This window comes from Sphingomonas degradans (genome assembly GCF_053502645.1).
This window is the reverse complement of sequence record NZ_CP177172.1, coordinates 1528581-1638819: the sequence shown is the minus strand read 5'-3', so window position 1 is coordinate 1638819 and position 110239 is coordinate 1528581. Positions and strand designations below refer to the sequence as shown.

Genomic DNA, 110239 nt, shown 5'->3' with positions numbered 1-110239 from the left:
GACGCGGATGCGGTCCGACATGCCGGGCACGCCGGGGCGCAGGCAGCATATGCCGCGGATGATGAGATCGACTTCGACGCCCGCGCCGCTCGCCTCGTACAGCTTCTCGATCACGGCGGGGTCGACCAGCGAGTTCATCTTGGCCCAGACGGCGCCGGGACGACCGGCACGGGCATGGGCGATCTCGTCGTCGATCAGCGCCATCAGCCGCCCGCGCAGGTCGCGGGGGGAAATGCCGAGCAGTTCCAGACCCGCCGGCTCGACATAGCCGGTGACGTAGTTGAAAATCTGCGCAGCATCGCGCCCGATCCGGGGATCGGCGGTGAAGAAGCTCAGATCGGTGTAGATGCGCGCCGTGACCGGGTGATAATTGCCGGTGCCGAAATGGCAGTAGGTGCGGTACACCCCGCCCTCGCGCCGGACGACCATCGACACCTTGGCATGGGTCTTCCAGTCGATGAAGCCATAGACCACCTGAACCCCGGCGCGTTCCAGCGCGGTTGCCCAATAGAGGTTCTGCTCCTCGTCGAAACGTGCCTTCAGCTCGACCACGGCGGTGACCGACTTGCCCGCCTCTGCCGCCGCGATCAGCGCGTTGATGACGGCGGGCTGCTTGCCCGCGCGGTACAGCGTCTGCTTGATCGCGACCACGTCCGGGTCGGCGGCTGCCTGCCCCAGAAAGGTCAGGACGACATCGAAGCTCTCATAGGGGTGGTGGACGACGATGTCCTTGGCGCGGATCGCCGCGAAGCAATCGCCGCCATATTCGCGCACGCGCTCCGGGAAGCGCGCCGAATAGGGCGAGAATTTGAGGTCGGGCCGGTCCTCGTCGACCAGGCTGGAAAGATCGCCGACGCCGAGGAAGCCGCCGGTTTCGGTCAGCAGCGCGTCGCTGCCGCCCAACTCCTCCTTGAGCACCGCCTCCAGCGCGGGGGAGATGGATTCCTCCATCTCAAGCCGGATCACGCGGCCCCGGCGGCGGCGCTTGATCGCCGAGCGGAAGGTGAGGACCAGGTCCTCGGCCTCTTCCTCGATCTCGATATCGCTGTCGCGCAGCACCCGGAACGCGGCGGCGCCGAGCACGACATAGCCGGGGAACAGCAGGTGCGAGAACGCCTTCACCACCGTCTCGACCGCGACATAGCGCGCGGGGTCGCCCGGCAGGCGGACGAAGCGCGGCATCGCGGTGGGGAGCAGCACCAGCTCGCGGATCGGCTCATGGTCCGAACGGCGCACGAGATCGAAGATCACGCTCGACCCCTGATTGGGGATGAACGGGAACGGATGCGCGGGATCGAGCGCCTGCGGCGTCAGGATCGGGAAAATCTGTTCGCGGAAATGCTTTTCGAGCCAGACGCGGGTGTCGCCCTCGCCCTTGCCCGCGATCGTATCGGCATCCAGCACATGGATGCCCGATTCGGCCATGTCCGCGCGGATGTCGTTCCAGATCGCCTGTTGCCCGTCGGCGAGCTTTTCCGCCTCGGCCTGGATCGCGGCAAGCTGTTGCGCGACCGTCAGCCCGTCGTCCGAATAGGCTTCAACCTTCTGGAGCTGCTGCCCCATCAGCCCGGCGACGCGGACCATGAAGAATTCGTCGAAGTTCGATCCCGAGATCGACAGGAAGCGCAATCGTTCGAGCAGGGGATGCGCGGGGTTGCACGCTTCCTCCATCACCCGGCGGTTGAACGCGAGCCACGACAGCTCGCGGTTGAAATAGCGTTTGGCCGAATCGGCAATGGCCTCGGTCACGGGAACTCCCTGTGCGGCGCGCGTGGATGCTGCCCTGGCCATGCGTCTAACCATCGTCCGTTTCTGTTAAGAGACTGGAGGCCGCCAGTACGGTCTTTATCGCCGGAATCGAAAGACGGTCGCCGCCCGCTGCCTCCAGCGCATCGGCAACGCGCAGGATCGCGATATGGCTGCGCTCGATCCGCTTGGCCACCCATGCGATCACTTCGGGGCGGACATGGAGGAGGTGGCGGGCAAAGGCGCGTTCGAGCAATAGCGGCATCAGCGCGTCGTCGGGCGGCCCCAGTTCGAGCAGCGGCGACGCGGCGAGGCGCGAGCGCAGGTCGGGCAGCTTGACCGACCAGTCGGGCGGGCCGGATTCGGCGACGATCAGCAAGGGCCGGCGCTCCTGCTGCGCCTGGTTCCATGCGTGGAATACGTCCGCCTCGCGCGCGCGATCGGCATCGTCGAAGATCCGACCGCCGCTTTTGGAGGCAAAGATGCGCGCGAGCAGGCTGCGGCCCGATTTGCGCGGGCCGACCAGCAGCGCGGTCATCACCGGCCACGTCGCCCAATGCTCCAGCTGGTGCACTGCGCGGGCATTGGAGTCGCCCACCAGAAATTCCGTCTCGCTCGTCTCGGGCAGGCCGAGCGGCAGGCGAAGCTGGCTCATTCGCCCTTGGGCGCATCCGCCGGCTGCGAAGCCGGGGGAGACGCGGGACGACGAATACGCAGGACGCCGGGGCCCTCCTGGACCTGCCACCCGCGCCCTTCGAGCGCGGCGCGCAGGCTTGCGATCGGCCCGTCATACGAGACGCGCATCACCGAGACACCGCCGAGCGCGAGCGACGCGGTCATCGCGGAGCGGACGCCGGGGATGCCGCGCAATGCGGCTTCGGATGCGGTCACCGATCCGGCGCTGGGGGTATCGACCTGGACCGAGAGCGTGGTGGTGGTGGCGCCGGGAGACGCGATGATCGTCGGCGTCGGCTCACCCTCGGCAGCGTCTTCCGCAGCCGGGGTTTCGGTCGGGCGTGGGCTGGGCGGACGCGAGGACAAAAGCGGATCGGTACGGAGGAGTCCGGCGGCCATCGCCTGCTGGAATGCCTGGTCGATGCGCTGGATGCCCGAATCGAGCAGCGAATCGAGCGATTCGGCATTGTCGACGCGCAGCGCGAAGCTGGTGATGGGGCGACGATCCGGGCCATGGCTGGCGGCGAACATGCCGACGATCGGCCCGCCGGGGTATTCGCGGCGCAGCTGTACCTCGGCGATCAGCACGTCGCTGGCGCCATATTGATCGAGGATGCCACGCCACCAGTTGCGCCCGCGCCGCAGCGTCTGGCCCGAATTGACGAGCAGCGCGTCGGGGCCGGTGCCGCGCAGGCGGAGATAATCGATCGTGCTGCCACCGCTGCGGAAGCGGTTCCATGCGCGCGCCCAGGCAGTCTCGCGCTCGTACACGCGGCCCACCCCGCCGGAAAACTCCAGCGGCACCAGCAGCATCGGCGGCGATTGTGTCACTTGCGTCGATACGCCCAGGATCGCCCCGGCCTTGTTCCGATCGAACAGCACGCCCAGCCGCGCGACATAGCGCGTCGGCCCGATCTGTTCCTTTTCCACGACGATGCCGGTGACGAGCGAATCGAGTGCCGAATCCGACATCGCCGCCTTGCGACCGGCAAGCCGCTGCGACAGCATGTCCCAGCCCTTGCGCTGGGCGATGCGCCAGCCGCCCAGCCGCGCCGCCTCGGCATCCTTGCCCTTCACATCGACATCGACGCCGGTGACTTCGAAACTGCCCGAGGCATCGACCGGCACTGCGCTGGCGCCGCCCTGCCCCTGCGCAACGACGGCCCCAGCCCCCGCAACAGCGAGTGCGCCGGCAATCGTCAGCGACAGCGAAAGGCGGGAAAACTGCATCTTGGCGCCCTTTTGGCGAAGCGGGCCGCGAAAACCAAGCGCCTTCGTATGTGGAAACTGTGGGCGGACGGGTGACGAACGCCCGGAGGGACGCTAAGCGCGTCTCCATGAGCGACAACCAAGGCTATACCTACGCCCAGGCAGGCGTATCCATTGCAGCAGGCAACGCGCTGGTCCGCGCGATCGGCCCGCTGGCCAAATCCACGCGCCGTCCAGGCGCCGATGCCGCGCTGGGCGGCTTTGGCGGGCTGTTCGACCTGAAGGCGGCGGGGTTCACCGATCCGCTGCTGGTCGCGGCGAACGACGGCGTCGGCACCAAGCTGAAGCTGGCGATCGATTACAACCATCACGACGGCGTCGGCATCGACCTGGTCGCGATGTGCGCCAACGACCTGATCGTGCAGGGTGCCGAGCCGCTGTTCTTCCTGGATTACTATGCCAGCGGCAAGCTGGTCCCCGAAGTGGCCGAGCGCGTCATCGCCTCGATCGCCGAAGGATGCCGGCAGGCGGGCTGCGCGCTGATCGGCGGCGAGACGGCGGAAATGCCGGGCATGTATGCCGAGGGCGATTACGACCTGGCCGGCTTCTGCGTCGGCGCGGTCGAGCGCGAGCGGCTGCTGGACGGGACGCAGATCCAGCCGGGCGACGTGCTGCTGGGGCTTGCGTCCACCGGCGTGCATTCCAACGGCTTCTCGCTCGTCCGGCGGCTGGCTGCGGACAAGGGTTGGAAGATGGATCGCCCGGCGATCTTCGATCCCGAGCGCATCCTGATCGACGCGCTGATGGCGCCGACGCGCATCTATGTCGCCAGCCTGTTGCCGCAGCTGCGCAAGGGCCGCATTCGGGGGCTGGCGCACATCACCGGCGGCGGGCTGCTGGAAAACGTGCCGCGCGTGCTGCCCGAGGGGTGCCATGCGACGATCGACGCCGACAGCTGGCCGCTGCCCCGGCTGATGGCGTTCCTGCAGGCGCAGGGACAGATCGAGCCGGAGGAAATGGCGCGCACCTTCAACTGCGGCATCGGCATGGTCGCCGCCGTCGCGCCGCAGGACGCCGAGGCCGTTGCCGCCGAGCTGATCGCGGCGGGCGAGACGGTGCACATGATCGGCAGCGTCGGCACGGGCGAGCGCGGCTGCACGGTCCATGGATCGGTGGAGACGTGGAGCGCACGGGCGGAATGGCGCGCGACGCATAATGGCTAAGCGCAGGCTGGGCGTCCTGATTTCGGGGCGCGGATCGAACATGGCGTCGCTGGTCGAGGCGGCGCGCGCGGCGGATTGCCCCTACGAAGTCGTGCTGGTCGCGAGCGACAAGCCCGAGGCGCCGGGGCTCGCCTGGGCGGCGGCACAGGGTGTCGCCACCTTCGCGCAATCGCCCAAGGGGATGCTCAAGGCCGAGTATGAGGCGCGGATCGATGCGGCGCTGCGCGATGCGGGCGTCGAGGCGATCGCACTGGCGGGGTATATGCGGCTGCTGTCCGACGGGTTCGTCGCGGCGTGGCGCGACCGGATCGTCAATATCCACCCCTCGCTGCTGCCCAAGTACAAGGGGCTCGACACCCATGCCCGCGCGATTGCGGCGGGCGATGCGGTGGCGGGATGCTCGGTCCATGTGGTGACCGAGGAACTCGATGCCGGTGCGCTGCTGGGGCAGGCCGAGGTGCCGATCCTGCCCGGCGACACCGCCGATACCCTGGCCGAGCGCGTGCTGGCGGAAGAGCACAAGCTCTACCCCCGTGTTGTGGCGGACTGGCTGCGCTAGGCCGACAAATCCGGGAATCGCAGGACTTTGCGCCGAACCGCCGGATATTTCGCCCCGCCCCGGAGTTGATCCCGCCAACTAGAACAAGGCTGGGAGCACGATATGTCCGATCCGACCCGCCGGGAGCCGCTGAAGCAATGCGGGATCGCGACGGCCGAACAGGGTTTCGTGCTGCTCGATGGACCGAATGGCGTGGCGATCGCGATGACGCCCGAGGCGGCGCAGGGCACGGCGCACAGCCTGCTCGCCGCCGTCGACGAGGCCGCGCGCCAGCGTGCGACGCCGGATAGGGACTGACCCTATTGCGCGTTGCCCCCCGGCCCCGCGATAAGGGGCGCCGATGATAAAGGTCGCGAGCTATAACATGCGCAAGTCGATCGGCACCGATCGACGGCGTCGGCCCGAGCGCACGCTCCAGGTTCTGGCCGAAGTGAATGCCGACATCATCGCGTTGCAGGAGGCCGACCGGCGCTTTGGCGTGCGCGAGGCCGTGCTGGCGGGGCATCTGCTCAGCGAACATTCGGACTGGAAGCCCGTCCCGCTGGGGATGCGCGCACGGTCGATGGGGTGGCACGGCAACGCGCTGCTGGTGCGCAAGGACGCCGAGATACTGGATTGCGAGGCGATCCACCTTCCTACGCTGGAGCCGCGCGGCGCCGTGATGGCGGACGTGCGCCTGCACGGACAGGTGGTGCGCGTGGTGGGGATGCACCTGGACCTGTCCGGGCTGTGGCGGCGGCGGCAGGCGCATGCGATCATCGCGCATGTCCAGGCGAGCATGCACCAATACCCCACGGTCCTGATGGGCGACCTGAACGAATGGAGCGCGCAGAGCGGGTGTCTGCGCGACTTTGCCCAGCACTTCACCTTTGCCGAAACGGGCAAGAGCTTTCACGCGCGGCGGCCGATGGCGCGGCTGGACCGGATCATGACCACGCCCGACCTGCGGATCACGGCGGCGGGGGTGCATGACAGCCTGCACGCACGCACTGCGTCCGACCATCTGCCCGTCTGGGCGACGATCGACCCGGCCTGATGCAGGGCACGCGCGACAAGGAACTGCGGCTGGCGCTGGTCTGCTATGGCGGAATCAGCCTGGCCGTGTACATGCACGGCATCACCAAGGAAATCTGGCGGCTGGCCTGCGCCAGCTGCGCCGCACGCGATGGCGATGCGCCGATGGGCGGCAGCCAGGGGGTGTACCGCGCACTGCTCGACGAAATCCGGGAGCGGCACGGCATCAACCTGCGCGTGCTGGTCGACATCGTATCGGGCGCGAGCGCGGGCGGGATCAACGCAGTGTTCCTGGCCCAGGCGATCGCCACCGGCCAGTCGCTCGACCCGCTGACCGACCTGTGGATGGAACATGCCGATGTCGAGGCGCTGACCGACCCCGCGCAGGCGCCGTCGCACCGCTTCGCCAAGATCTGGGCCACGCCCATCGCCTGGATGGTCGCCAATCGCAGCAAGGCGATCGACGAGACGGTCGACGCATCGGCGCGCGAGGAAGTGCGTGCGAAGCTGGAGCGGTTCGTCCGATCGCGCTGGTTCGAGCCGCCGTTCGGGGGCAAGCACCTGCTCGATACGCTGCTCAATGCCTTTGCGACCATGGCGAAGGGGCCGCGTGCCAAGCGGCTGCTGCCCGCCGGCCAGCCGCTGGACCTGTTCGTCACCGTCACCGATTTTCGCGGCCATCCCGAAACGCTGCGGCTCAATTCGCCGCCGCAGGTGATCGAGAACGAGCACCGGCTGGTGTTTGCGTTCAGCGATCATGGCAATGACGGCACGGCCTTTGCCCACCCCGCCGAACTCGCCTTTGCCGCGCGGGCGACGTCGAGCTTTCCGGGCGCGTTCCCGCCGTTCATGGTGGCGGAGATGGACGAACTGCTGGCGCAGCGCGGCGATCCCTGGCCCGAGCGCGATGCGTTCCTGGCGCATGTCCTGCCGCGCCAATGGGCCGACAACCGCGCCGAAAAGGCCGTGCTGATCGACGGATCGGTGCTGGCCAACGCGCCGTTCGGCCCGGCGATGGAGGCATTGCGCGAGCGCCCGGCGCGGCGCCATGTCGATCGCCGCTTCGTGTTCATCGACCCCTTCCCCAGCTTTCGCTTCGATTTCTACGGCAACGCGCATGACAAGCCGGGGTTCTTCGAGACGATCATCGGCTCGCTCTCCGAACTGCCGCGCGAGCAGCCGATCCGCGACAATCTGGAGGCGATCGGCGCGCGGTCGCAGCGGATCGAGCGGATGCTGGCGATCCTCTCCGAAATCCGCGCCGAAGTGGAAACGCAGGTCGAGGCGCTGTTCGGCTATACGCTGTGGCTGGACTACCCCACCCCGCCCCGCATCGCGACGTGGCGGCGGCGAGCACAGGTCGCGGCGGCCGCCAAGGCGGGCTATGGCCACACCGCCTATGGGCTGTTGAAGGTCGAGGGCGCAGTCGATCGGACCGCGCAGCTGCTCCACACGATCGGCGACAGCCACAGCCCCGAGCGGCTGCGCGAAATCCGCGAGGCGATTGCGCATGTCGTCCAGGCGCGCGGTGCCGACCGGTTCGGCGCGACGCTGTCCAACGGGGCGTCGCCCGCCGCGCTGGAATTCCTGCGCGCGCACGACCTGGGCTTTCGCATCCGGCGGCTGCGGCTGCTCGCGCGGCGGCTGGGCGAGATCGACTTGCCGAGCAGCCATGCCGAGCTGATGCCGATGCGCGAGGCGATCTACGAATCGCTTGCCGCCTATCTGGAGCTGAAGCGATCGGACACGTTCGCCGATCTGCGCGACGAAGTGCGCCAGATGACCGACGATGCCGGACCGCTGCTCGACCGAGTGGCGGAGCGGATGCAGCTCAAGGCGCTCGACGTGGCGACCGATGCGCGGCTGTCGGCCGGGTTCAGCCAGCTGTCCAAGGAACTGCGGCGCACGATGCTGCTCGCCTATCTGGGCTTTCCGTTCTTCGACATCGCCACCTTGCCGCTGCTCCAGGGCGAAGGGCTGGACGAGTTCGACCCGATCCGCGTCGATCGGATCGCGCCCGACGACGCCTGCTCGATCCGCACCGGCGGCGCCGAGGCGACGTTGAAGGGTATCCAGTTCAACAGCTTCGGCGCATTCTTCAGCCGCGCCTATCGCGAGAACGACTATCTGTGGGGCCGATTGCACGGCGCCGAGCGGCTGATCGACATCGTGCTGTCGACGCTGGCGGGCGACGACCGCCCCGATGCGGCGCGGACGGCCGCGATCAAGCGGCAGGCGTTCCTCGCGATTTTGGACGAGGAAGAGACTCGGCTGACGAGTATTTCCGGACTGTTCAAGGAATTGCGGGCGGAGATTGGGTAGGGGTTTGGGTGCGATTACGCGCTCCCCTCCCGCTTGCGGGAGGGGCTGGGGGTGGGCCTGGCCACGGGCGACGCAGCTTGCGGCACGGCCCTCCCCTAACCCCTCCCGCATGCGGGAGGGGGATTTGGTTCCCGCAACTCGGCGACCATGCGCTCCCCTCCCGCTTGCGGGACGGGCTGGGGGGGGGGCCTGGCCACGGGCGACGCGGCTTGCGGCACCGCCCTCCCCTAACCCGTCCCGCGCGCGGGAGGGGGATAGTAAGGAAGAGGGGCACGTCGGGCCCTGCACCACCCAAAGTCTGGCCAATTCGCGCGCGGCGCCCTACAGTCGGTGCCGGTCTGGCGATTAGGGGCGCGGAATGCGGTTTCTGAAGGTTCTGTTCTGGCTCCTGCTGGGGGGGCTGGCCGCGAGTTTCGTGATCTATAATGGCGACGAGCGCGTCAGCATCCATTTGTGGAGCGGGCTGGTCGCGGACTTCAGCCTGCCGCTGTTGCTCATCCTCGTGTTCCTGCTCGGTTTCCTGCCGTCGCTCGTCGCCTATCAGGCGCTGCGGTGGCGGATGCGCCAGCGTTTTGCCGGGCTGGAGCGCGCGCTTGCCGATCTGCGCGCCGTGCCGCCGGTGACCACGGGCCAGGGCTTCGACGCGCCGGCCGCGCCGCTAGACCCGCAGCCGACGCTCGCGCTGGGCACGGAGCCCAAGGCATGAGCGCGCGGGTCTATGTCGCACTCGACACCCCCGATCTTGCCAAGGCGAAGGCGCTGGCGACGCGGGTGCGCAACCATGTCGGCGGGATTAAGCTGGGGCTGGAATTCTTCATGGCCAATGGCCGCCACGGCGTCCACGAAATGGCCGAGATCGGGCTGCCGATCTTCCTCGACCTGAAATTCCACGACATCCCCAATACCGTGGCGAAGGCCGTGCAGGCGCTGCGCCCGCTGGAGCCCGCGATCCTGACCGTGCACGCCGCCGGCGGGCGCGCGATGCTGGAGGATGCCAAGGCCGCCGCCCCGCTGGGCACCAAGGTGGTCGCCGTGACGATGCTGACCAGCCTGGACGCGCGCGATCTGGTGTCGATCGGGCTGGCCGGCGACCCGCATGAGCAGGTGCTGCGGCTGACCGAACTGGCGCAGTCCGCCGGCGTGGACGGCATCGTCTGTTCGGGCGAGGAAGTGGGCGCCGCGAAAAAGGCGTGGCCGGGCGGGTTCTTCGTCGTGCCGGGCGTGCGCCCCGCCGATGGCGTGGTGGGCGACCAGAAGCGCGTGGTGACGCCGCGCGCCGCCGTGGACGCGGGCGCATCGATCCTGGTGATCGGACGCCCGATCACCCAGGCAGAAGACCCCGATCAGGCCGCGCGCGCGATCGAGGCGACGCTCTAGGCAACATTGGCCACCCCCCGGAGGTGTTGAAACATCGCGGTTATTCGCCGCGATGCCGCCCCTGCGCGTGCCGGCACTGCTATAAGGAAGCATATCGGTTCGCCACTGCAGGGAGCAGCTTTGTCCACGCCGTCCAGCCATTCCGCGCCCGTGCACGCCGGGTCCAAGATCCTGTTCTATCTGCCGGTCGTCACGCCCTGGTGGTTCGAGCATATCATCGCGCCGCTGATCCGGACGCTGGCCGGCGCGCATGACGTGCATGTGCTGGCGCCGGCGCCGTGGAGCGGCACGGGCATCGGGCCGGGCGAGCTTCAGCGCTGCACCGACCTGACCGGCATCCATTGGTACATCATGGACGGGTCCGACCATCCGACGACGCGGACCGTGCCGACCGCGCGGGCCGACATCGTCGCGTTCGTTCGCGATCTGGCCCCCGATTACGTCCTGTGCCGCAGCGCCGATTACGAGACGGCACAGGCCTTTCCCGGCATCGTGCGGATGGTGATGGAGGGCAAGATCGAGCCGTTCAATCCGCCGGACGACTGGGCGGTGCTCGACCTGCGGCCGCTCGACCAGGGGCTGATGCCGGTGCTGGACGATGCCGAGCGGGCGCGGATCGAGGCGCTGATCGCCCCGGCATGGGACAGGCTGCGCGCGCAGCATGCGGCCCGCTCCGGCGAGCGCGAGCGGACCTTGTCCGAAATCGGCGTCACGGGCGATGGCCCGGTGCTGCTCGTTCCGCTCGAATATGAGCATGAAGAGAATTTCTTCGCGATGTACCGCGTGGGCGGCACCCCCAATGCGCGGCTGGTCGCGGACCTGGCGGCGCAGGTGGGGTCCGGCGTCACGCTGGTGCTGACCAATCATCCGCTCAACCACATCCATGTCGACAACAGCGCGCTGGAAGCGGTTGTCGATGCGCTCGACAATGTCGTGCTGGCGCCGCCGCAGATCGACGGCGTGTCGTCCACCTTCGCGCTGGCGCGCGTGGTGGACGGGATGATACAGGGCGACAGCAAGAGCTTTGCGCTGACCGCGTTCTTCGGGCTGCCGATGCTGCGGCGATCGGTGTTCGAAAGCGGCGCGTGGCTGAACGCCTATTCGCGCGTCGAGGATTTCCTGCCCGCCATTCTCGCCGGCACGGCGCGGCGCCCGGCGGAGTCGGATGCGCGGCTGTGGTTCGGCTATTATATGGCGAACAACGTGTTCGATCCCGACGCCCCCGATTTCGATGCCGACGCGATCCTGGCGCGGATGGACCGCGCGCACGATCCCGCACGGTGGGAGGCGGGCATCGCCCGGCTGCGCGCGGCGCTGCCCCGCCTGTTCGCCTGACCGCTGGCACAGGCCGCGCCGTCGCGCCATAGAGCGGCGATGCCGACCATTCGCCCTGCCCTGCCGACCGACCTGCCCGCGCTGCACCGCGTGATCGAGCGCGCCTATCGCGGCGACAGCGCGCGGCAGGGGTGGACGCACGAGGCCGACCTGCTCGACGATACCCGCACCGACTTGGAGACGCTGGAGGCCATCGTCGCGGACCCGACCACGCGGCTGCTGATTGCGACAGAGGGCGATGCGCCGGTCGGGTGCGTGCAGGTGAGCGACCGGGGTGCGGGGCTCGCCTATCTGGGGTTGCTATGCGTCGATCCCGGGTTGCAGGCTGCGGGGCTTGGCCGGCAGCTGATCGCCGCGGCCGAAGCGTGCGCGCGCGATGCGTTCGGTGCCGACCGGATCGAAATGACGGTGATCGAACAGCGCGCCGAGCTGATCGCCTATTATGGCCGGCGCGGATACCGCGTCACGGGCGAGCGGCGCGATTTTCCGGTGCCGCACGATCCGCCCTATTACATGACGGTGCTGGTCAAGCCGCTCGACTAGCGCCTATGGGCTCCCCATGCCTGTGACTGCCAAGATCTGTGGCCTCTCCACGCCCGAAACGCTGGACGCCGCCGTGGCGAACGGCGCGAGCCATGTCGGGTTCGTGTTCTTCGCGCCCTCGCCGCGCAACCTCGACCTTGGTCAGGCGGCGGGGCTGGCGCAGCGGGTGCCGGCGCATGTCCAGCGAATCGGCGTGTTCGTCGATCCCGACGACGCACTGCTCGACGCGGCGATTGCGGCGGGGCGGCTCGACGCGGTGCAGCTGCACAAGGTGACGCCCGCGCGGGCTGCGGCAATCCGGGCGCGCGTGCCGGTATGGGCGGCGATTGCGGTCAAGACCCGCGCCGATCTGGGCGCGGCAGCGGCGTTCAACGGTGCGGCGGACCGGATATTGTACGACGCCAAGACGCCCGAGGGCGCGGCGTTGCCGGGCGGCATGGGGCTGCGGTTCGACTGGACGCTGCTCCAAGGCCATGCCCATGCCATGCCCTGGGCGCTGTCCGGCGGGCTCGACCCCGCCAATGTGACCGAGGCCGTGCGCGTGACGGGCGCGCCGCTGGTCGATGTTTCCTCCGGCGTCGAGACGGCGCCGGGCACCAAGGCTGTGGACAAGATCGCAGCATTCCTTAAGGCAGTGGCCGCTCTATGAACGCTCCCAATTCCTATCGCGCCCAGCCCGACGATCGCGGGCATTTCGGTCAGTTCGGCGGCCGCTTCGTCGCCGAGACGCTGATGCCGCTGGTCCTCGACCTGGAGCGCCATTACCGCGCGGCGCAGGCCGATCCCGCCTTTCACGCGCAATTCGACGACCTGCTCGAACATTATGTCGGGCGCCCCAGCCCGCTTTATTATGCCGAGCGGCTGACCGATGCGCTGCGCGCGAACGCGCCCGCGGGTATGGGGGCTGAGGTCTGGTTCAAGCGCGACGAGCTGAACCACACCGGCGCGCACAAGATCAACAATTGCATCGGCCAGATCCTGCTGGCGATGCGCATGGGCAAGACGCGGATCATCGCGGAGACCGGCGCGGGGCAGCATGGCGTGGCGACGGCCACGGTCTGTGCGCGCTTCGGCCTGCCCTGCGTCATCTATATGGGCGCGACCGACGTGGCGCGGCAGCAGCCCAATGTGTTCCGCATGAAGCTGCTCGGCGCCGAAGTGGTGCCGGTGACCAGCGGCGCGGCGACGCTGAAGGACGCGATGAACGAGGGGCTGCGCGACTGGGTCGCGAATGTCCACGACACCTTCTACATCATCGGCACGGCGGCGGGCCCGCATCCCTATCCGGAGCTGGTGCGCGATTTCCAGTCGGTGATCGGGAAGGAAGCGCGCGCGCAGATGCTGGCCCGCACCGGCAAGCTGCCCGACCTGCTGGTCGCGGCAATCGGCGGGGGCAGCAACGCGATCGGGCTGTTCCATCCGTTCCTCGACGACGCCGACGTCCAGATGCTGGGCGTCGAGGCGGCGGGCGAAGGGCTGGACAAGCGGCACGCGGCCAGCCTGGCGGGCGGTGAGCCCGGCATCCTGCACGGCAACCGCACCTATCTGCTCCAGGACGAGGACGGCCAGATCACCGAGGCGCACTCGATCTCGGCGGGGCTCGACTATCCGGGCATCGGGCCCGAGCATGCGTGGCTGCGCGACATTGGCCGCGTGCAGTATACCAGTGTGACCGATACCGAGGCGCTGGACGCGTTCCAGTTGCTGTGCCGGACCGAAGGCATCATCCCCGCGCTGGAGCCGAGCCATGCGATCGCGGCGGTGGCCAAAATCGCCCGCGAAATGCCGCGCGACAAGGTGATCCTGGCGAACCTGTGCGGGCGCGGGGACAAGGACATTTTCACGGTCGCCGACGCGCTGGGGGTGGCGATATGAGCATGCACCATCGTCATCCCGGCGAAGGCCGGGATCTTTGGCCGCGAGTCCCGCAATCGCACGAGGCCCCGGCTTTCGCCGGGGTGACGGCAATGGATCCCATGAACCTTCAATATAATCGTCTTCCCGGCGAAGGCCGGGATCTCGGGCCGCTATTCCCGCAATCGCATGAGGCCCCGGCTTTCGCCGGGGTGACGGAGGGGGCTAAGTGACCCGGCTTGCTTCCGCTTTCGCCCGCGCCTCCGATGCCGGGCGCGCCGCGCTGGTCACGTTTGTGACGGCAGGCGATCCCACGGCGCGGGATACCGCCGCGATCCTCGACGCGCTTGTTGCGGGCGGGGCCGATGTGATCGAGCTGGGGATGCCGTTCACCGATCCGATGGCCGATGGCCCGGCGATCCAGGCGGCGAACCTGCGCAGCCTCGCGGCGGGCACGCGCACTGCCGATGTGTTCGCCATCGCCACGGCGTTTCGCGCGCGGCACCCGGACGTGCCGCTGGTGCTGATGGGCTATGCCAACACCATGACGCGCCCCAACCCGGAGGCGTTCGCGGCAAAGGCGGCGGCGGCGGGCGTGGACGGGATCATCTGCGTCGACATTCCGCCCGAGGAAGCAGACGACCTGTTCCCCTTCCGCGCGCATGGGCTCGACGTGATCCGGCTCGCCACGCCGACGACCGATGCGGCGCGGCTGCCGACGGTGCTCGATGGCGCGTCGGGCTTTATCTATTATGTGTCGGTCGCCGGGATCACCGGGCTGCAGCAGGCGGCGCAGGCCTCGATCGAAGACGCGGTCGCGCGGCTCAAGGCGGCGACCGACATCCCCGTCGTGGTCGGCTTCGGCGTGCGCACGCCCGAACAGGCAGCGGCGATCGGGCGCGTTGCGGACGGCGTCGTCGTCGGCTCCGCGATCGTCGAGCTGGTTGCAGCGCATGCCACGCAAGCGGCCGGGCCAGTCCGCACCTATATCCAATCGCTATCGGCGGCGCTGGCCGCCTCTACCCCCAAGGAAGTCGCATGAGCTGGATCAGCCGCGTCCGCAACGTCCTGGCGCTCGCACCGCGCAAGGAGACCCCCGACAATCTCTGGCACAAGTGCAAGGGATGCGGGACGATGGTGTTCACCAAGGAGCTGGAGGATAACCTCCATGTCTGCCCGCATTGCGACCATCACGACCGCATCGGCGCGGCGCTGCGCTTTCAGTATCTGTTCGACGAAGGCAGCTATGCCGTGCTGCCGAGCCCCAAGGTCGCCGAAGACCCGCTGAAGTTCCGCGACCAGAAGCCCTATCCGGTGCGGCTGAAGGCGGCGCGCACCGCGACCGGCGAGACGGATGCGTTCCAGAACGCGCTGGGCACGATCTTCGGCAAGAAGGCCGTAATCGGCGTGCAGGACTTCGCGTTCATGGGCGGGTCGATGGGCCAGGCCGTGGGCGAGGCGTTCATCGCCGGCGTCGAGGCGGCGATCGCCGCGCGCGCGCCGTACATCGTCTTCACCGCATCGGGCGGCGCGCGGATGCAGGAGGGTATCCTCAGCCTGATGCAGATGCCGCGCACTACCGTGGCGATCGAAATGCTGCACGATGCGGGCCTGCCCTATATCGTCGTGCTGACCGACCCGACGTCGGGCGGCGTGATGGCGGCCTATGCGATGCTGGGCGACGTCCAGATCGCCGAGCCGCGCGCGACGCTGGCGTTTACCGGGCGGCGCGTGATCGAGAACACGATCCGCGAAAAGCTGCCCGACGATTTCCAGACCAGCGAATATTATCGCGAGCATGGGCTGGTCGACCGGGTCGAGCATCGCCGCGACTTGCGCGACGTGCTGGGCCGGCTGATCGGGCTACTGTGCGAGGCGAAGCAGGCGGCGTAGTGCGTTTCGCGTTTGCGCTCCGCTCTCTTGGGTCGGGCGAGGGCTTGGGTGCAGCGGGGGCACTTCCTCTCCATGTCGCCCCCTCCCCTGGCCCCTCCCGCAAGCGGGAGGGGAATATTGGCTGATTTCGCGATTTCCTCCGATCCGGCGGTGCAGTGCCAGCTTGAGCGGCTGACGCTGCTCTCGCCGGGCGCCGATATTCTGGGGCTGGACCGGATCACGCGGTTGCTGGCGCGAGTAGGCGATCCGCAACTGCGCCTGCCGCCGGTGCTCCATGTCGCAGGGACCAATGGCAAGGGGTCGACCTGCGCCTATCTGCGCGCCGCGATCGAGGCGGCGGGGATGACGGCGCATGTCTATTCGAGCCCGCATCTGGTGCGCTTCAACGAGCGTATCCGCGTGGCCGGTACGCTGATTTCGGATGCCGTGCTGGCGCCCCTGCTCGCCGAAGTGCTCGACGCGGGTGGCGACATTGGCGCGAGCTTCTTTGAAGTGACGACCGCTGCGGCGTTCCTCGCCTTTGCCCGTACCCCGGCGGATGCGTGCATCGTCGAAGTGGGGCTTGGCGGGCGGCTCGACGCGACCAATGTGATCGCCGCGCCGGCGGTGACGGCCATCGCGCAGCTGGGGATCGACCATCAGGCGTTCCTGGGCGACACCGCCGAGGCGATTGCGGCGGAAAAGGCGGGCATCGCCAAGCCGGGCGTTCCGCTGGTGACGATGGCCTATTCGCCCGAAATCGCCGCCGTGATCGGCGCAAGCGCGGCACAGCGTGGCGCGACGTGGCAGGCAGAGGGGGCCGAGTGGCGCTATGCGGTCGGTGCCGAAGCCATCGCCTATGCAGACGGCCAGGGGAGCCTCACTTTGCCCCTCCCCGCGCTGGCGGGGCCGCATCAGCCGGGCAATCTGGCGCTGGCGACGGCGATCCTGCGCCACCAGACCGCGCTGACGCTGCCCGACAGCGCCTATGCCGAGGCGGCGCGCGCGGCGCGGTGGCCGGCGCGGATGCAACGTCTGGGCGCCGGGCCGCTGACCGCGCGCCTTCCGGCGGGCGCCGAAGTCTGGCTAGACGGCGGGCATAATGCGGCGGCGGGCGATGCGGTCGCCGGGGCGCTGCGCGCGATCGTGGGCGACAGCGGGCGGCCGGTGACGCTGGTGCTGGGGATGCTGGCGAACAAGGACGCCGACGGGCTGCTCGACCCGCTGGCGCCGCTGGCGGATCGCGTGATCGCCGTGCCGGTGCCGGGGCACGCGCACCACGCGCCGGAGGAGATTGCGGCAGCGGCTGCGGCGCGCGGGGTGGCAGTGGTGGACATTGCCGCCGGTCCTGCGGAGGCGCTGGCAAGGATTGCCGCCGATTCCGGGCCTGCGCCGATCGTGCTGATTGCGGGGTCGCTGTACCTTGCCGGGGGCGTGCTGGCGGCGAATGGCGAGCTGCCCGACTGAGCGCGGGCTCGATCAGCCTTATTGCGATTGACTATTAATAGCGAAATCGCAACACTCGCTCCATCGCCAACGCGGGAGTCGAGTATATGTCAGCCGCCACTACCCTGTCCGCCACGCTGCCCGCGCTCCAGCCGGAGGATGCGGGCGCGCGCCTGTTGCTGTTCGGAATTCGCCAGATGGGCGCGCATGGGCTCAACGACGCGTGCGCCGCGCACGCGATCGTCACTGGATTCGGCAAGGGATTTCAACGCCCCTTGCTGCTGCTCCGCGCGCTGATGGCGGATATCTCGGCGCTGTCGAAGGGGCCGATCCAGATCGCGCCCTGGTGCTGCAGCCGGATGACCAAGTCCGAGGCGACGCTGCTCGACGCGATCGCGCGGGTGCGTACCAGCCCGGCGACCGCCAACCTGTTGCTGTCCGACCTGCTGGGCGTGCGCGACGCCAGCGGCGTGGCATCGACCGCGCACGCACTGGCCAATGCCTTTGCCGACCTGGCACTGCCGCTGGACTGAACCGCGCGGATCAGCGCAGGCGTACGCCGATCAGCTTCCACCCCAGCCCGTGCAGCCCGAACACGAGTTCGGTGCCGGTGCCATTGTCGTCGCGCGGCTCGAGCGCGAAGCGGGTCAGCGTCTCGCGGCGGACGGTCATCTTGCCCGCATCCAGCCCCATCGTCCGTTGCGGGCCGCTATTGTCCTCTGCCGTCGGCGAGGTGGCGAAGATGATCCGCATCCCCTCTGGCGTTACGGCGGCATCGACCAGCGGATCGCCGAAGCGATCGGCGACCATCCGGGCGAGCCCGCCCAGCCCGCCCTCGCGCTGATCGGCGACGCGGGCGCGCAACTGCTGCTTCAGGCTGGCGCGCACGGCGGGGTAATCGACATGCGCCGACAAGGTGCCCAGATCGCGGGCGTCGGCGGCCTTTTTGAGCTGCCACAGCGTGACATAGGGCGAGCCCCAGGCCCAGCCGAGCACCAGCACCCCGAGCGCGGCCAGCGCGATCGTCCAGCGCTTCATGCCGAGACCCCGCGCGCGCGCAGTGCCGCCAGCGCCTGGTCGGCCCAGTGATACATGTCGGCATCGGCGGCGCGCTGCTGCCGGTCGAGCCGCTTCTTGCGCGCCTCGACTTCCTCCAGCACGGCCAGCGCCTTGCGGTCCCAGCCTTCCGCCAGCAGCAGCGCGGCGTAGCGGCAGCGCGCCTCTTCGCCGGGCATACGCGTCACGATATCGGCATAAAGCGACAGCGCCTCGTCCTTGCGGCCGACATGGTCGAGCACGCGGGCGCGCAGCAGCGCCTGGCGATCCTTTTCGCTCTGGACGGTGGGTTCGGGCAGCACGTCGAGCAGCGCGAGCGCTTCGGGTGCCTGCCCGACTTCGAACAGCGATGCGGCGAGCTTGCTCTGGGTGCGGACATCGACATCGCCAACGGTCATGCGGATGCTGTCGCGATAATAGGAAATGGCCTGGTCATGGCGACCCAACGCAGCGAGCGCGTCTGCGATCCGCAGCCGGTTCGCGGCGGTGTCGGCCAGATCGAGTGCATCGCGCGCGGCGCGCAGGTCGCGCTCCGGGTCGAGCCGCGCCACGGCCTGCGCCCGCACGGTGCGGACATGGCGATTGCCGCCCAGCCCGGGCAGGATCTCGACCACGAAATAGGCGAGCGCGCTGACCACCGGCAGGAAGATCAGCGCGCTCAGCCACAGCTGGTTGCGGCCATGCCGCATGAGATGGACGATGCAGAGCACCTGCAGCCCGATGACGAGGAGATAGGGCATCAGGCGGCTGCGGGCTTGGGGGCTGCGGTCGTCTCGGTCGCCACCGCGCGCGCCTTGCGGACGCTTTCGACGACGAAGCCCTTGCGCCACAGGATCCAGAGCAGGACCATGCCGGGCAGCGCGATCACGCTGGTCATCACCCAGAAGCCGACCCAGCCCAGATCCTCGGCCAAAATGCCCGCCGGGCTCGACAGCCAGGTGCGCCCCACCCCCGCCAGCGACGAGAGCAGTGCGAACTGGGTGGCGGTGTAGGCAAGGCTCGACAGGCCGGAGAGATAGGTCACGAAGATCGTCAGCCCCAGCCCGCTCGTCACCTGTTCGGTGGCGACTGCGATCGTCAGCCACAGCGTCGAATGCCCCTGCGACGCGAGCACCGCGAAGGTCAGGTTGCTGACCATCATCAGCAGCCCCGACACGAACAGCGCCCGCCCCATGCCGAGCCATGCGAGCAAAGGCGCCGACAGCGCAGTGCCGACGATCAGGCCCCAGAACCCCACGACCTTGTTGATCGCGATGAATTCGGTGTCGGAAAACCCCAGCTCGACGATCATCGGGTTGAGCATCGCCTGCCCCATCGCGTCGCCCAGCTTGTACACCAGCACGAACAACAGGATCAGCAGCGCGCCGCGCCGCTTGAGGAATTCGCGGAACGGGCCGATCACGGTCGTTTCCAGCCATTGTCCGGCGGACTGGCGCGGCTCGTCGCGCAGCACCTGGTCGTGCAGCCCGCGCCCGGCCCACAAGGCTGCCAGCGCGCCGGGAAGAACGCAGAAGCCGGTCAGGCCATAGGCCATCGCCCAGCCCAGCCCCAATCCTTCGGAAGAAGCCAGCGCGATCGTGCCCACCCCCGCGAAGAACGCGCCCAGGCGATAGCCGAACTGGTTGTTCGCCGTGCCGTGCGCCAGCTCGTCCTCGGGGAGGATTTCGATGCGATAGGCGTCGATGACGATGTCCTGCGTCGCGCCGAGGAACGACGTGGCGATTGCCCAGAAGGCGAATACGCCAAGGTGCATCTCGGGCTGGCTCGCGCCGAGCATCCACACGCTGACGAACAGCAGCGTCTGCACGGTGAAAAGCCACGCACGCCGCTGGCCGAACAGGCCGGTCAGCACCGGGATCTTGAGCCGGTCGACCAGCGGCGCCCACAGGAATTTGAGCGTATAGGGCGTGGTGAGCCCGATCGCGAAGCCGATGGTCTTCTTGTCGATCCCTACCTTCGCCAGCCAGAAGGTCATGGTGCCGAGCAGCAGCGCCAGCGGAAAGCCGCTGGAAATCCCCAGCAACAGCGCGGCGATCGGGCGCGGCCGGAAATAGGGGGCCATGGTGGCGCCGAATCCGCCCCTTGTGCCCTCTTCCAAAATACGCTGGCCTTCCATCCCTTGCTCCCCTGGCGTGATCGCGCGACACTAGCTGAAAAGTCGAGGAGAGGAAGGATGAACGCGCCCACCATGGGCCAGCTTGCGCTGGCCCGCGCGCTTGCCGGTGGCGGGGCCCCGGAAGGCGGCGCAATCGCGCATGTTGATGCCGCTGCCTATACCAGCCCGCAGCGCTTTGCCGAGGAGCAGGCGCGCATCTTTGACCGCGTGCCGATCGCCATTGCCCCGTCCGCACTGTTGCCGCGTCCCAATATGGCGGTGCCGCATGACGGCTTTGGCAAGCCGCTGCTGATCGCCCGCGACAAGGCGGGCACGGCGCACGTTTTCCTGAACGTATGCCGCCATCGCGGCACGCGGCTGGTGGAGGGGTGCGAGGCGGTCAGCGCGCCGCGGCTGGTGTGTCCCTATCACGCCTGGAGCTATGCGCTCGACGGGCGGCTGGTCGGCGTGCCGCGCGCGGACACGTTTCCGGGGCTCGACAAGGCGGCGTTCGGGCTCAAGCGGCTGGCGACGCGCGAGGCCGGCGGGCTGATCTGGTTCAGCTTCGATGCCGACGCCGATTTCGCCGAGGCGGAGACGCTGGCGCAGGATTTCGCGGCGTTCGACCTGGGCGGCCAGCATCTGTTCCGGCGGCGCACCCATAGCGTCAACGCCAACTGGAAGCTGGTGATGGACGCATTCCTGGAGGGCTATCACATCCAGCGGCTCCACGCCGACTCGATCGCGCCGTTCTTTCAGGACGGGATTTCCGCCGCCGACACGATCGGCCCGCACCAGCGATCGGCGGTCGGGCGCGAAGCCGCGCTGGCGGCGCTGGGATCGAACGACTGGCCCACGCTCCGCGCCGCGATTACCTATACCTACCAGATGTTTCCGGGGACGGTACTGGTGGTCAGCCCCGACTATATCAACCTGATGGTGCTGATGCCGCAGGGCGTCGACCGCGTGCTGGTGGAGGATTTCATGCTCATCCCCGAGCCCCCCGCCACCGACAAGGCGCGGGCGCATTGGGAGCGGAGCTGGTCGCTGCTCGACGGCGGCGTCTTTGCGGGCGAGGATTTCCGGGCGTGCGAACTGGGGCAGCAGGGGCTGGCTTCGGGCGCGATCGACCGGGTTACGCTGGGGACGCTGGAACTGGGCATAAGGCGGTTTCACGACGCGGTCGAAGCAATGCTCCGGACAAGCACGGAACGGACAAGTCACGAATAAGCGCCGGGTCCCCCGCTGGATATGGTGCCCCCATCACTTTCGGGGATTGCCGCCATGTCTGTTCATCCCGTTTTCCAGAAGCTGCTCGAAGAACCCGATGCACAGGATGTGCGTCGCGATGTGGGCCTGCTGGTCGCGCTGGGCTTTTCCGGTGTGTTCTGGGGGCTGGTCGCCGCCGCCTTCGTGCTGCTTTGACGATCAGGCTGCCGAGCGGAACAGGCTGAAGCTGGTCGGCAGCTTCCTGGGCGATTGCCCGGCGATCACCGCTTCGATCGCGAGGATCGCCGCCAGCAGATCGCGTTGCGGATAGGGTTTCGCCAGACAGCCCGCCGCGAGTTTCCTTGCCTCACCGGGGCAGTTGCCGGTGACGAACAGCACCTGGACGCCGCGTTCGTTGGCCGCGCGCGCGACATCCACGCCGCTGCCATCGGACAGGTTGACGTCGAGCAGCACCAGATCGGGCATGTCGAACCCGGCGATATTCTCCAGTGCATGAGCCACCGAATCAACGGTGCCCGCAATTTCGAATCCCTCGGCTCGCAGAAAATGCTCGGTGTCGAACGCCACCAGCGGCTCGTCCTCGACGATCAATACCCGCTCGATCAAACGCTTCTTCTTACCGAACAACATCGATCCGCCTTCACTCGCACAAGGGGCGCACCGCCCCCATTCACCTCGTAACGCGCGAAATCCCTTTCAGCGCCGCAATATTTTTTGCTCGACCCGCCAATATCGCTATAGCGCCGCAGTGTCCGCGTCCAAACAATCCGAACCGCAGCGTATCGCAAAGCTGCTCGCCCGTGCAGGAATCGCGTCGCGTCGCGAGATCGAGCGCATGATCGCCGATGGCCGCATCGCGCTCAACGGGGTTCCGCTCGATACCCCCGCGACCGTGCTGACTTCGCTCGACGGGGTCACCGTCGACGGTCTACCCGTGGAGGCGCCCACCGCGGCGCGGCTGTTCCGCTATCACAAGCCCGCCGGCGTGCTGACCGCCGAGCGCGATTTCACCGGGCGCCCGACCATCTATGACCGGATGCCCGAGGGGCTGCCCCGCGTCATGCCGGTGGGCCGACTCGACCTGAATACCGAGGGGCTGTTGCTCCTCACCACCGATGGCGAGTTGAAGCGCGCGCTGGAACTGCCCGCGAGCGGCGTCGAGCGCACCTATCGCGCGCGCGCCTATGGCCAGGTGAGCCAGGAGCAGCTCGAGGATCTGATGCTCGGCATCGAGATCGACGGCGTGCGCTATGGCTCGATCAACGCCAATATCGAGCGGCGGACCGGCGCCAATCTGTGGATCGAAATGACCCTGACCGAGGGCAAGAACCGCGAAGTGCGGCGCGTGCTCGAGCATCTGGGGCTCCAGGTCAGCCGGCTGATCCGCACGCGCTATGGCCCCTTCTACCTGAGCGACCTGCCGCCGGGCGATGTCGACGAGATCCGCCAGAGCGACCTGGCGACGTTCCGCACCGTGCTGAGCAAGCCGGGCGGCGGCAAGGCGGCGTCCAACCTGCAATTCGCAGTGCGCGCCCGCGTCGTCGAGCAGCGCCCGCGTCCTGAGCCGGTCGAGGCGCCGCGCGGTGCCCGCCCCGGTGCGGTCGAGCCAGATCGTCCGCGTTCGCGTGCCACTGCCCCCGTCGCAGCGCGCCCGCGCCTGCCCCGCGCCGAGCCGGTCGAGCCGGAGGCGCCCCGTCGTGGCCGCCCCGCCCCCGCCGAGCAGCCGCCGCGCCCCACCGGCTTTGGCGGCCGGGCGCGTGCGCGCCACGCGATGCGCCAGGCGCAGGCAAAGGCCGAGGCGGAGACGCCGCGTAGCGCCCAGGCCGTGCGGCCCGAGCGCGCGCCGCAGGACGCTGGACGCCGCGAACGCGCACCCCAGTTCACTCCGCGCACGACGCCGGGCGCCAAGCGCGGCCCCGATCGCCGCGCCCAGGGCGATGTCGCCAATCCCGCGCGCGCCGCCCGTGCCCGCGCGCACCGCGACTCGCAGGAGCCGCGCGCCGGCGACCTCGTCGATCGGCCGCGCCCGCCGCGCCCGACCGGCGGCAAGCCCCGCAGCGGCGGCCCCTCGGGCGGTCGCGGCAAAGCCAATGGCCCCTCGCGGCCCCCGAAGAGCAGGAAGTAAATGCGCATCATCGCTGGCACCTGGCGCGGCCGCCCGCTTGTCGCCCCCAAGGGCGAAACCACGCGTCCCACGGCGGACCGGATGCGCGAGGCGTTGTTCTCGATGCTCGCCAGCCGGCTGGGCAGTTTCGAGGGGCTGGCGGTTGCCGACCTGTTCGCCGGATCGGGCGCGCTGGGGCTGGAGGCGCTGTCGCGCGGCGCCGCGTCGTGCCTGTTCGTCGAGCAGGACCGCGCCGCGCTTGATGCACTAAAGACCAATATCGCCAAGCTGGGCGCGACCGGCGCCGATGTGCGCCCCACCTCTGTCATGGCGATGGGCGCGGCGGTGAAGCCGCTCGACGTGATCCTGATGGACCCGCCCTATGGCACCGGCGCGGGCGCGGTGGCGCTCGACAAGCTGGGGCGGCTGGGCTGGATCGGCCCCGCCACCTGGATCAGCGTGGAGACGGCAAAGGCCGAGGAACTCGATGTCGCCGGCTATGTCGCCGACGCCACGCGCGTGCACGGCAAGGCGCGGCTGACGCTGCTCCGCGCGGCCTAAAGCGGCAGGTCGACGGCGGCGGCGCGCGCGTTGCGAGCGGTCAGCGCCAGTCCCGCCAGGCTGAGCGCCCCCGCGCCCGCGAGGTACAGCCCCACGAGCAGCAATCCGCCGCGCTGGACCAGCGTCTCGGCGATGAAGGGCGTCAGCCCGCCACCGATGATCCCGCCCAGGTTGAACGCCACCGACACGCCGGTATAGCGCACCCGCGCCGGGAACAGGCTGGGCAGCCATCCGCCGAGCGGGCCATAGACGAAGCCCATGACGAACAGCCCCACTGCCAGCCAGGCGAACAGCAGCCAGGGCGATGCCGGTGCGATCATCCCTGTCATTGCCAGCCCCACCGGCAAGGTCGCGATACAGCCCAGCGCCAGCACGGGCCGCGCGCCGATCCAGTCGGCATACAGCCCGGCAAGGCCGATCCCCGCCGCCATGAACAGGATCGCCCCCAGCTCGATCGCCAGGAACGCCTCGCGGCCATAGCCCAGCGTCTTGGTGCCATAGCCGATGATGAACACCGTCGCGATATAGAACAGCGCGAAGCACGCGACGGTGCCGACCGTCCCCGCCAGCGTGGGCAGCCAATGGGCGCGCAGCAACTCGCCCAGCGGCACGCGCGGCGGCGGCGCGGCGTGCTGTGCCTCGACGAACGCGGGCGTCTCGGTCAGCGTGACGCGCACCCACAGGCCAAGGGCGACCAGCAGCGCGCTGGCCAGGAAAGGCAGCCGCCAGCCCCATTCGCGGAACTGGTCCTCGGACAACAGCGCCCCCAGCACCAGGAAGAACCCGTTGGCGAAGATGAACCCCACCGGCGCACCCAGCGGCGGGAAGCTGCCATAGCGATAGGCCCATCCCGGCGGGGCATTCTCCACCGCCAGCAACGACGCGCCGCCCCACTCCCCGCCCAGCCCCAGCCCCTGGCCGAAGCGGAGCACGCACAGCAGCACCGGCGCGACCCAGCCGAGCATCGCATAGCCCGGCAGGAACGCGATGAGCACGGTCGACAGCCCCATGAGCATCAGCGAAGCGACCAGCGTCGATTTCCGCCCCATGCGATCGCCGAAATGGCCGAACACCAGCCCGCCCAGCGGTCGCGCGAAGAACGCGACGCTGAAGCTGGCATAGGACATAAGCTGCTGGAGCGCGGGATCGTGGGAGGGGAAGAACAGCGCCGGGAACACCAGCGCCGCCGCCGTCGCATAGATATAGAAATCGTAGAACTCCACCGACGTGCCCACCAGGCTGGCGAACAGGATGCGGCGATGCGATGCGGGCGCGGCGGCAGTGGTGGCGGTCATGAAATCCCCTCGGCGGCTCTGGTCGTCGCTGGCATCGCGCGGGTCAACCCCGTTTGCCGCTACGGCAGCGTCCGTTCATCGAACCGACAGTTTCGGCGCGGTATCGAAACCGCACAGAGGATGCGTCGAAAGGGACCAGAGCGATGCAGCAATCCGTAGCGCGCCGCTATCTGAACGCGGCGATCTTTGCGCTCCTGTCGGGGATCGCGGTGGCGATGTGGAACCCGATGGACGACGTAAAGGCCAGCCTGCGCAGCGACGGCCATGGCCTCAAGACCAGCCTGGAACTGGCGATCCACGACATCACCGAGTGCGACGGACAGGTTTAGCGCGTCGCGTTCACAATTACGCCGTCGCCCTGAACTTGTTTCAGGGCCCAACCCTCCACGGGCGAGAACATTGCCGCTTGCCCGTTGGATGCTGAAACAAGTTCAGCATGACGGAGGGGAGGAGGCGCGGTCACTCCCCCGCCCCGCCTCAGCCGAGATGGAACATCTCGACGGCGTGGAGCATCAGCCAGTAGAGCCCGCCCGACAGCGCCATCGCCGCCGGCAGCGTGAGCAGCCATGCCGCCGCGAGCTGCAGGATCGTGCGACGCTGCACCCCCGCCCCGCTGGCGACCGATGCGCCCGCGACGCCCGACGACAGGATGTGCGTGGTCGACACCGGCAGGCCGAAGCGGTCGGCGGCCAGGATCGTGCCGGCCGCGACCAGCTCGGCGGTGGCGCCCATGCCATAGGTCATGTGCGTCTTGCCGATGCGTTCGCCCACGGTGACGACGATGCGCTTCCATCCGATCATCGTGCCGAGCCCGAGCGCGATCGCCACGACGATCTTCACCCAAAGCGGGATGAAGCGCGTGCCGGCCTCCAGCTTGGCCTGATAGTCCTTGATCGCCTTGCCCTCTGCCTCGGTAAAGGCGCCGGGGGACTTGAGCGCGAGCTTGGTGCTGTCGAGCACGAGGTACATGTCGTTGCGGACGTTGGTGGTCGCCTCGGCCGGGACGGCGCTGAGCGAACCATAGCCCTCGACCTGCGCGGTCAGGTCCTTGGACAGGCTTTCGAGCGCGCCATAGACCTGCGGGCCCTCGGCCTTGCGGTTCTGGAGCGCCTGGGTGAGCACCGCGCGGGCGGCGGGGGCGTCCATGTCGGGGCCGCCCTTCGCATCGAACGCGGCAGTCGCGACATTCGCGGTCTGGACGAAGGCGGGCGTCGCGCTGGCCGGCAGGGTGCGGTTGAGCGCATAGGCGGTCGGGGCGCAGCCGATCAGGATCAGCATGATGAGCCCCATGCCCTTCTGCCCGTCGTTCGAGCCATGGCTGAACGAAACGGCAGTGCAGGTGAAGATCAGCAGCGCGCGAATGCCCTTGGGCGGCGCCTTGTTCTCGGCAGGTGGGCTGTAGAGTTCGGGATTGCGGACCAGCATCCGCATGACGAGCAGGAGCAGCAGCGCCGCGCCGAAGCCGATCAGCGGCGCCATCCACAGCCCGGTCAGCACCTTCTGCGCCTGCGCCCAGTCGACGCCGGCGGTGCCGCCGCGCGAGCCCGCCTGGAGCAGCTGGTTGGCGAGGCCGACGCCCAGCACCGAGCCGATCAGCGTGTGCGACGAGCTGTTGGGCAGGCCGACATACCAGGTCGCGAGGTTCCACAGCACGGCGGCGAGCAGCAGCGCGAAGATCATCGCGAAGCCGGCGGCGCTGCCGACGTTGAGGATCAGATCGACCGGCAGCAGCGTGATGATCGAATAGGCGACCGCGCCAGACGATGCCATCACACCAACGAAATTGAAGAAGCCCGACCACACCACGGCAAAATGCGCGGGCATCGAATTGGTGTAGATCACCGTCGCGACCGCATTGGCGGTATCGTGGAAGCCGTTCACGAATTCAAAGCCGAGCGCGATCACGAGCGCCAGCGCGAGGAACGCGAAGGCCCCCACCGCCAGCTGCTCACCAGCCACCTGCGTGTCGGTCAACACGCTCCAGCCGGCAAAGGCCAGCCCGCCCAGCAGGATCACTGCGAACAGAAGCTTGGCGAGGGGGTGGGTCCGATATTCGAATCGGTTGCCCCGTGGCGTTTCAGCCTTCGGGGCCTGGTCCATTGCTAAGGTGGCCATGATGCCGCGCCTGTGGGCGCGGACTGTGACAATGTGATGACAAACAGGTTACAGCCGGGCGGGACGCGCTCAAAAACTGAGCTGCACGAACAGGCGCGGGCCCGATTTCGCGCCCTGTCCCTTGAGCCGCTGGAGCCAGGCGAGGCCGATCTCGACATCGCCGCCCCGCGCCTGCACCGTAAGGCTGGGGCCGGCATAATGCTCGGCCGCAGGCGCGAGTTCCGCGCTGCCCGACAGGCGCGCGAGCCGGCCCGACGCCTCGGCCCCCAGCCAGACCCCGCCCGCCAGCGACCGCTGTGCCGACACGGCATAGGCGATGCCGGTGCCGCGCCCGCCGTCCGAGTCGCGGGCATGGCGCAGGATCGGGTCGAGTTGCACCCACCAGCGCTTGCCCCGCCGCTCGATCAATCCGCGCAGTTCGAGTTCGCGCAAGCGCCCGCCCGCGCCGAGCATCGCCTGCCCGCCGATGCCCAGCCCCAGCGGCGCGCGGTCGGGATCGGTGAAGCGCACCAGCGCCACCGCGCCCGCTTCCTCGACGCGCCCGTCTTCCATTTCGACTTCGCCGCCCAGCGCGAAGTGGCGGGAGACGCCTATCAGCGCTTCGAAAGCGGTGCCGCCCGGGCCGGTGAAGACTTCCGCCTGAATCTCCCCCGCATCGGGCTCGATCTGGTCGAGCTGCTCGACCTGCGCATAGGCAGGCAAGGCGAACATCAATACAACAGGCAGCAGGAGCAGGCGCATTACTGCACTATAGCGAAGTTTATCCGCAGGTCGTACGGGTGATCTTGGTTACTGCGCCGCTTGCATCCTTTTCCTCTACCCGGCCCGGTTCGCATTTGGCGTGCGGCTGCTTCGCCTGATCGGTACGCCACGCGACAAATGCCGCAGTGATGGCGATGGCGAGCACGATGCCCAGCCGCAACTTCCTGTTTCCCCAGCGCATCGGGCTGTTCTCCTTCGGCGCTCCTATTGCCGCGCGGCGATGGCGGAAGCAACTTGCCCCGCGCGCCCGCGTTCCCTACCTGTTCGCCAATGACTCTTCCCGCGCCCTCCCCTGACGAACCGCCCTACCTCCAAGGGTTGAACGCGCCGCAGCGCGACGCCGTGCTGACGACCGAGGGGCCCGTGCTGGTGCTGGCGGGCGCGGGCACCGGCAAGACGGCGGCGCTGACCGCGCGGCTCGCGCACCTGTTGTGGACGCGCAAGGCGTATCCGTCGGAGATCCTGTCGGTCACTTTCACCAACAAGGCGGCGCGCGAAATGCGCGAGCGCGTGGGCCGTCTGGTTGGCGATGCGGTGGAGGGGATGCCGTGGCTCGGCACGTTCCACGCGATCGGGGCCAAGATGCTGCGGCGTCATGCCGAGCTGGTGGGGTTGCAGAGCAATTTCACCATCCTCGACACCGACGACCAGCTGCGGCTGCTCAAGCAGCTTATCGCCGCCGCCGATCTCGACGAGAAGCGATGGCCCGCGCGGTCGCTGGCCGGGCTGATCGACCAGTGGAAGAACAAGGGGCTGACGCCCAAGGACATCGACGCCGGCCAGTCCGAGCTGTACGCCAATGGCAAGGGACAGGCGCTCTACGCGCTGTACCAGGACCGGCTGCGCACGCTGAACGCCTGCGACTTCGGCGACCTGCTGCTCCATATGCTGACGATCCTGCGCACCGACCGCGAGGTGCTGCACCATTATCAGCAGCGCTTCCGCTACATCATGGTCGACGAGTATCAGGATACCAACAGCGTCCAGTATCTTTGGCTCCGGCTGCTGGCGCAGGAGCGCAAGAACCTGTGCTGCGTCGGCGACGACGACCAGTCGATCTATTCGTGGCGCGGCGCGCAGGTGGAAAATATCCTGAAGTTCGAAAAGGACTTCCCCGGCGCCAAGGTCATCCGGCTGGAGCAGAATTACCGATCGACTCCGCACATCCTGGGCGCAGCATCGGGCGTGATCGCCAACAATGGCGGGCGGCTGGGCAAGACGCTGTGGACCGAGAAGGACGTAGGCGAGAAGGTCAAGGTGCTCGGCGTGTGGGACGGGCCCGAAGAGGCGCGGCGCGTGGGCGAGGAGATCGAGGCGCTCCAGCGCGGCGGCATGAGCCTGGACGCCACCGCGATCCTGGTGCGCGCGCAGCACCAGACGCGCGAGTTCGAGGACCGCTTTATCGCGATCGGCCTGCCCTATCGCATCATCGGCGGCTTTCGTTTCTATGAGCGGCAGGAAATCCGTGACGCGCTGGCCTATCTGCGCGTGGTGGCGCAGCCTTCGGACGATCTGGCGTTCGAGCGGATCGTCAACACGCCCAAGCGCGGGCTGGGCGACAAGGCGCTGGCCAAGGTCCACCAGTTCGCCCGCGCCGCCGGGCTGCCGCTGACGAGCGCCGCCGCGCGCATCCTGGATACCGACGAGATGACGCCGCAGGCACGCCGGGCGATGGGCAATCTGATCGGCGACATCGCCCGCTGGCGCAGCATGGGCGACACGCTGCAGCACCCCGACCTCGCGCGGATCATCCTGGATGAGAGCGGCTATACCGCGATGTGGCAGGCCGATCGCACCGCCGAGGCGGCGGGGCGGCTGGAAAACCTCAACGAACTCGTCCGCGCGATGGAGGAATATGACAGCCTGACCGCGTTCCTCGAACATGTGAGCCTGGTCATGGACAATGAGGGCTCCGCCGAGGAGCCAAAGGTGACGATCATGACGATCCACGCCGCCAAGGGACTGGAATTCGACACTGCGTTCCTGGTGGGATGGGAGGAAGGCGTGTTCCCCTCGCAGCGCGCGCTGGACGAGGGCGGGCTCGCCAGCCTGGAGGAGGAACGCCGCCTCGCCTATGTCGCGATCACGCGCGCGCGGCGGCAGGCGACGATCCTCCACGCCGCCAATCGCCGCATCTATGGCCAGTGGACGAGCAGCCTGCCCAGCCGCTTCATCGCCGAACTGCCCGAAGAGCATATCGCGCAGGAAAACTCGATGCAGGGCGGCGCATCGCTGTGGCGCGCGAACTGGAGCGACCGCGCCGATCCGTTCGAGGATGTCGGGCGCGGCACCGGGCGCGGCCCGGGGTGGCAGCGCGCGGCGGGGGTGGATCCCAAGAACCCCGGCGGCGGCTTCACCAACCGGACTTTCACGCGGGAAGCCCCGCGCGTGCTGGAAAGCCGCGCCTCGGCGGTCAGCTTCGGCGCCAAGCCGCGCAGCGACCTGTCGCTGGGGATGCGCGTGTTCCACCAGAAATTCGGCTATGGCCTGATCGCCGAGATCGAGGGCAACAAGCTGGAGATCGATTTCGAGACCGCCGGGCGCAAGCGCGTGATGGACAGTTTCGTGAGCCTCAGTTGAACGCGCCGCTGGTCTTTTACCCGGCGGACATCGCCGTGCGGACGCAGCGGTTGCTGGCGGGCGCCGGTGGTGCGGCGGCGGCGCTGTTCCTGTGGTTGGCGCTGCGTTCGTCGAGCGATCCGCTGGTCTGGAAGCTCGCATGGGCGGCACTCGCGGTCGCCGGGGCGTGCGCGGCGGGCGTGTGCAACCGCGCCGCCCGGCGCGTGGCGGATGCACGCCGCAACCGCGAGCCGCAGCTGGTGATCGACGATTTCGGGATCACGCTGCGCGGCGATTTCCGCTGGCAGCCGACGCGCATCGCCTGGTCGCGGATCGAGGCGATCAGCGCCGTGCCCGACGACAAGGGGCTGTCGATCGTGATCGAGGGAACGCTCAAGCCCTTTGGCTCGCTGGTCGATGTGCGAGTCGCGGGTGATCACGATGCCGACGCGATCGAACAGCAATTGGCGCGCTTCACCCCCCGGTTGGGCAGGACACACGGCGCCTGAACCAGCCCCGCGATGGCACCGGCTGCCGCAAAGGGTGTAACGTTTCGGGGCAGGCAACGGGCCGTTCATTACGGCTTCATCCCTATTGCTGGAACGTTTCCACGTGCCAGTCGTATCGGCTGCACAAAAGGAGATTACGCATGAAGCACCTAATCAGCCTGGCCGCGCTCGCCGCCGCGTCGTTCGCCGTGAGCAGCCCGGCTGCGGCGCAGTCGGGCGTGCGCTATGCCGCCCCGCAGGAAGAAGAGGCGCGGCTGGACGCTGCCCAGCGCCGCTTCGACAACGAATATCAGATCTATCACCAGGCCGTGGAGCGGTATCGCCGCTCGCGCGCAGTGAACACCGGCTGGAACGGCCCACGCCCCGGCCCCGATCCGCGCTATGACGATGGCGACGATTGGGATGCCCCGCGCTATTACCGCCCGGGCAATTATCAGGAGCGCGTGCTGAGCCGCGACGACCGCGTCTATCGTGGTGAGGATGGCCGCTATTACTGCCGCCGCCCGGACGGCACCGCCGGTCTGGTCGTCGGCGCCGCTGCGGGTGGCCTGTTCGGCAACGTCATCGCCGGGCGCGGTTCGCGCACCGTGGGCACCCTGCTCGGTGCGATTGCCGGCGGCGCGCTGGGCAATTCGATCGACCGCAACAACCAGGCGAACAATCAGGAAGTCCGCTGCCGCTAAAGGCCGCGGAAATGGAGATGCCGCCGCACTGCACGGCGGCGGCATCTCCACCTATTTCACGTCACACCGTCACTTCGCGGAACGACGTGGTCTTTGGCTTGGGCAGGCCGTTGGCGGTATATTCGGCCACCAGCTCTTCCTTACGCGCGCGCAGCTGTTCGCCGAGCGCGTCCATGTCGAGCCCGGCATGGCGAGCCTGCGAGAACATGCCCTCCATCCGCTTTTCCTCTTCCTCGACATGGTGCTCGATCTGTTCGGACAGCACGCTGAGCTTGGCGTCATAGAAATCGTCGCTCGGCCCGCCGGCTTCGATTTCGGCAATCAGCACCTTGGCGCCGTCATGCTCGACATAGGCCTCCTGCAACAGATCCTCGTCCACCTTGCCTTCGCAGGCGGGGTAGAAGATTTCTTCCTCGATCTGGGCGTGGACGGTCAGTTCCAGGCATATCTGCCGGGCGATCTTCTGCTTGCGCCCATCACCGCTGGCCTTTTCGAATGCTTCGAAAAGATCCTCGACGGTGCGGTGATCCGCCTTGAGTAGTGCGATTGCGTCCTGCTTGGTATCGGCCATGATTTGCCTCCTGTTTCCAGTAGCATAACCATGACTTGCAACGCTTCGTTCCAGCTTGGAGACTGTTGCGAGTCGTTCGCTGGACCGCTCAGACGGCGGGCGGTTCGATCGCCATCAGCGTGACACCGGCATATTTGGCGGCTTCCGGCTCGAACAGGTCGCTCGGCTCGAACGCGCGCTGGATCAGCGTCAGGTCGTTGAGGCCGTCGAGCTTGAACACCCCCATCTTGGGCTCGCGCGGCAGCATCCCTTCGCGCGAAACCACGAACGCGTCGACATAGAGCGCGCCGTTGCGGGTATACAGGATGTGCGGCGCCAGGATCATGCGCGTGCGATTATAGGTCGCGGACACGCAGAGCAGGCGGACGATCGCCTCCAGCACGGTGGGCGTAGGACCGCTGGGCGCGGCAGGCGTTTCGGGGCGATCGGCTTCGAGGGACAACTTCATACCCCTTCTTATCGTCAATTGCTGCGATGCAACAAGAGGGGGATATGGTTATCGAATGGCGGGCCCCTCACGCGACCCGCCTACTAAAATATGATTGTCAGCGCCAGAAGAGCAGCAGCAGAATGATGATCGGGATAGGAATCCCCAGCAACCACAACAGGATACCCTTGCCCATACCATATTCTCCGGTCCACGATGTCTGTGCATCAACAACCTTTGGGGCGATGTGCGGTTCCCCCGCAGTTGGAACCGAAATCGGCTTCGGGCACTGAGCGGCGATGACCGAGACGCGTTTCGAACCCCGCCGCGTACAGGCGATCGCCGCCCTTTCCTTTGGAACCGCACTGGTCGTGATCGACGGCGCGATCGCCACCGTCGCACTCCCCACCATTGCCCGCGACCTGGGAGTCGACAGTTCGGCGGCGGTCGCGGTCGTTACCGTGTATCAGCTGGTACTGGTGATGCTTCTGCTGCCCTTTTCGGGGCTGGGCGACCGGTTCGGCCTCAAGCGCGTGTACCAGATTGGCCAGATCGTGTTCACGATCGCGACGATCCTGTGTTTCTTCGCGCACAGCCTGCCCTTCCTGCTGATCGTCCGCGCGGTGCAGGCGGCGGGCGCGGCGGCGGCGCTCAGTGTTTCGTCGGCGCTGATCCGGCAAGTCTATCCGCCCGCGCATCTGGGGCGGGGGCTCGGCATCAATTCGGTGGTGGTCTCCAGTTCGGCGGCACTGGCGCCGACGCTGGGCGGGCTGGTGCTGGCAGTCGGTCCCTGGCCGTGGGTGTTCGCGTCCGCCGTGCCCTTTGCTGTCTTCAGCCTGCTGTTGGGCCGGGCACTACCCGATACGCCGCGCAGCACCGAACCGTTCGACGTGCTGGGCGCCGTGCTGTGCGCGGCGATGTTCGGGCTGGTGATCGGCGGGCTGGAAAGCGCAGTGCATGGCGACAGCCCGGTCGTGTCGAGCGCAGTCGTCGCTGCCGGCGTCTTCATCGGGGTTCTGTTCGTCCGGCGCGAGCGCGGCGAGGCCAAGCCGATCCTCCCCGTCGACCTGCTCGGCCGCCCGGTGCTGGCGCTGTCGACGATCGGCGCGTTCACGGCCTTCGTCGCGACGATGACCACGCTGCTCTCGCTGCCGTTCCGGCTCCAGCACGGCTATGGCTTTGCCCCGTCGGAAGTCGGCGCGGTGCTGGCGCCCTGGCCGCTGACGACGATGATCGTCGCGCCGCTCGCGGGATCGCTGTCCGATCGCTATCCGGCGGGCGCGCTGGGCGGCATCGGCATGGGGATTGCCGTCACCGGGCTGATCTCGCTCGCGCTGCTGCCCGCGCATCCGGGCTGGTTCGACATAGCGTGGCGCATGTCGCTGTGCGGCGCGGGGTTCGGCATGTTCCTGTCGCCCAACGCGCGGCTCATCATCGGATCGGCGCCGATCGAGCGCGCAGCGGCGGCCGGCGGGCTCATTTCCACCACGCGCATGGTGGGGCAGACCACCGGCGCCACGCTGGTCGCCGCGCTGCTCGCGATGGGTATCGGTGGCGGCACCACCCCGCCGCTGGTCGCCGCCGGGCTGGCGATGGTGGCGGGCCTGTGCAGCCTGGCGCGCCTGCGCCCGTCGATCCGCAATCCGCGCAGTGCCGAGACCGCCGACGTCCAGCCCGCGCAGGTGCGTTAATATCAAAGTCGCGCCGAACGCGACTCAGACCGCCCGCCCCGCCTCCCCACCCGACCACCAAGGATACCATCAGGCTATGGTGGTCGGGTGGGGAGGCGGGGCGGGCGGTGCATGGGTTCATGTCAATGAACCTTGGTAACTGGCCAAAGCCCGGCTTTGCGCCCTGTTACCCAAACGGGCGTTGCGAGCGACGAACGGAAGCGCCAATAGCCGGCCATGCCGAACCATCCCCTCGCCATCGCCAATTACCGTTTCTACTGGGTAGCGCGCCTGTCCGCGACGCTGGGCCAGATGGCGATGGTCGTCGTCATCGGTTATCAGGTCTATGACCTCGCCCGCCGATCGATGGGGATCAAGGAAGCGGCGTTCCAGCTCGGCCTGATCGGCGTCGCGCAGTTCCTGCCGCTGCTGGTGCTGTCGCTGTTCGCCGGATGGCTGGCGGACCGCGTGGATCGGCGCTGGATCGCGCGCGCCGCCTTGTGCCTGGAGGCAGCATGCGCGCTCAGCCTCGCCTGGCTCACCTACAGCCACCAGATCACCCTGCCCGCGCTGTTCGGCATAGCCGCGCTGCTGGGCGTCGCGCGCGCCTTTGCCGGGCCGGCGCTGGGGGCGCTGGCGCCCAATCTCGTGCCCAAGGCGATCCTGCCCACCGCCATCGCGCTCAGCTCGGTTGCATGGCAATCGGGCACGGTGATCGGCCCGGCGATGGGCGGCTATCTCTACGCCGCCGCACCCTGGCTACCCTATGCGGTGTCGGGCGGGCTGTTTTCGCTGGCGCTGCTGATGATGTGCCTGATCTCGCCGGTGCCCCGCAGCGCGATGAAATTCACCGGCAGCCCCTGGGCGCAGATGATCGACGGGCTGCATTATGTGCGCCGCAATCGGCTGGTGCTCGGCGCGATTTCGCTCGATCTCTTCGCGGTGCTGCTGGGCGGGGCGACGGCGATGCTGCCGGTCTATGCGCGCGACATTCTGATGGTCGGGTCCGAGGGGCTGGGACATTTGCGCGCTGCTCCTGCGTTGGGCGCAGTCGTGACGGGCATGTTCTTCTCCTGGCGCCCCCTGCGCACCGAGGTGGGGCTCAAGATGCTGGGTGCCGTCGCGCTGTTCGGGCTGGCGACGATCGTGTTCGGCCTGTCGGCGCCGCTGCTGGTGCCGGTGCTGGGACCGTCCGCCGTAGGCCATGACCTGGCGCCTGCCGTGATGATCGCGCTGGGCGCGCTGTTCGTGCTCGGCGCGGCGGACATGGTGTCGGTCTATGTGCGCCAGTCGCTGATCCAGCTGTACACCCCGGACGAGATGCGGGGCCGGGTCGGCGCGGTGTCGACGCTGTTCATTTCCGGCTCGAACGAGCTGGGCGAGGCCGAGTCCGGTTTCCTCGCCGCGCTGATCGGGCCGGTCGCCGCAGTGGTGGGCGGCGGCATCGGCGCGATCCTTGTCACGATCGCATGGGCCAAGCTATTCCCGGAGCTGAGGCGGGCGCGTACCTTCGATCCTCCGGCCAATCCTGAAATTCCTCCCAAGGAGACGACGACATGAAGGTCAACACCATCCTCGAGACGATCGGCAACACGCCGCACATCCGCGTGCAGAAGCTGTTTCCCGGCGCCGAAGTGTGGATCAAGTCCGAACGATCGAACCCCGGCGGGTCGATCAAGGACCGCATCGCGCTGGCGATGATCGAGGCCGCGGAAGCATCGGGCGACCTGAAGCCCGGTGGCACGATCATCGAGCCGACCAGTGGCAACACCGGCGTCGGCCTGGCGATGGTCGCGGCGGTCAAGGGCTACAAGCTGGTACTGGTGATGCCCGAGAGCATGTCGCTGGAGCGCCGCCGGCTGATGCTCGCCTATGGCGCGACCTTCGACCTCACGCCCCGCGAAAAGGGCATGAAGGGCGCGATCGAGCGGGCGATGGAGCTGGTCGAGGCGACGCCGGGTGCGTGGATGCCGCAGCAGTTCGAAAACGCTGCGAACATCGACGTGCATGTGCGCACCACGGCACAGGAAATCCTGAACGACTTTGCCGACGCGCCGATCGACGTCATCATCACCGGCGTGGGCACCGGCGGGCATATCACCGGGGTGGCAGAGACGCTGAAAAAGGCGTGGCCGAACCTGAAAGTGTTCGCGGTGGAGCCCGAATTGTCGCCGGTCATTTCGGGCGGCACGCCCGGTCCGCACCCGATCCAGGGCATCGGCGCCGGCTTCGTGCCGCGCAACCTGCACACCGACGCGATCGACGGCGTCATCAAGGTGGACGCCGCCGTTGCCAAGGACATGGCGCGCCGATCGGCCAAGGAGGAAGGGATGCTGGTGGGCATCAGCTCGGGCGCGACGCTGGCCGCGATCCTCCAGAAGCTGCCCGACCTGCCCGAAGGCGTGCGCGTACTCGGGTTCAACTACGACACCGGCGAACGCTATCTGAGCGTGCCGGACTTCCTGCCGGAGAGTTGAGCCGGTGGCGGACGCCTGCCCTCCCCGTCGAGGCGAGGGCAGGCAGCCGACGCAACCTGCTGGTTCCTAATCGGGCGGTTCTGCGTTATGGGCCGCAACCCGATGGAGCAGCCTGTGTCAGACCGTCCTTCCCACCCGCCGCTTCGATCCGGTCGGGCCTAGCACTTTCAATGCTTCAGCAACCATCGATCGCGCCGCGCATCGCGCAGGCGGGCCCCTTTGCGGGCGTCTCGCCAGTGTTGCGGGGCGTGCTGCTCCTCACCGCGCTGCTTGCCATCGCCGTCCCGCTGCTGCTGGTGCGGACGACGCCCCGGATCGTCGTCCACAAGCATCCGCCCGTGGTGTTGTCGAAACGGGTGGTGCCCAAGGCCGAGGTGCCGAAAGTCGATCCCGTGGCGCTGCAGGCAGTGGACCCGGATGACGCGCGGGCGATCAACGCGGCGATCCCCTTCTCCACCCTGCCCAACCCGGCCGCGCGCGCGTTCAAGCTGTTCGGCGCGCTCGACAGCCAGGCGCGCGCCGTCGATTGCCTCGCGGCGGGTGTCTATTACGAAGCGGGCGACGATGCCGTGGGCGAGCGCGCGGTTGCGCAGGTGATCGTCAACCGGCTGCGCCACCCGGCTTTCCCCAAGACGGTGTGCGGCGTCGTGTTCCAGGGGGCCGAGCGGACCACAGGCTGCCAGTTCACCTTCACTTGCGACGGCGCGCTGCAACGCTATTCCCCCACGTCCGCCGCCTGGGCCCGCGCACGCGACATCGCGCAAAAGGCGCTGAACGGCGCGGTGTACAAGCCGGTCGGCCATGCGACGCACTACCATACCGACTGGGTCGTCCCCTATTGGAGTTCGAGCCTGGAGAAGATCAGCGAAGTGCACACGCACCTGTTCTTCCGCTGGGCCGGATGGTGGGGGACGCCGCCCGCGTTCAACCGCAGCTATAGCGGCGTGGAACCCAATGTGCCGCAACTGGCGCGGCTGTCGCCTGCGCATCAGGGCGACGCCGGCGCCGGCACGGCAGAAGCGCTGAACGCCGACGGTACGCCGATCGATGTCGAGACGATGGCGGCAGGCGCGCTTCCCGCTGCAACGGGCGTGGCCGGTGCCGATGCCAACACCTTCCTCGTGACGCTCGATCCCCGGCTGCGCCCCGACGACTTTGCCGCCTTTGCGGTCAAGACCTGTGGCCAGCGCAGTTATTGCAAGTTCATGGCCTGGGCCGACCCCAAGCAGACCCCGGCGCGCCTGCCGCTCGCGGCGGCGCAGGTGTCTTCGATGGCGTTCAGCTATCTGCGCGATTTCGACCAGGGCTTTGCCAAGGCGCTGTGGAATTGCGCGCAATATCGCCGGCCGAGCCCGATCCAGTGCATGCGCGCCCAGCCGCCAGCGCTGGTTCCGCCGCCGCTGGCGGTCGCGACGCCGGCACCGGGCGCTGCGCAGGAGCCGAAAGCAACGCCGCTGCACGGCGGGCTGACCGGCGTCCGCCGCAAGGGCGATCCGGTGGCAGAGACGCCGCGTGCGACCGGGGCCGCGCTGCCGGTGCCCCGGCCCTCGCCGACACCTCGGCCCACGCAGACCCCGACGCCCTGACGGGGCTTACGCCGCGCGGAACATCTCCGGGTCGAGCGCCATCACGGCATCGCTGCCGCTTTCGATCTTGCGGCGCAGGGCGCCCGCGTCGGGCAGGAACCGCTCGGCATAGAAGCGCGCGGTGACCAGCTTGGCCTCCAGGAACTTGGCGTCGCCGCCGCCTGCCGCCAGCCCGTCGACCGCCGCCTTCGCCATGCGCAGCCACATCAGCCCCAGCGCGACCGCGCCGGTCAGCTGCATGTATGGATAGGCCGCCGCCCCGACATGGTTCGGGTTCTTGAAGCCGTTTGCCGCCAGCCACATCGTCGCGCCCTGCAAATGCCCGAGCGCCTTTTCCAGCGCCTCGGCAAAGCCGGCCAGCTTCTCGTCGCCCTTGGCGGCGGCGATTTCCTCGCTCACCAGCTTGAAGAACGCCTGCACCGCGCGGCCGCCATTCTGGGCGAGCTTGCGGCCCACCAGATCCATCGCCTGGACGCCGTTGGTGCCTTCATAGATCATCGCGATCCGGGCATCGCGGACATATTGCTCCATGCCCCATTCGGCGATGTAGCCATGGCCGCCATAGACCTGCTGGCTGTCGGTGGCGATGCGATAGCCGATGTCAGTGCCGACGCCCTTGATGACCGGCGTGAGCAGCCCGATCAGGTCGGCGGCGAGCTGGCGCTCCTCCTCGCTCTGCGCGGCGTGCTCCAGATCGACCTGAAGCGCCCCCCACAGGCACAGCGCGCGCAGCCCCTCGATCTGGGCCTTTGCCTCCATCAGCATCCGGCGGACATCGGGATGCACGAACAGCGTATCGGCCTTTTCCTGCGGCTCCTGCGGCCCGGTCAGCGCGCGGCCCTGGCGGCGGTCGCCGGCATATTGTACGGCGTTCTGATAGGCGGTCTCGGCAATGCCCAGCCCCTGGAGCCCCACGCCGAGGCGCGCGGCGTTCATCATGATGAACATCGCGGCCAGGCCCTTCATCTCCTCGCCGACCAGCCAGCCGGTGGCGCCGTCATAGTTCATGACGCAGGTGGAGTTGGCGTGGATGCCCATCTTGTGCTCGATCGAGCCGCACGACACGCCGTTGCGCGCGCCGAGCGAACCGTCGTCGTTTACCAGGAACTTTGGCACCACGAACAGCGAAATGCCCTTGCTGCTCTCCGGCGCGCCCGGGGTCTTGGCCAGCACCAGATGGATGATGTTGCTGGTCAGGTCGTGCTCGCCCGACGAAATGAAGATCTTGGTGCCGGTGATGCTGTAGCTGCCATCGGCCTGCGGCTCGGCGCGGGTGCGGATCAGGCCCAGATCGGTGCCGCACTGCGGCTCGGTCAGGTTCATGGTGCCGCCCCATTCGCCGGACACCATCTTGGGGACGTACTTGGCCTTCTGTTCCTCCGAACCCTTGACCAGCAGCGCGGCGATCGCGCCATGGGTCAGGCCGGGATACATGGCGAAGGCCATGTTGGCGGAGATCATATATTCCTGAAACGCAGTCGACACGACGTGCGGCATTTCCTGCCCGCCAAACTCCGCCGGCGCGCTCAGCGTGCCCCAGCCGCTCTCCACGAACTGCTGGTACGCCGCCTTATACCCCTCGGGCGTCGTGACGCTGCCATCGTCGTGGCGGGTGCAGCCCTGCTGGTCGCCCGAATGGTTGATCGGGAACAGCACCTCGGCAACGAACTGGCCGCCCTGTTCCAGCACGGCCTCGACCGTATCGGGGGTCGCGTTCTGGAAGCCCGGCAGGTTGGCGTAGCGATCGAGCCCGATCACCGAATCGAGAATGAAGCGCGTATCGCGCACGGGAGGCGTATAGTGCGGCATTTCAGGGTTCCTCAGTCGGTGTCGATGCCCGTTAGCAATTCGACGAATTGTTGAAGCTCGGCGATGTGCGCGTCGATGTCGCGCTTCTGGTTCTCGAGCAGCGCGATCCGGTCGCGGCAGCGCGCCAGCGTCACCTGACGCTGGACCCGGCGGCCGTCGCCAATGTCGTACAGGTCGATCATCTCGCGGATTTCGGCGAGGCTGAACCCGACGCGCTTGCCGCGCAGGATCCACGCCAGCCGCGCGCGATCGCGGTGCGAATAGATGCGCTGGGTACCCCGCCGCTCGGGCCGGATCAGGCCTTCGTCCTCGTAAAAGCGCAGCGCGCGGGGCGTGACCGCGAACTCGGCGCACAGGTCCGAAATCGAATAGGCGTCGCGATCCCCCGGCTCGATCGGCGCGAGGCCCGCACTGGCAAAGGCAGCAGCAGTTGGCATGGGGGAAATCTACCTTCCCCTTACGTGAACGTCAACTAGGTCAATCGCCGCAGGGACGCCGTCCCGCCGCATCGCGCATCGCCGCCGCCTCGGCGCTCGATTCGCTCATCCGCTCCACCGTGAGGCCCGCGAAGGAGGCGCGTCGCGCGCACAGGCGCTCGCACGCCTCGGGCAGCGCACCGGGGAAGCGGATCTTGTCGCCATCGAAGCGCGCCTCGAACGCGCAGGCCCCTTGCGGGCCGAGCGTGACGTGCAACACTTCGCCTGCCCGGCGGATTGCCCCCGCGCCGCTGCAGGTGATCCGCTCGCCATAATCGACATAGGCGCCGATTCGATATGCGGCCCCCGCCTTCACGATGCACACCCGATCGGTGTCGCGCGCGTAGAGGCCGACGATCTCGGTATCGCCGGGATCGCGGACCAGCCCGCGTGCGATGGCCGCGCTTTCAAGGTCCTGCGCATCGGCGGCATTCTGGGTCGGGGCAGTCCCGCCGGTACATGCCGACAGCAGCAGCAGCAGCAACAGCAGCGCCGCTGCGGTTTTCACGCGTCGCGGACCAGCCGGCCATCCTGGATGCGGCGATAGAAACAACTCGTCGCGCCGGTGTGACAGGCGGGGCCGGCGGGCTCGACCTTCAGCCACACGCAATCCTGGTCGCAGTCGATCCGCGCCTCGATCACCTTGAGCACATGGCCCGAGGTCTCGCCCTTCTTCCACAACCGGCCACGGCTGCGCGACCAGAAGGTCGCCTCGCCCGTTTCCAGCGTCGCGGCCAGCGCCTCGGCATTCATATGCGCGACCATCAGCAGCGCACCGGCGCTGTCGGTGGCGACGGCAGTGATGAGCCCGGAGGCATCATATTTGGGGTCGAGCGTATCGCCCGTTTCGCGTTGATTGGTCACCCGCGCGATGTAGCGCGGGCCACGCCAGCCGTCACCCCGCGCGACCGGCGCGGCGCGCGCTTTTTGGCTCCCCGGCGCCGTCGCGGTTCGCAATCAGCCATGCCTCGAACGCCGGCACCTCCATCGGAGCGCCATAGAGGAAGCCCTGCGCCTCCTCGCACCCCGCCTGCGCCAGCACCGCTGCGGCTTCGGGCGTCTCGATCCCCTCCGCCACCACGCGAAAGCCGAGCTTGTGCGCGAGCCCGATCATCGTTTCGACCAGCACATATTCCGGCCCCTCGGCGCGCATCAAATCCTGGACGAACGCCCGGTCGATCTTCACCACCTTGGCGGGCAACCGCTGGAGATAGGCAAGGCTGCTCTGGCCCGTCCCGAAATCATCGATCGCCAGCGCGATGCCCGCATCCGCGATCTCGCGCAGCAGGCCCAGCGCCAATGCCGGCTGGTCCATCACGGCGCTTTCAGTCAGTTCGATTTCGAGCTGCTCGACGCGAAGCCCGCGCTTCAGCAGGCCCAATTGGATGCGCTGGACCAGATCGGTCTCGGTCAGGTTCGCAGCGGAGATGTTCATCGACAGCGTCAGCGGATGGTCGCTCCCCTTCCACGCCGCGAGCTGGGTCAGTGCGGCGTTGAGCACCCACTGCGTCGTCGGGCGCGCCAACCAGGTCTGCTCGATCAGCGGAACGAACTCGGCGGGCGAGACGTCGCCCAGCCGGGGATGCCGCCAGCGCAGCAACACTTCGGCGCCGATGCATGCGCCAGAGGCCAGGTCCACGCGGGGCTGATATACCAGCCGGAGCTGGTCGGGCGATTCGAGCGCAGCGCCGAAATCCTGCAACAGACTATATTGCCGCTGGTGGGCCCGGTCGCTTGTCTCGCAATAGGCGGCGACGCCGGCCTGCGTCGCGCGCGCATCGTGCGCCGCCGCGATGGCCCCGCGCAGCACATCGTCGGCAGAGACCTCGCCGAGCACGAAGGCGCGCACGCCGATCGTGCCGGTGGTCACGAACCGCGACGCCGACGATCCCCGCAGGCGATCGAACTTGGCGTGCAGCGTGTCGAGATACGCAGGCAGCGTCGCCCCCGCCGGCGAGAGGAACGCGAATTGCGTCGCCCCCACCTGATAGGCTGTGCGCTCCGGCCCGATCGCGGCCTGGACCATGCCGGCCATCGCCCGCACCATTTCGTCCACTCGCGAGCCGCCGAGCACGCGCGCCATCTTGCCGAGCTGTTCCTCGCGGGCGATGTCGATGACGACGGCGCAGCGCTGCTGTCCCGGATGATCGCGGGCAAGGTCGATCAGGTCGTCGCGCAGCTGGGTCCGCGTGGGCAGCCCGCTGACCGGATCGACACGGCCAAAGGCGTGCTGCAACTCGATCTGCGCCATCACCATCGCCGCCAGGTCGGACAACGCGCGCAGCTCTTCCGGCGTCGCGACGCGCGGCTCGGTTCCCAGCACGCACAGCGAGCCCAGGCCATAGCCCTCGCTCGTCACCAGCGGCGCGCCCGCGTAAAACCGCGTGCCGTTGTTGGCGAGCAGGCTGTCGGCATAATAGGGGTCGGCCAGGAAATCCTCGATCACCAGCGGCGCGCCGGTTTCGGCGACTTCGGCACAAGGCGCCCTTTCGCGCGGAATGCCGGGATGCGCCACGCCGACGCGCGACTTGAACCATTGGCGGTTGCGGTCGGTCAGCGATATTGCGGCAACGGGCAGGCCAAAGATCTGGCTCGCCATCCGGGTGATGCGGTCGAAATTCTCGTTCGGCGGGGTGTCCAGCAGCTTGAGCTGGTAGAGGGCATCCAGACGAGCCTCTTCCTGAAAGTCGCGCAAGCTGTTGTCCTTCCCTGTCAATTCCGAGGCTCCCGCCTGCACAACGCATCGGATTTGGCGGGTATCCTCCGTCGCTTTGGCTTTATTCTCAATATAGTAGAGTTCACGAGGCGGTGGCGCATCTGTATCCGGCGCTCACGATCACGGAGCGAAATAGCGGTTCATGCGTCCTGCGCCCGAAGGGAGATTGCCTTGATCCTGTTTGCCCTGGCCCCGCTCGCCCTAGCGACGGCTCCGGTCGCATCGCCGACGCAGGAGGGCAGCGGCCCGAGTTTCGCCTGCTCCGCTGCGACAACGCCGATGGAGAAGGCGATCTGCGCCGATCCCACGCTCAGCGCGATGGACCGGGAAATGGCGCAGCTGTTCGGAATCGCCAAGGAAAGCGCGTTCGGCGGCGGCCCGTCGAACCAGTTGCCGGCCCAGCGCGCCGCGCTGCAGGACATGCGCGCCTGCGCCGCCCCTCGCGCCGCCCAGCCGATCGCCGCCTGCCTTACGCAGCGTTATGCCGTCCGCAACCAGGAGCTGGCGATCGCGGCGTTGCTGAAAGCGCCCGCCACTGCGCTCCCGGTGCTGCGCCGGGGCGACCCCGGCTTCGCGCCGATCCTGGAAGCGGTTGCGCTCTGGTCGCAGGCGCCGGTGGATGCGGACTGGTCGGCCCCCGAGCGGGCGCGCAGCCGGACCCGGATCGCGGCGTTGCTGCAACCCTATCTCGCTTCGCTGCAGACCGACGCGCAGCAATCGTTCGGCAATGCGATCCTGCGCGATCCGGGGCAGGACGGCATCGCCGTGCAATCGATCGGCGACCTGTTCCGCTCCGACCGGCACTTTGCCGCTTTCCTCAATGTCCTGGGGCCGTATCTGGAGGAGCCGAAGGTTTCCGGCATGCCCCGCGCGCTGCCCTGTGCGGCGATCGTCCGCCACCCGACGCTTTTGAAAGCGACCGGCCCGGTGTTCGGATCGACGATGGACAATTTCGTCCTCAGGAACGACTGCGAAGCCAGCCTGCCGCCGCTGCCGTCGCTGACGGCGCTGAAGACCAAGCTGTATCGCAGCTGGCCGGAATGCGAAGGCACGATCCGCTATGCCATCTATAGCGGGTTCAACAGCGACATCGATCGGGCACGCCTGGGGCTGGTGCCGGGCGGCAAGACCAAGGCTTTGCCCGCCCGCAAGGGCATCGCCCCCGCCGACACAGCGGCAGTGGCGCGCGACCTGACCGCCTATTACGCCACCTATCTGCGGCGCTCGCCCGCCCTTGCGGCAACCACGGCGCAGGCCGCGCTGGCGCTGGTGATGGAAGACGCGCATCAATGTGACTGACAGGCGTGCCTGGAGCGCGAATCGCGCTGCTCCTTGCGCGCCAGTTGTACGCCAGCGCCCCCGCTGCCTACGCGTCGGCAATGCGCGCAACCGTATCCCGGGGCTCGCGCGTGACGGCGCAAAACCGGGCGCCGCGTGTCATTTTTGATCCGCAGGCCGTGATCCTCGGCCATTTCCGGTCGCCTTCCGCCGGAAAAACCATCGGAAATTGCGGAGGGCCATTTCTTTGTGACGAACCGGCGACAAACCGGACCGAAGCCCCTATATGCCGGGCGCGAGTTAAGAACCCCACGAGGGCCGATGCTTACCACACACCCGTTTGACGATGACAAGCTGCGCGAAGAGTGCGGCATCTTTGGCGTTTCCGGTGCGGAGGGCGCAGCCGCGCTCGTCGCGCTGGGGCTGCATGCACTCCAGCACCGTGGCCAGGAAGCGGCCGGGATAACCAGCTGGGACGGCCATCAGTTCCATACCCATCGCGCGATGGGGCATGTCGCCGGCAATTTCGATCGCGACGACGTGATTCGTTCGCTCCAGGGCGCGACCGCCTGCGGCCATGTCCGCTATTCGACCACGGGCGAGACCGCGATCCGGAACGTCCAGCCGCTCTATGCCGAGCTGGCGAGCGGCGGTTTCGCGGTGGCGCATAACGGCAACATCTCGAACGCGATGCGGCTGCGGCGCGACCTGGTCCGCCGGGGCGCGATCTTCCAGTCGACCTCGGACACCGAAGTCATCATCCATCTGGTGGCGACGTCGCAGTACCGCACGCTGATGGACCGCTTCATCGATGCGCTGAAGCGCGTCGAGGGCGCCTATTCGCTGATCGTGATGACGCCCGAGGGCATGATCGCATGCCGCGACCCGCTGGGCATCCGCCCGCTGGTGATGGGCAAGCTGGACGACACCATCGTCTTCGCGTCGGAGACGGTCGCGCTCGACGTGGTCGGTGCCGACTATGTCCGCGATGTCGAGCCGGGCGAGCTGGTGATCGTCAAGGGCACCGAAGTGTCGTCGCACAAGCCGTTCGCGCCGGTCGCGCCGCGCCCGTGCATCTTCGAATATGTCTATTTCTCTCGCCCCGATTCGATCAGCGAGGATCGCTCGGTCTACTCGGTGCGCAAGGCGATCGGCGCGCAGCTGGCGATCGAATCGCCGGTCGAGGCCGATCTGGTCGTCCCCGTCCCCGATTCGGGCGTGCCGGCGGCGATCGGCTATGCGCAGGAAAGCGGCATTCCGTTCGAGCTGGGGATCATCCGCTCGCACTATGTCGGCCGCACTTTCATCCAGCCGGGCGACAAGGTCCGCCACCTGGGCGTCAAGCTGAAGCACAATGCCAATCGCGAGCTGATCAAGGGCAAGCGCGTCGTCCTGATCGACGATTCGATCGTGCGCGGCACCACCAGCCTCAAGATCGTGCAGATGATGCGCGAGGCGGGCGCCGCCGAGGTCCATATGCGCATCGCATCGCCCCCGACGCGGCACAGCTGCTTCTACGGCGTGGACACGCCCGAGCGCGCCAAGCTGCTCGCCGCGAAGCTGGACGTGGGCGGGATGACCGACTTCATCCATGCCGACAGCCTGTCGTTCATCTCGATCGACGGCCTGTACAAGGCGCTGGGCGAGGCGCGCCGCGCCGACATCCATCCCAAATATTGCGATGCGTGCTTCACCGGCGACTATCCGACGGTGCTGACCGACCAGGACGAGCTTGCCCCGGTTGACCAGTTCGCGCTTCTGGAGGAACGGGTCGGCTGAACCCGTTCCTTTCGGAGTATATCGTGACCGACAAGCCCCTCGCCGACCAGATTGCCCTCGTCACCGGCGCCAGCCGGGGGATCGGCGCCGCCACCGCGCTCGCGCTGGGGGCGCAGGGCGCGCATGTGATCCTCACCGCGCGCACGGCGGGCGGGCTGGAGGAAGTCGAGGAGGCCATCCACGCGGCGGGCGGCAGCGCCACGATCGCGCCGATGGACCTGACCGAGAATGAGAGCATTTCCCGGCTCGCCGCCGCGATCGCCGAGCGCTGGTCCGCGCTCGACATGCTGGTGCTCAACGCCGCGTCGCTGGGCACGCTGAGCGCAGTGCCGGCGTTCGATTTCAAGGAATTCGCCAAGGTGCTGACGCTCAACGTCACCGCGCAGGCGGCGATCCTGGCGTCGTTCGATCCGATGCTGCGCCGGGCAAAACAGGCGCGCGTGATCGGCGTGACCTCCAGCGTGGGGCGGACCCCGCGCGCCTATTGGGGCATGTACGGTTCGTCCAAGGCGGCGTTCGACAATCTCGTCCTCACCTATGGCGAGGAAGTGCGCCACGTCTCCGGCATCCGCACCGCGATCCTCGATCCCGGCGCCACCCGGACCAAGATGCGCGCCCGCGCCTTCCCCGGCGAAGACCCGCAGACGGTCAAGGCGCCCGAAGTGGTCGCCGATCGCATCGCCGCGCTGATGCTGTCCGGGTTCGAGCCCGGCCATTTCGAGCGGGTTGGCTGACGCGCGCGGTCAGCGGGCAGCGGCGGCGTCGAACAGGCGATTGACGAAGGCGGTGCGGGCTTCCGAATAGGCTGCATCGCTCGCTTTCGGCGCCGCTGCGGAAATCGCGATGACGGTGCGGGTCTTCGGATCGACACGGATCGTCTGGCCGAAAATGCCGGTCGCGCCGAACCGTCCGCCCGGATAGACCCACCATTGATAGCCATAGCCATAGCCCGGCCGATCGAACCGCGCCTGGGCCATGGTGGACTGTGCGATCCAGCCGGGGGGCACGACGCCCTTCCCGCCCTGCAACGCGAACAGCCCCATGCGGGCATAATCGCGCAGGCTGACCGACAGGCAGCAGCCGCTGACTTCGGCGCCAGAGGGCCCGACCATCCAGAACGCATCGCGCTCCATGCCGAACGGCTTCCACACCTTGTCGCTGAGATAGGTCGCAAGCGGCTTGCCGGTCGCGCGCGTCACCAGCACCCCGATCAGGTTGGTCTCACCGGTCTTGTACACCCATTTGCTGCCCGGCGCGGTCTCGCGCGGCAGCTTGCGCATGTAATGGACCGTGGGGTCCTCCCCGGCGGGAACGGGCTCCAGGAACATGCGCGCGACGTCGGATTTGGGATCGGTATAGTCCTCGTTCCAGCGCACGCCCGACGTCATGGTAAGCAGCTGCGCGATGGTGACGCCGTCATAGCCGCTGCCCGCGAGTTCGGGGATGTAGCGCGTCACCGGCTCTTCGACCGACTTGATATAGCCGTCGCGGATCGCCGCGCCGACGAGCACCGAGGTGAAGGATTTGGCGACCGAGAAGCTCGTCCAGCGCCCCGTCGCGTCATAGCCCCGCGCATAGCGTTCCAGCCGGACCTTCCCGTCCTGGAGCACGATAAGCCCTGCGACATTCTGGGCGGCGATGAAGGCATCGATCTCGGCATCGGGCATCGCCAGCGGCTTGCCGGCGGGCAGTGCCCGGACCTTGGCCCCCGCGCGGACGATATGGCCGGGGAACAGCCGCTCCATATGCGGGAAATTGGCGTCGCGCTGCGCCTGGCTCCAGAACAGGATCTCGGCGCCGATCTTGCGCAGCCCGCTGGTGTCGTCGGCCTTGAGCGGCACGTCGGGGGAGACCACTGCCTGGGCCTGTGCCGGTCCGGCAGAGAGCGCCGCCATGGCCAAGGCAGTCGCCAGCATCCAGCGCTTCGTCATATCCTCTCCCCGTCCCGCACCGCGTGCGCGGCGTCGTGGCGCGAGTAGATCACTCCTCCGGCGTTTCGCCAAGCCCTTGAACGCGGGCGCTCAGCCGATGCCGCGCACCGCCGCCAGTGCCCGCTCGCGCGCTTCGCGATGGCCGATGATCTTGCGCGGATAGCCGCGCGGACGACACCCCGCCGCATCGGGATCGTGGATCGCGGCGTCGGACAGCCCGGCAAGCTCGGGCACCCAGCGGCGGATATAGCCGGCGGCGTCGAACTTTTCCGACTGGGTCAGCGGCGCCATGATCCGCACGAACATGTTGGAATCGATCCCCGTGCCCGCCGTCCATTGCCAGTTTACGGCGTTCGATGCGTAGTCCGCATCGAGCAGCGTGTCCCAGAACCAGCGCTCGCCCTCGCGCCAGTCGATCAGCAGATGCTTGATGAGGAAGCTCGCCGCGATCATCCGCACGCGATTGTGCATCCATCCGGTTGCCCAGAGCTGGCGCATCCCGGCATCGACAATGGGGTAGCCGGTGCGGCCCTGTTGCCACGCGACCAGATCGTCCGCGCTCGATCGCCAGGGCAGCGCATCGAACTTGTCGCGTGCGTTGCGGGCGCCATAGTCGGGGAATTGCAGGATGACGTTCTGCGCATAGTCGCGCCAGCCGATCTCGCCGAGGAAGGTCTCCACCGATCCGCCGGCGGCCATGGTGGCGTGCCAGACGGTGGCGGGCGATACTTCGCCGAAGTGCAGGTGCGGCGACAGGCGCGAGCTGCCCTCGATCGAGGGCAGGTTGCGCTGCGCGTCATAGCGGTTGGCATGGCGCGCGAAGGCCTTCAGCCGCGCTGCCGCGCCCTCCTCTCCCGGCGTCCATTCTTCCGCGAACTTCGTCGCCCAATTGGGGCGCGTCGGGAGCAGGGCCCAGTCCTCCAGACGGTCGGACGCCGGCCATTTCGCCGGTGCGGCAATCGCCTCCGGGCCATCGGCCGGCGCGGCGGGGGGCATCCGGTCGCGCAGCGCGCGCCAGAACGGCGTATAGATCTTGTACGGCGCGCCGCTGCCCGTGGTGATGCTGCCCGGCGGGGCAAGGTAATTGCCGTCATGGCAGACGAGGTCGAGCTGCTTCGCCACCGCGCGCTCGGCATTGCGCCACCACGGCTCGTAATGGCGCAGCGCATGGACGCGCCCTGCCCCCGTCTCCTCCGCCAGTTCCGCCAGCACCGCATCGGCCCGGCCTCTACGCAGGATCAGCCGCGATCCCCTTGCCCGCAACGCAGCGTCGAGCGCGGCCAGGCTGTGGTGCAGCCACCAGCGCGACGCGCCCCCCATCGCGCGGTGCCTGGGCGTCTCGTCGTCGAGGATATAGACCGGCACCACCGGCCCGCCCTGCGCGGCGGCGGCGAGCGCGGCCTGATCGGCAAGCCTGAGGTCGCGGCGGAACCAGACGATGCTGGTCATGCGCGATACGCCGTGCCGAGCGCGACGATCGAAGCAACGTGTCTGCGGGATACTTCCATCGCGTCGAGCCCATAGCCGCCGCCGAGCGCGCTTGCCAACGGCACGCCCCGGCGGGCGAACAGCGTCGCGATCCACTCGTCCCGCGCGATGAGCCCATCATAGCTGAGCGCCAGCCGGCCCAGCCGGTCGCCCGCCAGCGGATCGACGCCCGCCTGGTACAGCACGAGATCGGGGGCGAAACTTTCCACCAGCGGCACCAGCGTTTCGGCGAGCGTGGCGAGATAGGCGTCGTCGCCGGTCCCGTCGGGAAGACCGACATCGACGGTCGAGCGCGCCTTGCGCACCGGGAAGTTCTTTTCCGCATGGATCGAATAGGTCGCGATGTCCGGGCGTCCGGCGGTGAGCGCCGCGGTGCCGTCGCCCTGGTGCACGTCGCAATCGACCACCAGCACCCGGCGCACGCTGCCTTCCTCGGTCAGCCGCACCGCCGCGATCGCCAGATCGTTGAAGATGCAGAACCCCGCCCCGGTATCGGCCAGCGCATGATGGCTGCCCCCTGCGGTATTCGCCGCGAACCCCTGTTCCAGCGCGATCCGGGCCGCCAGATAGGTGCCGCCCGGCACGATCGCAGCGCGATGCGCGACCTCAGGCGTCACGGGAAAGCCGATGCGGCGCTCCTTGTGCAGCGGCACGCTGGCAGTCGCGACCTGCTCGACATAATCGGGATCGTGCACCGCCTCCAGCCAGGCGCGCGGCATCGCCTCGGGCTCGTGCCAAGCAAGCTGGTCGCCCAGTTCGCGCAGCAGGTCGCGGACCAGCCCGTTCTTGTTCCACTGATACGGGCTGCGCTTGGGCGCCGGCGCCACATAGGCGGGGTGATGGACGACGGGGATCATGGGGATGCCCAACATAGGGATTCCCCTTTGCCCCGGCGAGAGGCTACAGCCCCGTAGATGACCGATATTGCCTCGCTTCCCTATCGCCCCTGTGCCGGCGTGATGCTCCTCAACCGCGACGGACAGGTGTTCGTCGGCCAGCGGCTCGATTCGACGCTGGAGGCGTGGCAGATGCCGCAGGGCGGGATCGATCCGGGCGAGGACGCGCTGGAGGCCGCCTATCGCGAACTGTGGGAGGAAACCGGCGTCGCGCGCGGGCATGTCGAGCTGATCGCCGCCGCGCCGGAAGAGCTGTGGTACGACCTGCCCGACGATCTGGTGGGCAAGGTGTGGAAGGGCAAATGGCGCGGCCAGCGGCAACGGTGGTTCCTGTTCCGCTTCAATGGCAGCGATGCCGATGTGAACATCGAGACGGCCGAGCCGGAGTTCCGCGCGTGGCGCTGGATCGCGCCGAGCGAGCTGCCGGTGCTGATCGTGCCCTTCAAGCGGGCGCTCTATACCCAACTGCTCGACGTTTTTGCGGAGCATCTCGTCTGATCCGCCATTTTAACGCCCCATTGCCAAGGATACCGAGCCGGTCATGCGCGCCCTGCTGATTGCCCTGCCCCTTTTGCTCGCCAACGCCAACGCCGAGGATCCGAAGATCCCGCCGACGCTGAAGGCGATGCTCGACGCGGCGATGGAAGCGGGGAATGAGAACGACGTCGCCGTGCTGGTGAAGTACGCCCGCACCGCCGCGCCCGAAAGCGCGGACCTGGTGACCAAGATCGCGTCGGACTGGCGCGCCGACCGGCAGGCCAAGGCCCAGCGCAAGCTGCGCGAGGCGGATTTCTTCGATCTGGTGAAGGGGCGCGCCGAATTTGCCGCCTATCTGACCGAGGGCAATACCCAAAACTTCGGCGTATCCACCTCGGTCGAGGTGCGGCGCGAGGCGCTGGCGTGGCGGCACAAGATCCGGTTGCAGGGCGATTACCAGAAGAGCCTGGGCACGGTGACGCGCGAACGGTATCTGGCGGCCTATGAGCCGAACTGGAAGTTCGACGACCGGGCGTATCTGTACGGCGCCGCCCAGTATGAAAGCGATCGTTTTTCCGGCTTCACCGATCGTATCTCGATCTCGTCGGGCGCGGGCTATAGCGCGATCAAGAGCAAGGACGTGAAGCTCGACCTGGAACTGGGGCCCGCCTATCGCCGGACCCATTTCATCAATGCGGAAAACGAAAACAACATCGCCGCGCGCGGCTCGATGGATTTCGACTGGAAGCTGACGCGGGGCATCACCGTCCACCAGAATGCGTCGGCCTATGTCCAGGATGCCAACAGCACCGTTTCGTCGAAATCGGCACTGCTGGCGAAGCTGATCGGCCCGCTCTCGGCGCAATTCTCGTACACGCTGCAATATGAAAGCCGCCCGCCAGCAGGACGGCAAACGGCGGACACCACCAGCCGCGCGGCGCTCGTCCTCGATTTCTGATCGCCGGGCGCCACAGCCACAGGGCATGGCGCGCGGAACGGACGCTATGCCACGGGGGTGTTCAACGCGCGCCGGTTCGCGCTACGATCCGGCGATGACCGAGCTTTCCCCGATCGAGCGCGCCGTGATCGACCGTGTCGCGACGGCCCCCACGCTCGCGCGGACCGAGGCGTGGATGGCGATCAACAGCGGCACCCGCAACCTGGCCGGAGTTACCCGGATGGGCGAGACACTGGCCGACGCCTTCGCCGTGCTGCCGGGCCGAGTCGCGCTGGTCGACCCTTCCCCGGTGGAAAATGTCACGCCGGACGGACGGACCGAGGCGGTGGCGCATGGGCGACACCTGCACGTGTCGGTGCGGCCCGAGGCGCCGGTGCAGCTGCTGCTGACCGGCCACATGGATACGGTGTTCGGCGCCGACCATCCGTTTCAGCACGCCCGGTGGCTGCCCGACGGCACGCTCAACGCGCCGGGTGCCGCCGACATGAAGGGCGGGCTGGCGCTGATGCTCGCGGCGCTGGAGGCCGTGGAGACGAGCCCGCTGGCGGCACGGATCGGCTATGACGTGCTCATCAATTCGGACGAGGAAACCGGCTCGTTTTCGTCCCGCGCGCTGATCGAGCAGGTCGCGCGCGGCAAGGTTGCGGCGCTGACCTATGAGCCCGCTTTGCCCGACGGGACACTGGCGGGCGCGCGGGGCGGCACCGGCAATTTCTCGCTGATCGTGCGCGGGCGCAGTGCCCATGCCGGACGCAATCCCGAGGACGGGCGCAACGCGCTGGTCGCGGCGGCCGACCTCGCGCTGCGGCTGGCGGCGGCGCGGGCGCCGGGGCTGGCGGTGAACCCGGCGCGGATCGACGGCGGCGGGCCGAACAATGTGGTCCCGGACCTTGCGATCCTACGCGTCAATTTCCGCCCCCACGATGCAGAGTCGATCGCAGCGGCGCAGGCGGCGCTGGACGCGGCGGCGGCGGCAGTGCGCGCGCTCCATGACGTCACCGTCGAGGTCCATGGCAGCTTCAATCGCCCCCCCAAGCCCATCGACCCCGGCGCCGCGCGGCTGTTCGCGCTGGTGCGCGAAGCGGGCGCCGCCCTGGGCATCCCCATCGCGTGGAAGGACACCGGCGGGGTGTGCGATGGCAACAACATCGCCGCGTGCGGCGTGCCCGTGGTCGACACCATGGGCGCGCGGGGCGGCGCCATTCATTCTGCGGAGGAATTTCTGATACCCGACAGCCTGCCCGAACGTGCCGCGCTTTCCGCGCTGACCCTGCTGCGCCTTGCCGAGCGGGGTCGGCCATGAGCTTCGTGATCCGCGCGGCGCGCGACGAGGACCTCCAGCATCTGTACGAAATGGCCAAGCTGACCGGCGGCGGCTTCACCAACCTGCCCCCCGAGCGCGATGCGCTGCGCGCCAAGCTGGCCCGCAGCCACGCGGCGTTCGAGCGCCCCGACGATGGCGGCGAGCATGACGATTTGTTCGTGATGATCCTGGAAAACACCCGCACCGGCGACGTGCGCGGGACGAGCCAGATCTTCACCCGCGTCGGCCAGACCTGGCCCTTCTACAGCTATCGCATGGGCACGGTGACCAAGCACAGCCGCGAGCTGAACCGCACGTTCCGCGCCGAAATCCTCAGCCTGGTCAACGATCTGGAAGGCTGCAGCGAAGTCGGCGGGCTGTTCCTCCACCCGTCCGAGCGCGCCGGGGGACTGGGGATGCTGCTCGCGCGCAGCCGCTATCTGTTCATCGCCCGCCATCGCAGCCGCTTTGCCGACCGGGTGCTGGCGGAGCTGCGCGGGGTGATCGACGAAGCGGGCGGATCGCCCTTCTGGGACGGTGTCGCGGGGCGTTTCTTCGGGATGAATTTCCAGCAGGCGGACGAATTCAACGCCACCCATGGCAACCAGTTCATCGCCGACCTGATGCCCAAGCATCCGATCTACACCGCGATGCTCCAGGAGAGCGCGCGCTGCGTCATCGGGCTGCCCCATCCATCGGGCCGGGCGGCGATGCGGATGCTGGAGAATGAAGGCTTCGCGTTCGAGAACTATATCGACATCTTCGACGGCGGCCCGACGATGACCGCGCGGACCGATCAGGTGCGTACGATCCGCGACGCCCGCACCGCGACCGTCGAGGCAATCGCACCCGGCGGCACGCCCGCGCTGGTCGCGACCGGCCTGCTCGCCGCGTTCCGGGCCACGCATGGGACGTTGACCGAGACCGGCGAAGGCCTGGTGACGATCGACGCCGACGCGGCGGCCGCGCTGGGCATCGGGCCGGGCGACGAAATCGCCTATGTGGTGCGGTGATGCGGGTCGAGATCAATTTCGACGGGATCATCGGGCCGAGCCATAACCTTGCGGGATTAAGCCCCGGCAATCTGGCGGCGACGCGCAACCGGGGACAGGTGTCGCACCCGCGCGCCGCCGCGCTGCAGGGCATTGCCAAGATGCGCGCCAATCTGGCGCTGGGACTGCATCAGGGCATCCTGCTGCCCCATGCCCGCCCGGACCATCGCTGGCTGGCGCGCCTCGGCACGCGCTATGCCGAGGCGCCCGCGCATCTTCAGGCACAGGCGCTGTCCGCGTCGGCGATGTGGGCGGCGAATGCGGCGACGGTTTCCCCCGCTGCCGATACGGCCGACGGGCGCTGCCACCTGACGGTCGCCAACCTGGTCACGATGCCGCACCGCAGCCATGAATGGCCCGAGACGCTGGCGCAGCTGCGCCTCGCCTTCGCCGATCCCGCCTTTGCCGTGCACGGCCCCGTTCCCGCGCCCTTTGGCGACGAAGGTGCGGCGAACCATATGCGGCTGGAGGCGGCACCGGGCGCGCCCGGCGTGGAGATATTCGTGTACGGCGTGGCGGGCGGCCCCTTCCCCGCGCGCCAGCATATCGAGGCAAGCCGCGCGATTGCGCGCCACCATGGGCTCAGCCCGCAGCGGACCTTGTTCATCCAGCAATCGGAGGCCGCGATCGCGGCAGGCGCTTTCCACAACGATGTCGTCGCGGTCGCCAACGGTCGCGTGCTGTTAGCGCATGAACAGGCTTTCGAGCACCGCGCGCAGTTCCATGCCGACCTGCGCGCCGCGATGCCCGAGGTCGAGATCGTCGAAGTGCCCGCCGCTCGGGTGAGCCTGGCCGACGCGATTGCCTCCTATCTGTTCAACGCGCAGCTGGTGACCCTGCCGGAAGGCGGCATGGCGCTGATCGTGCCCACCGAGGCGCGCGACACGCCAGCGGTGTGGGACTGGCTGACTGCGCATGTCGCCGGTAACGGCCCGATCCGGCGAGTCGAGGTAGTCGATGTCCGCCAGTCGATGGCCAATGGGGGCGGCCCGGCCTGCCTGCGCCTGCGCGTGGTGGCAGACCCGGCAACGGTCGATCCGCGCTTCCTGGTGGACGACGCGCGGCTCGACCGGATCGCAGAGATCGTCACGCGCCACTGGCCCGAGGCCATCGCACCCGACGCGATCGGCGACCCGGCGCTGCTCGCGCAAATCGAGGGCGCGCGCGCGGCGCTGCTCACCGCGCTAGACCTCGAGGCGCTGGTGCAGCCGCCGGGACTGTCGGGTTAACTTACAGTTAAGCATGTTCGCAAAGGGCGGTTTCCCGGAAATCCGCCATTGGTCCGGCCCTTGCAGGGTGCCGGGCATGCTGCACCGCCTGCGCCGCCTCTTCACGATCAAGACCAAGTTTGAGGCCTATCTGATCATCTATGGCCTCGGCACCGGGGCGGTGGAGCGCGGGATGCACTATCTGGAGCAATATCCCGGATGGGGCGGACGCGCGCTGTTCCTGCTGTGCCCGGTGGCCGTGTTCATGGCGGGGGCCAAGATCCTCGACAGCTTCGACGTGCCGCGCTGATGGGAGTGCCCTGAAAAACAAACCCCCGCCGAGCCGGCGGCTCTGGCGGGGGATGTTGGTGCGCCCGGAACGATTCGAACGTCCGACCCTCAGATTCGTAGTCTGATGCTCTATCCAGCTGAGCTACGGGCGCCAGGAGAGGCGCTGTTAGACGGCAATTCGCGGAAGCGCAACCGCGCATTGCATGGCTTTCGCATATCTTTCGGTGCGCGGTGCGAAATCGGGGAAAGTGCGGGAAATCGGCGGCAAACGCCTGAAAAACAAACCCCCGCCGAGCCGGGTGGCTCTGGCGGGGGATGTTGGTGCGCCCGGAACGATTCGAACGTCCGACCCTCAGATTCGTAGTCTGATGCTCTATCCAGCTGAGCTACGGGCGCCGGGAGACGCGCTGTTAGATGGCGAATCGTGGGAGCGCAAGCCCGTTGCGCATAGTTTTCTTGGCGCATAGAGCGATTTCATGCGCAGCCCCCTTCTCCTCGCCGTGATCGCCCTTGCCGGCTGCACGCAGAGCCCCGCCACTTATCCCTCCCTGCTCCCGCGTCCGATCGAGACGCAGAGCCTGGCCGAGCCGGTGCGTCCGGTCGCCGCCGCCACGCCCGACGTGACGCTGGATACCCGGCTCGCCGAAGTCATGGGATCGATCGAGAAAGCGAAGCAGGCCTTCGACGCTTCTGCGCAGAAGGCCGAATCGAAGATTGCGGTGGCGCGGGGCCTGCCCGCCGGGTCCAGCCCGTGGCTGGATGCCCAGGCGGCACTGAGCGAACTCGAATCGCTCCGTGCGCCGGTGCTGACGCGCCTGTCGGACCTCGAGCAGATGGTGATCGAACGCGGCCAGGCCGGCCAGCCGCCCTACCCTGCGCTCGACGCGGCGATCCAGTCGACCAACGCGGTGCTGGCGGCGCAGGACGCCCGCATCCGCGCGCTGGAATCGGGAATCGCAGCCGCTTAAGCTGTTTGGGAGCGCGCCGGCACCGCCATTAAAACAGCCGCTTAATCCTCCGCCATCGCCGGATGCAGCACGCGCATCACGGCCAGCACCGACGCGTAATCGTCGGTCCAGCCGGTGAAGCCCGGTGTCGGCGTCAGCGGAGTCCAGCTGCGATTCGGCACCGTCAGCGCCGCCACCATCGCCGGGTCCTTCGACAGCGCGATCCAGTCGGACACGCTGGCCTCGTCGCGCTTTTCCAGCGCGCTGGGCGAATAGATCATCCGCGCCGCGTGCCAGCCGCCACGCTCAGCCGCCGCCGCCACGACCGGCGCCAGCGCGAGGAAGCGGTTCGAGATGTGCACCAGCAACAACCCGTTGGGTGCCAGCACCCGGCCATAGGTGTCGAACGCCTCCGCCGTCATCAGGTGCATCGGCACCGCGTCCGACGAAAAGGCATCGAGCGCGAGCAGGTCCAGGCTCCCGGTCGGCGCCTCTGCCAGCCGCACGCGGGCGTCGCCCACCGCGACATCGGCATGCGGCAGGCATTGCGGCAGGAAGGTGAAGCGCCCCGAATCGCGCGCCAGCTTCACGATCGCCGGGTCGATCTCGTAGAAGCGCCACTTCTGACCCGGCTGCGCGTAGCAGGCGAGCGTGCCCGAGCCCAGCCCCACCACGCCGACGCGGGCGCCGGGGCCGTACAGCGTCGGCAGCGCCAGCATCGCCTGCCCCACGCCCGACCCTGCGACATAATAGGTGGTCGGCAACCGCGAGCGCGCGCCCAGCAACTGGATGCCGTGCACGGTCGTACCATGCGCCAGCCGGCGCTCCCGCGCATCCTCGGTGACGGTATAGACCCCGAAATAGCTGCGGGTACGCGCGTCGGACAGCGACATCTGGATCGAACGATAGCCGCCGAACAGGAACAACCCGCCCGCCAGCGCGATCAGGAACGGCACGCGCGCACCGATCGCCAGCAGGCCAAGCACCGCGACGGCGACGAATGCGATCTGCTCGTTCATCTCGCCGAGCATCGCGCCGGGGTTGGCGATGCCGATCAGCACCACCACCGAAACCGCCAGCGCGAACGCCAGCACCTTGATCCGATAGGCCTGCCCCCCGCCCTGCCAGAGGCGCCCGATCACGGGCAACAGCGGCCGCTGCACCGCCAGCGCGCCCGCCGCCAGGATCAGCAGCGGATATTCATAGGTCCAGTCGAACACCACCGGCGCCAGTAGCCCGGAGAAGACACCGCCCAGCGCCCCGCCCACCGACATCGCCAGATAAAAGCCCGTCAGCCGGTCCGGCGCGGGGCGCAGCGCGTACATCCGGCTGTGCAGCGCGACCGAAACGAGGAACAGCAGCGCCAATCCGATAAACGCGTTGGCATAGGCAAGCGCCTGATGCCCGGCGATCAACGTCGCTCCGAACAGCAGCAAGATGACCGGCGTGAACTGGCTAAGGACGTCCGGCAGCGTCCGATCGTCGCGGAACGCCACCGAGAAGCTCAGCAGATACAGTCCCAGCGGCAGCACCCACAGCATCGGAACCGCGACGATATCGGTCGTCAGGAACGTCGTCGTCGCCAGCATCAGCCCCGACGGGACAAAGGCGAGCGCGATCCAGTGCGCCACGCGCCGCGCGCCTGCCGGCGCGCTGCTATGCGCGACATGCGGCTCGCCCCCCATCCGGCGGGGCAGCATCGTCGCGCAGGCGGCGACCAGGACGAACACCAGCGCATAGCCGATCGTCCACAACAGGCTCTGCCCCTTGAGCGCGAGCCCAGGCTCGACCAGCAGAGGATAGGCGATCAGCCCGCCAAAGCTGCCGATGTTGGAGGCGGCATACAGCGCATAGGGATCGCGCCCGCCACTCGCCACGCTGTACCAGCGCTGGAGCAGCGGTGCCTGCGCCGAAATCGCGAAGAACAGCGGGCCGATCGAGGCACCGAACAGCCACGGCACCCAGAATGCCGGCTCGGCATCGGCGGGCAATTCCATCGCGGTCAGCCCGATCGGCAGCCACAGCGCCGCGACCGCGAGCACGGCAAGGTGTATGCCCGCCTGCATCCGCGCCGGCACCCGCCCCAGCGCATGGGCATAGGCATAGCCGCCCAGCAGCAGCGCCTGATAGACCAGCATCGCCGAGTTCCACACGGCGGGCGCGCCGCCCAGCCGGGGCAGCGCCATCCGCGCGACCATCGGCTGGACGAGGAAGAGCAGGAACGATCCCGAAAGGATCGCGAGCACAAACAGCCAGTGCGTCGCGCGGCGCGGCGCGGACCCTGCCCCCGTTGGATCGCTCATGCGCGTCGCGTCGTCGCGACGGGCGCGGCGGCGCCTATGGAACCGGAATGGACGAACGCGGGCGGCAGAGGGGCTTGCATGGGCGGCAGGCAAGCAGAATGCCCCGGCCAAGTAAAGCGCAGCCGTTCAGGGGCGCGCGATCCGATAGGTGACGTGGGCACGCAGCGCATCGACCGCGAGCGGGTGATCGAAATCCTCGTCGGGCATGTATTGCATCCCCAGCCGCGTCATCAGGCCCCGGCTGCGCAGATTGCCCGTCGTCGTGATCGCCGCGACCTGATCGATCCCGCCGGCCCAGCCCCATCCCAGGCTGACCTGCGCCGCCTCGCGCGCATAGCCCTGGCCCCAGAAATCGGGCGCGAGCCGCCAGCCGATCTCGACATCGCCCGCGATCGGCGTGTCTGCGGCCCCCGGCTTCAGCCCGCAAAAGCCCAGAAACGCGCCGTCCGCGCGCCGCTCGATCGCCCAGAAGCAATAGCCGTGCAGGTCGTGAAACCCGTTCTGCCGATCGATCGCCGCATCGCTCTGTTCGCGCGACAGATGCGGGCCCAGAAATTCCATCACGCGCGGATCGTTGCACATCGCGTGGAACGGCGAGCGATCGCGGTCTTCCCAGCGGCGCAGGAGCAGGCGGGGCGTCTCGATCATGGCACGGGTCTCTGGATGGCGAAGGTCACCGTCTGCCGAAGCGGGTCTCCGGCGGCGAAACTGGGATGGTCGAAATCGCCATCGGCAAGCCGCGCCATGCCCAGCCGCTGCATCACTGCCTGGCTGCGGGTGTGGCCGGCGCCGGTGATCGCGACGATGCGGTGCGCCGGCGTATGCAGCCAGCCCCAGTCCAGGCTGGCGCGCGCGGCCTCGACCGCAAGGCCCTGCCCCCAATAGGCCCGGGCGAAGATCCAGCCGATCTCCACATCGTCCGCGATCGGCGTATTCGGGGCGCCGGGCTTGAGCCCGCAAAACCCCGCGACCGCGCCCTCGTGTTCGACGACCCAGAAGCCCAGCCCGCGCTCGGCGCGATAGCCCGCATGGCGATCCAGGCTTGCGGCGGCAGTCGCCGGGGTCGCTGCCGGGTTGAGGTCGCGCATCGTCACCGGATCGCTGAGCATCGCGATCAGCGGGGCGCGGTCCTCCGGCCCCGGCGGCCGCAGCCACAGCCGCTCCGTGCGGATCACGCGCCCATCAGCCGCGCGGCAAGCGGCGCGTGATAGGTCAGCACGCCCGAGGTGCCGGCGCGCTTGAACGCCATCAGCGTCTCCAGCACCAGCGTGTCGCGATCCCCCGCGCCCACTGCGGCCGCCGCCTCGATCATCGCATACTCGCCCGACACCTGATAGGCGAACACGGGTACTTCGAAGGCATTCTTCACACGGACTATGATGTCCAGATAGGGCAACCCCGGCTTCACCATGACGCTGTCCGCGCCTTCCGCCAGGTCGAGCGCGACTTCGCGCAGCGCTTCCTCGGCATTGGCGGGGTCCATCTGATAGGTTTTCTTGTCGCCCTTCAGCAGCCCGCGCGAACCCACCGCGTCGCGGAACGGGCCATAGAAGCCGCTCGCATATTTCGCGGCATAGGCCATGATCTGGACGTTGACGCGGCCATCTGCCTCCAGCGCATCGCGGATCAGCCCGACGCGGCCGTCCATCATGTCGCTGGGTGCGACGATGTCCGCCCCCGCCTGCGCCTGCACCAGTGCCTGTTCGGTCAGCACCGCCGCCGTGACGTCATTGAGCACATAGCCGCGATTATCGACGATCCCGTCATGGCCGTGGCTGGTATAGGGATCGAGCGCCACATCGGTCAGCACGCCGATATCGGGCACCGCGTCCTTGATCGCGCGGATCGCGCGGCACATGAGATTGTCGGGATTGGTCGCCTCGCGCCCGTCGTCGCTGCGCAGCCCGGCGGGGGTGTTGGGGAACAGCGCCAGGCAGGGAATGCCCAGCGCCGCCGCCTCGCGCGCACGATCGACCACGCCCGCCAGCGACCAGCGCGACACGCCGGGCAGCGAGGCGATCGGCTCCTCCTCGGTCCCCTCGGTGACGAACAGCGGCCAGATCAGGTCGGCAGGCGTCAGCACGTTTTCGGCGAACATCCGCCGGCTCCAGGCGGCGGCACGGGTGCGGCGGAGGCGAAGCGCAGGATAGTGAGTCATGCGGGGTTACTGCTCCCCCATCGCCGGCTAGGCAAGCACCAGCGGAGCGTTACACTTGCGAAAGCGTTAGGCGGCTCTGCACTGAACGAAAGCGCGTTTTCCATGACCAGCCCGACCGCCATCATGATCGTCAACACGAAGTCGCGGCACGGACAGGCGTGGTTCGACCGGGCGTGCGCGCGGTTCAAGGCGCTGGACTTCGCGGTCGAAGCTCATGCGGTGGAGGACCCGTCGAAGCTCGACTCGACGGTCGCACAGGCGGTGGTGCGCAACCCCGAGTTGCTGATCCTGGGCGGCGGCGATGGGACGATCAGCGGCAATGTGGACGCGATGGTGGGTCGAAGCATCCGGCTTGGCGTGCTGCCGCTGGGCACGGCGAACAGCTTTGCCCGCTCGCTCGGCATCCCGCTCGACGTCGACGGCGCGGTGGACACGATCGTCAACGGCCGGGCGCGGCGGATCGATCTGGGCCAGATCGATGACGATTATTTCGCCAGCACCGCCGCGATCGGCCTGTCCCCCAAGATCGCCGAGACTGTGCCGCATGGCGTCAAGAAATACTTCGGCCGCGCCGGCTATCTCGCCTGGGCGGCGATCCAGTTCGCCCGCTTCCACCCCTTCACCCTCATCGTCGGCGAGGGCGCCGACCAGCGCCGGCTGCGCGTAGTCGAAGTCCGCATCTCGAACGGCCCGTTCCATGGTGGCACCGAACTGGTCGACGAGGCCCGCGTCGACAGCGGCGAAATCGTGGTGCAGGCCGTGAAGGGCCATGTGAAGCGCCGGCTGGTGCGCAACTGGGCGGCATCGGTGCTGCGGCTGGATGCGCGGCACGACGATACCGAGACGTTTCGCGGCCAATCGATCCGCGTCGCGACCGAGCCGCCGTTGCCGATCTCGATCGACGGCGAAGTGCTGGCCAAGACGCCGGTGACGGCACGGATCGCCGCGGGCGTGATCGAAGTGATGGTGCCCGCCGCCTGACCGATCAGGCGGGCTTTCGCCGACGCATGGCCATATAGCCCACTGCGCCCGCGCCAAGCAGGAACAGCAGCATCGTACCGGGCTCCGGCACCGGCGTAGGTCCACCACCCGGATTGGTCCCGGTCGGCGGGTAATAGCTGCCGGTATAGGTGCCGAGGTGCATTTCGCCGTTCTGCACCAGACTGCCGAAAACCGCAGAGCCCTGAATATAGTTGCCGGTGGTCGCATCGGCTTTCGGCGCCAGCACCGATCCACCCCAGGCCGTGGTGAGGTTGAGCTTGTTGGCATCGGGGAAGTTCCAGATGACATGCTCGCCCAGCCCCTGGGTGCCGCCCAAGAAGTTGTCGTTCAGCAGGATGTCGGTGCCGCTCACGTTGACGATCGCCGTGTCTGCGCCGTTCAGGTTGAACTGGATTTCGCCGATCGCATTGAGCTGCGCCGCGCTGATCGAGAAGACTGCCAGCCCGTCCGCATTGGGTGCCGCATCGAACGTGCCCCGGTTGCCGTTGATCGACAACTGGCTGTTGGCGCCCAACCCGCCCAGCGTTCCCGACAGGTCGGTAAGGCTGCTCGACAACAGGCTCTTTTGCTGTTGCAGGTCGGCCGTGAAGGACGGGCTGGATTGCGACAGGCCCGACTGGACGGTGTTCTGATTGACGTTGGTGTTGCTGATCGTGCCGCCGACCTTCACCGTCTGCGCCGCACCGTTCAGATTGAACCCGCTGTTGACGTTCCCGCCGACGATTGCGCCGGAACCGTTGTTGAGATTCTTGGTGCCGCCATTGACGTTGCCCACCACCGTCAGCCCGGGCTGCCCCGTCGAGGACGGTGCCGGCGTCTTGATCTGATAGTTGGACGAATTGCCGTTCAGATCGCCGCCGACAAAGGTGCGCCCTTCAACCTCCGACGAGGATTGCAGGTCGCCCAGCACGATCAGGTTCCACTCGCGCAGCGCGTCGGTGTTGACCACCGGCGACGCGATTGCGGGAACCACCAGCGCGGTGGCAGCGGCAAGGATCAGCGCATGCCGCTTGGTGAACTGGATCTTCGCTACCATCTCTGTCTGTCTATCCCCGTCGTCGATCCGGGCGGCATAGCGCGCCCGGCACGGAGACGGCACGAAAAGACGTGGTTAACGCCCACGCCTTTTCGTCCCGCTTCGACACTCTAGCCTAGCCGCGCGAGCGCCGCGCTCAGCCGTTCGGCTTCGGCGGCCTTCTCCGCATGGTCGGCGCGCGCCTTCTCCACCGCTTCGGGCTTGGCCCGCTCGACGAAGCTGGGATTGTTGAGGCGCCCGGCGAGCCCGTCGCGCTCCTTCTCCGCCGCCGCGATCGCCTTGGTCAGGCGGGTGCGCTCGGCGTCGAGGTCCACGACGCCGCTGATCGGCAGCATATAGGTCGCCTCGTCCACCACGATCTGGAGCGAGCCGCCTTCGGGCAGTTCGCCCTCGGCCTGATCGACGCGCGCAAGCCGGGCCAATGCGCCCTGCTGGCGCGCAAGCCGCGCCGTCGTCTGGTCTGACGCATCGCGAACATAGAGCGGCAGGCGTGCGCTCGGCGGCACGTTCAGTTCGGTGCGCGCGGCGCGAATTTCGCTCACCAGCCGGATCAGCCAGTCGATCTCCTGCGCCGCTTCGGGATCGAGTGCGCGGGCGTCGGCCATCGGCCAGTGTGCGACGATCAGTTCATGGTCGCGCGGCCCCATCTTCGACCACAGCTCTTCGGTGATGAAGGGCATGAACGGGTGGAGCAGCACGAGGATCTGGTCGAGCACCCAACCGGCCACGGCGCGGGTTTCGCGCGCGGGGCCATCTTCAATCCGTTCGCCCTGAGCCTGTCGAAGGGCCGGGTCCGTATCGGTCGTCGCCTGGCCTTCGACAGGCTCAGGCCGAACGGGGGCTGGGCCCTGGATCACCGGCTTGATGAGTTCCAGATACCAGTCGCAGAACCGGCTCCAGGTGAACTGATAGATCGTGTTCGCCGCCTCGTCGAAGCGCAGATCGGCCAGCGCGAGGTCGAGCGCCTGCACCGTTGCGACGGTTTCCGCGATAATCCAGCGGTTTACCGCAAGCTCTGCCGACGGCGCCTCAAGCGTGGAGGACGCCCCGATGCCGTTCGACTGGCAGAAGCGGGCGGCGTTCCACAGCTTGGTCGCGAAGTTGCGATAGCCCTCGATCCGGCGCTCATCCATCTTGATGTCGCGGCCCTGGCTCTCCATCGCCGCCATGAAGAAGCGCAGCGCATCGGCGCCGTACTTGTCGATCAGCCCCAGCGGATTGACGACGTTGCCCTTGGACTTGGACATTTTCTGGCCGTCGGCTGCACGGACAAGACCGTGGAGATACAGGGTCTTGAACGGCACTTCGCCCAGGAAGTGCAAACCCTGCATCATCATGCGGGCGTCCCAGAAGAACAGGATGTCGAATCCGGAAATGAGCACGTCGTTCGGGTAGCGGCCGCCGAGCGTTCGATCCTCCCCGGCACGGGGAGGGGGACCGCGACGCACAGCGTCGTGGTGGAGGGGGCTGGCGGCTGGGGGAATCGCTTGGGGCGCGCCCCCTCCACCATGCTGCGCATGGTCCCCCTCCCCGTTCCGGGGAGGATTTTCGGGCCAGCCCATCGTCGCGAACGGCCAGAGCGCCGAGGAGAACCAGGTGTCGAGGACGTCGGAATCGCGATGAAGCCAAATCCACCGCTTGTCCCACATATGGTCCACGATTTCTTGCTGGCTATCGACCAATCGAATCGTGTCTGGGGAACAACCGTAATACTCCGCTGCCTGAGCGATTACCCCACTAGCGGTCTCACCTACAAAGGGGGGGGCAACGACGGCTTCATTGCCAGCGTAAGCGAGTTCACCATTCTCGAGCTTTGCCGGCCCAAACCAAGCCGGAATCCGGTGCCCCCACCAGAGCTGGCGGCTGACGCACCAGGGCTGGATGTTTTCCATCCAGTTGAAATAGGTCTTTTCCCAGCTCTTCGGCACGATCTTGGTCGCGCCCGAGCGGACGGCCTCGATCGCCGGCTTGGCCAGCGTCGCGGCGTCGACATACCATTGATCGGTCAGCCACGGCTCGATCACCACGCCCGAGCGGTCGCCATAGGGGGTCTGGATCGTGCGCGGCTCGGCGTCGTGCGCCTCGCCGTCCTTGTCCACCCACGCGACCAGGAAACCCTCGTCCTTGAGCCGCTGGACGATCGCCTTGCGCGCCTCGAACCGGTCGAGCCCGAGCAGTTCGTCGGGGATCAGCCCGTCGCGGGTCTGGGTAATCATCGCCTTGGCATCGAGCATGTTGAGCATGTCGCGTGCCTCGATGCCGGCGCGGCGGCCGACTTCGAAGTCGTTGAAGTCATGCCCCGGCGTGATCTTGACCGCGCCCGAACCCAGTTCGGGATCGGCGTGGTCGTCGGTGATGATCGGGATCAGGCGCCCGGTGATCGGCAGGCGCACCTTCTTGCCGACCAGCGCGGCATAGCGTTCGTCGCTGGCGTTCACCGCGACTGCCATGTCGGCGAGCATCGTCTCGGGCCGCGTCGTCGCGACCTGGATGAAGCCGCTGCCGTCCTCGAGCGGATAGCGCAGGTGCCAGAAGCTGCCCTTCACTTCGCGCGTCTCGACCTCAAGGTCCGAAATCGCAGTGCCGAGGCCCGGGTCCCAGTTCACCAGCCGCTTGTCGCGGTAGATCAGCCCCTGTTTGTGCAGATCGACGAACACCTTGAGGACGGCCTTGGAAAAGCCCTCGTCCATCGTGAAGCGCTCGTTCGCCCAGTCCATCGAGCAGCCGAGGCGGCGGAGCTGGCGGGTGATCTCGCCGCCGCTCTCTTCCTTCCATTCCCAGACCTTGGCGACAAATTCTTCGCGCGTGAAATCGGTGCGCTTGCTGCCCGCCGCGTTGAGCTGGCGCTCGACCACCATCTGGGTCGCGATGCCCGCGTGATCGGTGCCGACCACCCAGCGCGCGTCCTTGCCCTTCAGCCGGGCATGGCGGACGAGGATGTCCTGGAGCGTGTTGTCGAGCGCATGGCCAATGTGCAGGCTGCCCGTCACGTTGGGCGGCGGATTGACCAGCGTCCACGGATCGGCGCCCGGCCGTTCGGGGGCGAACAGCCCGGTGTCTTCCCAATGGGCGTACCAGCGGGATTCGATTTCGGCGGGGTCGAAGGTCTTGGGAAGTTCGGTGGTCATGCCCCCGCCTTAGCGGCGGGCACCCGCTTCGCACAAGCGGCGGACGCACTATCTCCCCTCCCGCATGCGGGAGGGGTCGGGGGTGGGTGTGTGCGGGCGGCGGGAGGTGGCGGCGGGGATGGAAGCTCCACTTCGCGCCCTCCCCTAGCCCCTCCCGCAGGCGGGAGGGGGACTTTGGTGGGGACTATTCCGCCTTGGTGTATTTCCCCAGCCAGCCAAGCACTTCGCCATACCATTGCATCGAGTTCTTGGGCTTCAGCACCCAATGGTTCTCGTCCGGGAACACCAGCAGCTTCGACGGCACGCCGCGCCGCTGGAGCGTGGTGAAGGCGGCCAGCCCCTGGGTATAGGGTATGCGGAAGTCCTTTTCGCTGGTGATGACCAGCTGCGGCGTCTTCCACGCCGAGACGAAATTGACGGGGTTCCACTTCTCGAACGCCTGCGGGTCCTCGAAATAGGCCTTGCCGCCATGTTCCCACTCGTCGAACCACAGTTCCTCGGTCTCGTACGCCATGGCGCGGGCGTCGAACACGCCGTCATGCTGGACGATGCACTTGAACCGATTGGGCCACTGCCCCTCGATCCAGTTCATCATATAGCCGCCATAGGACGCGCCGAGCGCACAGGCATTGTCGGCATCGAGATACGCGAACTTGTCGGTCGCGGCCTTAAGACCCTTTTGCAGGTCCTCGAGCGGCCAGCCGCCCCAATTGTTGCGGATCGCGTCGGTGAACGCCTGACCATAGCCGGTCGAGCCATGGAAATCGACCGAGACCACCGCATAGCCTGCGCCCGCGAACACGGCGGGGTTCCAGCGATAGGACCAGCTGTTGTTGCTCGATCCCTGCGGCCCGCCATGGACGATGAAGGCGATGGGCGCCTTGGCCCCGGCCGCTAGCGATGCCGGGCGCACGGCATAGCCCCATACGCTGTCGCCATTGGCGCCGGTGAACTGGAAACGATCGACCTTGGGCAGGTCGACGCCCGCCAGCTTTTCGGCGTTCACGCTGGTCAGCCGCTCCGCCTTCTTGCCGTTCAGCCGATAGAAATCGTCGGGCGCCGTCAGGCTGTTCATCGCGAACACCACGCCGGTCCTGGTCGGCACCACGGCGGAGACGACGCCCTGCTGCGTCAGGCGGCGGACCTTGCCGCTCTTTGGATCGACGCTGAAGATCGGCTCTTCCTGCGTATCCTGCGCGGTGACGTAGATCGTCTTGCTGTCGGGCGCCCAGGCGATCGACGCGACCGAGCGGTCCCAGCCTTCGGTCAGCGCGCGGACCTGCCCGGTGGCGAGGTCGCGCAGCATCAGCACCTGGCGATCGGCCTCATAGCCGGCGCGCGCCATCGCAAACCATGCCAGCCATTTGCCATCGGGCGAGGCCGTGGGAAGATTGTCCGTCCCGTCATTGTCGGGCGTCAGGTTGACCGGCGCGGCCGACCCGTCCGCAGGCGCGGCGAAGATGTCGAGATTGGTCGAAAGCGGCTCGATCCGCCCCGCCTCGCGCAGTGCGAAGAACACGGTCTTTCCGTCCGCCGACCAGCTCAGCTCCTCGCCCCCGCCAAAGGGCTTGGACGGGGTATCACCATCGAGGCTGGCGGCGATGGGCACGGCGGCAGAGGCGTCGGCGCCCAGCGGCACGACGAACAGCTGCGAGCGCTCGCCATTGGCCCATGTGTCCCAGTGGCGCACGAACAGCTTGTCATAGACGCGGCCCGACCCGGCATTGGGGTCCTTCTTGACCATCGCCGGCTCGATCGTCGGCGCGCCGGGCTTGCGATCGGCCCAGACGAGCAGCTTGCCCCCGTCGGGCGAGAGCTTGAACCCGCTGAACCCGCCCTTGGGCGCGAACCAGCTGCGCGTCTCGCCGCCGGTGATCGCGATCGACTGGACGCTGTCTTCGCCGCCCTTGTCCGATTGGAAGAACACCATGCGGCCATCGGGGGAGAAAGCGGGGCCGGTCTCGTTGACGTCGGCCTCGGCGACCAGCTTCTCGGGCACTGCGCCCTTGCGGGTCAGGTCGAGCTTCCACAGGTCATAGCGCCCGCGATTGGCGGCAAGATCGGTCTCGCGCTGCTGCCAGACGAGCCAGCGGCCATCGGGGGACACGACAGGCGCGCCGACGCGCGAAAGCTGGGCGACATCGGCGATGGTGAGGTCTCGCGCCGAGGCTGGCGCGGCGAGTGCGAGCGCGACGCCCGCGAGGAGGAAGTGCTTCATGGGACGGAGATAGAGCAGAACCGGCGCGCGCTTACAATGGCGTGGCCGATCCCGCCCGAAGCGGCGAATCAGTCCTGGCGGCCGGTGATCCGGGTGATCTCGCGCGCGACCATCGCCTCCACCATCTGCGGCAGATTGGCGTCCAGCCAGTCGCGCAGCATGGGCTTCAGCATGTCGCGGACGAGCCCTTCCAACGTGTCCGAGCCCTGCACCTCGGGGCGCACGACGATGCGCGACAGCGCCTCGAGCGGGCCGCGCGTGGCCTCTGCCGCGCGTTCCGACACGATCGGTTCGGCCGGCTGTGGCGGGGCGGACGGCGCAGGGGAGCCCATGGGTATCGGCCTTTCCTGTGGCTCCAGATCGGCCACGGGGTCGCTCAGTTCGAGGATTTCGTCCGAGTCATCCTCGGGCTCGGCATAGGATACCGGCTTGGGGGCCGGCTTCGCACGGCGCGTACGGGTGGTTACCGCCGCATCGCCTTCCTCGGCGATGATGCGCTTGATCGACGAGAGGATCTCCTCCATCGACGGCTCGGCACTGAAGTCCCCCATGGCCACCACTACTCCGTACGCTGCCCCACGCGTCTCAATCAGGGATTTTTGACGCTGGTGTCAACCGGGCGCCGCAAAACCGGATCAACTTGTCCCGAAACGACATTGGCCTTTTGCGGCGCCGTGCCGACGGTGGACGTCCCCGTCCCCACCGGCTCGCGATCGTCCGACCAGTCGCCCCAGCGCGATTTCACGCGGTTATAATTGGCGGCGGGATCGTAGAGCGGCCCGCCGTCGAGGCTCAGGTCGCTCGCCTGCGCACGCCCCATCGACGCCAGCAGCGTGAAGCCCGCGACATAGGCATCGCGCTCCGCCGTCACATATTGGACCTGCGAGTTGAGCAGTTCCTGCTCGGCGTTGAGGATGTCCAGGATGGTGCGCGTGCCGACGCTGTTCTCGGCGCGGACACCCTCCAGGCTCAGCCGGTTGGCCTCGACCGCGACGCGCGACGATTCGATCACGCGCAGCGACGATTCATACGATGCGTAGGCCGAGCGCGCCTGCGCGATCACGCCGCGTTCGGTGAGCGTCACATTCTCGATCGCCGCCGCCTGGCGCGCCTGCGCCTGGCGCACCTGCGCGGCGGGGCGGCCACCCTGGAACAGCGGGACGCTCAACTGCGCGCTGACCGAGTTGGACAAGCCGTTGCTGGCCGTCCCCAGCCGGCGCGCCTGATCGCTGACCGATCCGAGATAGTTGTAATAGCTGTTGCTGACCCCGACGCTGACGGTCGGCAGCCGCGCCGCGCGGGCGACATCGACATCGATCCGCGATGCCGCACGCGATTTCTGCGCCGCGTCGAGGAACGGGTTATTGGCCAGCGCGATCTGCTCCGCCGTTACCGGATCGGTCGGCAGATTGGGCAGCGGCGGCGGCGGCGCGAGCACGCCGGGCGGCACGCCAATCACGCGGATATAGCTTTCGCGGCTGCCGATCAGCCGCGCCTCGGCGGTGCGCAACTGGCTCTGCGCGATCGCGAGCCGCGCCTCGGACTGGGCGACGTCGGTGCGGGTCAGGTCACCCACTTCAAACCGGTCGCGCGTCGCCTGAAGGTTGACTTCCAGCACGTGGACATTCTGCTGGTTTAGCCGGACGATCGCCTCGTCGCGGATCACGTCGACATAGGCCGTGACGGCCTGGGTGAACACATCCGATTCGGTACCGCGCAGGTTCGCCTGCCCCGCCTCGACTCGCGTCACCGCCGCGCGCACCGAGTTGCGCACTGCGCCGCCGCTATAGATCGGCACGCTGAGGTCGAGCCCGAGCCGCGCCGAGCGCGTCGGCCCGAACGTCGCGTCGCTATCGTGCAGGCTGTCACTCACCGATCCCGACGAGGAAACGCCCGGCAACCCGCGCGAACGGGCGATCGGAACATTCTCGTCATTGGCCCGTTGATTGGCGCGTTGCCCGGCAAGATCCGGGTTGGTGTTGTAGGTTTGAACCAATGCCTCGCGCAGCGACGTGGTCGGCTGCGGCGCACTTTCGGGCGCCGCCTCCTGGACCGAGGCCGTCGTTGTCGTCCCCTGGCGAGTCGTCACGGTCTGCGCAGCGGCAGGCATGGCAAGCGCCGTCAGGCTCGCGCCCAGAAGCAGAATCGAGAATTGCATTCAGTTTCTTCTTCGCGTCAGAATTGGAAGGTCCGTAGGCGTCGGAAACCAGGAAGCACTGCACATTCGATGTCGAGGAAGTCGATCAGGCCGAAACCGCCTGCGGTACGGCTGCCAGAGGCAAGCCGCGTCACGCCGCGATCCAGCACGCCGGTGACCACACGGCCCTCGGGCTTCACCTGATCGCGCAGGGCATCGGGAATCTGTTCGACGGCACCGTCGATCACCAGCAAATCATAGGGCGCACCCGCAGCCCAGCCGGCCGCCAGCGGCCCCTGGACCAGCTCGACATTCGATTCGCCGGCAAGCGCTCCGCGCGCGATGGCGACCAGCGGGTCTTCTTCCTCGAGCGCGACGACCGACTTGGCCAGCCCCGCCAGCAGCGCAGCGGCATAGCCGCCGGCAGCACCGATCAGCAGGACATGGTCACTCGGCTGCACATTCGCCTGGGTGAGCAGGCGCCCGGTGGCGAGCGGCGAGTTATGCTGGCGTCCGCCGACCAGCGGCAGCAGCGAATCGCGATAGGCGATGCCGCGATGCTCGGACGGCAGAAACGCTTCGCGCGGCAGCCGCGCCATCGCGTCCACCACGCGCGTGTCGTTGACCGCGTTGGTGCGCAACTGGCTGGCAACCATCGCGTGGCGCATCACTTCGAAACGGTTCGCTTCGGCGGGCGCAGTATCGGGCGAAATAGCCATCATCACTCCGGCTTTGTGGCACAGCCGTATTAGCTGCGCAATACACTTGTTGACGTCGCTGCGCTTCTTATCGTGACGCGGGCAGAACGCCAAGCGAACCACGTTGTTTTTGAATCCATGTTGACATGCGGCCCCTGCCCTGCGCATTCGGCGCGCCTCGCATCGGTGGCCCGATGGCGGAGTGGTGACGCAGAGGACTGCAAATCCTTGCACCCGGGTTCGATTCCCGGTCGGGCCTCCATTTTTGTGATAGGCTCTGCTTTTAAGCGGTGCCGGCTTGACCAGGCGACTGGGTCGTACTTTGCCGATCCGCAAGGCGCACGATCGCGCCGCCTGAGAGACGCCGCTGGTTGGTCGATTCGGTATAGATCTCGTCCTATGCAGCCAGGCGCCGCTGGCCGGCAGCGTCCTATTGGTCGCGAAACCTTTCTTCGGTCCCTTTGCGTAAATCGACTTGCCGAACGCGGTGGCCGATGGGCACACCAAGTTCGGCTTTGGACCGCGATCCTTTGGTTCTTGGTCTCCGAGGCGATCGTGCGATTGGCGGGAAGGGGCGCCGGGCTTGATCGCCCTGGTGCCCGCTGCGTAAATGGCCATCACGGGCAGTGAAGCGGGGACCGAATGGATATTGATAGGGACCGGCTGCGAAAACTCGGTGTGCATATCGATGCGAGGACGGTCGTTTACAGCAGCGCCAGAGTCCTTTGCGAGGCGCCGGTAGCTATCGCTGGAGAGATCGGACTGCGTGGATGGATTGGGGCGAACACGTACATTCGTCCGCGCTGCCGGATTATGAGAGGCGTCGCTAGCATTGGGCGCTATTGTTCGTTCGCCCCGGGGGTCACGGCGGGAGAGGGAGAACACCCCATCGACTGGTTGAGCACCCATCCATTTCAATATGGCGAGTCCTGGTTCGTTGAGAACTGGTCCAAAACCAAGCCAAGTCCGCATCCGCGCCCCCAGTTGAAGCCCGCTAGCGCCGTAGGCCATGATGTGTGGGTCGGCACTGGCGTTACTATTATGCGTGGCGTGCGGATCGGGCACGGCGCCATCATTGCTGCTGGCGCGGTGGTTACCAAAGATGTCCCAGCATATGGAATCGTTGGCGGAGTGCCCGCCAAACTCATTCGTTTCAGATTCAATCCGGCGCTAATCGATCGCCTGCTCGATATCGAGTGGTGGCAATACGACGCCGATAGCCTGGCGGGTCTGGAGTTTAGCGACCCAGAGCGTGCGCTCGATCAGATTTGTGAGCGTCGCCAAGCGGGCCTGATGACACAAATCGAAACCAGCGGCGTCTACTTCAATGGAGAGGGCGTGATCACACGAAAGCCCACGTCCATCCTCTATGAAAAGCACCGTGAATTGGCATCGTTGCGGGGTTAACTAGAGCGGGTTCACGACGGGTGGAATCACGGGGGATTCCCTTTTCGCTGATCGTGTGATTCATAGGCAGCCGTCACGAAGGAGGCGGCGATGGGTTGGCGACCTGGGCAGAGTTACTCGCAGGATTTGCGTGATCGGGTGCTGGCGGCGGTGGACAGCGGGATGCCGGTCCGCGCGGCAGCAGTAATCTTCAAGGTCAGTATTGCCTATATCTACAAGGCGCGGATTCGACGGCGGCTGACCGGTGATGCCGGGATCAACCCGAACCGCGGCCGTCCTCCGCGCAAACTCTCCCCGGCACAGGAACTGGTGCTGGCGGCGCACATCCGCTCGCAACCAGGGATCACACTGGCGCAGGCACAAGCCTGGCTGTTGGCCGAACACGGAATCGGGCTCAGCACCGGCGCGATGTGGAATGCGGTGCGGCGGCTCGGCCTGTCGTTTAAAAAAAGCCCTGCACGCAGCCGAGCAGGAGCGGCCGGACGTGGCGGCGCGGCGCACGCTGTGGCGGGCAGCCCAGCCGTTCATCGACCCTGAAAGCCTCGTCTTCCTCGACGAGACAGGGGTGAACACCAAGATGGCGCGGCTCTATGGCTGGGCGCCGGTCGGCGAGCGCTGCCGCGATCACGTGCCGTTCGGACACTGGAAGACGATGACGTTCATCGCCGGCCTGCGCCTGACCGGCATGACCGCGCCCTGGGTGCTCGATGGGCCGATGGATGGCGATGCCTTCCGGGTCTATGTCCGCGACGTCCTGGCCCCCACGCTCCGGCGCGGCGATGTCGTGGTGCTCGACAATCTGCCCGCCCACAAGGTGGCCGGCATCCGCGAGGCGATCACCGCCCGGCGCGCCCAGCTCTTCTACCTGCCTCCCTACAGCCCCGACATGAACCCGATCGAGATGGCCTTCGCCAAGCTCAAGGCACTCCTGCGCCAGCAGCCAGCCCGAACCGTCGATGCTCTTGTCGAGCGCATCGGCGAACTCCTTGATCGCTTCCCGCCCTGCGAATGTGCCAACTTCTTCCAGGCCGCTGGATATCAACGGTCAATGTGAAATTGCTCTAGCCTCGCCACAGCCACTCGAAGATGGTTCAGTCCGCACTCTGATCTGCCACACACGCACCGGTATCATTCAGGCCTAGAACATGTCGAACCCCCAGAAAACCGTTCTTCTGCAAGGCCCGGCCGCGCCTCCAACTGTACCGGTGAACACGAAAAAGGCGCCAGCGATTGCTCGCAGGCGCCTTTTGGGTTTTCAGGCGGGGTGCGTCGCCTTAGCGGCGGCAATCGCCCCGTTCGATCTCGCGGCCGGCCAGCGCGCCCACGCCTGCACCGATGATGGTGCCGGTGGTGCTGCGGCCCTTGTACGAGCTGCCCCGCCCGATCTCGCCACCCAGCAGGCCGCCGGCGATCGCGCCCAAGATGCCGCCCGTGGTGCCGCTGCTGCAGCGGCGATTGTCGTCATAGTAACGCTGGCGATAGCGGCGGTTGTCGCGATAATCGCGGCGATATTCCCGAGCCTCGCGATAGTCGCCGCGATAGCCGCGGTCCTGTGCGTAGCCATAGCCGCGGCCATAGCCATAGTCCTGCGCGGCGGCGGGCATTGCGGCAACGCTGCCCAGGGTGACGGCGGCGGCCAGTGCGGCGCTGATAAAAGTCTTTTTCATCGCTCTTCCTCCAAATCCCAGGGGCGAAGCATCGCCTCCATCTGAGGATGCTTATGACCGAGTCGCGATGTGGCGACGCTGAACGCAGTCGTTAGCTTGCGTTCACATTCCCCCGCGCGCGCCGGTGTTTCGAGCCGCACCCGGAACAACTTCCCCCCGATCGCGTTGGGCCCAGACAGTTTCCGGGAGACGACGCATGTACGATTTCGGCATCCGCCACGCCCCTGCCGCCCCCCGCGTCGCCTATCGCCCGCACGAAGCGAATCACTGCCCCGGCTGCGGCCAGTCGCATTGGATGGTCGGTCGCACCACCGCGGAATGCGCGTTTTGCGGAACCGCGCTGCCGCTGGTCGTCGGCGGCAATCTGAGTCACAGTGCACTGCGCGCCCGCCGGCCCGCGATCGCCGCCTGACCGGCATTTGCGCGCGCAGGAGCTGAGGATGACCGATATCTCCGTAACGTCGCCGATCGAGCGAATCGCCCGCGTTCTGGCAGCCGAGACGCTCAGCGTGAACGGCTATGGCCATGACGCCAGCGCCGGTGCACAGGTGGACGCAGCGTGGCCGGACCAGCGCGGACGCGCGCTCGCTGTCCTGCGCACGCTGCGCGAGCCTACCCCCGAAATGGTCGAGGCCGGACGGTCCGCCGGTGCCAGCCCGGCCGCGATGTGGAACGCAATGGTCCTTGCCGCGATCGAACTGGAAAGCACTGTCTGACGGGTCGGCGGGTTACAGCCCGCCCCTGCTCTCGTCCACGGCATCCGGCTTTGCCTGCGCGGTGTGCATCTTCGCCAGCACCGAATCGGGCGTGACATGGCTGATCGCGGCCTGGACCTTGTTCATCAGCCCCGACACGACATGCGCCTTGCGATCCATCATCGCCGCCCAGCCATCGGCGGCGACCTTGGCAGGATCGGCCTTTTCCGATTCACCCACCGGCGTGTCGAGCATGTCGGCGCGGCGAAAGAACTCGGTCTCGGTCGGTCCGGGCATCAGCACCGTAACATTGACGTTGGTATCCTTCACCTCCTCGCGCAGCGCATAGGACAGGCTGTCGAGATACGCCTTTGACGCGTTGTACACCGCCTGCCACGCGCCGGGGATCAACCCCGCGATGGAGCCGGTGATGAGGACATTGCCGGCATCGCGCGCGACCATCTGCTGCAGCACCTTCTGCAGAAGATAGGTCGTGCCGGTGATGTTGGTGTCGATCACGCGCCGCCAGTCCGCCGGGCTCTGCGTCAGGAAGCCCTGCCCCAGCCCGCGGCCGGCATTGGCGACGAGCACGTCGATCGGCCGCATGCCGCACGCTGCGAGCAGGCGATCATTGCCCTCGAACGTCGACAGATCGGCCTGGAGCGCGTCGACCTGAACCCCCGGCGCGTCGAGCGACGCCGCCGCAGCGTCGATCTCCGCCTCGTCCGCGACGAGGATCAGGTCATAGCCCTCCCGCGCCGCGATCCTGGCGATTTCCCTGCCGATCCCGGTCGAGGCGCCGGTGATGACTGCGAGTTTTCCTGCCATGTCGGGTCTCCGTTCAGGCCAGTGCGAGGCCGGGTTTCAGCACCACCTTGGTGCAGCTATTCTGTTCTTCCTTGAACATCTTGTACCCATCCGGCGCCTGTTCCAGCGGCAGCCGGTGACTGATGAGGAAGGTCGTATCCAGCTCGCCATTGCCGATCATCTCGAGCAATTCGCGCGTGTATTTCTGGACATGGGTCTGGCCGGTCTTCACCGAGAGGCCCTTTTCCATCATCGCGCCGATGGGAAACTTGTCCATCAACCCGCCATAGACGCCGGGAATGGAGACGCGCCCGCCCTTGCGGCACGCGACGATCGCCTGGCGCAGCGCGTGGGGGCGATCGGTGCCGAGGAACGTCGATGCCTTGACCTGATCGACCACGTTGTCGACGAACAGCCCATGCGCCTCCAACCCGACGGCGTCGATCACGGCATCGGGGCCGATCGAGCCGGTCAGCTCCATCAACGCTTCATAGGTGTCGGTTTCCTCGAAATTGATCGTTTCGGCGCCGAAGCCGGCTGCGAGTTCGAGCCGGTGCGGGAAATGATCGATCGCGATGACGCGGTGCGCGCCCATCTTGAAGGCGGACTGGACCGCGAACAGCCCGACCGGGCCACAGCCCCATACCGCCACGGTATCGCCGGGCTCGATCTGGGCATTTTCCGCCGCCATCCAGCCGGTGGGGAGGATGTCGGACAGGAACAGCACCTTCTCGTCCTCCAGCCCGTCGGGGATCACGATCGGGCCGACGTCTGAGAACGGCACACGGACATATTCCGCCTGCCCGCCCGGATAGCCGCCGGTGAGGTGGGTATAGCCGAACAGCCCGCTCATCGGCTCGCCGTACAGCGCCTGCCCCAGGTCCTGGTTCTCGGCCGGGTTGCCATTGTCGCAGGCGGAATATTGCTGCTTCGAGCAATGGAAGCACTGGCCGCACGAAATGGTGAAGGGCACGACGACGCGCTGGCCCTTCTTCAGCGTGGATTTGGGGCCGACATCGACCACTTCGCCCATGAATTCGTGGCCGAGAATGTCGCCGGGCTCCAGCGTCGGGATATAGGCATCATACAGATGCAGGTCCGACCCGCAGATCGCGGTAGAGGTGATCTTGATGATCGCGTCGCGCGGGTTGAGGATTTCGGGATCGGGGACGGTATCGACGCGGACGTCATGCTTTCCATGCCAGGTAAGGGCGCGCATTGGGTGTTCTCCGCTTGCGGGAATGGGGGAAATCAGGAATCCGAAGCGCGATTGGGCGGGCTGGTGGTGGCGATCTCGCCGGTTTCCATCAGCTGCTTGAACCGGCGCAGATCGCGCGTGGACGAGATCTGCGGTTCCTTCTGGGTAAGCTTGGCGATCGCCTTGCCGATGAATCCGCCGGGCGGATCATAGGCGAGTATCGCGCGGACATAGGTGCCGTGCCCCGGCGGGCCGTCGCGAAACTCGATCCGGCCGCTGTTCTTGACGTCGCCGTCCTCGGACTGCCACTCGATCAGCTCGCCAGGGCGCTCGTCGGTGACGACGGAGGTCCAGCTATACTCGCCATTGGGGCCCTTCACCGTCCAGCGCGAGCGCCGGTCGTCGATCGCGTCGATCGAGACGATGTTCTCCATAAACGTCGCCAAATTCCCGAAATCGCGCCAAAAGGCGTACAGCTCTTCGCGCGGGCGCATGATCGAGACGGTGCGGCCCCAGACGGTGCCCTCGCCGCCCGGCGCCGCGCTGGCCTGGACGTCGGAGTCCTTGGAAACATAGGGTGGGGCGTCGTCGCGCAACTCGCTCATGATGGCCTCCGGTTCAGCTTTGTTCGTGGTGGTCGGGATAATCGTCGGGCGTTGCGTGGCCCTGGTTCTTCACTGCCTGACGGCTTTCGTCCTGGAGCGCGGGGTCGCTGTCGGGGCTCTCGATCGCGGAGCCGCGATCCTTCGCGCCGCCTTCGGACAGGTCCTTGGCCATGCTGCATCTCCTCGGAAAAACGGCCAAAGTGGCGCGCCATCCAATTGATTTATAGTGGTTTATCAGAGCGCACCGGGACTTTGTGCGTGGTTGCTCAACCTATGGCGCGGCGCGGCGTTCCCTGGGTATCGACCGGCATGTCGGATTAACGCCGGGACGCCCCGGATGCGCGGCAAGGTTGCGCTGGGCGCGCGCCGCGCTATTCCCGGCGGCATGCACAATGCCCCGCTCACGCTTTACAATTCGCTGACCCGCAGCCTGGAGGGGTTCGCCCCGCTCGACCCGGACAAGGGCGTGCGCGTCTATTCGTGCGGGCCGACCGTGTATAACTACGCCCATCTCGGCAACCTGCGCGCCTATGTGTTTACCGACACGCTCAGCCGCGTCCTACGGTGGAAGGGCTATGCGCTCACGCACGTCATCAACATCACCGATGTCGGCCACCTGACGTCCGACGCCGATGCCGGCGACGACAAGATGGAGGCCGCCGCCCGCGCCAAGGCGATGAGCATCTGGGACATCGCCGCGCATTATACGGCAGCCTTCAAACAGAATCTGAAGGACCTGAACATCAATGATCCCTCGCGCTGGTCGGTCGCGACCGATCACATCGCCGAGATGATCGCGTTCGCCGAAAAGATCGCGCCCGAACATTGCTACGAACTCGACACCGGGCTCTATTTCGACAGCAGCACCGTGCCCGATTACGGGCGCCTCGCGGGATCGCAGGACGACACGCGCGAGGGGCGGATCGAGGCGGTGGCGGGCAAGCGCCATCCGCAGGACTTCGCGATCTGGCGCAAATCGCCGCCGGGCGAACAGCGCCAGATGGAATGGGACTCGCCCTGGGGCATGGGCGCGCCGGGCTGGCACCTCGAATGCTCGGTAATGAGCCTGAAATATCTGGGCGCGCCGTTCGACATTCATACGGGCGGCATCGACCACCGCGAGATCCACCACCCGAACGAGATCGCGCAGAACCAGGCCTATTGCGGCTGCTCCGACACCGGCGCGCGCTTCTGGATGCACAACAACTTCCTGGTCGATCGCCAGGGCAAGATGTCCAAGTCCAAGGGCGGCTTCACCACGCTCCAGTCGCTGATCGACGCGGGCGTACACCCGCTCGCCTATCGCCTGCTGTGCCTGCAGGCGCATTATCGCAGCGAGCTGGAGTTTTCGGCGGAGAATGTCGCGGCGGCGCTGACGCGGCTCAAGCGGCTGGTGATGACGGTCGCGGCGCTCAAGGCGCGCGCCGAGGGCGAAGGCACCGCGCCGGAGGGCTGGACCAAGCGGCTGGACGAGGCGGTGTCGGACGACCTGAACACGCCAAAGGCGCTGCCCGTGCTCGACGAATTGCTCGCCGACAAGCGCATCCCCCCGGCGGACCGGCTGGCGGCGCTGGCGGAGTTCGACAAGGTGCTGGGGCTCAATCTGCTGACGCTGACTCGCGAGGATTTGCGCCTGCGCCCGGCGGGCGTCGCGCTGACCCCGCAGGAGATCGAGGACCGCCTGTTCGAGCGCAAGGAAGCGCGCGTCGCCAAGAACTTCCAGCTCTCCGACACGATCCGCGACGAACTCGCGGCGGCGGGGGTCGAAGTGATGGATGGCGATCCGCTCGGCTGGGACTGGAAGCCGGCGCTGTAACGGCCCCCGCTGCCGAATTGCTCTTGCATCAAGGGCCTGCCCCCCGCCAGAAGACTGGCCGAACAAGGATTTGGAAACGGGGGAACTATGCAGGGGCAGGTGCTGGGCGTGGATCGCGCGAGCGGCGAGGGGCAGATCTCGGGCGGGGATGGCCAGCGCTATAGCTTCACGCAGGCCGACTGGAGCGACAGCCGGGGCCCCATCGCCGGCGCCCGCGTCGATTTCGAGGCGGATGGCACCCGCGCGCGCAAGATCTTTCGCCTGCTCGAACCCGGCGAGCGGGTGCTTGCCCCCAAGCCGGACGTGCCCGAGACTGACCGCAACAAATATGTCGCGGCGGTGCTGGCCTTCTTTCTGGGCGTGCTGGGCATCCACCGCTTCTATCTCGGGCGCACCGGCTCGGGCATCGTGATGCTGCTGCTGTCGATCACGGTCGTCGGGTTGCTGGTCACCAGCATCTGGGCACTGGTCGACATGGTCCGCTATCTCGTCATGTCGGACCGCGAATTCGCCTATCGCTACGCGCGGCACTGACGCCATGAAGGCCGTGCTCCCCGCCCTCGCCCGGCCGCTGGTCGAGCCGCAGCTTCCCGCCGGGCTGGAGGTGCAGTGGTTCACCTCGCCGGAAGAGGCGGAGGCGATGGTCGCCGATGCCGATATCGGCTGGGTCGACATGAACCAGCCGGCGGCATGGGCACGCGCGGTGGCGGCGGGGACGCGGCTCAAATGGCTGTCGACTATCTATGCCGGGCTCGATGCGCTCGATACGGGGGCGCTGCTGGCGCGGGGCACGCGCGTGACCAATGGCAGCGGCGTCAACGCACATACCGTGGCGGAATATGCCGTGATGGGTTGCCTCGTCGCGGCCAAGCGCTACGACCAGGTCGTGCGGATCGCCGATCGCCACGAATGGCCGCAGGACGCGCCGGGCAAGCTGGAGCTGTTCGAGACCGCCGCGCTGGTGATCGGCTATGGCACGATCGGCCGGCTGATCGGCGAGCGGCTGGCGGCATTCGGCGTCAAGGTGACCGGCGTGACGCGATCGGGCGCGCCGGGGACGATCGGCCCCGATGCGTGGCGCGAGCGGCTGGGCGAGTATGACTGGGTGATCCTGGCGGCCCCCGCGACGGCGGAGAGCAAGGCGATGCTGGGCGATGCCGAGTTGCGCGCGATGCGCCCCTCCGCCTGGATCGTGAATGTCGGTCGCGGCGAGCTGATCGACCAGGATGCGCTGATCGAGGCCGTGACCAAACGCCGCATCGCCGGCGCCTTTCTCGACACCGTCACCCCCGAGCCGCTGCCGCCGGAGCACCCGCTGTGGAGCACGCCGAACATCCTGCATTCGATGCACTTGTCGGGCCGCAGCCAGACCCGGATGTTCGTCCGCGCGGCGGCGCTGTTCGTGGAGAACCTCCATGCGTTTGTGGAGGACCGGCCGCTAAGGAACGAAGTGGACCTGGCGGCGGGGTATTAAGGGCGGGCCAGATCGTGGCGTAGGCGAAAATCGGTAGGAAGCTTTCGTTGATCCTCCCCCGGAGGGGGAGGGGGACCAGCCGCAGGCTGGTGGAGGGGTAGTCGCCGCATGCTGCGCGGCTCGAAGAGAACGCAGGATTTTGCGTGCTCCGCATACCCGCGTCGAAAATCCTGCGGATTTTGAAGGGGCAGCCAGCCACATCATGGTTGTCGCCTGCGGAGAGTACCCCTCCACCGGCTTCGCCGGTCCCCCTCCCCCTCCGGGGGAGGAATGAGCAGGACTTCCAGAGTCCGCAAGTGGCGCGCGACGCGCCATCCTCGCAACCGCCGCCAACGCCCCCCTACCCCGCCAACCCATTCCGGATCATCAGCACCCCGATCGCCACCAGATACACCCCGAACACCCGCTTGAGCAGCGCAGGGCTCATCGCGTGCGCCGCCGCAACGCCCCAGGGGGCCGAAATCATGCTGGTCGAGGTCACCACCAGCGCTGCGGGCACGTTGACATAGCCGAGCGACCCCCAGGGCAGGTCGTGGGCGTGCAATCCGATGATCGCAAAGCCGATCGCGCTGGGCAGCGCGATGATGACGCCCACCCCCGATGCGGTGGCAATCGCCCGGTGGATCGATTTGCCGCACAGCGTCATCACGATGATCGCGATCGTGCCCCCGCCGATCCCGAGCAGCGACGAGAACGTCCCCAGCCCCCCGGCGATTCCCATGCGGACCATGCCCCCCGGCATCTGGTCCGACACCTGCCGCCCCGACAGGATCGGGAACAGGAAATGGATCGCCATGACAAGCACGCCGCTGCCAAAGATGATCGCCAGCCCCGGCCCCGGCACCCGCGCCGCCAGCAGCACGCCGCCGCCCACCCCGGCGACGATCCACGGCGCCCAGCTCTTGAGCAACTCGAAATCCACAGCGCCCCGCCGGGCATGGGCGTGGACCGATCGCAGCGACGTGGCGATGATCGTCGCCGCGCTGGTGCCGATCGCGACATGCGCAAGTTCGCCGGGCGTTGCACCCAGCAACGGCAGCACCGCGAACAGCGCGGGGACGACGACAAACCCGCCCCCGATGCCGAACAGCCCGCCGGCAAACCCCGCGACCAGCCCCGCCGCCAGCATCGCCGCCAGCGCCTCTACCCCTGCGACCGCGCTCATGCGGCAGCCCCGAATTGCAACTGTGAAAACCGCGCGAAAAGAACCGGCACGAAACTCTCCCCGTTGGAGCTTCCTGCCTCTCCCAAATCCCGCCGCTCTCTTGGTCCGCACCCTTTGGGCTGTCGGACAATGGCGTCAGGGCTGTCGTTCCGTACAGGGCGCTGCACGCCGCGCCATCGTGCGGGCCTGCGAGTCCCGACGACGGGGAAAGGCTATGGCGCATGGGGGCTTTGCACAAGCCCCGGCGCGTGCTGCCCGCCGTTTACCCCAGTTGGGAAATTTATCGGGTTGCGCTCGGTTACCCAATCCGGGTAAGGCACCCTTATGACCACATTAGCAGGCTCCAAGATCCGCCGTTTCCGCGAAGACCGCGCGCTGTCCCGCGCTGCGTTCGGCGCATGGTTCGACACGCCGGGATCGACCGTCCAGGGCTGGGAAGAAGAGGGCAAGCGCGCCTCCCCCGCCGTGCTCAACCAGATCGCCGCCAACGGCATCGCCCATCACCAGGACTGGTACGTCCATGTCCGCAACCTGGAGCAAGACATGGGCTGGACCCCCGCAAGCTGGAAAACCGCCGAGGCGCGGCAGCTGCCGACTTACCCCGATCCTGCAGCACTCGAAGCCGCGACGACTCAGCTGTCGTCCTATCCGCCGCTGGTGTTCGCGGGCGAGGCGCGCGAGCTGACCACCGAACTCGCCCGCGTGTCGCGCGGCGAGGCGTTCCTGCTCCAGGGCGGCGACTGTGCGGAGAGCTTTGCCGAGTTCCACCCCAACAACATCCGCGACACGTTCCGCGTGTTGCTCCAGATGGCAGTGGTCCTCACCTTCGCGTCGAAACTGCCGACCGTGAAGCTGGGCCGGATGGCGGGCCAGTTCGCCAAGCCGCGCTCGGCCGATACCGAAGTGATCGATGGCGTCGAGCTGCCCAGCTATCGCGGCGACAATGTCAACGACATCGCCTTCACCCCCGAAGCGCGCAATCCCGATCCGCAGCGGATGATCCAGGGCTATTCGCAATCGGCGGCGACGCTCAACCTGCTGCGCGCCTTCGCACAGGGCGGCTATGCCAACCTGCACCAGGTCCACAAGTGGACGCATGACTTCATGGGCAAGAGCCCCTGGGCCGCGAAGTTCGCCGATGTCGCGGACCGGATCGGCGAGGCGCTCGACTTCATGGAGGCGTGCGGGATCAATCCGGAAACGGTGCCGCAGCTGAAGGGCACGCAATTCTACACCAGCCACGAAGCGCTGCTGCTCCCCTATGAGCAGGCACTGACCCGGCAGGACAGCCTGACCGGCGACTGGTACGACACCAGCGCGCATTTCCTGTGGATCGGCGACCGCACCCGCTTCGACGGATCGGCGCATGTCGAGTTCCTGCGCGGGATCGGCAATCCGATCGGCATGAAATGCGGCCCCAGCCTGGAACCCGACGCGCTGCTGCGCCTGCTCGACACGCTCAATCCCAACCGGACCGCAGGGCGGATGACGCTCATCACCCGCTATGGCCATGACAAGATCGAGGCGGGCCTGCCCAAGCTGGTCCGCGCCGTGAAGCGCGAGGGGCATCCGGTGGTGTGGAGCTGCGATCCGATGCACGGCAACGTCGTCAAGGCCGCCAATGGCTACAAGACGCGACCGTTCGACCGCATCCTCGCCGAAGTGCGCGGCTTCTTCGCCGTGCACCGGGCGGAGGGGACGTTCGCGGGCGGCATCCATGCCGAGATGACCGGGCAGAACGTCACCGAATGCACCGGCGGCGCCGTGGACGTGACCGAACAGTCGCTCGCCGATCGCTATCACACGCATTGCGATCCGCGCCTCAATGCGGGGCAGAGCCTGGAGCTGGCGTTCCTGCTCGCCGAAATGCTCAACGAGGAAATGGCGGAACGGCGCAAGGCGGCGGCCTGAGCCGCAATGTGGCGGCACCGCGGCAATCGTCGCGGTGCACCGCAACAAACCGCAACATGGGCGTAATGTCGGTCTTCCAATAGCACAGGTGTCGGCGCGCTTCCCTCTGTCGCGCCGGCACTCTCCCCGAACTACGGGGCCGCTTACGGGCGGCCCCGCCTTTTCACGCCGGCCGGTGGCACACCGCCTCGACGTTGATCCCGTCCGGGTCGAGGACGAACGCCGCGTAGTAAGCGGGGTGGTAGTGCGGGCGCAGCCCCGGTGCGCCATTGTCGCGCCCGCCTGCCGCCAGCGCCGCGGCGTGGAACGCATCCACCTGTGCGCGAGTCGCCGCGACGAAGGCGACATGCATACCCGCGCCGCGCGGCGCCCCGTTGGAAACCCAGAACACCGGCTTGCCGCCGCTGCCCAGCCCGATGCCGTGATAGCCGCCGCTCTGTTCGGGCGTCACTTCCATCACCGTCGCGATGCCCAGCGGCGCGAGTGCCGCTTCGTAAAATGCGCGAGACGCGGCAAAATCCGCCGCGCCGATACCGATATGATCCAGCATAGTCGCCCCCTTCATGGAAACAGGTCCACCACCTCCGCGCCCTCGCCCTCGGCGGCGAGCAGCAGCGTGCGGTGGCAATGGCATGGGTCGCGTTCGTAGCACAGGAGTGCGCTGGGCTTCTCCTCGGCAAGCGCGCGCATCTGCGCCGCCTGGGCCTGCGCCTCGGGCAGCTCCAGTTGGTCGGCATAGACCTCGGTCAGCGTCGCGACATCGCCCTTCTTCGCCGCATCGCGGCCTCGCTTCGGCGTGCCCAGCGCTTTCAGATGGACATAGTCGATGCCCGCTTCGTGCAGGCTGGCGGCAAGGATGTTCTTGGAAAACCCCGGGCGCCTGGACAGCGGCAGCGCGCGCACGTCGATCACGCGCTCGACCCCGGCGCGCTGGAGCGCGGCGATAAACTCGCCCATGGTGGTGGCTTCATAGCCGATGGTGAAGATCTTCAACGCGCCTGCTCCCGTGCCAGCGTGGTCACCACGCCGATCGCGATCAACGCCTGACCCGCGAAATAGGTCGGCCAGATCAGCAACCCCGGCACCGGCGAGCCCGCAAGCACCCCCGTCCGCGCAAAGATCAGCAGGTCGGAGAGCAGGAACAGCACCGCCCCCAGCCCCACCGTGCTGCGCGGAAAGCGGCTGGTCCACGCACTCCCCTCCATCGCGCCCAGCCCGAGCGCATAGACCGCAATCCCCTTCGCGCCCGCGCCGCCGCCCGCCAGCAGCGCCGCGAGCAGCGCCACGCCGAGCGCATTGAGGACCAGATACGCGCGAGGCCCCGCCCCGCGCCGCAGGTACAGCGCCGTGGCGACGCCATGCCCCGCCAGGAACGCCAGCGCCCCCACGGTCAGCCCATGCGTCTCCAGCAGCACATCCCCCGCCGCCCCCAATGCGAGCGCACTCGCGATCAACCGCCCATCCAGCGATCGCGCCTGCGCCCCCGCCCACAGCGCGAGCAACGCGACACCGGCCCCCTTCCACACCACTGCCGCCGGCCCGACGACGCCGATCCAGCGGTTGGCATAATAGCTCACCCCCGCCAGCAGCGCCGCGCCGAGCAACGCCCGCAACGCGCCTTGTCCGATCGCCATGTCCAAGCCCTCCCCCGCGTTGATCAGGCCAACAGAGCCGAACCGGGGCGGTCGCGCAATGCGGGGTTGACGCAGGACCACGCATAGCGTTATTTCTGAAATAACAGAAATTGTGGAAGCACCATGATAACCGACCATCCCGATGCCAAGGCGTTCATCCTCCACTGGGGCGAGATGGGAACGCATTGGGGCGTCAATCGCTCGGTCGCACAGATCCATGCCCTGCTCTATCTCTCCGCCAGGCCGATCACGGCCGAGGACATCGCCGAAGCGCTCGGGCTCGCCCGCTCCAACATTTCGACCGGGCTCAAGGAGCTGATGGCGTACACCATCGTCCGCCGCGTGCATGTCGAGGCCGACCGCCGCGATCATTTCGTTGCGGAGACCGACCTGTGGGAAATGCTCATGCGGATCAGCGCCGAGCGCAAGCGCCGCGAGATAGACCCCACCATCGCGCTGCTCGCCGAACTCTCCGAACGGCTGGCGAAGGACGAGACCGCGCCGAAGCAGCTGCGCGAGCGGATCACGCGGATGCACGAATTCATCGGCACGCTCAGCGGCTGGTACGACCAGGTCCGCCGGCTGCCCAAACCCACCCTCATCACGCTGATGAAGATGGGGGGGAAGATCGCCCGCTTCGTCGGCGGCAAGCCCGCGCCGGAGGGCTGAGCAAGAGCGCAAAGACCCCTTTTTCACGCCCAATGATTTCTCAATTTTCTGAAGCAGGAGAATTACCATGGTTGAGACCGCCTATGCGCTGTACCTCCTCATCACGCTCGGCATCACCATCTGGGTCGCGCACACGCTGTCCCGCAATGGCGAGGTGTTCCTGATCCGCTGCTTCGGCCATGACGAAATGCTCGCGCGGTCCACCAATCATTTGCTCGTGGTCGGGTTCTACCTCGTCAATATCGGCTTCATCACGCTGACGCTCAGCCTGGGGCGCGAGCCGCAGACGGTGCCCGAGGCGATCCGATTCCTCAGCAGCAAGGTGGGCCTGGCGGTGATCGTGCTCGGCGCGATGCACTTCTTCAACATGGGTGCGATCGCGCACTTCGGCCGCACCGTTGAGGGCTGGTTCGAGCGGCGTCGCGGCCCCCAGACGCTGGGGGCCTGAGCCATGCCCCGGCTGCGCAGCGAATGGGACCACACCGCCGTCGCGATACCGGCATGCTGGGCCGGGATCATCTTCCTGATCTCGTTGCTGCTCGCGGTGGTTCAGGCCGAACCGGGCGCGGTCGTGCCGGTGGAACCCGCCCCGATAGAAGTGCTGTTCGGAATCCCGGTTTTCACGGCGCTCGCCTCGATTGCCGGGATGCTGCTCAGCGCGATCCCGCTATGGGCCGGCGTCGCGGTGATGGCCACGCTGGGGCGCTGCAATCTTGGGTTTCAGCACCCGGCGATCTGGGCACTCGCCGGGGCGGCGATGTGTGGCGGCACGGTGCTGGCTTGCGGTATCGACCTCGCAGAGCCCGCCGCCCTCGCGCTGCTCTTCACCTCTGCGACTTGCGCGGCGCTGGCGCGGCGTTATGTCCGCTGGTCCCCTGTTGACGAGTAGAAGCGCAGCCATGCCCACCCACGACATCCACATCATTGGCGGCGGCCTTGCCGGGTCCGAGGCTGCCTGGCAGCTGGCGCAGGCGGGACGCAAAGTGCGGCTGTCGGAAATGCGCGGATCGGGGGACATGACCCCGGCGCACCAGAGCGACCGGCTGGCAGAGCTGGTCTGTTCCAACAGCTTCCGTTCCGATGATGCCGAGCGCAATGCGGTGGGGCTGCTCCATGCCGAGATGCGCGCGCTGGGATCGCTGATCTTTGGCACGGCGGACAAGCATCAGGTGCCCGCCGGCTCCGCGCTGGCGGTGGACCGCGATGGTTTCGCCGACAGCGTCACTGCCGCGCTCGCCGCGCATCCCAATATCGAAATCGTCCGCGAGCGCGTCGACACGCTCCCCGCCGAGGGCCTTGCCATCGTCGCCACCGGGCCGCTGACTGCGCCTTCGCTGGCCGAAAGCATCGGCGCGGCCACGGGCAAGGACAGCCTCGCCTTTTTCGACGCGATCGCCCCGATCGTCCACCGCGACAGCATCGACATGGACGTGGCCTGGATGCAGTCGCGCTGGGACAAGGTCGGCCCCGGCGGAACGGGCAAGGATTATATCAACTGCCCGATGACCAAGGACCAGTATCTCGCCTTCCACGCGGCGCTGCTCGCCGGCGAGAAGACCGAGTTCCGAGAATGGGAGAACGTCCCCTATTTCGAAGGCTGCATGCCGATCGAAGTCATGGCGGAGCGCGGCGTCGATACACTGCGTTATGGCCCGATGAAGGGCGTGGGGCTCGACCAGCCGAGCACCGGGCGCTGGCCCTATGCCTGTGTACAGCTGCGCCAGGATAACGCCAGCGGCACGCTGTGGAACATGGTGGGGTTCCAGACGAAGCTGAGATATGCCGAGCAAGTCTCTCTGTTCCGGACGATTCCGGGGCTGGAGAATGCCGAGTTCGCGCGGCTTGGCGGGCTGCACCGCAACACCTTCATCAAGTCGCCCGAGCTGCTGGACGCCACGCTCCGGCTGAAATCGCGCCCCAATATCCGCTTCGCGGGCCAGATCACCGGCTGCGAAGGCTATGTCGAGAGTTCGGCGATCGGGATGCTCGCGGCGCGCTTCGCCATCGCCGAACTGGCCGGCACCACCCTGCCCCCGCCCCCGCGCGAAACGGCGCTGGGCGCGCTGCTGGCGCACATCACCGGCGAGGCGGAGGTCGAGACCTATCAGCCGATGAACGTCAATTTCGGGCTGTTCCCCCCGATCGAGGGTCGCACGAAGAAAGCCGATCGCAAGCTGATGTACACCGCGCGGGCGCGCACTGCATTTGCGGAATGGGTGCCGGCGCTCGGTTGACCTACTCCTCGGCGTCCGGTTTGGCGGGCGCGCAGACGCAGGCGGGTTTCCGTGCCGGGCTGCGCTTGACCGCTGTGGTGGCGAACTCGGCGCGGGTAAGGACGCCCGACTTGTCGGCATCGGCGCCGGCGAATTTGCCGATCGTCTTCGCGGCCCATTCGTCGAAGCTCAGCCGCCCGTCATGGTCGGTGTCGAGCTTGGCGAAGGCCTTGCGCCGCGACGCGAGATATTCCTCGCGCGAGATGCCGTCGTTCCGATCCTTGTCATAACGATCGAAGCGCTTCTGCTCGCGGGTCTTGGCGCTGGCGCTGGGGGCTTCGTCGGGCAGCGGGTCCTCGTCCGGCGCCGCAGCGGCAAGCGCAACCGGCGCGGCGGGCAGCGTGGGGCCCGGTGACGCGCTGCCCCGGAACAGGAACAGCCCCGCCACGCCCAACAGAAGCACCGCAGCGCCCCCCGCCAGATACCGCCACATCGCCTTGCCCCCTCAGCGCCTGATGCCCGCAGGCTAACCCGCGCGCCTCCCGGGGCCAAGCCCTATCGCCCGGTCAGCCTGTGCCGCAGCAGCCGGAACACCCGCCCCGGCGCGCCCACCGGCACCGCCGCATCGGGCGCCAACGCCAGGTCCATCCGCGCGAGGTGCGCCATCGCCCCCAGCGGGCGAGCATTGCGACGCCAGCGTACCGCCAGCGCCTCTGCCAGCGCCGCCTCGGCCAGCGCGCGCGCCTCCGCCGCCTCGCCCGCATCCGCCAGATTTCGCGCCAGATCGGTCAGCGCCCAGCCCCGCCCCGCCGGCACCAGCGGATCGCGCGGGGTGGCGCCCAGCACGCGCCCGGCGGCGGCAAACAGCGCGCCCCGCCCCACGCCGTACCGCTCCAGCGCGTCGCGCGTCAGATGCTCCTCCTCGATCAGCACTTCCCAGCCATGGACGATCGGAACCAGCGCCGCGCCGCCGCCATGCGGCACGACATGCGCGGCCAGCGCCTGCAGCACCGGCTCCGCCGGCGGTGGCTCGCGGTCGAGCTTGTCCAGGGCATCGCGCCACCACGCCAGCCGCAACTGCCCCAGCGCCGGCTCCCGCGTGGTGCGCAGCAACTGTGCGAGCGCGTCGTCCAGTGCCAGCAGCGCGGCGAGCCCCGCGCGGGCCGGTGCGCGGGCATAGGACAGGATCAGGCCGCGCTCGGGGCTGTTGGGCAACAAACTATTCATCCTTTTTCCCTAGAGCGAAGGTCCGTCGGCGGAAAGCGCCTCGCGCCTGCAGACGGCGTCGGTGCCGGCGATCCGGCAACAAATAAGGAGTTTGGGCGGCGTGACCGACCATCGGGATGGCAGGTGCGCGGGCAGCCACGGGTTTCTTGCGCAACTGCGCCGCAATACCGCCGGCAACACGCTGGCGATCATGGCGCTGGCGCTCATCCCGCTGCTCGCCTTTGCAGGCTCGGCGATCGATACGGCGCGCCTCTACATGGTCAAGGCGCGGTTGCAGCAGGCATGCGACGCGGGAGCGCTCGCCGGGCGCAAGTTCATGACCTCCTCGACCGCGACGACGCTGGATTCCACTGCGACCACCCAGGCAAACGCCTTTTTCCAGAACAATTTCAAGAACGGCACGTTCGGCGTCACGTCGGTGACGTTCACGCCCACCAAGACCACCGACAGCCAGGTGGCGGGGACGGCCGTGGCGCGGGTGCCGATGACGCTGACGTCGATGATGGGATTCAGCCCGATGGACGTCACCGTCACGTGCGAGGCCCGCTATGACGTCGCGGATACCGACATCATGTTCGTGCTCGACACCACCGGATCGATGGCCTGTACCACCGCCGACGGGACCGGCGGCTGCTCGCAGTCGATCCAGACCTATACGCGCCCGGATGGGACCACCGGCTATTATGTGACCGAGAAGACCGGGTCGAAGATCGACGGATTGCGCCAAGCCGTGCTCGATTTCTACGACGCGCTGGCCGCGGCCGCCGACCCGACCACGCATGTCCGCTATGGTTTCGTGACCTACACGTCGACGGTTAACGCAGGCTATGCCGTCACGGCGCTGTCGCCCTCCTATTTCGTCGACCGATGGACCTATAACAGCCGCTCGATCATCGGCGACGCGAACAATGGCGGGTCCTCGTCCAATACCTATACGTCGACCAGCCTGGCGACGTGCAACACCTATGCCGGCAGGACTCCGGCCAGCGGCTATACGACGTCCGGCACTGCGAATGTTGTTACCGTCACCTGGACCACGAAGAATAGCGGCACCTGTGTCGTGAAGACCCAGCCGGTGAAGCCCAATTGGCGCTATCAGCCGGTCACGTTCGACACGAGCCAGTACAAGCTGGGCAACGCCGTGACCGATCCGAGCAAGATCACCGGCGCCACGTCGAAATGGCAGGGCTGTCTTGAGGAGCGCAAGACCACCGCGTCGTCGAGCTTCGACTATACCAGCCTGCCCGCCGATCTCGATCCCGATCTGGTGCCCGTGGACGACGATACGCGCTGGCGCCCGATGTGGCCCGACGTGGTCTATTATCGCGGCAACACGACCTATGCCGACGATTCGGGAACCAGCACCAATCCCTATGGCGACAACACCTCCACGACCCAGCTGGGGGCCTACACGGCGCTAAACCTCTATAACAACGTCGCCTATGGCTATGTGTCGTGTGGCAAGCCGGTCCGCCGGCTGGGCACGATGTCGAAAACCGACGTCAGCAATTACGTCAACGCCACCGATTTCGTTCCACAGGGCGGCACCTACCACGACACCGGCATGATCTGGGGCACCCGCCTGCTCTCGCCCACCGGGCTCTTCAGGGCCGACACCGCGCCATGGCCCGGTCGCAAAGAACCCAATCGTTTCATCGTGTTCATGACCGATGGCGACATGTCGCCCAGCACGTGCCTGTACGGCATGTACGGCATCGAGAATTACGACAAGCGCGTCACCAACGGCAGCTACCAGTCCGGGTGCGGCAGCACGACGCAGCTGAATTACCACAACGCCCGCTTCCTGGCGGAGTGCGCGGCGGCGAAGGCGCGCAATATCTCGATCTTCGTCGTCGGGTTCGGCCAGACGCTGACCAACGAACTGAAGACCTGTGCGTCTGCCGGGCAATCCTATTATGCCAGCGACAACGCCTCGCTGACCACGGCCTTCCAGTCGATCGCCAAGCGCGTGGCGCTGTTGCGGATATCGAAGTGACGTTCCCCTCGCCCCTGCGTCGGCTGCTTGCCGAACGGCGCGGCACGTCGGCGATCGAATTCGCGCTGATCGTGCCGGTCTTGGTGATGATGCTGCTCGGGATGATGGACCTGTCATACCAGTCCTATGTCCAGGCGGTGCTGGAAGGCGCGATGCAGAAGGCCGGGCGCGATTCGGGAATCGAGGCCGCCAACACCACCACGATCGACAACAGCGTCAAGGCAAAGGTCGCGGGCGTGGCGCCGCGTGCCACCTTCGCGATCACGCGCAAAAGCTATTCCACCTATGCCAACATGGCACCCGAACGCTTCACCGACACCAACGGCAATGGCGTACGCGACACCGGCGAATGCTATGACGACATCAACGGCAACCGGGTCTGGGACGCAGACCCCGGACTGATGGGCCAAGGCGGCGCGAACGACGTGACCGAGTATACCGTGACCGCCACCTATAACCGCATCTTCCCACTCGCGACGATGCTGGGCTGGTCGCGGCAGCAATCGGTGAGCGCCACCACGCTGCTCAAGAACCAGCCCTATCAGTCGCAGGCCGTGCCGACCGTGGTGTCGCGATGCAATTGACGCCGCTCCTCAAAAGCACGGCAGCGTGCGCCGACCGGCTGCGTCAGGATTCGCGCGGCGTCTCGCTGCTCGAATTCGCGATCGGGCTGCCGCTGCTGCTGGTCGCCGGGATGTGGGGCGTCGAGTTGACGCATCTGGCGATCACCAACCAGCGCGTGAGCCAGCTTGCGCTGCAACTCGCCGACAACGCCTCGCGCGTCGGACTGTACAGCAGCCTGGCGACGATGCAGCTCCGCGAAGTCGATATCAACGACGTGCTGCTGGCCACGCGCACCCAAGGCGACGGAATCGGCCTGACGACCAATGGCCGCATCATCCTGTCCAGCCTAGAGAACGTCCAGCAATCCTATGACAGCGCCCCGGTGCAGCGGATTCACTGGCAGCGATGCATCGGCTTGAAGCGCGGCACCGGTTATGATTCCAGCTATGGCACCACCACCACGGCGGCCGGGACGACCAACACCCAGGCCAATGCCGGAACCGCCGCGAGCACCGGAATGGGCGATACGGGGTCGAAGGTGAATGCGCCTTCGGGATCCGGGGTGATGTTCGTGGAGATTAATTATCTCTACACGCCGATCATCGGCACCGGCTGGTTCACTGGCGCCCAGCGGCTGCATTACACTGCGTCGTTCATCGTTCGCGATAATCGCGATTTTGCGCAGATCTATAACCCCTCGCCTGCGGCGACACGATCGACCTGCAACCTCTACACCCAATGACCGGGCGGAGTGCCCGGCGCTCCCCGACCGGAGAGCGCCGGGTATCGATCACCCCTTGTACGTCACCTTCTTCACCGCAGCCACGACTCGCGCGGCATCGACCAGCGCGAGCTTTTCGAGGTTGGCGGCATAGGGTAGCGGCACGTCTTCGTTGGTCACGCGCAGCACCGGCGCGTCGAGGTCGTCGAAGCCCTGCTCCATCGCCACGGCGATGATCTCCGACGCGATCGAGCAGGTCGGCCAGCCTTCTTCGACCACGACCATGCGGTTGGTCTTCTTCAGGCTTTCCAGCACCGTCGCGGTGTCGAGCGGGCGCAGCGTGCGCAGGTCGATCACTTCGGCGTCGATGCCCTCGGCCGCCAGCGTCTCCGCCGCGTCGAGCGAGACGCCCACGCCGATCGAATAGGACACGATCGTCACGTCCTTGCCCTCGCGCACGATCCGCGCCTTGCCGATCGGCAGGACGTAATCGTCGAGCTTCGGGATTTCGAAGTGGCGACCGTACATCAGCTCGTTTTCGAGGAACACGACCGGGTCCTCGCTGCGGATCGCAGCCTTGAGCAGGCCCTTGGCATCCGCCGCGTCATAGGGCGCGATCACGATCAGGCCGGGGACGCTGGCGTACCACGGGCCATAATTCTGGCTGTGCTGCGCGCCGACGCGGCTCGCGGCGCCGTTGGGGCCACGGAACACGATCGGGCAGCGCATCTGGCCGCCGGACATATAGTTGGTCTTCGCCGCCGAGTTGATGATGTGGTCGATCGCCTGCATGGCGAAGTTGAACGTCATGAACTCGACGATCGGACGCAGCCCGCCCATCGCGGCGCCGGTGCCGATGCCGGCAAAGCCATATTCGGTGATCGGCGTGTCGATCACGCGCTTGGGACCGAACTCGTCGAGCAGGCCCTGCGTCACCTTGTACGCGCCCTGATATTCGGCGACTTCCTCGCCCATCACGAAGATGCGCGGATCGGTGCGCATTTCCTCGGCCATCGCGTCGCGCAGCGCTTCGCGGACGGTCACCTTCACCATTTCGGTGCCGGCCGGAATTGCCGGGTCGGCGACGGTCGCCGACTTGTCGCTGGCCAGCTTCTCGGTGCCGCTTGCCGCCTTCTTGGGCGCCGGCGCGTCCGATTCCTCGGCCTTGGCCTGCGTCGCCGGGGCTTCCGCCTTCGCGGCAGGCTCGGCTTCCTCGCCCTCGCCCGCGATCAGCGCGATCACGGTGCCGACCTTCACGTTATCGGTGCCCTCGGCGACCACGATCGACTGGATCGTGCCTTCGTCCACGGCCTCGAATTCCATCGTCGCCTTGTCGGTCTCGATCTCGGCAAGGATATCGCCGGACTTCACCACGTCGCCTTCCTTGACGAGCCACTTGGCCAGCGTGCCCTCTTCCATCGTGGGCGAAAGCGCCGGCATCTTCAGTTCGATCGCCATCTCAGTACGACTCCACCAGCACGTCGGTATACAATTCTGCCGCATCGGGTTCGGGCGTCTGCTCCGCGAAATCGGCGGCTTCGTTCACGATCTTGCGAATTTCCTGCTCGAGGGGCTTCAGCACCTCTTCGGTGACGCCCATCGATTCGAGCTCGCGCTTGACCGCCTCGATCGGGTCGGACTTGTCGCGCACCGCCTGGACTTCCTCGCGGCTGCGATACTTGGCGGGGTCGGACATCGAGTGGCCGCGATAGCGATAGGTCTTCATCTCGAGGATGATCGGGCCCTTGCCCGCGCGCACCCAGGCGAGCGCCTCTTCGGCAGCACCGCGGCAGGCGAGGACGTCCATGCCGTCCACCTGGATGCCGGGGATGCGGAAGCTCTCACCGCGCTTGTACAGCTGGTCTTCGGCCGAGGAGCGGTTGACGCTGGTGCCCATGGCGTACTGGTTGTTCTCGATCACATAGATGATCGGGAGCTTCCACAGTTCGGCCATGTTGAAGGATTCGTACACCTGGCCCTGGTTCGCGGCGCCGTCGCCGAAATAGGCCATGGCGACGCCGCCATCCTCGTTATACTTGTGCGCGAAGGCGAGGCCCGTGCCGAGCGAGACCTGCGCGCCGACGATGCCATGGCCGCCGTAGAACTTCTTCTCGGTCGAGAACATGTGCATCGAGCCGCCCTTGCCGCGCGAGATACCCGCGCCGCGGCCGGTCAGCTCGGCCATGATCACCTTGGGGTCGATGCCGTAAGCGAGCATGTGGCCATGGTCGCGATAGCCCGTGATGACCGAGTCCTTCTCGCCGTCCAGCGCGGACTGCAGGCCGACGGCCACGGCTTCCTGGCCGATGTAGAGGTGGCAGAAGCCGCCGATGAAGCCGAGGCCATAGAGCTGGCCCGCCTTCTCTTCGAAGCGGCGGATCAGCAGCATCTGCTTGTAGAATTCGAGCAGCTGTTCCTTCGACGCGGTGTAGCGCGTCGGCTCGGCCGGTCGCTCGCGATTGGGAATCGCTGGGGGAGTAGGTGCGGTACGTGCCGGTGCTTTGGCCACAGTAAATCCTCATGCCCGGGGGAGGTCAGGGGCGAGCCTATAAGCGCGTTTCCGGCCCGGACGCAACGGCAACGCGCGGAGGTGGGGTGTCGCCCTGCGAAACGAATCATTGCCGCACGACGGACGCGATGTCCCGACGCGCGATATGGTTGCAGACGTTACGGAATTTGGCGTTGCCGGCGGCTCAGCGATCGAGCGGGATGATCACTTCGTCGGGGCGCACGACGTTGAGCTGCTTGCGCGTCAGTTCGTCCGCCAGATCGGGATCGACCCCGCGCCGGGGATCGAGCAGGTCGACGCGGTTCTTCAGCTCCGCGCGCTTTTTCTCGAGCGCGGCGAACTCGACATGCTTCTGCGCCAGCTCCGCACGGATCTCGCGCGTGGCGATGAGCCCCGTCGGCCCCAAAACGGCATTATAGCCGAAGAAGCCGACGGCGATCAGCACCGCCGCCGGGAGCCCGGCGCGGCGCAACAGCGTGCGGATCGGAGAAGTGCGCGTCATGTGGTGAATCTCGCTTAACCAGCGCGATTTGGCAAGACGCGACTTCTACCTAACGCTCACTTCAGGATGGATTTTCCGGCGTAGATCGCCGCGTCGCCCAGCTCTTCCTCGATACGGATCAGCTGGTTGTACTTGGCGAGCCGGTCCGAGCGCGCGAGGCTGCCCGTCTTGATCTGGCCGCAGTTGGTGGCGACCGCGAGATCGGCGATCGTCGCATCCTCGGTCTCGCCCGAACGGTGCGACATCACGGCGGTGTAGGACGAACGCTGCGCCAGGCTGACGGCCTCCAGCGTCTCGGTCAGCGTGCCGATCTGGTTGACCTTCACCAGCAGCGAGTTGGCATAGCCGCCCTCGATCCCGCGCTTCAGGCGAGTCGGGTTGGTCACGAACAGATCGTCGCCCACCAGCTGCACCTTCTTGCCCAGCAGTTCGGTCAGCGTCTTCCAGCCTTCCCAATCGTCCTCGGCCATGCCGTCCTCGATCGAGAAGATCGGATATTGCGCCGCCAGGTTCGCGAGGAACTCGGCGTTCTGGGCCGAGGTGAGCGTCTTGCCCTCACCCACCATGCGATAGGCGCCGTCCTTGTAATATTCGGTGGCCGCGCAATCGAGCGCGAGCATGACGTTCTCGCCGGGCTTGTAGCCCGCCGCCTCGATGCTGCTCATGATGAAGTCGAGCGCCTCGGTGGTCGATGCGATGTTGGGGGCAAAGCCGCCCTCGTCGCCCACGCCGGTCGCCAGGCCCTGTTCATGCAGCTTCTCCTTCAGCGTGTGGAAGATCTCGGAGCCGCAGCGCACCGCCTCGACGATGTTCTCCGCACCGACCGGCACGATCATGAATTCCTGGAAATCGATGGGGTTGTCGGCATGCTCGCCGCCGTTGATGATGTTCATCATCGGCACCGGCAGGACATGCGCATTCACGCCGCCGACATAGCGATACAGCGGCAGGCCGCGCGCATCCGCAGCCGCCTTTGCCGCCGCAAGGCTGACGCCCAGGATCGCGTTCGCGCCCAGCCGGCCCTTGTTCGCGGTCCCGTCCAGCTCGATCATCGCGCGGTCCAGGTCGGCCTGGTCCTCGGCATCGAGGCCCAGCACTTCCTCGGCGATCTCGCCGTTCACCGCATCGACGGCGTCCTGCACGCCCTTGCCCAGCCAGCGGGTCTTGTCGCCGTCGCGCTTCTCCACCGCCTCATGCGCGCCGGTCGACGCGCCCGAGGGCACGGCGGCGCGGCCGAAGCTGCCGTCTTCCAGCATGACATCGACCTCCACGGTGGGGTTGCCCCGGCTGTCGAGGATCTGGCGGGCGTGGATGTCAATGATTGCGGTCACGAAACGGCCTCCCTAATTAGGGTAAGATTGGTGGGACGACGGGCCTCTAACGCCTTGTCGCCGCTGCGGCAACGATTGCAGATGGAACCGGCGATGGCCGCCTTGGTTCTCTCGGGGAATAAACGGAAAGGGATTCGGCATGGCTGACGAAACTACCCCCAACACGACCCCGGCAACGGGCGATACGGCAACCTTCACCGCAGATCCGGCGGGCGCTGCACCGGCGGACGCGATGTTCGATACCACGAAGGATTCGGCGGAACCGAAGAAGACCGCGACGCAGACGCTGAAGGACGAAGCGAGCAAGCTCGGCACGCAGGCTGCGGACAAGGCCCGCGAATATGCCGGCGAAGGCAAGGACCGCGCGACCTCCGCGCTGGATGAAGTCGCCAAGATGATGGCGAGCGCCGCCGACGACGTGGATGCGAAGCTTGGCGCCGAATATGGCCGCTACGCACGCTCCGCCGCCGAAGGCATCTCGGGCTTTGCCGACTCGCTGCGCGGCAAGGAAGTGGATGACCTGATCGCCAGCACCACCGATTTCGTACGCAAGAGCCCGGTGATGGCGGTTGGCGCGGCCGCGGCGGTGGGCTTCATGCTTGCGCGCCTGGTCAAGTCGAGCGTCGATGCGGCGCCCGAGCCCGCGCCTGCCGAACCCACCGACGCCTGACGCGGGCATGGGGGTGGGCGAACCGGACGCGGACCAGAATATCGGCGCGCTGCTTGGCCAGCTGGTCGAGGACGGCAAGGGCCTGGCCCGCGCCGAGCTGGGCTATTATTACGCCATCGCGCGCGCCAAGCTGCGGGAGGTCCGCAACAGCCTGTGGCTCGGCGCGGTGGCGCTCGGGCTGGCCCAGGCGGCGATCATCGCGCTGATCGTCGGGCTGGTGCTTACGCTTTCGCCGCTGGTCGGTCCCGGCTTTGCAACCCTGATCGTCGTCGGAGTCACGGGCGCGCTGGCGGCGCTGGCTGCCCGCCTCGCCTGGCTCCAGGTCAAGCGCGTGCTGAAGGATCGCCCATGACCACCGATGTCTCCGTCGCCGAAGCGCGGGTACAGGCCGCCCGCGCGCGCCTGCTCGCGACGGTCGGCGCGGTGCAGGACAAGCTGCATCCTAGCAATCTGGCCCAGGATGCGATGGAGAACGCCGCGCAGGGCGTCGCCTCCGCCGCGCGCAAGGGCGCCGAGATCGCGCGCACGCGCCCCGTGGCAGTCGCCGCGATCGCCGGCACGATCGGGCTGGTGCTCGCGCGCGGATGGATCGGCGACATCTTCAAACGCCGCCACCGCGATGAAACCGCACCCGCCACCGATGGTTTGGACAAGCGTACGAGCCCCGCGAAACCCGCGAAGAAAGGATAGTCCGAAATGACCACCACCCCCGCCCCCGCCGATACGTCCGAGAGCACTCAGGGCAAGGCGCTCCAGGTCATCGAGGACCTTGGCGACAATCCGATCGCGCTGCTCGCCGGCGGCATTGCGCTGGGCGTGCTGATCGGCGCGCTGCTCCCGCGTCTCGCCAAGGAGCGCGAGTTGCTGGAGCCCGTCGGCCGCAAGCTCGCCGAGCGCGTGACGGCGGTAGCACAGGCCGCGAAGGAAGCCGGCAAGCAGGAAGTCGATGCGCTGCTGCCGAACAAGGATGACACCAAGGAGCGCGTCACTGCGCTGTTCGGCAACATCCTGGATGCCGCCAAGAGCGCGGCAAAGGCCGGATAAGGGCTTTTGGGGGCTTGAGCGCTTCCGCAGACCCGCTAAGGCCTGCGGAAACCGCTCTCCCCAGGAGACTCCATGAGCAAACTACATCTCGTTTTCGGCGGTCGCGTCAGCGATCCCCAGACCCTCGATTTCAAGGACCCGTCAAAGCTCGACGTGGTCGGCATCTTCCCGGATTACGCCGAGGCCGAAAAGGCGTGGCGCTCCGCTGCGCAGCGCACGGTCGACGACGCGGAAATGCGGTATGTTGTCGTCCACCTGCACCGGCTGCTCGAACCCGACATGACCAACGCCCCCAAGGCGTGAGCGATCGGAGGCGGGTGTAACGCCCGCCTCTGTCCTTCCCGATCGATAACGAAGAAAGCGCCGGCTCAGGCCCGGCGATAGTGCCAGGCGAGCAAGGGCCGCGCGAGCAGCATGCCCGCGATCAGCCCGCCGATCGGCCCGACGATGCTGGCCGAAATCTCCAGCCCGCCGCCCACCAGCGAAAATACCAGCTGCACCGCCAGCCAATAGCCCGCGAGGATCGCGATCTGGATCGCCCGCGTCAGGTGGCGGGGTACCGGCAGCGCCTGTGGCACGCCGTACAGCATCAGATACGCGCCGATCGCGGCGAACAGCCCGCACGACAGCCCCGCGCTCACCATCCCCGATCCCGGCGTCAGCAAGAGGCGCGCCGCCGCGCCGGCATAGATGCCCGCGACGAACACCACGCCCAGCCCAACTCCGCCGATCGCGCGCTCGACAAAACGGCCCGCGATCAGCAGGAACACGCCGTTGAACACGACATCGAGGATGTTCGGCGGGATAAAGGCCGAGGACAGCGGCGAGGTCCAGGACAGCAGCGGCGTGTCCCGCCACCCGCCGGCCAGGAAATCGACCGGCGCGAAGCCGAACTGCCCCAACGCCTGCCGCGAGCCAATCGCAAGCACCACGAACAGCGCGACGAAAGCCGCGACGGCGATCAGCGCGTCAGTGAAGCGTCCCCGGGGCAGGTGCATCGCAGGTCAGATGAACTCGATCTGCGAGACCAGGTAATAGCGGTCGCCCGCCGGCACCGACACCTCGACCTCTTCGTCCACCTTGCGCCCGATCAGCGCGCGGCCGATCGGCGAGTTGTACGAGATGCGGCCCTTGCTCGCATCCGCCTCGGTCTGGCCGACGATCTGGTAGCGGATCGGCTTTTCGTCCTCGTCGAGCAGCGTCACGGTCGCGCCGAACACCACCTTGTCGCCCGACAGTTCGAGCGGGTCGATGATCTGCGCGCGGCTCAGCTTGTCCTCGATGTCGGCGATCGACGCCTCGATCTGGCCCTGCCGCTCCTTGGCCGCATGGTATTCGGCGTTTTCCGAAAGATCGCCATGCGCGCGCGCTTCCTCGATCGCGTCCACGATCAAGGGGCGTTCGGCTTTCAGACGTTTCAGCTCTTCGGTGAGAGTCTGATAGCCTTCTGCCAGCATCGGCATCTTTTCGACGGTCGCCATACCCATTCGTCCTTCAAACGTCCCAACGCTCAAGCGTCCCACGTTCGGGACGCCCGCACACTAACACCGGTTGGGAGAAATCAATTGTGCGAATGCGAATAGTAAGACTGAAGCGGGCAAACATCAAGCGCCTGCCCAGAAAGCGCCTCAATCGCCCGTGCCGCGGCGACGCTGGCAGGCGCCGTGGTGAAGTACGGGATCTTCTGCGCCATCGCGGTTGCGCGGATGCTGGAGCTGTCCTTCAGCGACTGCCAACCCTCGGTGGTGTTGAAGATCAGGTCGACGCCGCCGTCCTGGATACGGTCCACGATGTGCGGGCGGCCCTGCGCGACCTTGTTGACGCGCTCGATCGCGATGCCGTGTTCCTCCAGATAGTCCGCCGTCCCACCAGTGGCGATGATGCGGAAACCCAGCCCGGCCAGGATCTGGACGCCCGGCAGCACCACCGGCTTGTCGCTGTCCTTGACGCTGACGAACACCGTTCCGCCCAGCGGCAGCACAGTGCCGGCACCCAGCTGCGCCTTCGCAAAGGCCGTCGCGAAATCGCGATCGATTCCCATGACTTCGCCGGTGGACTTCATCTCCGGTGACAACACCGGATCGACGCCGGGGAAGCGCGCCCAGGGGAATACCGCTTCCTTGACCGCGATGTGCGGGATGTTGCGGTCGATCACCGGCAGGTCGGCCAGCATCTCGCCCGCCATCACGCGCGCGGCGATCTTGGCGATGGGGGTGCCGATCGCCTTGGCGACGAAGGGCACCGTGCGGCTGGCGCGCGGATTGACTTCGATCAGATAGACTTCGCCATCCTTCACCGCGAACTGGATGTTCATCAGCCCCTTGACCTTCAGCGCGCGGGCCAGCGCCTCGGTCTGGCGCTCGATCTCGGCGATGATATCGGCCGGCAGGCTGTACGGCGGGATCGAGCAGGCGCTGTCGCCCGAATGGACGCCGGCTTCCTCGATATGCTGGAGCACGCCGGCCACGACCACATCGGTGCCGTCGGCGATGGCGTCCACGTCCACTTCGATCGCATCGCGCAGATACTGGTCGATCAGCACCGGCGATTCGCCCGATACCTGCACGGCGGTCTGGATATAATGTTCCAGCTGCCCCTGCGTATCGACAATCTCCATCGCGCGGCCGCCCAGCACATAGCTGGGGCGCATCAGCACGGGATAGCCGATCCGGTCGGCGGCGGCGATCGCCTCTTCGCGGCTGCGCGCCAGGCCGTTGGCGGGCTGTTTCAGCCCCAGCTTGGCGACCAGATCGGCAAAGCGCTCGCGGTCCTCGGCCAAATCGATCGCGTCGGGGCTGGTGCCCAGGATCGGGATGCCCGCATCCTCCAGCGCCTGCGCCAGATTGAGCGGGGTCTGCCCGCCGAACTGGACGATCACGCCGACCAGCGTGCCGTTCGACTTCTCGACCTCCAGGATTTCCAGCACGTCCTCGGCGGTCAGCGGCTCGAAATACAGCCGGTCCGACGTGTCGTAATCTGTGCTGACGGTCTCCGGATTGCAGTTGACCATGATCGTCTCATAGCCCGCATCGCCCAGCGCGAAGCACGCATGGCAGCAGCAATAATCGAACTCGATCCCCTGCCCGATCCGGTTCGGACCGCCGCCCAGGATCACGATCTTCTTGGCGTCCGTCGGGTTCGACTCGTTCTCGGGCTCGCCGAAGCTCGGCGCCTCATAGGTCGAGTACATGTACGGCGTCTTCGCCTCGAACTCGGCGGCGCAGGTGTCGATCCGCTTGAACACGGGCCGCACGCCCAGCCGGTGGCGCAGTTTGCGCACTTCTGCCTCGGTCACGCCGCCCGACATCGCATTGGCGATCTCGCCGATCAGGCCCGAGCTGCGCGCCATCGCCTCGCTGCCGGCGCGCATGTTGACCGATTTGAGCGCCAGATAGGCGAGCCGCTTGTCGCTGAACCCCATCGACTTGAGCTTGCGCAGCCCCGCCGCGTCCTGCGGCAGGCCATTGGCGCAAACCTGCGCCTCGGCATCGACGATTTCCTGGATACGCTCGAGGAACCACGGGTCGTACGCGGTCAGCGCGAACACTTCGCGCACGGTGAAGCCCTCGCGCAGCGCCTGCGCCGCGATCAGCAGCCGGTCGGGCGAGCGGATCGCCAGCGCTGCCTCGATCTCGTCGCGCGGTGCGCCCGCCAGCCGATCGACATTGTTGAAACCGCTGAGGCCGGTTTCCAGCCCGCGCAGCGCTTTCTGCATCGATTCGTGGATGTTGCGGCCGATCGCCATGACTTCGCCGACCGATTTCATCGCGGTGCCCAGCGTATTCTCGGCACCCTTGAACTTCTCGAACGCGAAGCGCGGGATCTTGGTCACGACATAGTCGATCGTCGGCTCGAAGCTCGCGGGGGTCGCGCCGGTGATGTCGTTGGTGATCTCGTCCAGCGTGTAGCCGACCGCCAGCTTCGCCGCGACCTTCGCGATCGGGAAGCCGGTCGCCTTGGACGCGAGCGCCGAGGAGCGCGACACGCGCGGGTTCATCTCGATCACGATCAGGCGACCGTCCTTCGGATTCACCGCGAACTGCACGTTGGAACCGCCTGTTTCAACGCCGATTTCCCGAAGGACCGCGATCGACGCATTGCGCATGATCTGGTATTCCTTGTCGGTCAGCGTCAGCGCGGGCGCGACGGTGATAGAGTCGCCGGTGTGCGTGCCCATCGCATCGACATTCTCGATCGAGCAGATGATGATGGCGTTGTCGTTGCGATCGCGCACGACTTCCATCTCATATTCCTTCCAGCCGAGGAGCGATTCCTCGATCAGAACCTCGGTGGTCGGCGACAGGTCGAGCCCGTTGCGGACGATCGCAACGAATTCCTCGCGATTATAGGCGATGCCGCCGCCCGAGCCGCCCATGGTGAAGCTGGGGCGGATAATCGCGGGCAGCCCGACATGCTCGAGCGCGGCCAGAGCCTCTGCCTCGGTATGCGCGATTGCCGAGCGGGCGCTTTCGAGCCCGATCTTGGTCATCGCGTCCTTGAACTTCAGCCGGTCCTCGGCCTTGTCAATCGCCTCGGCATCCGCACCGATCATGATGCAGCCGAACTTCTCCAGCGTGCCATCGTTCGCCAGCGCCAGCGCAGTGTTCAGCGCAGTCTGCCCGCCCATCGTCGGCAGCACCGCATCGGGGCGCTCCTTCTCGATGATCTTGGCGACGATCGCCGGGGTGATCGGCTCGACATAGGTCGCGTCGGCCAGCTCGGGATCGGTCATGATCGTCGCCGGGTTCGAATTGACCAGGACGATGCGATAGCCCTCTTCCTTGAGCGCCTTGATCGCCTGCGTGCCCGAATAATCGAACTCGCACGCCTGACCGATGACGATGGGACCAGCGCCGATGACGAGGATGGAGGAGATGTCGGTGCGTTTGGGCATTAGAAGTGCTTACGTCCTAGTTCGACGAACTTTTCAAACGCAGCTTTGTCAAGCCGCGTTGTCTGCGAGAGCTTTCGAGGCTGCTCCCGAGTTTCTCGCCCGTACGTGTCTATCTGAATGAATTTCTCTCGACCGCAATCGACGAGACGAACAATAGCGAGTTCGACTTCGTCGTGAGGTCGGGCGTTGTCCACCTGCTCAACTTCGAAGTTCCGAACTGTTGCCATTATGCCTCTCCCATCATCCCCACAAACCGCTCGAACAGGTACAAACTGTCCTGCGGCCCCGGGCTCGCCTCGGGGTGATACTGCACCGAAAATGCCGGGCGATCGGTCAACTCGAAGCCCGCGTTGCTCCCGTCGAACAGCGACACGTGCGTCTCGCGCGCATTCTCGGGCAGGCTCTCGCGCAGCACTGCGAAGCCGTGGTTCATGCTGGTGATCTCGACCGCGCCGTCGCTGAGGCGCTTTACGGGATGGTTGGCGCCGCGATGGCCCTGGAACATCTTGGTGGTCTGCGCACCCACCGCGAGGCCGAGCAGCTGGTGGCCGAGGCAGATGCCGAACAGCGGCTTGCCGGTCTCGAGCAGCTGGCGGATCACCGGCACGGCGTATTCGCCGGTCGCGGCGGGGTCGCCCGGGCCGTTGGAGAGGAAGAAGCCGTCCGGGTTGAACGCCATCACCTGCTCGAAGGTCGCGGTGGCGGGCAGCACGGTCACGTCCGCGCCGGCCTGCACCAGATTGCGGAAGATGTTGCGCTTCGAGCCATAGTCGATCGCGACGACATGCGGGCGCTTGGTCTCCGGCCGGCTGGTGTCATAGCCGGCGCCGAGCTTCCACACGCCGCCTTCCCAGCCGAAATGCGTCTCGCACGACACGGTGATGGCGAGGTCCATACCCTCCAGCCCCGGCCAGCCGCGTGCCTTTCCCAGCAGCGCCGGAATGTCGAAATTTCCGTCCTTGGAATGCGCGATCACGCCGTTCGGCGCGCCGCCCAGCCGGATGCGGCGGGTCAGCGCGCGGGTGTCGATGCCCGACAGGCCAATCCGCTGGTGCTTCGCCATCCAGGCATCGAGATGCTCGGTGCTGCGGAAGTTGCTCGGCTCGGTCACGTCCTCGCGGACGATCATTCCCAGCGCATGGGGATCGTTCGCCTCGACGTCATCGGGATTCGCGCCGACATTGCCGATATGGGGGAAGGTGAAATTGATGATCTGCCCGGCAAAGCTCGGGTCGGTCATGATTTCCTGGTAGCCGGTCATGGCGGTGTGGAAACACACTTCGCCCACCGCCTGCCCCTCGGCGCCGAAACCACGGCCCCACACCACGTCTCCCGACGCCAATACCAAAACGCCGGTAGCTCCGGCGGGCGCAGACATGGGTTTGGCTTCGGCCATTTGGGGCGGGCACTCCATTGGGTTGTTTGCGATGTCGCTAAGTCGCGGCGGCTAGACCCCGGGGGCGCTTCCGTCAACCTGTTCAATTTTGCGCCGGCGGGCTATCGTGCGCGGCTAACCTGAAAACCGAAAGAGACCGCATGATTCGCGACGACATCAAGGCTGCCCAGATCGCGGCCATGAAGGCCGGGGACAAGGAATCCCGCGCCGCCATCAGCCTGATCCAGAGCGCGATCAAGAACCGCGACATCGAGGAACGCACCAAGGCGCAGCCGATGGAGGACGACGCGATGGTCGTCGAAGTGCTCCAGAAAATGGTCAAGCAGCGCCGCGAGTCGATCGAGATGTACACCAAGGGCGGCCGCCAGGAGCTGGCCGATGCCGAGGCCGCCGAAGTCGCAGTGATCGAACGCTTCCTGCCGCAGCAGATGACCGAAGCCGAGACGACCGCCGCGATCGAGGCGATCAAGGCCGAACTGGGCGCGTCGACGCTGAAGGACATGGGCCGCGTGATGGCCGAGCTGAAGGCCCGCCACGCGACCACGCTGGACATGAGCAAGGCGAGTGGCCTGGTGAAGGCGGCGCTGTCGTAAATGGATGAAGGGGACGCCTCTGCGCTCCCCCTCCCGCTTGCGGGAGGGGGCCGGGGGGTGGGCCCCCGCTTCCGGCTGGGCAGACCTACCGAGCGGGCGCGCGAACTACGCAACGATCCGACCGCCGCAGAAGCGCTGCTGTGGTCGCGGCTCCGGCGTTCGCAGCTGGGCGGGCTGAAGTTCACGCGCCAGTTGCCGATTGCCGGCCATTTCGCCGACTTCGCCTGTCGAAAGGCCAAGCTGGTAGTGGAGCTGGACGGCAGCCAGCATATCGAGAGGACCACTGCCGATGCCGAGCGCACGCGGCGGATCGAGGCTGAAGGTTATCGCGTGCTTCGCTTTTGGAACAATGATTTGACGTTGAATATGGAGGGCGTGTTGCAGGCCATTCTTACGGCCGCCTCACCCCGTGGTGAGCGGGCGCCCACCCCCCAGCCCCCTCCCGCTCGCGGGAGGGGGAGCAGCTAGCCCCATGTCCCTCACTCCCCAATTCCTCGACGAACTGCGCGCCCGCACCACGCTGTCCACGCTGATCGGCAAGACCGTGAAGCTGCAAAAGGCGGGGCGGGAGTATCGCGCCTGCTGCCCGTTCCATAGCGAGAAGACGCCCAGCTTCTACGTCAACGACGACAAGGGCTTCTATCATTGCTTCGGCTGCTCGGCGCATGGCGATGCCATCCGCTGGATGACCGAGCAGCGCGGGCTGCCGTTCATCGATGCGGTCAAGGAACTGGCCCAGGCCGCCGGGCTCGACATGCCCGAAATGGACCGCCGCGCCGCCGAAAAGGCCGAGCGGGCCAAGGGGCTGCATGAGCTTATGGGCGACGCCGCGACCTGGTTTACCGAGCGGCTGAACGGGATCGAGGGCGCGGAGGCGCGTGAGGTCCTCAAGCGGCGCGGCATCACGCCGGAGACCGCGCGTACCTTTGGCCTCGGCTTTTCCCCCGATTCGCGGGGCAAGCTGAAGCAGGCGCTGGCATCCTATGGCGACGCGATGCTGGTCGAATCGGGCATGCTGATCTCGGTCGAGGGCAAGGACCCCTATGACCGGTTTCGCGGGCGATTGATGATCCCGATCCGCGATGCGCGCGGGCGGACCATCGCGTTTGGCGGTCGCGTGATCGGTGACGGCGAGCCCAAATATCTGAACTCGCCCGAAACCCCACTCTTCGACAAGGGCCGCACGCTCTACAATCTCGATCGCGCCCAGGCGGCGGCGCGCAAGACCGGGCGCGTGCTTGCGGTCGAAGGCTATATGGACGTCATCGCGCTGGCGCAGGCCGGGTTCGAGGAGGCCGTCGCCCCGCTCGGCACCGCGATGACCGAGCATCAGTTGGAACGGCTGTGGCGGATGGCCGAAGTGCCGCTGCTCTGCTTCGACGGCGACTCGGCGGGGCAGAAGGCGGCACTGCGCGCCGCGCACCGCGCCCTGCCCCATATCCAGCCAGGCCGCAGCCTCGCGTTCGTGACGCTGCCCGAGGGGCTCGACCCCGACGATCTGGTCCGCACCCAGGGGCGCGCCGCGTTCGAGGCGCTGCTGGGCAAGGCGCAGCCGCTGGCCGATCGGCTATGGGCCAGCGAAGTCGCCGCCGAGCCGCTGGAAACGCCCGAGGCCCGCGCAGGGCTCAAGCAAAGGCTCGGCGAACTGGCCGGCACGATCGCCGAGCCCAGCGTCCGCAGCGAATATGTCGCCGAGTTCCGCCGCCGCTTCGACGAGCTGTTCGCCCGCGGCCCCCGCGATTTCTCGCCCCAGCGCGGCGGCGGCGGGCGTGCACCCGCGCGGGGTCGCCAGAAGGGCCCGTGGAAGCCGCCCGAGGCGCCGCCTTCGGTGATCGTCCGCGCGGTGCAGGCCGGGGGGCTCGACCCCATATTGGCCAAGGCAGTGCTGGCAGGGCTTATCCGCCACCCGGCCGAGATCGCCCGCCATATCGAAGTGCTGGGCAGCCTGCGCGCCGCCTCCGGGGCACTGGGCAAGCTGTTCGAGGCAGTGGTGGACGTCGCGATGGCCGACCGGCAGCTTGATAGCGGCAAAGTCCTCACCATATTGGCCCGGTCCGGTTTCGATTCTGTTGCGAGCGACCTGTTACGGGCCGACACGCTGCCTTTTTCCTTCACGCGGCACGATGCCGATGTGGAAAGGGCGTGTGACGACCTGAACGAGGCGATCGCCGTCATGGTGACTCAGCCCGTGGTGGATGCCGCGCTGGCGGAGGCCACGGCGGCGCTCAGCCGTGATGGATCGGAGGAAGCGTTCACCCGCCAGGTGGCGCTTTCGCGCCAGCGTCAGGAGCTGCAGGCACGGCTTGCAAATCTGATGCTTGCGGAAGAGGAAGTTTTTGACGATTAGGGCGGCTGTAAAATAGCCGCCATCAGATTTTCGAGGGTAATTGATGGCCAAGGCACCGATGGGCGACGTCACCGACACGGGTGAAGCGGGTGACGCCCCCCTTATCGACCTCAACGAGGGCACGCTGAAGAAGCTTGTCGCCCGCGCTAAGAAGCGTGGCTATATCACGGTCGACCAGCTCAACGAGATGCTGCCACAGGACCAGATGTCCTCCGAGCAGATCGAGGATGTCATGTCGGCGCTGAACGACATGGGCATCAACGTCGTCGAGAACGAGGACGCCGGCGAAGACGCCGAGCCCGAGGAAGACACGCCCGAGGAAGTCGACGCCGAAGACAAGGACGACGGCCAGGCCTTCGAAATCGTCAAGAAGAAAGAGACGGTCGATCGCACCGACGATCCCGTCCGCATGTACCTGCGCGAAATGGGCGCCGTCGAGCTGCTCAGCCGCGAGGGCGAAATCGCCATCGCCAAGCGGATCGAGGCCGGCCGCGACACGATGATCCTGGGGCTGTGCGAAAGCCCCATTACCTTCAACGCGATCATCGGCTGGTCCGATGCGCTGAACGAAGGCACGATGCAGCTGCGCGAGATCCTGGATCTCGACGCCATGCTGTCGAAGGACCCTGCGCCCGAAAGCCTGACCGACGACGAGGATGGCGGCGACGGCGAGATTTCCGAAAAGACCGCCGGCCCGTCGTTCAAGGAAGAGGAAGAGCCCGAAGAGGCCTCCGCCGACGACGATGAAGACGGCATGACCGAGCGCCGCACGCCGCGCCCGTCGGACGATGAGGAAGAGGACAACACCCTCAGCCTCGCGCAGATGGAAGAACAGCTCAAGCCGCAGGCGCTTGAGAAGTTCGCCAACATCACGTCGATCTACAAGAAGTTCGCCAAGGTCCAGCAGCAGCGGCTCGACGCGATGTCGGCCGGCGGCGAACTGTCGACCGCCGACGAGCGCAAGTACCAGAAGCTGCGCGAAGAGCTGACCGCCGAAGTCGAGAGCGTCCAGTTCCATCA

At 67.3% G+C, this 110239-nt stretch carries 112 protein-coding genes and 3 tRNA genes (2 of these 115 only partly in view); 63 read left to right on the top strand and 52 right to left on the bottom strand.

Translation table 11 applies throughout. The annotated features are described in order from the left end of the window. The 3 genes in view from ACG3SL_RS07390 to ACG3SL_RS07380 are tightly spaced (at most 4 nt apart) and all read right to left on the bottom strand, a layout consistent with a single transcriptional unit that may run on beyond the window. Positions 1-1791 carry the 5' portion of an RNA degradosome polyphosphate kinase gene (locus ACG3SL_RS07390; protein WP_448664494.1) on the bottom strand. 408 nt of this gene lie to the left of the window's left edge, so only the first 1791 of its 2199 coding nucleotides appear in the window; its start codon is at positions 1789-1791; its stop codon lies beyond the left edge, outside the window. 4 nt (positions 1792-1795) lie between these two features. Continuing rightward, the gene (locus ACG3SL_RS07385; protein ID WP_448664493.1) at positions 1796-2401 is read right to left on the bottom strand and encodes a chromosomal replication initiator DnaA; all 606 of its coding nucleotides are present in this window, start codon (positions 2399-2401) and stop codon (positions 1796-1798) included. Next, positions 2398-3651, bottom strand: coding sequence for a heavy-metal-associated domain-containing protein (locus tag ACG3SL_RS07380; RefSeq protein WP_448664492.1), 1254 nt, complete (start codon positions 3649-3651; stop codon positions 2398-2400). Before ACG3SL_RS07380 ends, ACG3SL_RS07385 begins: the two co-directional genes overlap by 4 nt. Positions 3652-3758: 107 nt before the next feature. Here ACG3SL_RS07380 and purM point away from each other — a divergent pair, with 107 nt between their 5' ends. From purM to ACG3SL_RS07305, 15 genes are all read left to right on the top strand, one after another. Beyond that, positions 3759-4853, top strand: coding sequence for a phosphoribosylformylglycinamidine cyclo-ligase (gene purM / locus ACG3SL_RS07375; protein ID WP_448664491.1), 1095 nt, complete (start codon positions 3759-3761; stop codon positions 4851-4853). Beyond that, entirely contained in the window at positions 4846-5412 is a 567-nt protein-coding gene (gene purN / locus ACG3SL_RS07370; RefSeq protein ID WP_448664490.1) for a phosphoribosylglycinamide formyltransferase, read from the top strand. The genes purM and purN overlap by 8 nt, the downstream gene beginning before the upstream one ends. Before the next feature lie 102 nt (positions 5413-5514). Next, positions 5515-5709: a hypothetical protein gene (locus tag ACG3SL_RS07365; protein ID WP_448664489.1), complete on the top strand. Its 195-nt coding sequence runs from the start codon at positions 5515-5517 to the stop codon at positions 5707-5709. Positions 5710-5752: 43 nt separating this feature from the next. Continuing rightward, the gene (locus tag ACG3SL_RS07360) at positions 5753-6448 is read left to right on the top strand and encodes an endonuclease/exonuclease/phosphatase family protein (RefSeq protein ID WP_448664488.1); all 696 of its coding nucleotides are present in this window, start codon (positions 5753-5755) and stop codon (positions 6446-6448) included. After that, on the top strand, positions 6448-8748 hold the full coding sequence (locus tag ACG3SL_RS07355) for a patatin-like protein (protein ID WP_448664487.1): 2301 nt from the start codon (positions 6448-6450) through the stop codon (positions 8746-8748). Before ACG3SL_RS07360 ends, ACG3SL_RS07355 begins: the two co-directional genes overlap by 1 nt. Before the next feature lie 358 nt (positions 8749-9106). After that, positions 9107-9454 (top strand): lipopolysaccharide assembly protein LapA domain-containing protein, encoded by a 348-nt coding sequence (locus tag ACG3SL_RS07350; RefSeq protein ID WP_448664486.1) that lies wholly within the window; start codon positions 9107-9109, stop codon positions 9452-9454. After that, complete coding sequence (pyrF, locus tag ACG3SL_RS07345; protein ID WP_448664485.1) at positions 9451-10125, top strand: orotidine-5'-phosphate decarboxylase; 675 nt, start codon at positions 9451-9453, stop codon at positions 10123-10125. Before ACG3SL_RS07350 ends, pyrF begins: the two co-directional genes overlap by 4 nt. Positions 10126-10245: 120 nt before the next feature. Further along, the gene (locus ACG3SL_RS07340) at positions 10246-11460 is read left to right on the top strand and encodes a hypothetical protein (protein WP_448664484.1); all 1215 of its coding nucleotides are present in this window, start codon (positions 10246-10248) and stop codon (positions 11458-11460) included. A gap of 39 nt (positions 11461-11499) precedes the next feature. Then, positions 11500-12003, top strand: coding sequence for a GNAT family N-acetyltransferase (locus ACG3SL_RS07335; RefSeq protein WP_448664483.1), 504 nt, complete (start codon positions 11500-11502; stop codon positions 12001-12003). 16 nt (positions 12004-12019) lie between these two features. Then, complete coding sequence (locus ACG3SL_RS07330; RefSeq protein ID WP_448664482.1) at positions 12020-12652, top strand: phosphoribosylanthranilate isomerase; 633 nt, start codon at positions 12020-12022, stop codon at positions 12650-12652. Further along, positions 12649-13878 (top strand): tryptophan synthase subunit beta, encoded by a 1230-nt coding sequence (trpB, locus tag ACG3SL_RS07325; protein WP_448664481.1) that lies wholly within the window; start codon positions 12649-12651, stop codon positions 13876-13878. The genes ACG3SL_RS07330 and trpB overlap by 4 nt, the downstream gene beginning before the upstream one ends. Positions 13879-14086: 208 nt before the next feature. Then, the gene (gene trpA / locus ACG3SL_RS07320) at positions 14087-14899 is read left to right on the top strand and encodes a tryptophan synthase subunit alpha (RefSeq protein ID WP_448664480.1); all 813 of its coding nucleotides are present in this window, start codon (positions 14087-14089) and stop codon (positions 14897-14899) included. Then, complete coding sequence (accD, locus tag ACG3SL_RS07315; RefSeq protein ID WP_448664479.1) at positions 14896-15750, top strand: acetyl-CoA carboxylase, carboxyltransferase subunit beta; 855 nt, start codon at positions 14896-14898, stop codon at positions 15748-15750. The genes trpA and accD overlap by 4 nt, the downstream gene beginning before the upstream one ends. Before the next feature lie 117 nt (positions 15751-15867). Then, the gene (locus tag ACG3SL_RS07310; RefSeq protein ID WP_448664478.1) at positions 15868-17196 is read left to right on the top strand and encodes a bifunctional folylpolyglutamate synthase/dihydrofolate synthase; all 1329 of its coding nucleotides are present in this window, start codon (positions 15868-15870) and stop codon (positions 17194-17196) included. Between the two features lie 86 nt (positions 17197-17282). Beyond that, positions 17283-17708 carry a DUF6628 family protein gene (locus ACG3SL_RS07305; RefSeq protein WP_448664477.1) on the top strand — a complete coding sequence of 142 codons (426 nt, stop codon included), beginning with the start codon at positions 17283-17285 and terminating at the stop codon, positions 17706-17708. 10 nt (positions 17709-17718) lie between these two features. Here ACG3SL_RS07305 and ACG3SL_RS07300 read toward each other — a convergent pair whose 3' ends face one another. From ACG3SL_RS07300 to ACG3SL_RS07290, 3 genes are read right to left on the bottom strand one after another with little or no spacing between them, the layout of a single operon-like run. Beyond that, positions 17719-18213 (bottom strand): DUF2939 domain-containing protein, encoded by a 495-nt coding sequence (locus ACG3SL_RS07300; protein WP_448664476.1) that lies wholly within the window; start codon positions 18211-18213, stop codon positions 17719-17721. Then, positions 18210-18971, bottom strand: coding sequence for a tetratricopeptide repeat protein (locus tag ACG3SL_RS07295; protein ID WP_448664474.1), 762 nt, complete (start codon positions 18969-18971; stop codon positions 18210-18212). Before ACG3SL_RS07295 ends, ACG3SL_RS07300 begins: the two co-directional genes overlap by 4 nt. After that, a complete protein-coding gene (locus tag ACG3SL_RS07290; RefSeq protein WP_448664473.1) occupies positions 18971-20293 on the bottom strand; it encodes an AmpG family muropeptide MFS transporter in 1323 nt (440 codons plus the stop codon). Before ACG3SL_RS07290 ends, ACG3SL_RS07295 begins: the two co-directional genes overlap by 1 nt. 111 nt (positions 20294-20404) lie before the next feature. Between ACG3SL_RS07290 and ACG3SL_RS07285 the strand changes: the two genes are divergently transcribed. Beyond that, positions 20405-21556: an aromatic ring-hydroxylating oxygenase subunit alpha gene (locus ACG3SL_RS07285; RefSeq protein WP_448664472.1), complete on the top strand. Its 1152-nt coding sequence runs from the start codon at positions 20405-20407 to the stop codon at positions 21554-21556. A 54-nt stretch (positions 21557-21610) separates the two neighbouring features. Beyond that, on the top strand, positions 21611-21751 hold the full coding sequence (locus ACG3SL_RS07280) for a hypothetical protein (RefSeq protein WP_448664471.1): 141 nt from the start codon (positions 21611-21613) through the stop codon (positions 21749-21751). Between the two features lie 3 nt (positions 21752-21754). Here ACG3SL_RS07280 and ACG3SL_RS07275 read toward each other — a convergent pair whose 3' ends face one another. Beyond that, positions 21755-22186 (bottom strand): response regulator, encoded by a 432-nt coding sequence (locus ACG3SL_RS07275; protein ID WP_448664470.1) that lies wholly within the window; start codon positions 22184-22186, stop codon positions 21755-21757. 205 nt (positions 22187-22391) lie between these two features. Here ACG3SL_RS07275 and ACG3SL_RS07270 point away from each other — a divergent pair, with 205 nt between their 5' ends. Together ACG3SL_RS07270 and rsmD are read left to right on the top strand one after the other, a co-directional pair. Continuing rightward, positions 22392-23681, top strand: a complete 1290-nt coding sequence (locus tag ACG3SL_RS07270; RefSeq protein ID WP_448665088.1) for a pseudouridine synthase — start codon at positions 22392-22394, stop codon at positions 23679-23681. Further along, positions 23682-24221, top strand: coding sequence for a 16S rRNA (guanine(966)-N(2))-methyltransferase RsmD (rsmD, locus tag ACG3SL_RS07265; protein WP_448664469.1), 540 nt, complete (start codon positions 23682-23684; stop codon positions 24219-24221). On the opposite strand, the gene ACG3SL_RS07260 is transcribed toward rsmD, so the two are convergent. Next, positions 24218-25516 carry an MFS transporter gene (locus ACG3SL_RS07260; RefSeq protein ID WP_448664468.1) on the bottom strand — a complete coding sequence of 433 codons (1299 nt, stop codon included), beginning with the start codon at positions 25514-25516 and terminating at the stop codon, positions 24218-24220. The two genes, rsmD and ACG3SL_RS07260, sit on opposite strands and share 4 nt — an antisense overlap. A gap of 143 nt (positions 25517-25659) precedes the next feature. Here ACG3SL_RS07260 and ACG3SL_RS07255 point away from each other — a divergent pair, with 143 nt between their 5' ends. Beyond that, a complete protein-coding gene (locus ACG3SL_RS07255; protein WP_448664467.1) occupies positions 25660-25845 on the top strand; it encodes a hypothetical protein in 186 nt (61 codons plus the stop codon). Positions 25846-25993: 148 nt separating this feature from the next. On the opposite strand, the gene ACG3SL_RS07250 is transcribed toward ACG3SL_RS07255, so the two are convergent. From ACG3SL_RS07250 to ACG3SL_RS07240, 3 genes are all read right to left on the bottom strand, one after another. Next, positions 25994-27631: an inorganic phosphate transporter gene (locus ACG3SL_RS07250; protein WP_448664466.1), complete on the bottom strand. Its 1638-nt coding sequence runs from the start codon at positions 27629-27631 to the stop codon at positions 25994-25996. A gap of 69 nt (positions 27632-27700) precedes the next feature. Beyond that, positions 27701-28372 (bottom strand): hypothetical protein, encoded by a 672-nt coding sequence (locus tag ACG3SL_RS07245; protein WP_448664465.1) that lies wholly within the window; start codon positions 28370-28372, stop codon positions 27701-27703. 19 nt (positions 28373-28391) lie between these two features. Further along, positions 28392-28574 (bottom strand): hypothetical protein, encoded by a 183-nt coding sequence (locus tag ACG3SL_RS07240; RefSeq protein WP_448664464.1) that lies wholly within the window; start codon positions 28572-28574, stop codon positions 28392-28394. Positions 28575-28663: 89 nt separating this feature from the next. Here ACG3SL_RS07240 and ACG3SL_RS07235 point away from each other — a divergent pair, with 89 nt between their 5' ends. The 3 genes from ACG3SL_RS07235 (at position 28664) to ACG3SL_RS07225 (ending at position 32144) form a co-directional block, all read left to right on the top strand. After that, positions 28664-30973, top strand: coding sequence for an ATP-dependent helicase (locus ACG3SL_RS07235; RefSeq protein ID WP_448664463.1), 2310 nt, complete (start codon positions 28664-28666; stop codon positions 30971-30973). Beyond that, positions 30970-31461: a hypothetical protein gene (locus ACG3SL_RS07230; RefSeq protein WP_448664462.1), complete on the top strand. Its 492-nt coding sequence runs from the start codon at positions 30970-30972 to the stop codon at positions 31459-31461. The genes ACG3SL_RS07235 and ACG3SL_RS07230 overlap by 4 nt, the downstream gene beginning before the upstream one ends. Before the next feature lie 140 nt (positions 31462-31601). Continuing rightward, on the top strand, positions 31602-32144 hold the full coding sequence (locus ACG3SL_RS07225; RefSeq protein ID WP_448664461.1) for a glycine zipper 2TM domain-containing protein: 543 nt from the start codon (positions 31602-31604) through the stop codon (positions 32142-32144). A 61-nt stretch (positions 32145-32205) separates the two neighbouring features. Here the strand turns inward: ACG3SL_RS07225 and ACG3SL_RS07220 are convergent, their stop codons facing one another. Together ACG3SL_RS07220 and ACG3SL_RS07215 are read right to left on the bottom strand one after the other, a co-directional pair. Further along, positions 32206-32715 carry a hemerythrin domain-containing protein gene (locus ACG3SL_RS07220; protein ID WP_448664460.1) on the bottom strand — a complete coding sequence of 170 codons (510 nt, stop codon included), beginning with the start codon at positions 32713-32715 and terminating at the stop codon, positions 32206-32208. A gap of 88 nt (positions 32716-32803) precedes the next feature. Beyond that, entirely contained in the window at positions 32804-33163 is a 360-nt protein-coding gene (locus ACG3SL_RS07215; RefSeq protein WP_448664459.1) for a hypothetical protein, read from the bottom strand. A gap of 278 nt (positions 33164-33441) precedes the next feature. Between ACG3SL_RS07215 and ACG3SL_RS07210 the strand changes: the two genes are divergently transcribed. The 4 genes from ACG3SL_RS07210 (at position 33442) to ACG3SL_RS07195 (ending at position 38875) form a co-directional block, all read left to right on the top strand. Beyond that, positions 33442-34833, top strand: coding sequence for an MFS transporter (locus ACG3SL_RS07210; protein WP_448664458.1), 1392 nt, complete (start codon positions 33442-33444; stop codon positions 34831-34833). 216 nt (positions 34834-35049) lie between these two features. Further along, the gene (locus ACG3SL_RS07205; RefSeq protein WP_448664457.1) at positions 35050-36372 is read left to right on the top strand and encodes an MFS transporter; all 1323 of its coding nucleotides are present in this window, start codon (positions 35050-35052) and stop codon (positions 36370-36372) included. Continuing rightward, the gene (gene cysK / locus ACG3SL_RS07200) at positions 36369-37289 is read left to right on the top strand and encodes a cysteine synthase A (RefSeq protein ID WP_448664456.1); all 921 of its coding nucleotides are present in this window, start codon (positions 36369-36371) and stop codon (positions 37287-37289) included. Before ACG3SL_RS07205 ends, cysK begins: the two co-directional genes overlap by 4 nt. A gap of 170 nt (positions 37290-37459) precedes the next feature. Continuing rightward, positions 37460-38875: a cell wall hydrolase gene (locus ACG3SL_RS07195; protein ID WP_448664455.1), complete on the top strand. Its 1416-nt coding sequence runs from the start codon at positions 37460-37462 to the stop codon at positions 38873-38875. 6 nt (positions 38876-38881) lie between these two features. Here ACG3SL_RS07195 and ACG3SL_RS07190 read toward each other — a convergent pair whose 3' ends face one another. From ACG3SL_RS07190 to ACG3SL_RS07170, 5 genes are read right to left on the bottom strand one after another with little or no spacing between them, the layout of a single operon-like run. Then, complete coding sequence (locus tag ACG3SL_RS07190; protein ID WP_448664454.1) at positions 38882-40684, bottom strand: acyl-CoA dehydrogenase C-terminal domain-containing protein; 1803 nt, start codon at positions 40682-40684, stop codon at positions 38882-38884. A gap of 11 nt (positions 40685-40695) precedes the next feature. After that, positions 40696-41121, bottom strand: a complete 426-nt coding sequence (locus tag ACG3SL_RS07185) for a MerR family transcriptional regulator (protein WP_448664453.1) — start codon at positions 41119-41121, stop codon at positions 40696-40698. A gap of 40 nt (positions 41122-41161) precedes the next feature. Beyond that, positions 41162-41668, bottom strand: coding sequence for a hypothetical protein (locus tag ACG3SL_RS07180; protein WP_448664452.1), 507 nt, complete (start codon positions 41666-41668; stop codon positions 41162-41164). After that, positions 41665-42024 carry a phosphoribosyl-AMP cyclohydrolase gene (gene hisI / locus ACG3SL_RS07175; protein ID WP_448664451.1) on the bottom strand — a complete coding sequence of 120 codons (360 nt, stop codon included), beginning with the start codon at positions 42022-42024 and terminating at the stop codon, positions 41665-41667. Before hisI ends, ACG3SL_RS07180 begins: the two co-directional genes overlap by 4 nt. Positions 42025-42055: 31 nt before the next feature. Beyond that, complete coding sequence (locus ACG3SL_RS07170; protein WP_448664450.1) at positions 42056-43855, bottom strand: EAL domain-containing protein; 1800 nt, start codon at positions 43853-43855, stop codon at positions 42056-42058. A gap of 192 nt (positions 43856-44047) precedes the next feature. Here ACG3SL_RS07170 and ACG3SL_RS07165 point away from each other — a divergent pair, with 192 nt between their 5' ends. The 3 genes from ACG3SL_RS07165 to ACG3SL_RS07155 all read left to right on the top strand — a co-directional run bounded on the left by ACG3SL_RS07165 (position 44048) and on the right by ACG3SL_RS07155 (position 47667). Next, complete coding sequence (locus ACG3SL_RS07165; protein ID WP_448664449.1) at positions 44048-45175, top strand: lysozyme inhibitor LprI family protein; 1128 nt, start codon at positions 44048-44050, stop codon at positions 45173-45175. 300 nt (positions 45176-45475) lie between these two features. Continuing rightward, complete coding sequence (gene purF / locus ACG3SL_RS07160; protein WP_448664448.1) at positions 45476-46933, top strand: amidophosphoribosyltransferase; 1458 nt, start codon at positions 45476-45478, stop codon at positions 46931-46933. A 23-nt stretch (positions 46934-46956) separates the two neighbouring features. Further along, positions 46957-47667 carry an SDR family NAD(P)-dependent oxidoreductase gene (locus ACG3SL_RS07155; RefSeq protein WP_448664447.1) on the top strand — a complete coding sequence of 237 codons (711 nt, stop codon included), beginning with the start codon at positions 46957-46959 and terminating at the stop codon, positions 47665-47667. 9 nt (positions 47668-47676) lie between these two features. Here ACG3SL_RS07155 and ACG3SL_RS07150 read toward each other — a convergent pair whose 3' ends face one another. The 3 genes from ACG3SL_RS07150 to ACG3SL_RS07140 form a co-directional block, all read right to left on the bottom strand. Then, positions 47677-48864 (bottom strand): serine hydrolase domain-containing protein, encoded by a 1188-nt coding sequence (locus ACG3SL_RS07150; protein WP_448664446.1) that lies wholly within the window; start codon positions 48862-48864, stop codon positions 47677-47679. A 90-nt stretch (positions 48865-48954) separates the two neighbouring features. Beyond that, entirely contained in the window at positions 48955-50313 is a 1359-nt protein-coding gene (locus tag ACG3SL_RS07145) for a cryptochrome/photolyase family protein (RefSeq protein ID WP_448664445.1), read from the bottom strand. Further along, entirely contained in the window at positions 50310-51209 is a 900-nt protein-coding gene (locus ACG3SL_RS07140) for a histone deacetylase family protein (protein WP_448665087.1), read from the bottom strand. The genes ACG3SL_RS07145 and ACG3SL_RS07140 overlap by 4 nt, the downstream gene beginning before the upstream one ends. Before the next feature lie 57 nt (positions 51210-51266). Between ACG3SL_RS07140 and ACG3SL_RS07135 the strand changes: the two genes are divergently transcribed. The 6 genes from ACG3SL_RS07135 to ACG3SL_RS07110 all read left to right on the top strand — a co-directional run bounded on the left by ACG3SL_RS07135 (position 51267) and on the right by ACG3SL_RS07110 (position 56556). Further along, the gene (locus ACG3SL_RS07135; RefSeq protein WP_448664444.1) at positions 51267-51746 is read left to right on the top strand and encodes an RNA pyrophosphohydrolase; all 480 of its coding nucleotides are present in this window, start codon (positions 51267-51269) and stop codon (positions 51744-51746) included. Positions 51747-51789: 43 nt separating this feature from the next. Continuing rightward, positions 51790-52683, top strand: a complete 894-nt coding sequence (locus tag ACG3SL_RS07130; protein WP_448664443.1) for a DUF481 domain-containing protein — start codon at positions 51790-51792, stop codon at positions 52681-52683. 94 nt (positions 52684-52777) lie between these two features. Further along, positions 52778-53986 carry a hydrolase gene (locus ACG3SL_RS07125; RefSeq protein WP_448664442.1) on the top strand — a complete coding sequence of 403 codons (1209 nt, stop codon included), beginning with the start codon at positions 52778-52780 and terminating at the stop codon, positions 53984-53986. Then, a complete protein-coding gene (locus ACG3SL_RS07120; RefSeq protein WP_448664441.1) occupies positions 53983-54999 on the top strand; it encodes an arginine N-succinyltransferase in 1017 nt (338 codons plus the stop codon). Before ACG3SL_RS07125 ends, ACG3SL_RS07120 begins: the two co-directional genes overlap by 4 nt. Beyond that, a complete protein-coding gene (locus ACG3SL_RS07115; protein WP_448664440.1) occupies positions 54999-56267 on the top strand; it encodes an N-succinylarginine dihydrolase in 1269 nt (422 codons plus the stop codon). The genes ACG3SL_RS07120 and ACG3SL_RS07115 overlap by 1 nt, the downstream gene beginning before the upstream one ends. Before the next feature lie 76 nt (positions 56268-56343). Beyond that, the gene (locus ACG3SL_RS07110; RefSeq protein WP_448664439.1) at positions 56344-56556 is read left to right on the top strand and encodes a hypothetical protein; all 213 of its coding nucleotides are present in this window, start codon (positions 56344-56346) and stop codon (positions 56554-56556) included. 56 nt (positions 56557-56612) lie between these two features. Here the strand turns inward: ACG3SL_RS07110 and ACG3SL_RS07105 are convergent. Together ACG3SL_RS07105 and ACG3SL_RS07100 are read right to left on the bottom strand one after the other, a co-directional pair. After that, a tRNA-Arg gene (locus tag ACG3SL_RS07105) sits at positions 56613-56689 on the bottom strand. A 167-nt stretch (positions 56690-56856) separates the two neighbouring features. Then, positions 56857-56933: transfer RNA gene (locus ACG3SL_RS07100), tRNA-Arg, on the bottom strand. An 80-nt stretch (positions 56934-57013) separates the two neighbouring features. On the opposite strand from ACG3SL_RS07100, the gene ACG3SL_RS07095 reads away from it, so the two are divergent. After that, entirely contained in the window at positions 57014-57505 is a 492-nt protein-coding gene (locus ACG3SL_RS07095) for a hypothetical protein (protein WP_448664437.1), read from the top strand. A gap of 41 nt (positions 57506-57546) precedes the next feature. On the opposite strand, the gene ACG3SL_RS07090 is transcribed toward ACG3SL_RS07095, so the two are convergent. From ACG3SL_RS07090 to hemB, 4 genes are all read right to left on the bottom strand, one after another. Beyond that, complete coding sequence (locus tag ACG3SL_RS07090) at positions 57547-59787, bottom strand: spermidine synthase (RefSeq protein WP_448664436.1); 2241 nt, start codon at positions 59785-59787, stop codon at positions 57547-57549. A gap of 126 nt (positions 59788-59913) precedes the next feature. Further along, complete coding sequence (locus ACG3SL_RS07085) at positions 59914-60435, bottom strand: GNAT family N-acetyltransferase (protein WP_448664435.1); 522 nt, start codon at positions 60433-60435, stop codon at positions 59914-59916. Continuing rightward, positions 60432-60962 carry a GNAT family N-acetyltransferase gene (locus ACG3SL_RS07080; protein ID WP_448664434.1) on the bottom strand — a complete coding sequence of 177 codons (531 nt, stop codon included), beginning with the start codon at positions 60960-60962 and terminating at the stop codon, positions 60432-60434. The genes ACG3SL_RS07085 and ACG3SL_RS07080 overlap by 4 nt, the downstream gene beginning before the upstream one ends. Beyond that, on the bottom strand, positions 60959-61945 hold the full coding sequence (hemB, locus tag ACG3SL_RS07075) for a porphobilinogen synthase (protein WP_448664433.1): 987 nt from the start codon (positions 61943-61945) through the stop codon (positions 60959-60961). The genes ACG3SL_RS07080 and hemB overlap by 4 nt, the downstream gene beginning before the upstream one ends. Before the next feature lie 102 nt (positions 61946-62047). On the opposite strand from hemB, the gene ACG3SL_RS07070 reads away from it, so the two are divergent. Then, on the top strand, positions 62048-62926 hold the full coding sequence (locus ACG3SL_RS07070; protein ID WP_448664432.1) for a diacylglycerol/lipid kinase family protein: 879 nt from the start codon (positions 62048-62050) through the stop codon (positions 62924-62926). A 4-nt stretch (positions 62927-62930) separates the two neighbouring features. Here ACG3SL_RS07070 and ACG3SL_RS07065 read toward each other — a convergent pair whose 3' ends face one another. From ACG3SL_RS07065 to ACG3SL_RS07040, 6 genes are all read right to left on the bottom strand, one after another. Continuing rightward, positions 62931-63983: a choice-of-anchor A family protein gene (locus tag ACG3SL_RS07065; protein ID WP_448664431.1), complete on the bottom strand. Its 1053-nt coding sequence runs from the start codon at positions 63981-63983 to the stop codon at positions 62931-62933. Between the two features lie 110 nt (positions 63984-64093). Further along, complete coding sequence (locus ACG3SL_RS07060; protein ID WP_448664430.1) at positions 64094-67111, bottom strand: valine--tRNA ligase; 3018 nt, start codon at positions 67109-67111, stop codon at positions 64094-64096. Positions 67112-67295: 184 nt separating this feature from the next. Next, positions 67296-69329: a prolyl oligopeptidase family serine peptidase gene (locus ACG3SL_RS07055; RefSeq protein ID WP_448664429.1), complete on the bottom strand. Its 2034-nt coding sequence runs from the start codon at positions 69327-69329 to the stop codon at positions 67296-67298. Between the two features lie 68 nt (positions 69330-69397). Next, positions 69398-69880: a DUF2497 domain-containing protein gene (locus ACG3SL_RS07050; protein WP_448665086.1), complete on the bottom strand. Its 483-nt coding sequence runs from the start codon at positions 69878-69880 to the stop codon at positions 69398-69400. Positions 69881-69918: 38 nt separating this feature from the next. After that, complete coding sequence (locus ACG3SL_RS07045) at positions 69919-71487, bottom strand: TolC family outer membrane protein (RefSeq protein ID WP_448664428.1); 1569 nt, start codon at positions 71485-71487, stop codon at positions 69919-69921. Positions 71488-71504: 17 nt separating this feature from the next. Further along, positions 71505-72188, bottom strand: a complete 684-nt coding sequence (locus ACG3SL_RS07040) for a protein-L-isoaspartate O-methyltransferase family protein (protein ID WP_448664427.1) — start codon at positions 72186-72188, stop codon at positions 71505-71507. 164 nt (positions 72189-72352) lie between these two features. Here ACG3SL_RS07040 and ACG3SL_RS07035 point away from each other — a divergent pair. The 3 genes from ACG3SL_RS07035 to ACG3SL_RS07025 all read left to right on the top strand — a co-directional run bounded on the left by ACG3SL_RS07035 (position 72353) and on the right by ACG3SL_RS07025 (position 74625). Continuing rightward, positions 72353-72426: transfer RNA gene (locus tag ACG3SL_RS07035), tRNA-Cys, on the top strand. A gap of 380 nt (positions 72427-72806) precedes the next feature. Continuing rightward, on the top strand, positions 72807-73571 hold the full coding sequence (locus ACG3SL_RS07030) for a CatB-related O-acetyltransferase (RefSeq protein WP_448664426.1): 765 nt from the start codon (positions 72807-72809) through the stop codon (positions 73569-73571). Between the two features lie 90 nt (positions 73572-73661). Beyond that, positions 73662-74625, top strand: a protein-coding gene (locus tag ACG3SL_RS07025; protein WP_448664425.1) for an IS630 family transposase whose coding sequence is annotated in 2 segments (ribosomal slippage) — positions 73662-74012 and positions 74014-74625 — 963 coding nt in all. Because the reading frame shifts where the segments join, the coding sequence is not laid out codon by codon here. 220 nt (positions 74626-74845) lie between these two features. Here the strand turns inward: ACG3SL_RS07025 and ACG3SL_RS07020 are convergent. Continuing rightward, entirely contained in the window at positions 74846-75238 is a 393-nt protein-coding gene (locus tag ACG3SL_RS07020; RefSeq protein WP_448664424.1) for a glycine zipper 2TM domain-containing protein, read from the bottom strand. Positions 75239-75434: 196 nt separating this feature from the next. On the opposite strand from ACG3SL_RS07020, the gene ACG3SL_RS07015 reads away from it, so the two are divergent. Together ACG3SL_RS07015 and ACG3SL_RS07010 are read left to right on the top strand one after the other, a co-directional pair. Next, positions 75435-75650 (top strand): hypothetical protein, encoded by a 216-nt coding sequence (locus ACG3SL_RS07015; RefSeq protein WP_448664423.1) that lies wholly within the window; start codon positions 75435-75437, stop codon positions 75648-75650. 28 nt (positions 75651-75678) lie between these two features. Then, positions 75679-75954, top strand: a complete 276-nt coding sequence (locus ACG3SL_RS07010) for a hypothetical protein (RefSeq protein WP_448664421.1) — start codon at positions 75679-75681, stop codon at positions 75952-75954. A 12-nt stretch (positions 75955-75966) separates the two neighbouring features. On the opposite strand, the gene ACG3SL_RS07005 is transcribed toward ACG3SL_RS07010, so the two are convergent. Genes ACG3SL_RS07005 through ACG3SL_RS06990 form a run of 4 tightly spaced genes read right to left on the bottom strand, consistent with a single transcriptional unit; the run spans position 75967 to position 78715 of the window. Then, on the bottom strand, positions 75967-76761 hold the full coding sequence (locus tag ACG3SL_RS07005) for an SDR family NAD(P)-dependent oxidoreductase (RefSeq protein ID WP_448664420.1): 795 nt from the start codon (positions 76759-76761) through the stop codon (positions 75967-75969). Positions 76762-76774: 13 nt separating this feature from the next. Continuing rightward, positions 76775-77959: a zinc-dependent alcohol dehydrogenase gene (locus ACG3SL_RS07000; RefSeq protein ID WP_448664419.1), complete on the bottom strand. Its 1185-nt coding sequence runs from the start codon at positions 77957-77959 to the stop codon at positions 76775-76777. Between the two features lie 32 nt (positions 77960-77991). Then, entirely contained in the window at positions 77992-78543 is a 552-nt protein-coding gene (locus ACG3SL_RS06995; protein WP_448664418.1) for an SRPBCC family protein, read from the bottom strand. A gap of 13 nt (positions 78544-78556) precedes the next feature. Beyond that, positions 78557-78715: a hypothetical protein gene (locus tag ACG3SL_RS06990; RefSeq protein ID WP_448664417.1), complete on the bottom strand. Its 159-nt coding sequence runs from the start codon at positions 78713-78715 to the stop codon at positions 78557-78559. Positions 78716-78880: 165 nt separating this feature from the next. Between ACG3SL_RS06990 and cysS the strand changes: the two genes are divergently transcribed. The 3 genes from cysS (at position 78881) to ACG3SL_RS06975 (ending at position 81833) form a co-directional block, all read left to right on the top strand. After that, positions 78881-80359: a cysteine--tRNA ligase gene (gene cysS, locus ACG3SL_RS06985; RefSeq protein WP_448664416.1), complete on the top strand. Its 1479-nt coding sequence runs from the start codon at positions 78881-78883 to the stop codon at positions 80357-80359. 87 nt (positions 80360-80446) lie between these two features. After that, on the top strand, positions 80447-80893 hold the full coding sequence (locus ACG3SL_RS06980; protein ID WP_448664415.1) for a TM2 domain-containing protein: 447 nt from the start codon (positions 80447-80449) through the stop codon (positions 80891-80893). Between the two features lie 4 nt (positions 80894-80897). Next, positions 80898-81833 (top strand): NAD(P)-dependent oxidoreductase, encoded by a 936-nt coding sequence (locus tag ACG3SL_RS06975; protein ID WP_448664414.1) that lies wholly within the window; start codon positions 80898-80900, stop codon positions 81831-81833. Between the two features lie 340 nt (positions 81834-82173). Here ACG3SL_RS06975 and ACG3SL_RS06970 read toward each other — a convergent pair whose 3' ends face one another. Continuing rightward, positions 82174-82998, bottom strand: a complete 825-nt coding sequence (locus tag ACG3SL_RS06970; protein WP_448664413.1) for a sulfite exporter TauE/SafE family protein — start codon at positions 82996-82998, stop codon at positions 82174-82176. Between the two features lie 324 nt (positions 82999-83322). On the opposite strand from ACG3SL_RS06970, the gene ACG3SL_RS06965 reads away from it, so the two are divergent. Continuing rightward, positions 83323-84909: a class II 3-deoxy-7-phosphoheptulonate synthase gene (locus ACG3SL_RS06965; RefSeq protein ID WP_448664412.1), complete on the top strand. Its 1587-nt coding sequence runs from the start codon at positions 83323-83325 to the stop codon at positions 84907-84909. A 163-nt stretch (positions 84910-85072) separates the two neighbouring features. On the opposite strand, the gene ACG3SL_RS06960 is transcribed toward ACG3SL_RS06965, so the two are convergent. The 3 genes from ACG3SL_RS06960 to ACG3SL_RS06950 are packed head-to-tail and all read right to left on the bottom strand — an operon-like array spanning position 85073 to position 86543. Beyond that, a complete protein-coding gene (locus tag ACG3SL_RS06960) occupies positions 85073-85459 on the bottom strand; it encodes a VOC family protein (RefSeq protein WP_448664411.1) in 387 nt (128 codons plus the stop codon). An 11-nt stretch (positions 85460-85470) separates the two neighbouring features. Next, entirely contained in the window at positions 85471-85902 is a 432-nt protein-coding gene (locus tag ACG3SL_RS06955; protein ID WP_448664410.1) for a DUF488 domain-containing protein, read from the bottom strand. Then, on the bottom strand, positions 85899-86543 hold the full coding sequence (locus ACG3SL_RS06950; protein ID WP_448664409.1) for a lysoplasmalogenase family protein: 645 nt from the start codon (positions 86541-86543) through the stop codon (positions 85899-85901). The genes ACG3SL_RS06955 and ACG3SL_RS06950 overlap by 4 nt, the downstream gene beginning before the upstream one ends. Positions 86544-86666: 123 nt before the next feature. Here ACG3SL_RS06950 and ACG3SL_RS06945 point away from each other — a divergent pair, with 123 nt between their 5' ends. The 4 genes from ACG3SL_RS06945 to trmFO all read left to right on the top strand — a co-directional run bounded on the left by ACG3SL_RS06945 (position 86667) and on the right by trmFO (position 89446). Continuing rightward, positions 86667-87212, top strand: a complete 546-nt coding sequence (locus ACG3SL_RS06945; RefSeq protein ID WP_448664408.1) for a GbsR/MarR family transcriptional regulator — start codon at positions 86667-86669, stop codon at positions 87210-87212. 67 nt (positions 87213-87279) lie between these two features. Beyond that, positions 87280-87660 (top strand): hypothetical protein, encoded by a 381-nt coding sequence (locus tag ACG3SL_RS06940; RefSeq protein WP_448664407.1) that lies wholly within the window; start codon positions 87280-87282, stop codon positions 87658-87660. Between the two features lie 3 nt (positions 87661-87663). Continuing rightward, positions 87664-88101 (top strand): hypothetical protein, encoded by a 438-nt coding sequence (locus tag ACG3SL_RS06935; RefSeq protein WP_448664406.1) that lies wholly within the window; start codon positions 87664-87666, stop codon positions 88099-88101. Between the two features lie 10 nt (positions 88102-88111). Next, positions 88112-89446: a methylenetetrahydrofolate--tRNA-(uracil(54)-C(5))-methyltransferase (FADH(2)-oxidizing) TrmFO gene (gene trmFO, locus ACG3SL_RS06930; RefSeq protein WP_448664405.1), complete on the top strand. Its 1335-nt coding sequence runs from the start codon at positions 88112-88114 to the stop codon at positions 89444-89446. 1 nt (position 89447) lies between these two features. Here trmFO and ACG3SL_RS06925 read toward each other — a convergent pair whose 3' ends face one another. Further along, complete coding sequence (locus ACG3SL_RS06925; protein WP_448664404.1) at positions 89448-89918, bottom strand: histidine kinase; 471 nt, start codon at positions 89916-89918, stop codon at positions 89448-89450. Positions 89919-89980: 62 nt separating this feature from the next. Continuing rightward, positions 89981-90652 carry a squalene/phytoene synthase family protein gene (locus ACG3SL_RS06920; RefSeq protein ID WP_448664403.1) on the bottom strand — a complete coding sequence of 224 codons (672 nt, stop codon included), beginning with the start codon at positions 90650-90652 and terminating at the stop codon, positions 89981-89983. A gap of 100 nt (positions 90653-90752) precedes the next feature. Between ACG3SL_RS06920 and ACG3SL_RS06915 the strand changes: the two genes are divergently transcribed. The 3 genes from ACG3SL_RS06915 to ACG3SL_RS06905 are packed head-to-tail and all read left to right on the top strand — an operon-like array spanning position 90753 to position 93954. Next, positions 90753-92648 carry a TadE/TadG family type IV pilus assembly protein gene (locus ACG3SL_RS06915; protein WP_448664402.1) on the top strand — a complete coding sequence of 632 codons (1896 nt, stop codon included), beginning with the start codon at positions 90753-90755 and terminating at the stop codon, positions 92646-92648. Then, entirely contained in the window at positions 92645-93232 is a 588-nt protein-coding gene (locus tag ACG3SL_RS06910; protein WP_448664401.1) for a TadE/TadG family type IV pilus assembly protein, read from the top strand. The genes ACG3SL_RS06915 and ACG3SL_RS06910 overlap by 4 nt, the downstream gene beginning before the upstream one ends. Then, a complete protein-coding gene (locus ACG3SL_RS06905) occupies positions 93223-93954 on the top strand; it encodes a TadE/TadG family type IV pilus assembly protein (protein ID WP_448664400.1) in 732 nt (243 codons plus the stop codon). The genes ACG3SL_RS06910 and ACG3SL_RS06905 overlap by 10 nt, the downstream gene beginning before the upstream one ends. A gap of 48 nt (positions 93955-94002) precedes the next feature. Here the strand turns inward: ACG3SL_RS06905 and ACG3SL_RS06900 are convergent, their stop codons facing one another. The 4 genes from ACG3SL_RS06900 to eno form a co-directional block, all read right to left on the bottom strand. Then, the gene (locus ACG3SL_RS06900) at positions 94003-95391 is read right to left on the bottom strand and encodes a pyruvate dehydrogenase complex E1 component subunit beta (RefSeq protein WP_448664399.1); all 1389 of its coding nucleotides are present in this window, start codon (positions 95389-95391) and stop codon (positions 94003-94005) included. A gap of 1 nt (position 95392) precedes the next feature. Next, complete coding sequence (pdhA, locus tag ACG3SL_RS06895; protein WP_448664398.1) at positions 95393-96442, bottom strand: pyruvate dehydrogenase (acetyl-transferring) E1 component subunit alpha; 1050 nt, start codon at positions 96440-96442, stop codon at positions 95393-95395. A 184-nt stretch (positions 96443-96626) separates the two neighbouring features. After that, positions 96627-96944 (bottom strand): FtsB family cell division protein, encoded by a 318-nt coding sequence (locus ACG3SL_RS06890; RefSeq protein ID WP_448664397.1) that lies wholly within the window; start codon positions 96942-96944, stop codon positions 96627-96629. Between the two features lie 56 nt (positions 96945-97000). After that, entirely contained in the window at positions 97001-98275 is a 1275-nt protein-coding gene (eno, locus tag ACG3SL_RS06885; protein WP_448664396.1) for a phosphopyruvate hydratase, read from the bottom strand. 139 nt (positions 98276-98414) lie between these two features. On the opposite strand from eno, the gene ACG3SL_RS06880 reads away from it, so the two are divergent. The 5 genes from ACG3SL_RS06880 to ACG3SL_RS06860 all read left to right on the top strand — a co-directional run bounded on the left by ACG3SL_RS06880 (position 98415) and on the right by ACG3SL_RS06860 (position 100292). Beyond that, on the top strand, positions 98415-98945 hold the full coding sequence (locus tag ACG3SL_RS06880) for a hypothetical protein (RefSeq protein WP_448664395.1): 531 nt from the start codon (positions 98415-98417) through the stop codon (positions 98943-98945). 13 nt (positions 98946-98958) lie between these two features. Next, positions 98959-99297: a phage holin family protein gene (locus ACG3SL_RS06875; protein ID WP_448664394.1), complete on the top strand. Its 339-nt coding sequence runs from the start codon at positions 98959-98961 to the stop codon at positions 99295-99297. Next, positions 99294-99635: a DUF3618 domain-containing protein gene (locus ACG3SL_RS06870; RefSeq protein WP_448664393.1), complete on the top strand. Its 342-nt coding sequence runs from the start codon at positions 99294-99296 to the stop codon at positions 99633-99635. Before ACG3SL_RS06875 ends, ACG3SL_RS06870 begins: the two co-directional genes overlap by 4 nt. A 6-nt stretch (positions 99636-99641) precedes the next feature. Further along, the gene (locus ACG3SL_RS06865; protein WP_448664392.1) at positions 99642-99989 is read left to right on the top strand and encodes a hypothetical protein; all 348 of its coding nucleotides are present in this window, start codon (positions 99642-99644) and stop codon (positions 99987-99989) included. A gap of 72 nt (positions 99990-100061) precedes the next feature. Then, positions 100062-100292: a DUF4170 domain-containing protein gene (locus ACG3SL_RS06860; RefSeq protein ID WP_448664391.1), complete on the top strand. Its 231-nt coding sequence runs from the start codon at positions 100062-100064 to the stop codon at positions 100290-100292. Positions 100293-100357: 65 nt separating this feature from the next. Here the strand turns inward: ACG3SL_RS06860 and ACG3SL_RS06855 are convergent, their stop codons facing one another. The 4 genes from ACG3SL_RS06855 to carA form a co-directional block, all read right to left on the bottom strand. Next, a complete protein-coding gene (locus tag ACG3SL_RS06855) occupies positions 100358-100987 on the bottom strand; it encodes a rhomboid family intramembrane serine protease (RefSeq protein WP_448664390.1) in 630 nt (209 codons plus the stop codon). A 6-nt stretch (positions 100988-100993) separates the two neighbouring features. Beyond that, on the bottom strand, positions 100994-101470 hold the full coding sequence (gene greA, locus ACG3SL_RS06850; protein WP_448664389.1) for a transcription elongation factor GreA: 477 nt from the start codon (positions 101468-101470) through the stop codon (positions 100994-100996). A gap of 80 nt (positions 101471-101550) precedes the next feature. Further along, the gene (gene carB / locus ACG3SL_RS06845; protein WP_448664388.1) at positions 101551-104883 is read right to left on the bottom strand and encodes a carbamoyl-phosphate synthase large subunit; all 3333 of its coding nucleotides are present in this window, start codon (positions 104881-104883) and stop codon (positions 101551-101553) included. 226 nt (positions 104884-105109) lie between these two features. Then, complete coding sequence (gene carA / locus ACG3SL_RS06840) at positions 105110-106279, bottom strand: glutamine-hydrolyzing carbamoyl-phosphate synthase small subunit (protein ID WP_448664387.1); 1170 nt, start codon at positions 106277-106279, stop codon at positions 105110-105112. 140 nt (positions 106280-106419) lie between these two features. Here carA and ACG3SL_RS06835 point away from each other — a divergent pair, with 140 nt between their 5' ends. The 4 genes in view from ACG3SL_RS06835 to rpoD are tightly spaced (at most 57 nt apart) and all read left to right on the top strand, a layout consistent with a single transcriptional unit that may run on beyond the window. After that, positions 106420-106872: a GatB/YqeY domain-containing protein gene (locus ACG3SL_RS06835; RefSeq protein ID WP_448664386.1), complete on the top strand. Its 453-nt coding sequence runs from the start codon at positions 106420-106422 to the stop codon at positions 106870-106872. Between the two features lie 57 nt (positions 106873-106929). After that, positions 106930-107340, top strand: coding sequence for an endonuclease domain-containing protein (locus tag ACG3SL_RS06830; protein ID WP_448664385.1), 411 nt, complete (start codon positions 106930-106932; stop codon positions 107338-107340). Between the two features lie 4 nt (positions 107341-107344). Next, positions 107345-109219 (top strand): DNA primase, encoded by a 1875-nt coding sequence (gene dnaG, locus ACG3SL_RS06825; RefSeq protein ID WP_448664384.1) that lies wholly within the window; start codon positions 107345-107347, stop codon positions 109217-109219. A gap of 43 nt (positions 109220-109262) precedes the next feature. Then, on the top strand, positions 109263-110239 hold the start of the coding sequence (gene rpoD / locus ACG3SL_RS06820) for an RNA polymerase sigma factor RpoD (protein ID WP_448664383.1). It continues 1051 nt past the right edge of the window; the window shows 977 of its 2028 coding nt (coding positions 1-977); it begins with the start codon at positions 109263-109265; its stop codon lies off the right edge, out of view.

Coding starts and splice junctions, on each gene's coding strand:
- ACG3SL_RS06880 (WP_448664395.1), top strand. CDS start 98,415: ATGGCTGACGAAACTACCCCCAACACGACCCCGGCAACGGGCGATACG.
- purF (WP_448664448.1), top strand. CDS start 45,476: ATGCTTACCACACACCCGTTTGACGATGACAAGCTGCGCGAAGAGTGC.
- ACG3SL_RS07095 (WP_448664437.1), top strand. CDS start 57,014: ATGCGCAGCCCCCTTCTCCTCGCCGTGATCGCCCTTGCCGGCTGCACG.
- ACG3SL_RS07205 (WP_448664457.1), top strand. CDS start 35,050: ATGCCGAACCATCCCCTCGCCATCGCCAATTACCGTTTCTACTGGGTA.
- ACG3SL_RS06965 (WP_448664412.1), top strand. CDS start 83,323: ATGACCACATTAGCAGGCTCCAAGATCCGCCGTTTCCGCGAAGACCGC.
- ACG3SL_RS06870 (WP_448664393.1), top strand. CDS start 99,294: ATGACCACCGATGTCTCCGTCGCCGAAGCGCGGGTACAGGCCGCCCGC.
- ACG3SL_RS07000 (WP_448664419.1), bottom strand. CDS start 77,959: ATGCGCGCCCTTACCTGGCATGGAAAGCATGACGTCCGCGTCGATACC.
- ACG3SL_RS07050 (WP_448665086.1), bottom strand. CDS start 69,880: ATGGGGGACTTCAGTGCCGAGCCGTCGATGGAGGAGATCCTCTCGTCG.
- ACG3SL_RS06925 (WP_448664404.1), bottom strand. CDS start 89,918: ATGTGGCGGTATCTGGCGGGGGGCGCTGCGGTGCTTCTGTTGGGCGTG.
- ACG3SL_RS06865 (WP_448664392.1), top strand. CDS start 99,642: ATGACCACCACCCCCGCCCCCGCCGATACGTCCGAGAGCACTCAGGGC.
- ACG3SL_RS07240 (WP_448664464.1), bottom strand. CDS start 28,574: ATGCGCTGGGGAAACAGGAAGTTGCGGCTGGGCATCGTGCTCGCCATC.
- ACG3SL_RS07300 (WP_448664476.1), bottom strand. CDS start 18,213: ATGAAGCGCTGGACGATCGCGCTGGCCGCGCTCGGGGTGCTGGTGCTC.
- ACG3SL_RS07380 (WP_448664492.1), bottom strand. CDS start 3,651: ATGCAGTTTTCCCGCCTTTCGCTGTCGCTGACGATTGCCGGCGCACTC.
- ACG3SL_RS07120 (WP_448664441.1), top strand. CDS start 53,983: ATGAGCTTCGTGATCCGCGCGGCGCGCGACGAGGACCTCCAGCATCTG.
- ACG3SL_RS07245 (WP_448664465.1), bottom strand. CDS start 28,372: ATGCGCCTGCTCCTGCTGCCTGTTGTATTGATGTTCGCCTTGCCTGCC.
- ACG3SL_RS06860 (WP_448664391.1), top strand. CDS start 100,062: ATGAGCAAACTACATCTCGTTTTCGGCGGTCGCGTCAGCGATCCCCAG.
- ACG3SL_RS07330 (WP_448664482.1), top strand. CDS start 12,020: ATGCCTGTGACTGCCAAGATCTGTGGCCTCTCCACGCCCGAAACGCTG.
- ACG3SL_RS07185 (WP_448664453.1), bottom strand. CDS start 41,121: ATGCCAACTGCTGCTGCCTTTGCCAGTGCGGGCCTCGCGCCGATCGAG.
- ACG3SL_RS07065 (WP_448664431.1), bottom strand. CDS start 63,983: ATGGTAGCGAAGATCCAGTTCACCAAGCGGCATGCGCTGATCCTTGCC.
- ACG3SL_RS07335 (WP_448664483.1), top strand. CDS start 11,500: ATGCCGACCATTCGCCCTGCCCTGCCGACCGACCTGCCCGCGCTGCAC.
- ACG3SL_RS07030 (WP_448664426.1), top strand. CDS start 72,807: ATGGATATTGATAGGGACCGGCTGCGAAAACTCGGTGTGCATATCGAT.
- ACG3SL_RS07015 (WP_448664423.1), top strand. CDS start 75,435: ATGTACGATTTCGGCATCCGCCACGCCCCTGCCGCCCCCCGCGTCGCC.
- ACG3SL_RS07350 (WP_448664486.1), top strand. CDS start 9,107: ATGCGGTTTCTGAAGGTTCTGTTCTGGCTCCTGCTGGGGGGGCTGGCC.
- ACG3SL_RS06900 (WP_448664399.1), bottom strand. CDS start 95,391: ATGGCGATCGAACTGAAGATGCCGGCGCTTTCGCCCACGATGGAAGAG.
- ACG3SL_RS07305 (WP_448664477.1), top strand. CDS start 17,283: ATGTCAGCCGCCACTACCCTGTCCGCCACGCTGCCCGCGCTCCAGCCG.
- ACG3SL_RS07270 (WP_448665088.1), top strand. CDS start 22,392: ATGATCGCCGATGGCCGCATCGCGCTCAACGGGGTTCCGCTCGATACC.
- ACG3SL_RS07215 (WP_448664459.1), bottom strand. CDS start 33,163: ATGAAGTTGTCCCTCGAAGCCGATCGCCCCGAAACGCCTGCCGCGCCC.
- ACG3SL_RS07145 (WP_448664445.1), bottom strand. CDS start 50,313: ATGACCAGCATCGTCTGGTTCCGCCGCGACCTCAGGCTTGCCGATCAG.
- ACG3SL_RS07125 (WP_448664442.1), top strand. CDS start 52,778: ATGACCGAGCTTTCCCCGATCGAGCGCGCCGTGATCGACCGTGTCGCG.
- ACG3SL_RS07290 (WP_448664473.1), bottom strand. CDS start 20,293: ATGGCCCCCTATTTCCGGCCGCGCCCGATCGCCGCGCTGTTGCTGGGG.
- ACG3SL_RS06940 (WP_448664407.1), top strand. CDS start 87,280: ATGGTTGAGACCGCCTATGCGCTGTACCTCCTCATCACGCTCGGCATC.
- ACG3SL_RS07040 (WP_448664427.1), bottom strand. CDS start 72,188: ATGATGGCTATTTCGCCCGATACTGCGCCCGCCGAAGCGAACCGTTTC.
- ACG3SL_RS07355 (WP_448664487.1), top strand. CDS start 6,448: ATGCAGGGCACGCGCGACAAGGAACTGCGGCTGGCGCTGGTCTGCTAT.
- ACG3SL_RS07220 (WP_448664460.1), bottom strand. CDS start 32,715: ATGGCCGATACCAAGCAGGACGCAATCGCACTACTCAAGGCGGATCAC.
- ACG3SL_RS07255 (WP_448664467.1), top strand. CDS start 25,660: ATGCAGCAATCCGTAGCGCGCCGCTATCTGAACGCGGCGATCTTTGCG.
- ACG3SL_RS07195 (WP_448664455.1), top strand. CDS start 37,460: ATGCTTCAGCAACCATCGATCGCGCCGCGCATCGCGCAGGCGGGCCCC.
- ACG3SL_RS06945 (WP_448664408.1), top strand. CDS start 86,667: ATGATAACCGACCATCCCGATGCCAAGGCGTTCATCCTCCACTGGGGC.
- hemB (WP_448664433.1), bottom strand. CDS start 61,945: ATGACTCACTATCCTGCGCTTCGCCTCCGCCGCACCCGTGCCGCCGCC.
- ACG3SL_RS07130 (WP_448664443.1), top strand. CDS start 51,790: ATGCGCGCCCTGCTGATTGCCCTGCCCCTTTTGCTCGCCAACGCCAAC.
- ACG3SL_RS06960 (WP_448664411.1), bottom strand. CDS start 85,459: ATGCTGGATCATATCGGTATCGGCGCGGCGGATTTTGCCGCGTCTCGC.
- ACG3SL_RS07225 (WP_448664461.1), top strand. CDS start 31,602: ATGAAGCACCTAATCAGCCTGGCCGCGCTCGCCGCCGCGTCGTTCGCC.
- ACG3SL_RS07010 (WP_448664421.1), top strand. CDS start 75,679: ATGACCGATATCTCCGTAACGTCGCCGATCGAGCGAATCGCCCGCGTT.
- accD (WP_448664479.1), top strand. CDS start 14,896: ATGAGCTGGATCAGCCGCGTCCGCAACGTCCTGGCGCTCGCACCGCGC.
- ACG3SL_RS06995 (WP_448664418.1), bottom strand. CDS start 78,543: ATGAGCGAGTTGCGCGACGACGCCCCACCCTATGTTTCCAAGGACTCC.
- carA (WP_448664387.1), bottom strand. CDS start 106,279: ATGGCCGAAGCCAAACCCATGTCTGCGCCCGCCGGAGCTACCGGCGTT.
- ACG3SL_RS06890 (WP_448664397.1), bottom strand. CDS start 96,944: ATGACGCGCACTTCTCCGATCCGCACGCTGTTGCGCCGCGCCGGGCTC.
- ACG3SL_RS07385 (WP_448664493.1), bottom strand. CDS start 2,401: ATGAGCCAGCTTCGCCTGCCGCTCGGCCTGCCCGAGACGAGCGAGACG.
- ACG3SL_RS06935 (WP_448664406.1), top strand. CDS start 87,664: ATGCCCCGGCTGCGCAGCGAATGGGACCACACCGCCGTCGCGATACCG.
- ACG3SL_RS06920 (WP_448664403.1), bottom strand. CDS start 90,652: ATGAATAGTTTGTTGCCCAACAGCCCCGAGCGCGGCCTGATCCTGTCC.
- ACG3SL_RS07005 (WP_448664420.1), bottom strand. CDS start 76,761: ATGGCAGGAAAACTCGCAGTCATCACCGGCGCCTCGACCGGGATCGGC.
- ACG3SL_RS07110 (WP_448664439.1), top strand. CDS start 56,344: ATGCTGCACCGCCTGCGCCGCCTCTTCACGATCAAGACCAAGTTTGAG.
- ACG3SL_RS07070 (WP_448664432.1), top strand. CDS start 62,048: ATGACCAGCCCGACCGCCATCATGATCGTCAACACGAAGTCGCGGCAC.
- ACG3SL_RS07365 (WP_448664489.1), top strand. CDS start 5,515: ATGTCCGATCCGACCCGCCGGGAGCCGCTGAAGCAATGCGGGATCGCG.
- ACG3SL_RS07020 (WP_448664424.1), bottom strand. CDS start 75,238: ATGAAAAAGACTTTTATCAGCGCCGCACTGGCCGCCGCCGTCACCCTG.
- purN (WP_448664490.1), top strand. CDS start 4,846: ATGGCTAAGCGCAGGCTGGGCGTCCTGATTTCGGGGCGCGGATCGAAC.
- ACG3SL_RS06905 (WP_448664400.1), top strand. CDS start 93,223: ATGCAATTGACGCCGCTCCTCAAAAGCACGGCAGCGTGCGCCGACCGG.
- ACG3SL_RS06855 (WP_448664390.1), bottom strand. CDS start 100,987: ATGCACCTGCCCCGGGGACGCTTCACTGACGCGCTGATCGCCGTCGCG.
- ACG3SL_RS07260 (WP_448664468.1), bottom strand. CDS start 25,516: ATGACCGCCACCACTGCCGCCGCGCCCGCATCGCATCGCCGCATCCTG.
- ACG3SL_RS07045 (WP_448664428.1), bottom strand. CDS start 71,487: ATGCAATTCTCGATTCTGCTTCTGGGCGCGAGCCTGACGGCGCTTGCC.
- ACG3SL_RS07275 (WP_448664470.1), bottom strand. CDS start 22,186: ATGTTGTTCGGTAAGAAGAAGCGTTTGATCGAGCGGGTATTGATCGTC.
- ACG3SL_RS06980 (WP_448664415.1), top strand. CDS start 80,447: ATGCAGGGGCAGGTGCTGGGCGTGGATCGCGCGAGCGGCGAGGGGCAG.
- ACG3SL_RS07085 (WP_448664435.1), bottom strand. CDS start 60,435: ATGATCGAGACGCCCCGCCTGCTCCTGCGCCGCTGGGAAGACCGCGAT.
- greA (WP_448664389.1), bottom strand. CDS start 101,470: ATGGCGACCGTCGAAAAGATGCCGATGCTGGCAGAAGGCTATCAGACT.
- ACG3SL_RS06835 (WP_448664386.1), top strand. CDS start 106,420: ATGATTCGCGACGACATCAAGGCTGCCCAGATCGCGGCCATGAAGGCC.
- ACG3SL_RS07090 (WP_448664436.1), bottom strand. CDS start 59,787: ATGAGCGATCCAACGGGGGCAGGGTCCGCGCCGCGCCGCGCGACGCAC.
- ACG3SL_RS07115 (WP_448664440.1), top strand. CDS start 54,999: ATGCGGGTCGAGATCAATTTCGACGGGATCATCGGGCCGAGCCATAAC.
- rsmD (WP_448664469.1), top strand. CDS start 23,682: ATGCGCATCATCGCTGGCACCTGGCGCGGCCGCCCGCTTGTCGCCCCC.
- ACG3SL_RS07140 (WP_448665087.1), bottom strand. CDS start 51,209: ATGATCCCCGTCGTCCATCACCCCGCCTATGTGGCGCCGGCGCCCAAG.
- ACG3SL_RS06970 (WP_448664413.1), bottom strand. CDS start 82,998: ATGAGCGCGGTCGCAGGGGTAGAGGCGCTGGCGGCGATGCTGGCGGCG.
- ACG3SL_RS07235 (WP_448664463.1), top strand. CDS start 28,664: ATGACTCTTCCCGCGCCCTCCCCTGACGAACCGCCCTACCTCCAAGGG.
- ACG3SL_RS07250 (WP_448664466.1), bottom strand. CDS start 27,631: ATGGCCACCTTAGCAATGGACCAGGCCCCGAAGGCTGAAACGCCACGG.
- purM (WP_448664491.1), top strand. CDS start 3,759: ATGAGCGACAACCAAGGCTATACCTACGCCCAGGCAGGCGTATCCATT.
- ACG3SL_RS07295 (WP_448664474.1), bottom strand. CDS start 18,971: ATGCCCTATCTCCTCGTCATCGGGCTGCAGGTGCTCTGCATCGTCCAT.
- pyrF (WP_448664485.1), top strand. CDS start 9,451: ATGAGCGCGCGGGTCTATGTCGCACTCGACACCCCCGATCTTGCCAAG.
- cysK (WP_448664456.1), top strand. CDS start 36,369: ATGAAGGTCAACACCATCCTCGAGACGATCGGCAACACGCCGCACATC.
- trmFO (WP_448664405.1), top strand. CDS start 88,112: ATGCCCACCCACGACATCCACATCATTGGCGGCGGCCTTGCCGGGTCC.
- ACG3SL_RS07285 (WP_448664472.1), top strand. CDS start 20,405: ATGAACGCGCCCACCATGGGCCAGCTTGCGCTGGCCCGCGCGCTTGCC.
- cysS (WP_448664416.1), top strand. CDS start 78,881: ATGCGCGGCAAGGTTGCGCTGGGCGCGCGCCGCGCTATTCCCGGCGGC.
- ACG3SL_RS06950 (WP_448664409.1), bottom strand. CDS start 86,543: ATGGCGATCGGACAAGGCGCGTTGCGGGCGTTGCTCGGCGCGGCGCTG.
- ACG3SL_RS07135 (WP_448664444.1), top strand. CDS start 51,267: ATGACCGATATTGCCTCGCTTCCCTATCGCCCCTGTGCCGGCGTGATG.
- ACG3SL_RS07360 (WP_448664488.1), top strand. CDS start 5,753: ATGATAAAGGTCGCGAGCTATAACATGCGCAAGTCGATCGGCACCGAT.
- ACG3SL_RS07150 (WP_448664446.1), bottom strand. CDS start 48,864: ATGACGAAGCGCTGGATGCTGGCGACTGCCTTGGCCATGGCGGCGCTC.
- dnaG (WP_448664384.1), top strand. CDS start 107,345: ATGTCCCTCACTCCCCAATTCCTCGACGAACTGCGCGCCCGCACCACG.
- carB (WP_448664388.1), bottom strand. CDS start 104,883: ATGCCCAAACGCACCGACATCTCCTCCATCCTCGTCATCGGCGCTGGT.
- ACG3SL_RS06990 (WP_448664417.1), bottom strand. CDS start 78,715: ATGGCCAAGGACCTGTCCGAAGGCGGCGCGAAGGATCGCGGCTCCGCG.
- trpB (WP_448664481.1), top strand. CDS start 12,649: ATGAACGCTCCCAATTCCTATCGCGCCCAGCCCGACGATCGCGGGCAT.
- ACG3SL_RS07210 (WP_448664458.1), top strand. CDS start 33,442: ATGACCGAGACGCGTTTCGAACCCCGCCGCGTACAGGCGATCGCCGCC.
- ACG3SL_RS07060 (WP_448664430.1), bottom strand. CDS start 67,111: ATGACCACCGAACTTCCCAAGACCTTCGACCCCGCCGAAATCGAATCC.
- ACG3SL_RS07280 (WP_448664471.1), top strand. CDS start 21,611: ATGTCTGTTCATCCCGTTTTCCAGAAGCTGCTCGAAGAACCCGATGCA.
- ACG3SL_RS07190 (WP_448664454.1), bottom strand. CDS start 40,684: ATGCCGCACTATACGCCTCCCGTGCGCGATACGCGCTTCATTCTCGAT.
- ACG3SL_RS07055 (WP_448664429.1), bottom strand. CDS start 69,329: ATGAAGCACTTCCTCCTCGCGGGCGTCGCGCTCGCACTCGCCGCGCCA.
- ACG3SL_RS06975 (WP_448664414.1), top strand. CDS start 80,898: ATGAAGGCCGTGCTCCCCGCCCTCGCCCGGCCGCTGGTCGAGCCGCAG.